We start from the raw sequence: 115,343 nt of genomic DNA, 5'->3' as shown, positions 1-115,343 counted from the left end.
CTTATCGACGCGGAGTGGCTCGCTGCGACGGTGCCGGCCGATGTCTGGCAGCAGGCAGATGTATACTTCTGCGGGCCTGTCCCGTTCATGAAGGCCATCTACCGGGCCTTGAAAGGACTAGATGTATCAGCGGACCGCATTCATTACGAGTTTTTTGGGCCGGCAGGTGCCTTGGAAGAAGCTTAGCATCACCTTGGCAACTTCACTTTCCATTAATATAGAGGCTCGACTCAAATAAAAAACCGAGGGAGCAGCAAAGCTCTCTCGGTTTTTTTACATGTCATCTTCACTTCTTATGACCATCATTGCCGAAATCGATGTTCAACACTTGAGCAACCAGATGCGGCAATTCCGTATTGTTATGCAATCCCCGGAACAAATCCGAGCCCGGACCAAATGCATACATCTGAACATCCACGCCGGTGTGCAAATAGGTAATCCAACCTACCAGGGCACGTTCGCTGATGACGCCATTAATGGCTTGCATCGCATCTTTGGCACTCTTGATTTTGGCTTCTTCCGCAGCAGTCACATCGATGTTCGCATACGTTTTAAGTACTTCTTTAACATTGCTTCTATCTGACTTCAGCCTGTCCGCCATAAAGATCCCGGATGCTTTGACCTGATGCAGCACGTCAAGCTTGGCGCCAATTTGACCATACCCGCCGACCGACATTCCGCCTGTGTCGTGATCGCCGACGATGACGATTAGAGTATTGCCATCCTTTTTGGCGAAGTCGAGCGCCAGCGCGACCGCTTCTTCAAACGCTTGCGTATCCTTCATAGCCCATGCGGCGTCATTATAGTGGCCAGCCGAATCGATCTGGCTCCCCTCCACCAGCAGGAAAAAGCCGTCCTTGTCTTTGCGGAGCGTGTCGATGGCTTTGGCGGTCATGTCTTTCAAGCTTGGTTCATTCGTATGTCTCCGGTCGAGCTCAGGCGCCATGTCTCTGCCGGCGAACAGGCCGAGAATTTTGCCACCGCTTGCGGATTGCAGTTGATTGCGGTCCTCCACGATGGTATAACCGCTTCGCTTGGCTTCTTCCAGAAGATTGCGTTCCTTTTGCTTGCCTCCCATCGACTCGGGAAGAAAGAAGTCCTTGCCTCCCCCTAAAAGAACATCTGCTTTTCCCAATTGCTGCAGTGCAATATCGCTTTCTTCGTCGCGGGAGAAAATATGCGAAGAGAAAGCGGCTGGAGTTGCATCGGTAATGCTCGCTGTCGCTACCAGCCCGGTTGCCTTTCCTTGTTCATGCGCCGCTTCGAGAATCGTCTTGTGTCGTATCCCGTCCGGAGTAGTCCCAATCATTCCATTGTTAGTCTTATGCCCCGTAGCCATCGCGGTCGCCGCAGCGGCGGAATCGGTTAACGCGGAATCGGCGGAGTATGTCTTTACCATACCTACAAGCAAGGAGTCCATCACCGACGGTTGACCTTTGAACAAGCGATAGTTGGTGGCAAAAGCAGTGGAAAAGCCATCGGGAATCATAAAGATAACGTTTTTCGCCTTTCCAGAGGAGGCGGCAGCTGCCGCCTCTACTGGTTGATTGGCCTGAAAGCTCAGTAAACTAAAGCATGCAAGAATTGTTCCCAATACGACAGTGGTAAGCTTCCTGCTCATGATTCATTTCCTCCGTAAGCGCGTTTATTCCGATATCGGTGCAGTGAAGGCTCCGGACAACTGCCGATGCATCTCACACACCCTCGGCCGAAGGGACAGCTGGACTGTCTTGCTCGGCAAGCAGCCGCTTCAGGACGTTGTCACTGATGCGGGAGACATTGTTGTCATAGTCGTTCCAAGCAAGGCTCCCAGCCCAGTTAATCGATCCGACGGAGAACACCGCGCCTCCGCCATGGATATCAAAATAGGTCATGTCCGCCCGTACCAGCGGGTTGTCACAGCCGCCCTGACCAGGCGCAGTATGCAGCTGATCATCATGCAAAAATTGATAATTATTGTCAAATCCGGTCGACGTGGCAAGCCACAGCGTATGTCGAGGCGTACCGAATTTGAGATCATAGCGATCGATCTCATCACCAGCCGCACCGCCCGCAGCATATCCAAAGTCGCCAATAATCTCGTCATCGCCGATCCCGTCAAAAATAAATTGGGCTGACGGATGAAAGCTGTCTTCCAGACGGCGATAGCCGCAGGCCGTTCCACCGCCCAAGGCCGTGACGCCTACGCCGACAAGACGCTGAGGCACGTATCCATAGTGTCGCCAAATGCCTCCTGGCTCGCCCGTCGTGCTGTGGAACAGCTCGCCTGGCGGGGAGTCCGAGGAGCGGGAACCGGAGTTGCCGCGCCGCACTTCCAACAGATGCGGCCGATCCGGATCCAAGCTGGTCACCCAGTAGAATCCGTTTCCTCCCAGATACATTAAGCGGCCGCCGTCTGCCAAATACTGCTCCAGCGCCTTCATCATTGGGCGCGTCCAATATTCAGGATGACTGCCGGTAATCAATACCTTATAAGGCCGGAGCAAGTCAATGCCCTCATTGTGCAAATCATCGTCAGTGGCTACGTCGTGGCTCTGTCCCCGCTGCTCCAGCCAGCCGGTAATGTACAAATCAGCCGAGAAGTGGCGCACAGCCCGCCAATTGCGATAGTGAGGCCGGAGATTTAAGATCGGACGCAATCGGGAAGAGTACTGAACGCCGCTGCCGTCGTTGTGGAGATCGTAAATGGAATTGCCGAGCTCGGGGTGCTCGTCTAAATAAACGTCTTGCGCCGGGAGAACATAATCGTCGGGCAAATAATCTTTGGCCAATTTGAACAGCCGCTCGTTGCCGTAAGCCAGATAGGTGTTGGTCGGTGCAAGAAACAAGACGGGTGCTGTTACAGTGCCTTGTACAGGCCGCACAAAGAATGGGATGTAGTCGATATTGCCTTCTGCCTCCAATTTGAGCGCGTATACGCCGCTGGCTAAATCCTCTGGAAGCCGCCAAGTAATGTCGGTCTCCCAACCGGCATCCTCAATGTCGTCGTCATGGAAATGAACCGCCGCGTATTGTTCCGGAGCGAGCCGGTAATCCACCTGTTCTCCGTTCCAATTGTGACTGGTAACGGCGCGTGTGCCGCCTTGACGCAAGGTGCCGTGGTAGCCTCCTGCCGACAGATCCACAAGCCGGGACGATGAAATGTCGACGCCAAAATCGTAATCAGCGACGAGGAGCAAGCCGTCAGTCCCTTTGTCCGCGCCGACTGACAAGTCATGCAGCTGCTCCTCGTTAAAATACTCTCGGAAAAACCGCGGGTTGCCAATTTTTCCGTTGTAATGGCGAGAGGTGCGTGCGAGCGCGTCTGGGTCCGAATCTGCGGCAAGCAGGACGCGGGATATGACGACGTTCGTGTAGTCCAGCTTCGCAGCCGCAGTGCATACTTGCGTGTCGTCATTAGGCTTCCATCCATCACGGTAGCTGACGTAGAGAGTCGCTGCCCCGCTTCGCACGGAATACTGCACGGCAACGAAGTACCACGCATTTCCTTCCAGCGGCGCGTCACTGCGCACATTAACGGATTGCCCGCAGCCGCCGGTCAAGGAAAACGTTACATGTCCGTCCTCTTCCAGCGTCAGATCTGCTCCAGACGCGCCGTCGGCGGAGCGTGCCGACCAGACGGTCTGCGCCCGGCAATATTCAGGTATCGTCGGACAGACCCACATCTGTACCGAGAATTCGCCGCCTTGCAGCCACTCTTCCGGCAACGGCAGCTCGGCATAGGAGCCGGCAGCAGTCGTCTGCCGTCGCCCGGGGTATTCGCCAGCGCAATCTGCCGGTATGGTCTCCGTCGGCAAGTATGACGAGTTGTCCGGATCGGGCATTCCACCGCATAACCGCACAACGCTAGCTGTGTAAACGGAACTCGCCGTGTCGATCATAAAATTCAGTTCTTGACCAGGCTGTATGCTAAATTGATCCGTATATCCGACAATGGTTACGGCGTCTTGCGCCATCGTATCTGTCTCACTCGCTGTCCCATGTTCATTCGGCTTCATTGAAATTCCTCCATTGGTTTAAGAATTTTCTTATGCGTCATGAATCTGTTTCAGTCGTAGCTGCAGCGTTTTACGATTAGAACAACCCCTAAAGCAAACTCACCTCTCTTCTCTCAAAAATCAACATTTTTATGTATAAATATTCACGTGATGTCATATATTGCAACCCGATTATAACATGCCAACTTTTACAATAGTAGCTATTTTTTTGTGTTCACTATTTCTTTAAGTGCCTCTTCAAAAAGGGGCTTTTTGAACCACCCCTTTAACAATTTTTGAAATACTCTGCATGCGAGAAAACCTCTCTCGAGGCCTTTCAAAGATGAGCGATCACCTCTTAGGCAGGTTTTTATGCTTTATCGCTAACGTACCATTGTCAAATAGTAAGGCAGGGACGCTGCATCATGAACGATAGGTGCCGTTCGTACAATGGCGCGCTCAGACTGAGGGTGATTTGCTTGAGCCGCCCCTTCGCTTCATTCTCCCCTTCCTTCAGAAGACGGCACACCCATTAGATAGCTCGATTTCACTGCGATAGTATGCGGCCGCTTTATGCCATCGTTCGAAATAGCATTTGCCGTATCCCCATCGCCCTCCTTCCTGACTGTTTGGGTGAATGGGGCTAAGGACCATTACACGGAAATCCGAACTACATCCTCTCGTTCGATAGGAAGGGTGGAGCTGCCATTCTGAATGTAGGGGAGAGTAAGGCAAGGGATGGAATAGACATAACTGCTCTGGGAAAGAAATCTGTCAAAAAAAACACCGCGCCCCTTCAGGAAAAATTCCTGCGGGGGCGCGGTGTCTGGGAACGACTGCATTCCCAAATGAGGCTGTACAACAACTCAATGACTCGCCTGTCTGCTCTTGATGACCCACTCCGTCAGACGCTTGACATTGCTTATGGAATCCAACGTCAAATCATCCTCGTCCAACGTAAATTCAAACCGATGCTCTATCTCTGCAAGAAGTCTCACTATCGTCATCGAGTCCAGAACCCCGGTATTACCGACTAAGACGGTATCTGCATCGACGAACGGCAAATTCAACATTTCCTTGATCAAGTCCACAATCTCTTGTTCAATGGCATCACGGTTCATCGCTTATTCTCCTATCTCGAGCCAATCGAATGCCATGCGCGGGAGCGGCAGCGGCAGCATGTAAGTGGATTGCTCATCTTCTGTAATGGTTTTCTTGAAGCCCAGCATCTCCAACAATAGCCTTGCAGGCAAATTTCGTTGTTTGCGCACTAACAGACAACGCACGGCGTCCGCCTGCGGCACCTGTTGCCCCAATCGTTCCAGGACCGTATACAAAAAGGCGGAAGCGATGCCGCGGCCTTCAATCCGGCAAGAAATGCAGAACAGCTTGATATCGATCCTGTCCTCTGTGACCGTTGCAAAACAAGTGCCGATCAGCCCATGCGCGCCAAAGCGGTCCTCCAGCTTGGCCACATATAAATAGTGGCTGTCCTGGTTGCAATACGATTCGACGAACGGCAAATCAATCCGTTCCAACAGGCTGTTCATCTGATTGGTGCGATGGGACAATTCAACAACCCGCAGGTAATCTTCTTGCCGCGCCGTTCTGATCTGCAGCTTCATACGGCATTCTTTCAAAAATTGCTCGCGACTGCCCTTGTGCGCTTTTCTGGCTTCCTCCCGCATTTGCCGCGCCTGCATATATTGCCGTCGGCTCGCCGTTTCCTCGGTTGCCTGGACAACCTGAAATTCGGGATACTCAGGCAGCTCCCGATATTGGTGTGCAGCATAGGTATGTACTTGAGGCACATAATAATTCACTTCAAATCGTTCGAACGGATCGTTGTCGACAAACGCAAGCGTATCCAATCCGATGTTCAGTTCCTTCGCAATCCGCTCCATGCTCGCTGCTTTTGAATCGAAATGGCACTGCGGGTACAGGAAGAAATGGGCGATTCCCAGCTGCTCCAGTTTGTTTTTCACTTGTTCCCAACTGTTGCGGCTGGCAATGCTATGGAGAATCCCACGCTGATCCAATGTGTCGATGACGGCAGCGATCTCTGGCAGCAGCTTGACGCCCGCTTCGTCTTCCCTTAGCGTCCCTTCCCACAACGTATCGTCCAAGTCCCATACTACGCATTTAATCATCTGAATCATTAGCGAATAATTCCATCGTTAGGTGTGTTGGTTTGAAACCATACTTTTTATAAAGCAGCCGCATCGGCAAATTGCTCACGTGCACCTTTCCGATGATATGCATGGCACCCTCTCCCTTGCAGTACGTCATTCCCGCTTCAAATAGTTCATCCACATAGGCGGTGCCGCGGAAGGATGCTTCGATGTAGAAGCTTCTGAAATTGGCATAGGTTTCTTTCGTCACGAAGTTTTCCTTCGGCGTAATCCACATCCAGCCTGCAATGTTCCCGTCGACTTCCAGGACAAGCATCCCTTTTTTCTCATAACGAAGTGCCTTTTCAAGCTTCTTGGCATGAAATTGAGGATCGGTAACGGCATCCTCTCCGAATGATATGACAGAAATATCTGTTTCAAATTTTGCGATAATCGCAATGTCATTCGGCTCGATTTCTCTGATCGACATCTTGGTGTGACTCCATTCTGCGTTCTTATGCGTTCTTTTTTTGAATGAGCTCAAAGGTGTCATGCCGGCAGCTCGGGCAGCCCTCTTTCTTCAACTGCTCTATCGTTTGCCATTGCATTTGAAAGCCGACCTCAGTCACGTGATTGCAACGTTTGCATTCGTAAGAGCGAATCGTGCGTCTTACTTCTCCCGTATAGAGGGCATCCCGATAATCACGGGCAATGCTTTCCTTCGTCTCTTCCGTAGATTGTAACACAATCATCTGGCTCGTGTTACCTATTATTTCCGCTCCGATATATTCATTAAAACGAGGCAAGACACTCGTCACAAGCAAGCCCATTCTCGAAAATTCCCGCTGCATCGCCAAGGCAAAGTCCGGTGATTTGTGAGCGAACGAGAGGAAGATGGGCAGCCCGATCTCTTGCTTCAGCAATTGGACTCCTCGCGATACGAATAACGACATCCCTTGCTGCGTGTAAGGGGGATCGGTAAACACACAATCGAAACGACGCAAAAAGTCTGCTGGGAGCTGTTCGCGAAAATCCATTTCGTAGCACACGATCGGCAGATCTTCAACTTCCGCAAGGTAGTTCACGTAACTGATAATACGTTTATCAATCTCGAACAGATGTATGCGGGTGTTGGACTTGTGGGCATCTTGCTGAAATAGTTGCTTCAACAGAAACCCTAAAGAGACGCTAACCAGATCATCGTCCCCTAGGCAAACGATATCTCTCCCAATAAGAGCCTCGTGCCGGAGCGCGAGAATGGCCCGCTTCATGCTTGTCTCCAGGGTGCACCGGGATTGGTCGATGGTAACATCCACCTGAGGCCGCCCCTCAAAAACGCCTTCCAACTTCGTCAGCATGCTATCCAGCTCGTCCGGCTGCCATTGTTCATATTTCAAACGCTGATACAAGGAGCGATCCAATTGTCCATAGCCCATTGTATGCTCGACTAACCGTATCCCTCTTGGGGTGCAATTGACCCCCCGATTCTGTTCGATAACCCCTGCCTTAATAAATTCCTTCTTAATGGCAGCCACAATCGGCAACGGCAGCAGCGTCTTTCTTGCGATGTCCTTCGTAGAGATGCCCGGTTTAAAGTAAATATCCAGAAGAATGTTCTCGATTACTTTTTTTCCATCCTTAATTGACACTTGGGAATAAATCGAATTCATTACTTCGTTATTCATATTTTTCTTCTATCTCCTTTATCATTTATGGAACCCATCAATATCTTCATATGTATGATTCTGGAACACTAACAAACGCAATCATTATCCTATATTTCCCAAGCAAAAGCAAGGCATCTGCCATAAAGGATTCCTTTATCAGCAGATGCCTTGAATATGGTGCGCTCCGAATTAATCCATAACGGAGACACGAATGAACGGACACAATTGATGTATCGTTCGATATTTGAATAATTGCTGCCCATCCGTGAAGAGACCTTGCTTCTCCATTTCAATCTCGACACGGACGGAATGAAGGGAACTGCCACCCAAACGGAAGAAGTCATCGTCAATTCCGATGTTGCCGATTCCTAGCACCCGCTCCCAAATTTGCACCATTGCCGCTTCCACCTCATTGGTCGGCGCACGGTATGCGGCTCTTTGCGCCTCCCCCTCCTCCGCTTCCTGCACCGGAAGTTGAAGCAACCGGGCGGCGCTATAATATTGCAGCGGGATCAGTTGATGCCTGTGCAGCTGACTTTCCCGGCCGTCAACAGCTACCTCCCAGGTTGGCCGTTCTAAGCTTCGCTCTGCTGCAGAGACGAGGTCTTCCGTACGATTTCCTTCATTCCCAGCGCGCTGCGGCTCTTCGTTGCCGGGAAGGGGAGCGTTGTGGAAACATTGGATATGGCCGATGGTGTCGGGTAAATCTTCCACTGCATGCCGGAAACGCACGACCCGATCCGTCTCCTCCGTCACGACCCACTTTCCTGTTTTCAAAAAGGCCAGCATCGGTTCGTTCTTCCCGGTAAGCGTGCAGACAGCTTCGATATAATCGGCCTGCCGTTCACGGCAGTATGGCTTCAAGGAACTCAGCACGGCAGCTTCTATTCCTCTTCCGAGAATCCGGCAGCTCAGGAGGAAGGCGTCCAGATGCACGTTGTTGTCCTCGCATCTCGTAATGACCGCCCCGACCAGACCGTAGCGGCCGAATCTATCCGCGGCTTCAATCGCCCAGCACGTCGTATCAGGATTATCAAGAACGACTGCCAAGTCGCTCTCCGTGCTGCGGTCGGCGTTCAGCACAAATTGGTTGGTTCGCTGCATAAGCTGGGCAATGCGCGGCAGTTGCTCGGCACTCGCCTCGCTCATGCTCATCATCAGATCCAATTCATCGAGGAACGCCTGCAGCGATGCGGCCGATGCGCGAACTTCGCCGCGCTTGCGTTCCGTCGCGTACATCTCGGTTCTCTGCTTATCGTCTTCCGTCACCCGGATGCGGTCCAACGCCCAGACATGCTGCAGGAATGCCGGCATTTGCCGTTCGTCGGGGAGCTGCAGCGTGAGCACGTCTAGACATTTCGACTGAACCTCGGAACATTCTAGCGAACTGTCGTCGATTAGAATAAAGCTGTCCAATCCTAACCGGAGTTCCTCCGCCAGTTCCTTCAGATTTTCGGATTTTGCATTCCAATTAATGCGCCAGCCGGCGAGATGTTCCTTTTTCAGCAGCATGTCAGGATGTTTATCGAATACGTCCCACACATCCGTTTCATTGTTCTTGCTGACGAGCACAAGCAGCATGCCTTCCTGCTGCTTAGTCAGCAGATACCGCTGCAGCTCACGATAAGGCTCCCCGACCGTTAACCCTTCCGCTCCATCTTCAGCGCACACTCCATGCCACAGCGTATTGTCGCAATCCACCGCAATGACCTTGAATGGATGTCCTTGCCAAGCCAACAGGTTGCGTGCCGTGAATGTCCCGATTGCTGCGTAATATTCTGGCGTGAACGGCATATGCGCAGCTCGATCGGCGGCGGCATCATACGTTTGCTCGATACCAAACATCCCGCCAACCTCTCTGAAGTCGATGACATGGACATGCTCCAGCCGTTCCAACTCGCGCTTCCATCGGTTCGTCAGCTCCTCCAAATAACTCGCCATTACCGGAGAGGCCGTAAGTGATACCGACACGGGAAATACTCCCGCGAACAGCGGCCTTGTGCTCCACCCTGCGGAGATCGCCTCCACTAGGTCGGCGAGCGCGCGTTCCAGCTTCTTAATCTGTTCGGGCTCCGGCGAACGGTCATCCCGCAGCCAATCCTCGAAGCGGACGAGCAACAGTCCGGCGTCGCCATCGGACGAGAGAGAGCTGCCCGGGTTCAAGAGCTCCTGAAACACTTGGTGATACGGCGCAAAACGGATGTCGATGCGCGTTCCGAATTGCTCCCCCCACCAGTTGACATAGGGGCGAATCGGCTCCGCCGTAAAGGTAGAGGCGGCCGTCACGGTAAAGGTACGTTCCGGTGCGAGATTGCGTCTCTTCGCGGCCAATTCGCGCTGTTCTGCTTCGGTGAACAAGTTCAATTCCCCCAGCTCCTGCTCTGGGTTGGCCAGCACCAAGTCAATCAGCTCGGTAAAATGCCGCATCAGCCCCGCCATCGTCTCTTCGACGAACAAGGCGGTGTTATATTGCATTACGCAGAGCAGCCCGCCGTTATCCGCATAGCCTATATCGAGCTTGAAGTCGAGCTTGGAGATCCCTTTCGTAATGTCATAGTTCTCAAAGGTGAGCCCTTCGGCGTTCAGCACCGTATCTCCGTCAAACTCGTTGTGGAAAATCATCATCGTGTCAAACAGCGGATTGCGGCCGCGCGGCAATTTCGCGGACAGCTTCTCCACCATCCGGTCAAACGGGAAATCTTGATTTTCATAGGCGTTCATCATCGTGTCGTTCAGAGTGCGCAGCTGATCGAGAATGGTGCGACGCTCCTCGAAGCTGACCCGGATCGGCAGGAAGTTGGTGAACATGCCGATCAGATGTTCCACGTCGGCATGACGCCTGCCTGCGACCAGCGACCCGACCGTCACATCGTGTTGGCCGGTATATTTGTGCAGCACGATCGTGTACAGGTGAAACAGCAGCACGTTAATCGTGACATTTTGCGATTTGGCCAAGGCGTTCATCCGATCTGCCGTTTCCTTGGACAGGTTGAGCTTGTGCGCTCTGCCGACGAACGATTGGAATTCGGGCCGCTCGAAGTCGGTTGGCATATTCAGCACCGGAATGTTTTGCCGGAACTGGCTCATCCAATATTCCTCTTGCTTCCGAATAACATCCCCGCCCAGCAGACGGTGCTGCCATTCCGCATAATCTTTATACTGAATCCGCAATGACGGCAGATCTTTGCCTGCATACAGGTCGCTGAACTCCTTGATGAACACGTTCATCGACGCGCCGTCCGACACGATATTATGCATATCCATGAGCAGCACATGCTTTTCTGGCGCGAGCTTGACGAAGGCGGCGCGGATAAGCGGGGCTTGGCCCAAATCGAAAGGCTTAATGAACCGTCTCACTATCTTCTTCATGTCCTCCTCGTCTGCTTCGAGGCGCTCGACGGCAAACTTGAAGCTTTCGTGGATCTGCTGCACCGGCTCTCCGTCCACCATGTGGAACGAAGTGCGCATATTTTCATGACGGTGAATCAATTTAATAAAAGTGTCCTCAAACCGATCCGCGTCAGCTTTTCCGTGCACCAACAAGGCCATCGGCATGTTGTAGGTGGTCACCTGGCCGATTTGCTGATGGATAAGGAATGTTCGCTTCTGAGCCGATGAGAGCTGGTAGTTCGGTTTCCGTTCCGCCGCCGCGATTGCCAAATATTCGTTTTTCTCCATTTGTCCAATATGCTGAGCAAGCGCGCTAATCGTCGGCATGCTGAAAATATCCGACAATACCAGCTCCACATCGAGCTCCTTATGTATCTTGGTGATGAGGCTGGTCGCCTTCAAGGAATGGCCGCCCAATTCAAAGAAATCATCGTGAATCCCGATTTCCTCGATGCCGAACAGATTCCGCCATATGGCTGCCAACGTCTCTTCCAGCGGATTCCGCGGAGCGGTAAACCCGCTCGACATCTCCCGTCGCGCATGCCGCTCCGTGCTGTCGGATTGCCCGGCGCTCTCCGTCGGTGAAGCTGAGTGAACGATGCGGATTCCCTCTTCATCGATCCAGAAGCGTCTGCGATCAAACGAATACGTTGGCAAAGGAATGCGATTCCTTTTCTCCTCCCCGTAGAAGCGGGTCCAGTCGAATTTCACGCCGGCATTCCACAACCGTCCGACTTGCTGGAGCAGATGCGTCACGTCCGACATGCTCTGCTGCGGATGCCGCATTAGGTTCACGAAGACGCGATCCCCCTTTGCCTCCGTATGACATCTTGCAAATGTGGTCAGCGCATTGCCTCCGCCAATCTCGACAAACGCAGCATCCAACTCGGCGAACAGCGTCGTTAATCCGTCCGCGAACCGTACCGTACTGCGCAGATGCCGCACCCAGTAAGCCGGGCTTACCGCTTCCTCGTCCCGGATCCACGTCCCCGTAACATTTGAAATAATCGGTGTGTGCGGCGGATTCAGCACAAGCTTGCCCACCTCACGCTCATATTCCTCCAGCATCGGCTCCATCATCGCAGAATGGAACGCGTGGGATGTATGAAGACGCCGGCAGTTGAGTCCTCTCTCCTCCAGCGAGGCAGCCAGTGCCTCAACCGCATCATGTGGACCCGACACGACGGCCATGGCAGGAGCGTTTGCCGCGGCCAGCGACAGGTCGCCGGACAGCAGCGGCAGCAGCTCCTCCTCAGTTAGCGGGACACTCAGCATGTCGCCGCCCGGCAGGCTCTGCATCAATTGGCCGCGGAGCGTGACCAGCCGGATGGCATCTTCCAACGAGAAGACGCCGGCGATACACGCGGCGACATATTCGCCAATGCTATGCCCGATCATTGCCTGCGGGTTCAGTCCCCACTTCATCATCAGCTTGGCAAGCGCGTACTCGACCGTAAATATGATCGGCTGCGCGATGTCCGTCCGGTTGATGAGAGCGCCGGCAGCTTCCGGCTCTTCGGCAGACGGATATAGAACCCGCTTCACCTCCTGACCGATCTCGCCCGGCATCTGTTCGAAGCAGCGGTTCGCTTCGTCGCGAAAGACCGGTTCCCGCTCATATAGCTCCCTTCCCATCCCGACGTATTGCGAGCCTTGGCCGGAGAACATGAATACAACCGGCTTGTCATCGGCAACGGCAATCCCGCTCTGGACATCGGTTGAATCGGGCTGCGCCAGCTGTCCGGCAGCTTCCTCTGCGCTGCTGCAGACAAGCGTGCGGCGATGCAGGAACGACGCGCGCCCCACTTGCAGCGTATACGCCATATCGGCCAAGGACACGTCCGGATGCTCCTGCAAATGCCGGGCCATCCGCTCGGTCAATCGGTGGAGCGAAGCTTCCGTCTTGGCGGACATAGCGATCAACTGCGCCGTTCTGCCCGGGGAGGAAGCGGCGGCTGGCGGCGCCTCCTCCAAGACGACGTGTGCATTCGTGCCGCCGATGCCGAATGAGCTTACGCCAGCCCGCAGCGGGTAATGGTCGTTTTTCCAGTCGCTCAATTGGTCGTTGACATAGAACGGGCTGTTCTCGAAATCGATCTTCGGATTCGGACGTTCGAAATGAAGCGTCGGCGGCAATTGTTTATGGGCAAGCGCCAGCACGGTCTTGATGAATCCGGCTACCCCGGCGGCGTTATTCAAATGCCCGATGTTGGATTTTGCCGTTCCGATGCCGCAATACCGCTTCTTCTCCGTTTGAAATGCGGTTTTCAACGCTTCAATCTCGATTGGATCACCCAGCGTCGTCCCCGTGCCGTGCGCTTCGATGTAGCTGATGCTTTCCGGCTCCACTTCCGATACGTGATGGGCGGCACGGATGACGGAAACTTGTCCCGACGTGCTCGGTGCGGTATAGCCTACTTTCCGGTTGCCGTCATTATTAATCGCCGAGCCTTTGATGACGGCGTATATGTGGTCTCCATCCGCGAGCGCATCCTCGAGCGGTTTCAAGACGACGATGCCCGCCCCGTCTCCGAAGACGGTGCCGGCCGCCTGTTCGTCGAAGGCGCGGCAATGTCCGTCAGGCGAGTTAATCATGCCCTCTTGATAAAAATAGCCCGTTTTCTTCGGCAGTTGGATCGACACGCCTCCGGCAAGCGCCATGCTGCACTCCCCGCTCAGCAATCCTTGGCAAGCCAGGTGCACGGCGACGAGCGACGTTGAACAAGCCGTTTGAACCGTAAAGCTCGGTCCCTTCAAGTTCAGTTTGTACGACACGAGCGTTGCCATATAATCGCGCAGGTTCAGCATGGCCGTCTCCAGCGTGGCGGACTCCTCCGCCGTCCCCAATCCCTTGAACGCCCTCATGAACCAGTGGGAATTGAAGGCTGCGCCGGTGTATAGCCCGATGGCTCCTTTATACGCCTTTGGGTCGTACCCCGCTTGTTCGAGCGCTTCCCAGGAGCATTCGTGAAGAAGGCGAAATTGCGGATCCATGACCTCCGCTTCGCGCGGGGTATAGTCAAAAAACTCGGGATCGAAGTATTCGATGTCATCCAGCATCCCTTTTGCTTTCACATAGTTCGGATGACGCAACACTTCTGCATCGATGCCTGCTTCCAACAGCTCCTCATCGCTGAAAAAGGAAATGCTCTCCTTGCCGGTGCGGAGGTTATCCCAATATTCCCGCAAGTTTTTGGCGCCCGGGAACCTTCCCGACATGCCGATGACGGCGATTTCCGATCCGGTATATTCCCTTCCGTTCGATACGCTCATTGCAAGACCTCTCCTTTGCGTCTTTTTTCTTTTTGCTGCTGCTGCCGCTTCTTGCCTTTCGCCACGGAGTCGATCAGCTGATGCTCCATTTCTGCTTCCTCTGCCTCGTCCTGCCCATTCCGGTTAAGACGCTGAGCGAGCGCATGAATGGTGGGATAGGTGAACATATCGACGACAGCGATGCTTTCGTCCAACGCTTCGTTCAATTTGCCAGTCACTTGAATCATGTCAAGCGAACTCGCCCCCAAGTCAAAGAAATTATCGTGAATGCCCACTTGATCGATGCGGAAAAATTGTTTCCAAACGTCGGAAATTGCCTTCTCCACTTGGTTGCGCGGCGCGACATAAGGGTTGGTCAGGTTCGGCCTGACGAATGAGCTGCCGTCCCCAACCGGCTCTTCCTTCTTCTTGCCTGCGTGCCTAATCCATTGATCTATCCGCGTCTGGAGGCCTCCCGTGGACACGATGATCTGGTTGCTGTCGCACGGGTTGAAGACGTATTGAAACAGCTCCGGCGCTTCGGCAGGCAATATTGCCAGTTCGACGAGCGATTCCCCGATCGTTGACTCGTGCTCCTCCCAGAACTCCCATGCATCCCAATTGACGCACAGCCACTTCGTCCCGCCTTCCCGATTCTGTCTGCGTGCAAAAGCATCCATGAATAGGTTCGCAGCCGAATAGGCGCTGAAGCCGAGTCCCCCCAGCACACTGGCGATGGATGAGAACAGGATGCACACATCCGCCTCTCTGTCGGCAAGCAGCCTTGCCAATGTCTGCAAGCCTTGGACTTTGGCCCGGAACTGCTCGTCAGCTTGCTCCCCGCCGATATTTTCTATCGCGCGGAAGGAGTCGCCACCAGGAAGCCCCGCCGCTTGCACGACCCCGTGCAAACAACCGTATGCGGTGTCAATGAACTTGAAGACGCGGCCCATCTGTTCTTCGTCGGACAGATCGGCCTGCATGTATGTCACCTCGGCGCCTAGCCCTTCCAGCTGCTGCACGCGCCTGATTTTGCGTACGACCGGATGTTCCTCGCCGTGTTCGGCAATCCAATGCTCATACTCGTCCCGGGCCGGAAAGCCGGAACGGCCGGTGAGGATGAGCCGCGCCCGGAAATGCCGCGACAAATATTCGGCCGTCAGCATCCCGATTCCGCCGAGACCTCCGGTGATTAGGTATACACCCTTCTCCCGGAATGGTGCGGCCGGAGTTTCTGCCTGGCGCAGGGCGATAGGCTTGTAGTTCTGCACCCAGCGGTAATGGCCGCGGTAGGCGATGAGACGATCCGAGGCCGGAACCGACAATTCTGCCATGATTTGAGTGGCAATGCGCCGCTGATGGCTTGCTCCTTCCGGCACATCGATGTCGATGCTCACGCACGTAATTCCGCTGTACTCCTGTTGGATGACCATGCACGGACCGAGCAGCGTCATTTTGCCTGGAGACAGCCGCTCCAGCCCTGTTACCTCCTGCATATCCGTCGACACGACGGCGATGCGGACATCGGCGGCCTCCTTCTGCTTGCGCAGCGCTTGAGCCAGATATATCAAACTGTAATACCCCAGTGCTTGCTGGCGCTGTTCAGCCGTTTCCGATCCGGATGACATCCCGGCCGGTCCGACTTCCTCATCAGGAGTGGAGACACTCCACAGATGGGCGACGCGATCCGGTGTGAAGTCCCGCTTCCGCAGCTCCTCCAGCAGCAGCGCGTAATGCTTCGCCGAGCCGGGGGAAAGCGTAAACGTTCCATCGTCGTGCGCGGCGAATGCGGCGCCCGCCTTCACGGTTGCGACACGATCCCCGTCAAGGCGCACACGTTCGGCCAGCTCGTCCGCCACACCGCAGCCATCCGCGAATAGTAGCCAGCTATGCCCGTTCGGCTGCCGATCGTCCGGGCGCTCCTGCAGCAGCGAGCGTTCCCACGAAGGATAATAGAACCAATCCGCCATGTTCGGGTTTTTGCCGGAACGCGGCGCAGATGGACGTCCCGCCGCCAGCGGCTGTTGTTGTTCGTCTAACCAATATCGCTGCCGCTCCATCGGATAAGTGGGCAGCTCGATGCGTCTGCGCCGCTCGTGCGCATAGAAGCCCTGCCAGTCCATGTCGACGCCAGCCAGCCAGAGGCGCCCGATTGTGTGCAGCAGATGGGCCGAATCCGGCACTGCTTCCTGGGGATGCCGAAGCAAATTAACGACTGCCCGCTCTCGCGAGGCGGCGAGATGCTTGCGCACGAACGTGCTAAGCGCATTGCCTGGCCCGGCCTCGATGAACACGGCGCGCGGATTGCTCAACAGCTCGTCAAGCCCGTCCGCAAAGCGCACGGTCGACCGTAAATGTCTGACCCAGTATTCCGCATCCGTTGCCTCTTCCGGCGTAATCCACGTTCCTGTCACATTGGAAATGAAAGGCATCGCCGGCTCATTCAGCCGAATCGAGCGCACTTTGTCCGCGAATGCCGCCAATATCGGATCCATCATGTGCGAATGGAACGCATGGGACGTATGCAGCCGTCGGCTCGCATAGCCTTTGTCGTCCAATAGACGGGCAAAGGCGTCAATCTCCTCGGACTCGCCCGCGACGACACACAATGCCGAGCTGTTGACGGCCGCCAGCGCAAGCCGATCCGGCAGCAGAGGGCGAAGCTCCGACTCGGGCAGCGCGACGCTGAGCATCGAGCCGGCAGGCAGCGCTTGCATGAGCCGCCCGCGAAGCGCGACGAGCTGCAGCGCCTCTTCCAGCGGAAATACGCCAGCCAGACAGGCTGCGACATACTCGCCGATGCTGTGCCCCATCATCGCTTCCGGGCGGACGCCCCAGCGCATGAGCAGCTTGGCGAGCGCATATTCGACCATAAACAGCACAGGCTGCGCAATATCCGTCCGCAACAGGAGCTCCTCCTGAACGGCTTGGTCCAGCTCGTTCGGGAACAGCACCGCCTTCAGGTCAACCGTCATATGCGGTTGAACGAGTTCGAGGCAGCGGTCAACCTCGTCCCGGAACACCGGCTCATCGCGATACAGCTCGCGTCCCATGTTGACGTACTGGGAGCCTTGCCCCGGGAACATGAACACGACGGAACGGGATTGCGTTCCCGTCTCGGCCACGGCTATCTTGTCCGGCTCGGACGATGTCAGAATGGCGGCGGCTTCCTGCGCGTCCCTGCATACGAATGCAGCTCTCCATTCGAAGGCCTTCCTGCCCGCTTGCAGCGTGTACGCAACATCTGCCAGATTGACCTCCGGATGCTTCGACAAAAACGCGGCCAAGCGCTCTTTTGCCTGAGCCAAGGCTGTGTCCGTTCTAGCGGACAGCAGCAGCAATTTGTCACCTCGGCCCTCGCCAGAGGCTTCCGCGATAGGGGCCTCCTCCAGAATGACGTGCGCATTGGTGCCCCCGATGCCGAATGAGCTAACCCCAGAGCGCAACGGATAGCGGCCGCTCTCCCAAGGTGTCAGTTCGGTGTTGACGACGAACGGGCTGTTGACGAAATCGATATTTGGATTTTCCCGTTCAAAATGCAGGCTCGGGGGAATTTGCTTCGCTTTCAACGCGAGCACCGTCTTGATGAAGCCGGCTGCACCGGCCGCGCTGTTGAGATGCCCGACGTTGGACTTGACGGATCCGATGCGGCAAAATCCTTTTTCCTCGGTGCGGAATGCCTCTTTCAACGCTTCGATCTCGATCGGGTCCCCCATGTTGGTGCCCGTTCCGTGTGCTTCAACATAAGTAATGCTCTCCGGCTCCACTCCTGCCATCAGATGGGCCGCACGGATGACTTCGGCCTGTCCCTTCGTGCTCGGAGCGGTGAAGCCCACCTTGCGCATTCCGTCATTGTTCAGCCCGAAGCCCTTGATGACGGCGTGTACCACGTCTCCATCCGCGATGGCGTCGCGCAGCCGCTTCAAGATGACGACGCCGACGCCGTCGCCGAACACAGTCCCTGCCGCCTGTTCATCGAAGGCGCGGCAGTGTCCGTCCGGCGACTGAATCATGCCGTCTTCGTACAGGTAGCCGCTCTTGTGGGGAACGCTGACGGTGGCGCCGCCTGCCAATGCAATATCGCATGCGCCCGCCAGCAGCCCCTGCGAAGCCAATACGATGTTGACCAAAGAAGTAGAGCAAGCCGTCTGCATGGAAATGCTCGGACCGCGTAGATTGAGCTTATACGACAGCTGCGTGCTGAAAAATTCACGGTCGTTAAGCAGCATGGCGCTGAATCGTTCCGTCCCGCCCAATTCGGCGGCAAAGCGGGAGACCCACTCCAGATTGGGAGTCGCGCCCGCATATACCCCGATCAGCCCCGGATAGGCGTCCGGATTGTACCCGGCAGATTCGAGCGCTTCCCACGCGCATTCGTGAAACAGCCGCAACTGCGGGTCCATAAGCTGCGCTTCCCGCGGCGAATAGCCGAAAAATGCGGCATCGAACTGGTCGAACCCGTTCAGAACACCTTTTGCTTTGACATAAGAAGGATGGGAGACGAGCTGAGGATCAACGCCTTCCTGCAGCAGTTCCTCGTCTGAGAAGAACGATATCGACTCGACGCCATCCCGCAAATTGTGCCAGAACTGCTCGAGGCTGTCCGCACCAGGGAATCTGGCGGCCATGCCGACGACGGCAATCTCCAGTCCGTTCTCCTCGTCAGATACACGTTCCCGTTGCTCCCGTTCCTGACCAGCCCTCGTTCTCATCTGCTCGGCCCGTGCCAATCCCTCTTCAATGGCACGCAGACGCGCTTCGTCCTTTTCCTCTGTCGCCTCCGTCGCCGTTCCTGCCCCTTCTTCCCGCAGAAACGCCGCTAGCGCACGCACAGTCGGATAGGAATACAGGGTGACCACGGGAATGTCCTTGCGCAGCTCCTCTGCCATCTTATCCGCCAATTGGGAAATATCGAGCGAACCAGCCCCGATTTCAAAAAAGTTGTCGTTCATGCCGAGCTGCGTAAACCCAAAATGGCTCTGCACAATGTCCGCAATCGTATGCTCGATAGCGGACGCCGGCACCATGCGGACAGTTCCCATGTCCCGCTGGCCGCCATCGTTCTCCGCCGCCCCCGCTTCCGTGCGGGAGCCTTCCCGCAGAGCTGATTCCCGGCGCATGCCGCCCAATGTCAGCGGCGTGCCGTCCACGGAATATCGCCGGCGTTCGAACGGATATGTCGGCAACGCAATCCGGCGACGGCATTCTTCCGTATAGTAGCCCGCCCAATCGATCCGCACGCCAGCTATCCACATTTTTCCGAGCTTCTCCAGCAGATAAGCGTCATCCGCGGCTTGCTCCTGCGGATGACGGACGAGATGATGTACCTCATGCTCTCGCGTAATAGCCTGCTGCTTGCGGATAAAGCTGCTCAACACATTGCCGGGCCCTACTTCAATAAAGACCGCCTGCTTCTCCTTGAGCAGCTCCGCCGCTCCGGCGGCAAATCGCACCGTATCCCGTAAATGCCGCGTCCAGTAAGCGGGATCGGCGGCATCCTCCGCCGTCATCCACGTTCCCGTCACATTGGATACGTACGGGATGGATGGGGCGGACAGCGCAACCCGCTTGACTTTGTCCGCATAGATTGCCAATATCGGCTCCATCATCGCCGAGTGGAACGCATGCGACGTATGCAGCTTCCGGTGCGCCACCTGCCGCTCTGTCAGCTTCGCTTCGAAGGAGGCGATCGCTGCATGCGGCCCCGATACGACGCACAGTTCCGGTCCGTTGACCGCCGCCAGCGATAATTCCGCGGGAAGCAGCGCGCTCAGGCTTGCTTCGGACAGCGAGACGCTCAGCATCTCTCCGGTCGGCAGTTCCTGCATGAGCTTGCCGCGCAGGGTGACCAGCTCCAGCGCATCCGCCAACGAGAGCACGCCTGATAAGCACGCGGCTGTATATTCCCCTATGCTGTGCCCAATCATCGCGCGCGGCTGAATGCCCCACGACATCAGCAGCTTGGCGAGCGCATATTCGAACGCGAACAAAGCAGGCTGAGCTGCTTCCGTCTGGTTGATCCGCTCCGCTACTGACGGGCTTGCCGCGCTGCCGTTCGCCTGATTCAGCACCTCTCTAGGGTCGACACCGCCCAACGAGACGATGATATCGCAGCAACGGTCCAATTCTGCGCGGAACAGCGGCTCCTTCCGGTACAAATCCAGCCCCATGTTCACATATTGCGAACCTTGTCCAGGGAACAGGAAGATAACCCGGGCCTGATCGCGTTCCGACTCGCCTGTATGCACTTTAGCGTCCGAAGGAGATGTCAATCGTGCAAGAGCTTCACGGGCATCGGAGCAGACAAGCGTTCTCCGGAACCGGAATCGCTTACGCCCCGTCTGCAGCGTGTACGCCGCATCGGCCAGATCGACCTCAGGACGAGTCCGCAGAAAGTCGGCGAGATTGCGGGTCGCGCGCTCCAATCCGTCCTCCGTCTCGGCCGACAGTACAAGCAGCTTCAAGTCCCGCCCGGCCGATACCGCCGTCATAGGCGGCGCTTCCTCCAATACGACGTGGGCGTTCGTGCCCCCGATGCCGAATGAGCTGACTCCAGCCCGAAGCGGACCACCCTCTCTTTCCCAACGGGTCAGCTCCGTATTAACGGAAAAGGGCGAGCTTGCAAAATCGATTTTTGGATTCGGGCGATGAAAGTGAAGGCTTGGCGGGATCTGCTTATGCTGCAGTGCCAGCACGGCTTTTATAAAGCCCGCGACCCCGGCGGCAGCGTCCAGATGGCCAATGTTGGACTTGAGCGATCCGATTTTGCAAAAGCCCGTTTTCTCCGTGGCAAAAGCAAGCTGCAGCGCCTCCACTTCGATCGGATCGCCGAGTGCCGTCCCTGTACCGTGCGCTTCGATATAGCCGATGCTCTCCGGGTGCACCTCCGCCATTTGATGGGCGGCGCGGATGACCTCGATTTGACCGTTCGTGCTCGGTGCCGTATACCCGACTTTCCGGCTGCCGTCATTGTTGATCGCCGAGCCCTTAATGACCGCGTGTATGGTGTCGCCATCCGCAATGGCATCGGTCAGCCGCTTGAGAACGACGATCCCGATGCCGTCGCCGAACAAGGTCCCGTTTGCCCCTTCGTCAAAAGGCCGGCAATGACCGTCGGGCGATTGAATCATCCCTTCCTGGTACAGGTAGCCGGCTTTGCGCGGCAAATTGATCGAGACGCCACCAGCCAGAGCAAGATCGCATTCTCCGCCCAGCAGCCCCTGACAAGCGAGATGGATGGACACAAGCGAGGTGGAGCAGGCCGTTTGCACGCTCACACTCGGACCTTTTAAATTCAATTTGTATGAAATTCTCGTCGTAAACGACGGATTGTTCAATTGTAAAATTTGAAAATGATCGCTTGCATGGGAAGCGCCCATAAACTGGCTTGCAACCCAATACGTGTTGGGGGAAGCTCCCGCGTAAACCCCGATTAATTTATCTTCGGATTCAGGAGTGTACCCCGCATTCTCCAACGCCTCCCACGAACATTCGTGAAACAGACGAAACTGCGGATCGACAAGCTCCGCCTCCCGCGGCGTGTAGTCAAAAAACGGCGCATCGAACGATTCCACGTCCTCCAGCATCGCCTTTGCCTTTACATACTGAGGATGCCGAAGCGCTTCGGGGTCGATCCCTGCCTCTTTCAGTTCTTCATCCGTAAAAAACGTGACCGATTCCACGCCATCGCGCAAGTTTTCCCAGAACTCCCCCACGTTTTTCGCTCCAGGAAATCGTCCTGCCATGCCGATAACGGCAATTTCTAAGCCGGTTCCTTCGTACATCCCGTTTGATTCACTCATCTTGCCACCCCCTTCACGTTCTATCACGCTTCTGCAGCCGCTGCTTCAACCTATGTTTCCCCTCGTGTATCTGTCCGGAGCGGTCCGCCGTCTCTTCAGAGACTGGTTCCCCCGCTCTTGCGCGTCTAAGCGATTCAGCCAACGCATGAACCGTCGGATGGCTGAACATGTCAACGACGGACACTTCATACTGCAATGCACGCTGCAGCTTCGTGTTCATTTGAATCATATCGAGCGAAGTGGCCCCAAGCTCGAAGAAGTTATCGTGTGCGCCTACTTGATCGATGCCGAGATAGTCCCGCCACAGCTCGGCCATCGTCTGTTCCAGCTCGTCTTCCGGCGGCACATACGCCGTGCTGACATCGGGGCGGATCGCTTTCGGTCCAGCGCCGCTCTGCTCCCCCTCTATCAGCGTTTGCAGCGATGATGCACGGGCGGCTTGCATCCGCAGCGGCAAATCGACCGTCGATACCGTCACCTGCGGCAAATGGAAACCAAGCGCTTGCCGGAATACCGCGACTCCCTCTTCCGGCAGCAGCCGTGTCAGCTTGTCTGGACCTTGTGCGCGTACTCCCGCTTGCGCGGACGCCGTCGCGATCTCTTGCTCCGCCGCTGCGGCCATCCCTACGACCTGCCAGCCGTCCCAATCGATTGAGACGACATGTGTGCCGTCTTGCGCTCGTTTGTAGTGGGCGTAAGCGTCGAGATAGGCATTGGCTGCGCAGTACCCTGCCTGCCCCACTGCGCCCAGAACGCTGACCAGAGAGGAGCACAGCAGGACGAAATCAAGCCTCATTCCTTCCAACACCCGCCCCAGCACCCGCGTACCGGTCACCTTGGCTGCCAGAGCGCGTTCATCAATCTCCCGTGTGCGCCGTTGGATTAACGCTCCGTCTGCCGTTCCGGCCGCATGAATGACGCCATGAATCGCTCCAAAACGGGCGACAGCTTGGGCTACGATCTGCTCCATCCGCGGAACATCGCATACGTCTGCGTTGCAGATCAGCACCTCCGCTCCATGCCGTTCAAGCTCCTCCAGCTTCATCAGCTTGGCCGTCAACGCTTCGTCTGTCGGATGTTCAGCAGCACGGCGCCGCCAGTCCGCTCCGCCGGGCAACCCCGAGCGGCCGATCAGGATCAGCTTCGCCTGCACAGTCTTGGCCAAATGTTCAGCCAGCGCTAAGCCAATACCGCCTAGTCCCCCTGTTATAAGGTAAACGCCTTGCTCCCGCAGGCCGCTGTCGGATGCGCTGACAGCGGCTGCCGGAACCGGGACGTATTTTTGCACCCAGCGGTACGTGCCGCGGTACGCGACCATCATGTCAGCGGAAGAGGCGGTTATTTCCGAATACAATCTTTCGGTGAGCGCTTGTTGCCCCCGCTGCTTCGGTTCATTATCTTCATGTACAGATGCAATATCGATGCTGCGGCAGCGCACGTTGGCATACTCTTGCGGAATGACGAGGCACGCGCCAAGCACTGCCGCTTGTTCCGGCTGCAGCCGCTCGTCCCCAGTCACCTCTTGCATGTTAGACGTAATAACCGAAATGTGCAGTTCTTCTTCCATGCCGCTTGCTCCGATGGCCTGTGCCAGCGCAATGAGGCTGTAGAAGCCTCTTTCAAGCACCCTCGCGCTGTAGGAAGAACTCCATACACCTGTTTTGCCTGCCTCCGCCGCCAGCCAAGCGTGTACAATCCGGTCAGGCCGTGTGCCCGCATCCGTCAACTCCCGCAGCAGTCGAGCATAATGCTCAGGTTCCCCAGGGGCTATCTGGTACGACTCCCCGTCCAGCTGCGTGAACGCATCGGATGGATAGATGGTGATGACGGAGTGACCGGCTTGCTTCAGCCGGGAAACCAACAGCGCCCCAATACCGTGCTCTGCGATGAAGACGAGCCAGCGGCTTGCGGTTCGGCCGACAACCAGCTCTTCGCGTAACAGTGATCTCTCCCAGACCGGGGTGTACATCCACTCCTGCACGGTTTCCTTTTTGGCTAGTCCGACGCTGTCGTTCAGCTTCGGGGCGTGCGTCTGCTTGCGCACAAGTCCCTGCTTCAGAACATCCGTCTCGAATGGCGGATCGACCCAGTAACGACGGCGTTCAAACGGATACGTCGGCAAAGCCGTCCGCTTGCGCCGCTCGTAGGCATGGAACGCTTTCCAATCCGGCCGCGCTCCTTCCAGCCACAGGCGCCCCACCTGCTGCAGCAAATAAACGTCGTCGCGCGCTTGCTCCTTTGGATGCCGGACGAGATTGACGACCGCGTGGCGTCCAGTTTTGTCGGGATGACGGCGCACGAACGCGCTTAATGCGTTGCCCGGCCCCACCTCCACAAACACGGCTTTGTCGTCCCGCAGCAGTTCGCGGAGGCCGTCGGCAAAGCGGACGGTGCCGCGCAAATGCCGGACCCAGTAGTCGGCAGCGGCAGCTTCTCCCTCCGTAATCCAGCTTCCGCTTACATTCGAAATATAAGGGATGACCGGTTTGCGCAGCGTCATCCCGCTGACCTTCTCGCGAAATGGCTGCAAAATCGGTTCCATCATCGCCGAATGAAAGGCATGGGACGTGTGCAGCTTCGTGCTGGCCTGCCCCTTCTCCGCCAACTGCCGTTCCAGTCTGTCAATCGCGTCATACGGCCCCGACACGACGCACAGCGCCGCACCGTTAACCGCGGCCAGCGACAAGTCGTCATCCAAGAACGGTTCCAGCTCTTGCTCCGACAGCGGCACGCTGAGCATCGCTCCTGGCGGTACGCTGTGCATCAGTCTCCCCCGCAGAACGACCAGTTCCAGCGCTTCTTCCAGCGACATCACTCCCGCCAGGCACGCAGCCACGTATTCGCCCGCGCTGTGGCCGATCATGGCACTCGGTTTCAGCCCCCATTTCATCAGCAGCTGCGCCATCGCATACGAGAAGATGAACATGACGGGCTGTGTCACGTCCGTCTGCTTGATCCGCTCGCCGCAGTCACTGACGGCGTCATCCCCGGCGGGGTACAGAATTTCCTTCAAATCGGCTCCGAGCAGCGGCCGGACGATGTCAAAGCACCGGTCCGCCGCTTTGCGGAAGTCCGGCTCCCTGTTGTATAGGTCCAGCCCCATGTTGACATACTGCGCGCCTTGCCCCGGAAACATGAACACGAGTCGAGCCTGATCGTTGTCGCAGATGCGGCTGTGAACCCGCTCCGGCGGCAAGGTTGCCAGCAGCTCCTGCGCTTCCTCCGCAGAGGAACAGACAAGCATGCGGCGATGCCGGAACGCCCTGCGGCCGATGTGCAGCGTGTAAGCCGCATCGGATAACGGCATGTCGGGATGCGTCCGCAAATGCTCGCGCATGCGGACCGTAGCCTGCTCCAGTCCGGATTCCGTCTTGGCCGACAACAGAAGCAGCTTCGGTGCTCTTCCTTCGTCTCCGTCCGCTTGCGGCGGCGCTTCCTCCAGCACGACATGCACATTGGTTCCGCCGATACCGAACGAGCTGACACCGGCCCGCAGCGGATGATGCTCATTCGTCCACTCCGTCAACTCCGTGTTGACGACGAACGGGCTGTTGGCGAAATCGATTTTGGGATTGGGCGTATCGTAATGCAAGCTTGGCGGAAGCTGCTTGTGCTCCAGCGACAGCACGGTCTTGATGAACGCCGCGATACCAGCCGCGCTGTTCAAATGACCGATGTTCGTCTTGACGGATCCGATACGGCAAAACCCTGTTTTCTCGGTCTGAAAAGCCAGCTTCAACGCCTCGATTTCAACTGGATCGCCCAGCGTGGTGCCCGTACCGTGCGCCTCAACATAGCTGATGCTCTCAGGCGTGACCCGGCTCATCCGCTGCGCCGCCCGGATGACCTCCGCCTGACCCTCGATGCTCGGAGCGGAATATCCAATCTTGCGCGTGCCGTCATTGTTCGCCGCCGAGCCTTTAATGACCGCGTAAATATGATCGCCGTCGGCCACAGCCTGCTTCAAAGGCTTAAGCACGACGACTCCCGCGCCTTCCCCGCCGACGGTCCCCTTCGCTCTGGCGTCAAAAGCCCGGCAATGCCCGTCTGGCGAGCTGACCATCCCCTCTTCATACAGGTAGCCTTCCGTATGGGGAACCGTTACGGTAACTCCGCCAGCCAAAGCCATTCTGCATTCGCCCATCAAGAGCGCCCTGCAGGCCAGATGGATGGCCAGCAGCGAGGTAGAGCAAGCGGAGTCGACGTTGACACTCGGACCTTTCAAATTCAGCTTGTGGGCAATTCGCGTGCTCAAAAAATCTTTGTCCGACAAAGCCAGTGCGGCGAATTGCTCAGCCGTGCTCTCGCTGCGCGAAAGCATGGCCACCAATTGCCAGTAAATACTGGCGGATGCGCCAGCAAACAGCCCGACGGCGCCATTCGTCTGCTCGGTATCGTAGCCGGCGTGCTCCAGCGCCTCCCAGGCGCACTCGTGGAACATTCGCAGCTGCGGGTCGATGACCTCCGCCTCGCGCGGCGAATAATCGAAAAAGTCGGAGTCAAACCATTCTGCATCCGGCACAACCGCCTTCGCTTTTACATATCGAGGGTGCCGAATCATTTCAGGATCGACCCCCGCCGCCTCGAGCTCTCCATCGGTAAAGAAGCGAACCGACTCCACCCCGTTTTTCAGATTACCCCAATATTCCTCCACATTTCGCGCTCCGGGAAATCGGCCCGCCATACCGATGACGGCGATTTCCAGACCGGTCGCTGCTTGCGTTTGTTGGCCCTTAGTCATCGTACGCCCCCTCCAGAATGAGCAGCGTCTGCTCCATCGTGTCGAATCCCGCATCTATTTCCTCGGTGTCAGCCATATCTTGGGACACCTGGACTTCGCCACTCTCCAGCCGTTGCAAATAATCTCCGAGCGCCGTAACCGTCGTATATTGAAACATGACGGGCACAGGGATATCGCGGTCAAACGTTTCCTTCAGCTTGTTGACAACCTGCACGAGCTGAAAGGAGTTCCCTCCCAGATCAAAGAACGTATCCAGCACCCCGACTCTGTCTTCGCCGATGCCCAATACTTCGGCCCAGATTCGGACCAGTGTGTTCTCGATATCGCCGCGCGGCGCAACGTATTCCTTTCCGGTATGAACGTGCTCTTTCGGATTGGGCAAGGCTTTCGTGTCTAATTTTCCATTAGCCGTTGCAGGCAACTGCTCTAAGCGAACAAAATAAGCCGGAATCATATAGGCCGGCAGCCGCGCGGCCAGATGATCCCGAAGCGCGGCCGCAGACAATCCGGCCGGGCCAGTATAGTAAGCGCACAGCATGTTCTGTCCGTTCTCATCCTCGCGGACGTGGACGACCGCTTCGCGGACGGCCTCGTGCTGGCGCAGCAGCATTTCGATTTCCCCGGGCTCGATGCGGTATCCGCGCACCTTCACCTGGTCATCCTGACGGTTCCAATACTCCAGTGTGCCGTCCGGGAGCCAGCGGCCTAGATCGCCCGTCCGGTACAGACGCTCTCCGGGAACAAACGGATGAGGCACGAACTTGTCCGCCGTCAGCTCCGGTCTGCCGAGATAACCGCGGGCCAGCCCGACACCCGCTACGCATATTTCGCCGGGCACGCCCAGCGGCAGCAACTGAAGATGCTGGTCCAGCACATACACTTTGGTGTTGTCGATCGGCCTGCCAATCGGGATGCCGCCCGCTGCCGTCTCGATTTCGGCGAACGTGGTCACTACCGTATTCTCGGTTGGCCCGTAATTGTTGAACAACCGATAGCTTCCCGGCTTGTATCGTTTCAAGCGGTCTCCGCCCGTCAGCAGTATCCGCAATGGCATATGCTCCAGATTCGGCAAATCCATGAACTGCTCGCACATCATCGTGGGCAAGAAGGCGATCGTAATGCCTCGCTCTGCAAAAAAAGCTGTTAGCTTATTCACATCCAGCCGGATATCCGGAGGAACGATATGGATGGCTGCTCCCGCAAGCAGATAAGGGAACACTTCCCACACCGATGCGTCGAAGCCGAATCCAGCATACTTGATGCTGCGATCGGATTCCGTTACGTTGAAAGCGCGATTGTGCCAAAAGGCCAGATTGATGAGTGAGCGGTGTTCGATCATGACGCCTTTCGGCCGTCCGGTAGAGCCTGACGTATAGATGACGTAGGCCAGATCATCCGGACGGCTGGCTAGCGTTACATTCCCTGTTTCTTCGGTGAATAGATCGACGTCATCAAGGCACAGCACATCGCGGTCAGCCGCTCTGTCGGCAAAAGGCCGCTGTGTCAGCACCACGCGCGCACAGCTGTCCTCCAGCATGAACGCAATGCGTTCGTCCGGGTAATCCGGGTCTATCGGCAGAAATGCCCCGCCGGCCTTGAGGGTAGCGATCATGCCGAGCATCATGTCGGCAGAAGGGCCAAGCAGCAATCCTACGATTGCGCCCGTCCCTACCCCTTGTAACTGCAGCTTACGTGCCAACTGATTCGCCTTCTCGTTCAGCTCACGATACGTTAGCTGAACGCCCGCACAGACGACGGCCGACGCATCCGGCGTGCGCGCTGCCTGTTCCTCGAACAATTGCTGCACGGCTTGCTGCTGCGGATAATCGGCCGAGCATCCAGCCAGCGTGCCGAGAAGCCTTTCTTTCTCCCCCGGAAGCAGAACATGGACGCTGTGCAGCGGCTGATCCGGATTCGCCAGCGCCTCCCGCAGAAGAAGCGTGTAACGGGAGACGAGGCTTGCAATCGTGTCGCTGCGGTAGAGCTGCGCGTTATATTTGACGACACCGTCAATCCCGTCCTTCGTCCTGCGGAACGTGAACAATGTCGTCCACTTCACATTCCTGAAATACCGTTCATCGTGAATGTTTTCAAGCAGCAATGCCGTTTCGAACAACGGATGGGCGATCGGATCGTCCGTCGGAAGCGCCAGCTGCTCCGCCGCCATTTCCATCGGATAGCTCTGATGCTCCACAGCCGCCACAATCGTGTCCTGCATCTGAAGCAGGCATTGCCTGAACGAGATCGAGCCATCCACGCCGGCCCGCAGCGGAAGCACGGTATTGATGAACTCTGCTTCCTCCCGCTGCTTGTAGATTGGAGTTCCCACTACGATATCGCTGCGATTCGTCATTTTGCCCAGCAAGGCAACGAGCGCAGCTGATAACACAACATGAAGCTTCGAATCCGATTCTGCGCATACTTGCAGCAATCGGGCTGCCAGGTCTTGCGGAAGGACAAATGCGGCTTCTTCCGCCGACATCCCGGTTCCGCGCGCATAATCATAGGGAAAGCCGCTTTTTTCATATTCGCCGGACAAAGCGGCCAGCCAATATTCCCGCTCCTTGCCTTTTTGGGAAGCCGCCACCGCCAGCCGATCCAATCTGTTTTCCGACCCCACTGCCATTCCTCCCTTTCTTCCGTCGAATCCGCTCATAGTCCAAATTCCCCCCGGGCTCCAGCAAGGAATACGGGCTCAGGCTCTGCCAAATGGTGCGCGATCGCGATATCCTTCAGCTGCTTGTCCGGATTGGCCAACACGTCAGACACGATATCCTGCATGTAAGCGGCAAAACGCTCGATCGTTTCCCGTTGAAATAGGCAGGTGCTGTATTCGAATTTGAACGACAGCCGTTCTCCATCCTCTTCCGCGATTAGCGACAAATCAAAGTGGGAGGCATCATGGACGAAGGGGAACGGCTTCAACGTCAACCCTGGAATGCTCATCTCCGGATTTTGCATGTTTTGCAGCGCAAACACGATGTCGAAAATCGGATTGCGCGCCAAATCGCGGTCCTTCCCAGCCTGCTGCACCATCTCTTCGAACTGATAATCCTGATGCGCAAACGCATCCAGCGTCGTCGTCCGCACCGCTTGCAGCAGCTCCATGAAGCTCATCTCTTCCTGCAGCCGATTGCGCAGCGGAAGCATATTGACGAACTTGCCGATAATAAGCTGCAATGACTGCTGTTTGCGGCCTACAATCGGCGTGCCGACCACAATGTCGTCCTGTGCGCATACTTTGGCCATCAGCAAGTTAAAGACGGCGAGCAGAGCCATGAACAGTGTGACGTCTTCACGCAGGCAAAGCGATTTCAAGGCCTGCGTCCGTTCCGCATCCAGCTCGAATGGAACGAGACTGCCAGCAAAGCTTCTCACCTCGGTGCGGGGATAGTCCGTGCGCAAGGACAGCGGCGGAGCTTCTTTCAGCTGATTCAGCCAGAACGTCCCCTGCTGTTTCATCGCGTCCGTGTCCATCATCCGGTTCTGCCATTCGGAAAAATCTTTGTACTGCAGCGTGAGTTCAGGCAATTCCCGTCCAGCGTACAGCGCCATGAAGTCGTTAACGAAAATGTCCTGCGACAAACCATCGGATACGATATGATGCAGATCCACCATCAAAACGTGCCGCTCTTCTTCGAGCCTGATGAGTCCGGCGCGCATCAACGGCGCTTGGCTCAAATCAAATGGCCGCACGAATTGCGCCACCGCCGCACCAATCCGCGCATCCGTCTCCGCTTCGCCGCCAAGCGGCAATCCGCCGGCGCCAAAATCCTCGTATTCGATCTGAAACGTGACGGTGTCGTTGATTTTTTGCATCGGTTTGCCATTTACCAATTCAAACGACGTACGCAAGCTTTCATGCCGCTCCACCAACTGCCGCAGCGTCGCTTCCAGGCGTTCCCGGTCCAGAAGCCCTTCCAATACACCTGCGACGATTTCGTTATATCCCGTATGTCCCTGCACCATCTGCTGAATCAAATAGAGGCGCTTCTGCGCGGAGGACAGCTCGTAATATTCACGCGCTTCCGCCTGTTCGATTTCGTGATAGGCGCTCTGTTCCGCCGCATCGATATAATCGGACAGCTGCTGAATATTCGGCATATTGAAAAAGGCAGGCAAGCCAATCTCAACCCGCAGTTCTTTATGAATCGCGGACACGACCGTAATCGCTTTGAGCGAGTCGCCGCCCAGCTCGAAAAAGTCATCCTGCACGCCAATCCGCTCGATGCGGAAAAACTGTTCCCACATCCCGCACAGCCTGCGCTCCGTCTCCGTGCGAGGGGCTATATATTCGCCGGACAGCGCGGGACGGGAGTAGAAGCCGCCAGCTCCTTGGCGGTAAGCCACTTGCTCTTCATGCGCATCTTCCCGTTTCACCCACTTGGCAATCCGTTCGTGCAAATCGCCGGTCGATACGACGATCTGGTTCACTTCCCTTACAGACAACAAGCGCCGCAGCAGTTCAACTCCCTCGGCGGGCGCAATGAGCAGATCGGATATCGAAGCTCCAGCTTGACCGTGAATTTTCTGCTCCGCCTCCAGCTGCCAACCGTCCCAGTTGACGCTTGTCCACGGCACGCGCTGGCGGCGATTGTGGTCGTGCACATAAGCGTCCAGGAAATGGTTCGCTGCCGCATACGCTGAAAATCCCAATCCGCCGAGCATCGGAGACAGCGACGACGTCAGCAGGCAGAAATCAAGCTCCTTGCCTGCCAACACCTGCTCCAATACGATCAGGCCGTACAATTTCGCTTGAAAATGCTGCTCGCACAGTGTTTCGTCCGTCTCCTCCAGCATCCGGAACGCCGCATCTCCTGTCATGCCAGCAGCGTGAATCACTCCGTTCAACGGACCGAACGCCGCCTCGGCCTGCCGAATCACAGCCTCCATTTGCCCTTGATCGGCAGCGTCTGCGGATAGCACGAGCACTTCCGCCCCATGGGCTTCAATCTGGCGCAGCTTGCCGATTTGGACGCTAACGGCATCTTCTTCGCCATGGGCAACAAGCCATGACTCCCATTGATCGCGGGACGGGAACGGGGAGCGGCTGGTGAGCACCAGCTTCGCCTGGACACTTTGGGCTAGATAGCCGCTTAACACCTGACCGATGTAGCCTAATCCGCCCGTAATCAAATAGACTCCGCCTTGACGCAGCCCTGGCGCAATGACCTCGGGCTCGTCCACCTTAACCGGCTCATATTCCAGCACCCACCGCGCGTTATCGCGATAGGCTACAGCTAATTCAAACTCGGCAGCGCCGAATTCGGCCAGCAGGCGGCGGATCAGCCTCTCCCGCTGCCAGCTCTCGGCTGCCGGCAATACGATATCGATGCTGCGGCACTGAATGTGAGGCAGCTCCTGCGGAATAACCCGGCATGGGCCGAGCACGGTCGCCTTCTCCGGATATAGGACAGACTCACCAGCGATGGCATGCATGTTATCCGTCAATACCCACATGCGTACTTCTTCCCCAGCTCCCTGTTGCTTCAACGCCTTTGCCGTGTACAGCAAGCTGTAGAACCCAAGCTCCTGTGTCGCTCGTACCCACGACGCGCTGCCATTCGAGCATGATGGAGCGGATACGCCCCAGGCGTGCAGCATCCGGTCTGGCAGCAGCCCTTGCGCTTGAAGGTCCGCGAACAGCTTCGTGTAGTGCTGTTCGATCCGCGGATTCATCGTGTACCGCCGAGATTCGTCTTCTTTCGTAAATTGTTCGCCAGCACTTACTGTAATGACTCGCCCCTCCTGCTCAACCAGAAGCTTAGCAATGTCCGCGGCAAATCCGCCATCGTCGGCAAATACGAGCCAATTTCCCGGATTGTCCGCCTTCAAGCTTTCGGCAGAAGCGGGCATCATCGCTTTTTTCCATGTCGGCACATAGAACCAGTCGGACATGTCGGGCTGCTTGCCCAGTCTGCCGCTTGCTTGCCGCCCCTTGCCCTTGCTTGCGCCCGTGCTTGCCGGCAGCATCGCGGCTCCGGAAGGTTCAAGCCAATAGCGCTGCCTTTCGAATGGATAGGCAGGCAAGGAGACAATGGCACGCGTTTCCCCGTGGAACATTTTCCAATCAATGGCTTGACCATACATCCACAGCCTGCCGATCCGATTCGCCAAAAAGATGCTGTCCGATACGTCGCGCTGCGCGGAACGGACGAGGTTGAGGGCCTGCTGTCCACGGTCGCTGTCGAGGTGACGGCGCACGAGCACGGTTAGATCTTGACCGGGACCAATCTCAATGAACAGCGTGTGCGGTTCCTGTACAAGCCGCACAATGCCATCGGCGAAACGGACGGTGTCCGTCATATGCCGGATCCAGTAATCCGGGTCAGTCGCTTCTTCCGCCGTTATCCATGCTCCCGTCGTCGTCGAGATATACGGAATGGCCGGCGGCTGCAGCCGGACTTGGCGCACGGCGGCGGCGAACGGTTCTGTCACCGCGTGCAGCATGGAGGAATGCCCTGCCGTCGCCACTGGCAATCTCATGCACAAGTACTTGTCCGCCTTCATTTTCTGCTCGAACGCATCGATATCTACATGTGAGCCAGAAACAATGCATGACGGTCCGTTCACGACGGCCAGTGACAAGGTGCCGCTAAGGAGCGGCTTAATGTCCTGTTCAGACAAAGGCACGCTGAGCATGGCCCCCGCTGGTACCTGCTGCATAAGATCTCCGCGCAGTATAATGAGCCGCATCGCATCTTCCAAGGAAATGACGCCCGCTAGGCAGGCGGCTGCATACTCGCCGAAGCTGTAGCCAATCATGGCATCCGGCCTCACTCCCCACGCCATGAGAAGACGCGCGAGGGCATATTCAAACATGAACATCGCCGGTTGGATATGCCTCGTCTGATTCAGATGGAGAGCAGCGGCATCCACATCTCCTGATGGGTACAGCATTTCCTTCATATCACGACCGGCTATGTCGCGATACAGACGGAAGCAGCGGTCCATCTCCGTGCGGAATATAGGCTCGTCCCGGTACAAGCCCGCTCCCATGTTGACGTATTGCGAGCCTTGTCCAGAGAACATGAACACCACCGATTTGCGTCCTTCCTCCGGGGCGAAGGATACTACTTTCCGTTCATCGAAGCTCTCCCTGTCTGCTGTTGGCGTCAATGCCTCAATCGCTTCCTCTGCCGTGCCGCATGTCAGCATGCGCCGATAACGGAAATGCCGGCGGCCGATCTGCAGCGTATACGCAATGTCCGCGAGACTGACGCCGGGATGCTCCTGAAGATATGCGCCCAGATTGGCCGTCGCCGCATCGAGAGCAGTTGGCGTCTGAGCAGACAGCACCAGCAGTTGGCCGGTCCGTTCCTCCCCTGTTTCCTCGCGCGCAGGAGCCTCCTCCATAATGACGTGCGCGTTCGTGCCACCGATACCGAAGGAACTGACTCCGGCCCGCAGCGGAAACGCGTCATTCCGCCATTCGGTTAATCCGGTATTGACGACGAATGGGCTGTTCGCAAAATCAATGTTTGGATTCGGCGTTTCAAAATGTAGGCTAGGCGGAAGCTGCTTATAGTGGAGCGCCATTGCCGTCTTGATTAGTCCCGCAACTCCGGCAGCGGCATCCAGATGACCGATGTTCGTTTTTACAGAGCCGATGCGGCAGAAGGCGGACGCACTCGAATCAAATGCCTTCGTCAACGCTTCGATTTCGATCGGATCGCCGAGCGTCGTTCCCGAGCCGTGCGCCTCCACGTATGAGATGCTTTCCGCCGGCATTTGCGCGGCTTCCAGCGCTCGCGTAATGACGTCCGCCTGTCCTTGGACGCTCGGCGCTGTATAGCCGACCTTGCGGTTGCCGTCATTATTAATGGCCGAGCCTTTGATGACCGCATAAATCCGATCTCCGTCTGCGATGGCGGCATCCAACGATTTGAGCGCGACGAAGCCAACGCCGTCCCCGCCTATTGTTCCTTTCGCCTTGGCGTCGAAGGTGCGGCAATGTCCGTCTGGCGACTTGACCATGCCTTCCTGATAGAGATAACCCGATTTGTGCGGCAGCACGATGGACGCACCGCCAGCAAGAGCCAGGTCGCAATCGCCGTTGAGGATGGACTGACATGCTAAATGGGTAGCCACAAGCGAGGTGGAACAAGCCGTTTGCAGACTGATCGCCGGCCCTTTCAAATTCAGCTTGTGGGAAATGCGAGTGCTGACCGTGTATGCATCATTTAGCGAATCCACCTCAAACATGTCCGACAAGTTTCCGTGCAATCGATCAGATAGCTGCGACAGCCAATGAAAGTTGTTCGTAACCCCGGCAAATAGACCTATAGAGCCGCCATGCCGTTCCGGATCACAGCCTGCATCCTCCAAGGCATGCCAAGCGCATTCATGCAGCAGCCGAACTTGCGGATCCATGATCGCTGCCTGATCGGGAGTATAGCCAAAGAAAGCCGGATCGAAGTTGTCCATCTCATCCAGCACGCCCTTCGCTTTGACGAACTCTGGCCGCTTCATGAGGCTGCGGTCAAAGCCGTACGCAGCCAACTCGTCATCCGTAAAGAACGAGATCGACTCCTTGCCCTGCTGCAGATTTCTCCAAAACTCGCCGATGTTCCGCGCGCCTGGAAATCTGCCGGCCATCCCTATGACCGCGATGTCGCGGCTGCCTTCATTTCCTGGCTTGGCGCGTCCGTCTGTAACCTTGGAATGCGCTTGGGCCTCATTGTTCGCTGATGCCCCATCGTTGGACCGGGCTCCTGTCCCGTCCGCTTCGCCCGCCAAATGCGCAGCCAGATCATGCACGGTTGGGTATTGGAACAGCGTGACGATAGGCACTTTACGCCCCAGTTGTCTTTGCAGCTTGCTCTGCAGTTGAATGAGGTTGATCGAATTGCCGCCTACTTCGAAATATTTATCGTGGATGCCGATGCGATCCAATTCGAGCACAGCTTTCCATGCTTCCGCGATCAACTGCTCCAGCTGTGTCCTTGGCATCACCGCATCATGAGCATGGCGGGCATGCTCCGCAGGCGCGGGCAGCGCCTTCCGATCCAGCTTGCCATTCGGTGTAAGCGGAATTTTGTCCAGCTGGACAAAATATGACGGAATCATGTAGTCCGGCAATTTCGCGGCCAGATGCGCCCGCAGCTCGGACACCGGCACCTCCTCGGAAGCGGCCACATACGCGCACAATTCGGTCTGAACGCCCCGCTTCTGTGCCGTTACCGCCGCTTCTTGTATCAAGTTATGCTGCAGAAGCATCGTCTCGATTTCGCCGATTTCAATGCGATGCCCGCGAATTTTCACCTGTTGATCAATCCGCCCCAAATATTCAATGCTGCCGTCCTCCTGCCAACGCGCCATATCCCCCGTCCGGTACATGACGCCTCTAGCGCGGAACATATCCGGCACGAATTTCTCCGCTGTCAGCTCAGGCTGATTCAAGTAGCCGAGCGCTACCCCGTCCCCGCCCACGATCAACTCACCGGGAACTCCTATTGGCAGCAGGTTATCGTAGCGATCAACGATATAGGCTGTGGAATTGCTGATCGGAGGACCAATCGGAATATGTTCGTCGTATTCGCTGTCGATGCGGAAGCAGGTCGAGATGACCGTGTTCTCCGTAGGGCCGTATGCGTTCCAAATCGTGAGGTTAGGACAAGCTTGTTGAACCGCTTGAATGTGCTTCGGTGACAATACATCGCCGCCGACGATGAGGTGCCGCACACAGGCAAACATCTCCGGCCTCTGCTGCGCCAACTGGTTGAACAATGCCGGAGTCAGCAGCGCCACCGTTATGACGCGCGTGCGCAAAAAAGCATCCAGCCTGCCGCTGTCAAGCAATGTATGCTTGTCCGCAATATGCAAGCTTGCCCCGTTCAACAACGCGCCGAACACCTCGAACGTCAGGGCATCGAAGCCGATGGCCCCTGCCTGAAGCATGCAATCTCCCGGTTCCACCTGCACATAGTTCGTATTCTGGACCAGCCGCACGACATTGCGATGACCCACCATCACGCCCTTCGGAGTGCCGGTCGAGCCGGAGGTGTACATGACGTATGCCGGATGCTCCGGCCCGTTCACTGGTGTCATGTCATCTGCCGCGCCATAATGGAGAAGCGCTTCATCAAGCACCTGCACTTCCACATGCTCCGGTGCGAGCGCCTCAAGACCGGGAGAGGCCAGAACCGTGCGCACCTGCCCATCCTTCAGCATGTAGGCGATCCGTTCAGCAGGATGAGCAGAGTCAAGCGGCAAGTAGGCGCCTCCCGCTTTAAGAATGCCGAGTATACCGGCAATCATTTCTGTGGACCGATGCGCCATCAATCCAACAACTTGGCCGCGTTCCATCCCATCCGTCCGCAGCGCGCGGGCAATCCGGTTGGCCTGTTCGTTAAGCTCACGGTATGTATAAGATCGCCGTTCATCCATGACGGCTGTGCCCTCAGGCGATAACCGCGCCTGTTCCTCGAACAACTCGTGAATGGTCTTCTCGCTCGGATAATTTACGGTTGTCAGATTGAAATGCCGAATTTGCTGCCGCTCTTCTCCGGTAAGAATGCCGATATCCTTCAGCCTCATTTCGCGGTAAGCCGTAACTTGGGTGGAGGCTTGGATGATTTGTTCAATGATATATAGGTAATGAAGAGCCAGCTTCTCCACCATATCGACGCGATGCGCCTGTTTGTTATAAGCGAAGGTCATTTCAAGTTCATCGGTCACAGTAATGCGGACTGTCAAATCAAATTCGGTTTCTTCCTCGGTATGATGGGAATCAATCGCAAGCGGTCCGTCGGTGCTTGTAACGGCCTCATCCAACGGATAGTTCTCCACCACCACGAGCGAATCGAACGGACTGCCTTCCGCCCGCAACCGCCCATGTGCTTTAATATCCGTCAAGGAAGTACCTGCATGTTCTTCGCTCGCTTGAATGGAGCGGTTCACTTCTGCTAAGAGATTGGACAGGCCGTCCTCGGGCCCAGCCTTCATGCGGAGCGGCAGCGTATTGATAAACAAGCCGACCATAAGCTCCATTCCAGGGATGCTCGTGTCGCGCCCCGACACAGTGGTACCGAACAATACGTCGTCACTATTGGTATAATGCTGCAGCAAAAGGCCCCAAGCGGTATAAAAAAGCGCCGCTTGCGTCACTTGTTCTGAGCGGACAAACCGACGCAGCTCCGCAGTAAATGTCTCGTTCCTTTTTTCCGTGTGCACGGCCATAACCGCTTTTTCTAAGCTTCCTCCGCTTCTCGATACCGGAATGGGCTTGTTCTGTACCTCCTGCAAATACCGGCTCCAATAGCTCTCCTGCTTTTTCTTGTCCTGCTGCTGCAACAACGAGACGAACTGCTTGAATCGCGGCTTTGGCGGCAAATTCGGCTTCTGCCCCTTTGCCAGCATGCGATAGGCGCTCAGCCACTCCTTCAACAGGATGCCGGTGCTCCAGCCATCAAATAAAATATGGTGAAAGCTCATCAGCAGCGTATGCTTCCGCTCTGTCTGCTTGCACAGCGTCAGCCGGAACGGCACTTGGTCCAGCTTGAATTTCTCCTGTTTGTCGGCTGCGACTCGCGCTGCGATCAGGCGCGTCCGGGTCTCCTCATCCAAATTGGCGTAATTCTCATAACGAATGATGGGACGATGCTGCTTCAGCACAATTTGAACGGGCCGGTTCACCTCTTCCCACCGGAACAATACTCGCAGCACCTCGTTGGCCTGCACGACGTATGCCCACGCTTGTTCAAACCACGGTTTGTCGATTTCCCCGCTTATTTCTAGCTCGATCAACTCCACATATTGCGTAGTGTCCGGATCTTTCAAATATTGGAGCAGCATTCCTGCCTGCATCGGGGTCAAAGCCAAAATATCTTCAACGTTGCTTTTGTCCAATTTTTGCGGTTCCTTCACATCGTCACGCATCCTTTCTTGTTCGGATTGCCTTCTGCTTTTTCACCGCATACTTGCGCAGTCCGTATTGGGAAATGACCTGCTGCTGAATTTGACTGGTGCCTTCAATGATTTCAAGCACCTTCGCTTCACGGAACAGCCGCTCCGCTGGATATTCGTTGCGGCAGCCGTTGCCTCCGTGGATTTGAACGGTATCGTTGGTCACTTCCACCGCAACTTTCGATGTGAAATACTTGGCGATCGCCGTTTCGTGAATCGCATCGGCCGCTCCGCTTCTGCGCATTTCCCCCGCGGCGAGACAAAGCGAACGGGCGGCATGCACCTTGGTGACCGCATCCCCAATCATTCCTTTGACCAATTGGAAATGGTGCAGCTTCTCGCCGAATTGGGATCGAGACCGAGCATACGTGACCATCGCCTCCAGCGCTTCGGCCGCAATCGCCACTCCCGCCCATGCGATGCTGTAACGGCCGTGATCCAGCGCTGTGGACACAATATAAGTGAAGCCACCCCCCACGTTGCCGAGCACGTTCTCTGCTGGAACCTCCACTTCATCGAGGCGAATTTCGGCGATATGAACCGCGCGGTTGCCGAGCATGCCTGTCATCGGGATCGTGTGCACGCCCTCGCGTTCCCGCTCGACGATGAATGACGTTATCTGTCCATTCGTATCGGAGGCGATAACGACGAAAAAATCAGCGATTGCGGCAAACGATATCCACTTCTTGCTGCCGTTCAATATGTACCGGTCGCCCTCTTTCCGGTACGTGGTTTGCACATTTTTCGCATCCGAGCCCACATTCGGCTCGGACAGGGCAAACGCCCCCAGCTTCCCCGCCCGTGCCATCTGTGGCAACCAGATCCGCTTCTGTGCATCAGTGCCGAACCTCAGCATGGTCTCCCCCAGCAGCGAGGTTTGCACCGTAAGCAGTGCCCTCGTGTTGCTGCATGCTTTTCCGATCTGCTCCGTAAATAATCCGTATGTCACCGGATCCAGCCCCAAGCCGCCGTATTCCTCCGGCCAGCTGGCCGCCAAATACCCCCGTTGCGCCATATTATCGATCAAGCTGCGCGGAAGCTCGCCCTTGACATCGATCTCTGCCGCGAGCGGCCGAATCTCCTCGGCTGCAAACTGCTTGGCTTCCTCCAAAATTCGGGCAGATGAAGCGCATGTGTGAACACTCATCGCTTACACCTCCTGCTTATGCTTTTCGATTAGCCTTACGATGTTATTGAGCGTGCTGAAATTGGCGATATCCAAATCTTCGTTCCCGACCGTAATCCCGAACTCTTGCTCGATATAGCCGAGCAGCTTCATCGCGAACAAGGAATTGACGAAGCCCATTTGAAAAATATGATCGTCGTCGGAGAACACCGCCTCATCCTCGAATACAACCAGATTGCTTTCAATAAAATCGCGAATTTTTTGCTTGTTTTCCATCGCTTTTACCCCTTTCTCCCTGCAACCGTCACCTTCACCTCGATATAAGGCGGGAACGGTTGAATTTGATTCAGATCGTTTTCAAACAAAATATTCCCCTGGCCGTCGTTGGCAACTTCCACAAAGTTAGCGAAACGGTAGGTAACGTACATCATCCTGTTGCGATCCGTCTGTTTGAAGTCGGCTCGCAGTGCTTTTCCTTCGCTTTTCGCCTGCTGCATAATATAGGTGAGCATGACGGTGCCCACACCGCGGGACATCACCCTGCAAGACATCAGCAGCAATTTCAAATGCCAATAGCTTTCCTTCAATTCGAGCAGCGCAAGTCCGATCTTGCCGTATGAGCCGTATTTATCCGTCAACTCGCACACCAGCAGCATATAGTCCGGAGACTGTCTAATCTTATCCAGCTCCTCGTAGCTGTACGTATAGCCTGTCGCATTCAACTGATTGGTGCGGACGGTCAGCTCCTCCGCCCGTTTTAAGTCCTCCTCCCTCGCCTCGCTTATGACAAAGCGCATGCCGAGTGAGCTCAGAAACGCTTCTTGAGGTCCTGCAAACGATTCTTCTTCCTGCTTGCGCTGCATGTCCTCCATATACATGGCACGACGCCGCGTCGAGTCTTCCGTAATGAACCGGGGATTTAGACGCGGATGCGCAAGCAGCGTTTCGTATGTCGCAGCATCCATGCAAGCCACCTCGGGATGTACGCTTTGCACCTCATCACGTTCGAAGGGCTGGTCGTCGATGAACAGAATCGTGTCCATGCCGATGTTCAAGTTGCCGCATATTTTCTCGATTGACGTCGATTTGGCACCCCAGTTGATTTCGGGATATAGAAAATACGAGGCGATGCCGAGTTCACGCAATTTGTCCATCGCGTGCTCCGCATCATTTCTGCTCGCGATCGAATGCAGGATGCCGCGCGAGTCCAGCTCCGCGAGAATGTCTCGCATATGCGGCTTCAGCATAACCTCGCCTGACTCCAACAAAATACCATCCCACATCGTATGGTCCAGATCCCATACAATGCATTTAATTTCCTTTGCCTTTTCCGTAGCCTTGTCCATCGCTTTTCCCTCCCTACAAGCTGTACTCAAAAAATCCTTTTCCCGATTTTTTGCCCAAATATCCGGCATCTACCATCTTCACAAGCAGCGGGCAAGGCCGAAACTTCGGATCCTTATAGCTGTCATACAATACGAGCAGCGAATTGAGGATTGTATCCAAGCCAATCAAATCGCAGGTAGCAAGCGGTCCCATCTTATGACCGAAGCCGAGACGGAAAATTTTATCGACATCCTGCGGCTCGGCTACCCGATCCTGAATGGCCCAGACGCATTCGTTGATCGTCAGCATGAGGACACGGTTCGTAACGAAGCCGGGAAAATCGTTGACAACCACCGGGACCTTATCGAACGATTTCAAAAACTGCACCCCACAAGCAACGGTCTCGTCCGACGTATGCTCTCCCCGGATAACTTCGACGAGCTCCTTCATCGGGACCGGGTTCATGAAATGCATGCCGATAACGTTGTCTGGTCTGGGCATCAATGCGCCCACCTTCGTAATGGAAATGCAGCTCGTATTTACAGCGTAGTACGTATGTAAGCCGCATGCCTCGGCCAGCTCCGTGTACACCGCTTTCTTCCGCTCCCATTCCTCTGTAATGTTCTCGACGACGAACTGCACGCGCCCGAAATCATCGTAGGCAGTGGTAAATGTAATCCGCGCGAGAACGTCCTCTACGGTAAGCTGCTTCGCCCGCGGCTTGACCATTTTCAGCAGCCGGAAATCCGTTTGAATCTTATCCTTGGCTCGCCGTACGGCGTCTTCGCTAATATCCTTCAGCACCACCTCGTATCCGTAGCAAGCGAGATCCAAGGCGACGTCGCTTCCCATTACACCTGCTCCGACTACTCCAACGGTTTGTATCATTGTTCACAGCTCCTTTTTTGTGGACATCTGCAGTACGGGAATGCGCAACGCAGCATTGATGAGCGAAACCACCTGAACGGTATGTTCATTGATGAAAAAGTGACCGCCCGCAAATTCGTAGGTATGACAGGCTCGGCTGCCATATCTGGACCACTCCGAAAGGTCGAATCCTTCGGTGGCGGTATCTTCTTTGCCGTTCAGCACGGAAATATCGCAGTGAATCAGGTCCGGCTTGTCCTCGAAGCGGTATGTCTCCACCAACTGCAAATCTCTGCGCAGCACCGGTAAAAACAACCGCAACAGTTCTTCCCGCTCAAAGACCTCTTCCTCGGTTCCTCCTAACCGCATAATTTCCTGCTGCAGCCTGGCATCGGACAGAGTATGAAGCACATTGGTCTTCTGAGCATGAGGAGGATACGTTCCTGACACGAAGAGATGGACTGGCTCCCGCGCCATGCTCCGCTTGACGGCATGCGCCAGCTCATAGGCGACGAGCGCTCCCATGCTATGACCGAAAAAGGCGAAGTCGGACCCGTCTAAATGTTTGTCCAGGCAGCGGCATAAATCCTCAATCATCTCATCCATGCTGCCGTAATGGGGCTCCGACAGCCTTCTCCCCCGTCCGGCCAGTTCAATGGGCTGCAATTCAATATCGTCGTGCAGATGACGCTTCCACCGCGTGTAGATTGTAGCGGAGCCGCCGGCATAGGGCAGGCAGAACAGCTTGCATTTCATTCACTTCACCTCCTCAATAGCAATGGGCGGGAGCGGTTCAGACCTGCGCTTCCCCGCAGGAAACAGCCAGACTGCAATAAAGAAAAGAAAGGCGATTCCGCCGACAATGTAGAGTGCATATACGAGCCAAATGACGGTGACAGGCGACCATACCGCGACTACATCCAGCGGCAGTCCTGCAAAGGCTTTACCAAGCAGCCCCCCAATGCCCCAGAAGTAAGCTCCGGCAAGCAAGAGCGCGGCCCCGAGGCCGATGATCCGCCTTCCTTTCGGCGGGACGAAAGCGCGCCGCTGATGACGCAGTTGACTCGGGATGCGAATCGCTGCACTCGCCAGCACGATCGTGATGACGGATATGACAATAAGCGCAACCATGGCAATCCGATCTAACTGCGGATAGTAATCCGCTTCAACGGGCGGCGGCTCTTGTTCCCGCAATAAGCGCATCAAACCTTTCCCAATGTGAAACGTATAAGCGGAATTGATATTGGCGAGCACTCCTACGCCAAGCCGCTCCTGCGGCCTCACGATGAAATAGGACGAAAAATTCGGATTGGATCCTTGGTGCGACCATTCCTCCCCATCAACCGAAACAAACCATCCCGCGGCATAGTAGTTCTGGTTCACGTCCGGCACCACTGCCGTATCAGGCCTATGAGAACGCTCGATCATGGCTCGATCGCCTTCGGACATGCGGTCCGTTCCAAGCTGAAGCAGCAGCCACCGCCCGATATCGTCCGCATTGGAGAGTATGTAGCCAGCAGGTGTGTTGCCCCTGTAAGCTGGAGCCTCGAACAAGCGCGGTGAACCGAACGCGAACTTGTATCCTTTGGCCAGCCGCTGCCGCTCGGTCAACTGTGCCGCTGGTACGGTGTCATTCATCCCAAGACGCTGCAGCATCTGGGACATATAAGCTTCATAGGACATGCCAGACACTTGCTGAATGACCAGCCCCAAAACGTCGTAATTGATCGTGGCATATTGATATCTGCCTCCCGGACGGTCATCCAGCTCCGCTCCTGACAGTGCTCTCACCGTCTGCTCCAGCGCCTGCTCTCCTGAATCGATCGGAATGGAAGCGAGCGAAGCGAACGGCACACCGCTCGTATGATGCAGCAAGTGGGCGAGTGTCACGTTTGCCGCTTGTCCTTTGTAGGTCAGCTGCAACCACGGAATGTAGCGGGTTACCGGGTCGTCCAGACGCAGCGCGCCCTGCTGCTCCAGCTGCAATAAAGCCAGGCCGGTAAATGCCTTGGAGGTCGAGCCCAATTCAAACAAGGTAGAGCTTGTTGCCGGAATTCCAGCTTCCCGGTCGGCCACCCCGAAGCCCTTGGCATACACCACCCGATTCCCGCTCACGATGACGACCGCGGCGCCGGGACTTTGCGCATTCTCGAGCTGTGCCTGCACAAAACGCTCGATGGCGGCTGCGTCAACATTCGAATGCTCTTTCCCAGAATGGGCGTCCTCTTGGGCTGCGGCCGATATCGGGCTGCAGAGCAGCGCCGCCATAAGCACATAGAAAGCAAGCTTCTTTACCACGTTTCTTCGCCCCTTTATTTAGTTGAAGAGAACGTCCAACTCTTCTTGCTCCAGCTTCACCGTCTCAAAATCGGATGGCGTAAAGTCGGACTGTTCCCTGTCCGCGCAGAACTGAATTATCTCGTTCAACCGCTGCATAAAGGCGCGCATCAGCGCTTCCATCGTGTCCCGGCTGAATTTGGCTGTGCTGTATGTCATGCGGACTTGGAGCGTCTTATCGATGACCATCGCTACGACATCGGCCAAGCAAGACAGCCGGTTGCTCGAACACGTGTCGCTTCCCGTATCTTCCGAAGCAATTTGCAGCACCGGGCTGTGCAGATGATTGTCGATCTCTCCCATGTAGTTGAAGCGGAGCAAGCCCTGATCGGTCTTTGCAACGCGGCCGGAACCGTATGCTAATATGCCGTAGTCAACCCCTTTGTTCGGAATGGATCGGAGCTGCTCCTTTATGCTCTTTATGATGTCGGCAGGCTCTGTGCCAGACAGACGGAGGTTGACCGGATACATCGAAGTGAACCACCCGACCGTTCTGGATACGTCGATGTTCTCGAACAGTTCCTCGCGCCCGTGCCCCTCCAGCTCGAACGTGACCTTCTCCTTGCCTGTGAAGCTGATTACTGCCATTGCTAGCGCGGTGACCAGCAAATCGCTCGTCTGTGTGTGGAACGCAGCGTTGGCATCTCCCAACAACTTCCGCGTCTCTTCCACGGGCAGTTCCCTGACAAGCGTGCCGCATACGGCATGCCGGTCGTCAGCTGAAGGGAAATCGGCGTTCAAGCTGTCTTCCGCTTCTTCCACGACAGACTGCCAATATTCGAGGTGCTCGCGCGCGCGCTCGTGGCTGTATGCTTCGATGGCCTCCGCCCAGGCTTGGACGGAATTCGTTTTGGCCGGAAGAGGCAAGCTTGCCCCGGTCATTACCGCTTGCAGCAGCCGATCAAGGTCTTCCAGCATAATTCTCCAAGACACGCCGTCCACGACCAAATGATGCGCCGTCAGCAGGAGACTCTGTCCCTGTACTCCTTTATCAAGTAAAAGCGATTTAATTAGCAATCCGTGGCCAAGACGCATACTCGCTTTGAACGACTCGGCGCGGTTCTTCAACGCTGCGGTCCGCTCCTCCGCCGAATGATGGGCAAGGTCGCAGCTGGCAAGCTCCACGTCTTCCCGCTCGACTTGCCGGTATGCGAGACAGCCGACCCTTTCGTCATACTGCAGCCTCAATGCATCATGATGCTGTATTAATGCATATAGCGCCGCCTGCAGCTGCTCGGTCGTCACCTTCTGCGTTAAGCGAAGCAGGACGGATTGGACATAGTAATGCGGATTGTTCCATTCTCTTCCGAAAAACCAGGACGTAATCGGCAGCGGCTTGATCGTCCCTTCGCACAGACCCTGCTCAACCGGAACAGACACGTTCATTTCAATCAGCGCCGCCAGTTCATAGATAACCGGATAACTCAAAATGTGTTGAACCTTCAGCCTGTAGCCTGCGGCATTTACTTTGGACGCAATCTGAATCGCCTTGATCGAGTCGCCGCCCATACGATAGAAATTGTCATGGGGATTCATTTCCTCTACCTGCAGCACTTCCTTGAAAATGTCCGTCAAAAATGCTGCGATGAGATGGGGCTCCCCTGTATCGATCTGTTCGAGCGCTCGTTCCGGAGCAGGCAGAAGCCGGCGATCCACTTTTCCGTTCGGCGTCAACGGCAGTTGATCCAGACGGACAAAATACGCTGGAATCATATACGAAGGCAGCGCCTCCGCCAGCCTCATCCTCAGTTCCAGAGAAGCAAGCTCCCCCGCGGCAACGAAGTAGGCGACAAGATGCTGCTGCCCGTCATCCCCGGTCTGATCAATGACGACCGCTTCTTCAATCGGTTCCATCGCAAGCAGTTGATGTTCGATTTCCCCCATCTCAATGCGGTACCCTTTGATTTTGACTTGGTGATCGATTCTGCCCAGATATCCGATGTCGCCTTTATCGTGACGCATGGCCAAGTCACCGGTCCGGTACATGCTCTTGCCCGGCAGGAACGGGTTGTCCAAAAAGCGTTCCTGCGTCAGCTCCGGTCTGTGCAAGTAGCCCCGGGCCACGCCGTCCCCAGAAATGTATATTTCGCCAATCGTCCCATTCGGAACCGGCTCCAATCTCTGGTCCAGCAAATAAATTTGCACGTTATCGATCGGCTGTCCTATCGGCACTGACGTCCCCTTGTCCCGCGCCGGGTCGTACCGGTAAATCATGCATCCAACCACGGTTTCGGTCGGGCCGTATTCGTTGTAGATATCAATGCCGCCACCACACCGCTCGTGAATGTGATGAGCAAGCGCACACTTCAAATCCTCTCCGCCCACGATGAATGTCCGGACGCTAGAAGCGTGTAGATCGATGTCTTTGATGAGCGCAAGATGCGCCGGCGTCAGCTTGATGACCGTAGCCTTGTTGTCGTGTAAAATGCGGTGAACAATGAATTCGTTCCCATCGTCCTCATAGATTTCAATGCGGTTGCCGCTAATTAACGGCGTAAAGATAGATGTCACCGTCAAGTCAAATGCAATCGAGGAATAGAGCGCAAACACATCGTCGTGCGCGTGAATATACGTTTTGTTCGCCCACCAAATATAGTTCACCAGTCCTCGATGTTCGATCATCGTCCCCTTCGGATTGCCTGTGGAACCCGAAGTGTAAATGATATAGACCAGATCGTCCGCCGTGCTCATTGCCGGCAGGTTGCTCTTGTCATTTTCGTATAGACGTTCGTCATCGAGCGCGATAACCGCACCTTCATAAGACAGCTGCTCCCATTCCTTGCCGTGCGTCAGCAGAAGCGAAGCTCCGCTATCCCGTAAAATATATTCGATCCGATCCTTGGGATAATCGGGGTCGATGGGAAGATACGCGCCTCCGGCCTTGATTACCGCCCATATCCCGACCACGATTGCCAGAGAGTGCCGTCCCATGATGGCTGCCGGCGTATGCGGGCGGATCCCGCTCTTCAGCAGCGTGCGGGCTAGCTGATTTGCTCGATCGTTCAGCCCGCGATACGTAAGCGATTGCCCATTGCATGAAGCGGCCACGCGGTCCGGCGTCCGTTCGACTTGTTCTTCGAACAGCTGCAATATCGTTTTTTGCGCAGGATACGTATGTTCCGTCATGTTGCACGCGTACAGAAGATCTGCACGTTCACCCGGCAGCAGCAGCTGTAAATCACCAATTCGGGCATCGGGGTAACTTATAATTTGATCTATTAAATGGAGCAGGCGGCAGTATATTTCATCGATTTGTATGTCCGTATAGTCGCCTGTTTTGTAATCGAAGTACAACTCCAGCCCGCCATTTGATGACCATTCAGTGACAATGACCTGCAATGGATACAGCTGGTTGCCGTTATGAACTTCGATTTGCTGCATTTTCCATCCGGGGCCGAAGCTCCGGTCAAATGTAGTATTGTAATAGTTCACGCACACTTGAAATAATTGATCCAACCCCCTCTTCTGAAGTTGGAGGTCCTGCACGAGCAAGTTGTAAGGATATTTCTGATGGAAATAACATTGGATGAGTTCATGGTTGACGTTATGTATGAACGTGGAGAAGGACATCTCGTATTGGATGTCAGCGAGAAATGGCATCGTGCTGGTAAACATCCCGAATGTGTTTTTTTCTTTGACTCCGGTACGGTTTAATACGGGTGTGCCTATCATGATGCGGTCTTGTTGGTTTGCTTTGTGGAGGTAAAGGAGCATCGTTGCTACGAAAAAGGTGTTCAACGAAATGTGATGCACATGTGCGAAATCGCGAATGGCTTCTGAGGTGTGCGAGCTTATCAGGAACTTCTTGCGTTTGCCTGACGTGCCGCTTGCCGTAGTATGCAGGGCAACGTCATGGACGTGCTCGAATTTTTTTTGCCAGTAGTGTTTATTTTTCACATGACGGGAAGACGACAAATACTTATGCTCATGTCCGATGTAGTCTAAATAGGTGGGCCGTGCTTCCTGCTGAACTTCCTCACCTTGCATCAGCTGCGTATAAATTTGGTTGATTTGCGTCGTCATCAGTTGAAAAGACCATCCGTCAGAGATAATATGGTGGGCTTTCGTTAAATATGCGCTCTCCGACTCGTTAATTTTGACCAGTGCAAAATCGTAAAGCAATTCCCCGTCCAGCGGCAGGGGATTGGCAAACTCCGCACTCACCCAAGCATCGACATCAGCATCCGAAGGTGTAGTCGTAAAATCGATGAACGGGAACGTCCTCCTTCGATACTCTGTCACTGTCTGCTGCACCGTGCCGTCTTGTTCAACGAGCCGTATGCGGATGGCATCGTTTTGCCGGATAAACTGGTTTATCGCTTCCTCCAACAGCTGAAAATCGACGGGACCGTAAATTTTGATTAGTCCTCCAATGTTATGGAGGCTCGTGCCTGGATAGATGTTCTCCACGTACCAAATGCGCTTTTGCGGATGTGTTAACGGATACAGCTTGCGCGCGTCGTCCAGAGAAATGACCTCCAATCGGGTTAAGTTACGAATGTTGAGGAACATGCTGGTGTTCCAGCGCTTCCGCCACCGTTCCCAATATCCGTTTTTCGCTTTCCATTATGCAAGTCACTTCGTTAATTCCTTGCTCCAGAATGGCATCGTCTCCGGTCATGGCGAACTTCATCAGCAAATGCCGCAAGGCAAAAGCCTGTTCCTCTATCGGTTGGAAGCATCCTGCAAAAGCTGGCGGAAGAAGCCCCTGCTCGCATAAATAATTGATTCGAAGCCCCATCGTTTTCTTATGCTCCCACAAAATATGGATAGGCCTTATATCACGTTTCCGCACAAGCACGGGTATGTTGCGGATGAGCGCAGAATAGACTTCTACGCCGAATGCTGCCTCCAACGGGTCAGTCGTCCCACGGTTGCGCAAGGAAACATTGCAGGCGGCAATGTACTCTTCCATCGATTGTTTGATGAACGCCGCATCCAGCCGGTAGCTCCCTGCTTTATTGAATTTGTACAAATAGATTTGCTCTTGATAGTTGTCCGTCCATTCAAGATGGCGAAATCCCTGCTCCAATTCATGAAACGGCACGAGCGTCTTCCGGAACTGCATCTCCTCATCATAGCCGAGAACGAGGAACGTCCGCTTCGCAGCATCGTAACCGTACACCAAAATATCATGAGCATAATGAGTTTGACGATAGACTCGTCTGTGAGGGATATAGTACTCATCGACATTGAGAGAGATCGTATAGCCTGAATTGATACCATTTACCAGAAATTCGACAATTCCTGGTGGTGAGTCGAGCACGATTTCCCGCTCCAATTTTTGCGTAATCAGCCACGGACAGCGAATGAAATCTTCTCCATAAAAACTGAACGGCACAGAGCCTGAAGTGCGTTCTTCGTCAAGGTCGTGATGGCAATAAAGGTGAATGAAATTGCTGTAAAACCACGGCAGCGCCTCTTTGCGGGTGAGCGCCGTACAAAGAGGATAGGCAACATATTGATATCCGACAATCGGTGGAATGACCAACTCCAATTCCTTGACACCCAAAACGATATCCACCTCTTCTTTTTTGATAGAGATATTATGTAAAATAATGAAACATAATACAATTTTCTTCGATTAGTCATTATTCGTATTTCCTGTAAGTTACTCTAACAATATTCCCATAGGTGTATATTGTTGTCAATATGCGTTGGAATTTTTAACAGTTTTTTCACAACCCTTCTTGCCATTCCTATGATTAACACATTTTATTCAAAATTACGTTATATGTAACATTATTTATATGGATATATATTTCTCTCTACAGCCCAAAAGCCGGCGCCCTTAACACGCCGGCTCTCACTCTAGCATTCCTAAAATACCTTTCTCACTTCCCTCTCCTCCTTCAAAATTTCGACAGCTTCCCGGAACCGCAGTGAATGCACGATTTCCCGCTCCCGCAAAAATTTCAACCCGTCCTGCAAGTCAACGTCATCCGTCATATCGATGAGCCACTGGTACGTGGCGCGCGCCTTCTCCTCTGCGGCAATATCCTCATACAAGTCAGCAATCGGATCCCCCTTCGCTTGAATGTAGGCGGCGGTCCAAGGCACGCCCGCGGCGTTGCTATAGAACAGCGCACTATCGTGCGCCACATAATGAGGTCCCAGACCGGCCGCATCCAACTGCTGCGGGGTAGCATCTTTGGTCAGTTTGTAGACCATGGTGGCAATCATTTCCAGATGAGCGAATTCCTCTGTCCCGATATCGGTCAACAGGCCGATCACTTTATCCGGTATCGAGTAACGCTGATTCAAGTAACGAAGCGCTGCGGCCAGTTCGCCGTCCGCGCCGCCGTACTGTTCCAGCAAGAGCTTTGCCATACGCGGGTCGCATTTGCTAACCCTGACGGGATATTGTAATTTCTTCTCATACACCCACAATCAAGCGTCCCCTCCTTTGGATGTTCTCCATTTTATCCATTGCTGTTTAACATTCATCGATTATCCATGGCGTCTTCGCAGTCTAACGTTCCCGTCACAATGTCACACCTGCCACGGCCACGGCGTCTCTATCCACGACCAAGGACAGCCTGAATATGCATGCCCATAGTTTTGCAGCGGGCCGTATTTTTCCTGAAATTGATTGGCTATCTTCATCCGCTCATGCGTATAATGATTAAATTGCTGAATGGCCTGCACATCCCAAGGATGCGTATCCAAGTACAAATTCAACTCCAACAGCACAAAATCAACGACCTGCAGCTGCTCCAACGCTTGCCTATACTCCTCGGTATGAAAAGGATGCGCGTTCATGTTGCCTCTCCCTCCCGTCCCCTTCTAGGCCGATATGGGCTGTGTAGCGCCGGCCAGAGCGTCCCGCAGCGCAGAGCTTGTTCAGGCGGATACTGGGGCCAATTCGGCGGCTGGAAAACGATGAATTGGTTCGGCGGTACGACATACGTTTTAAATGGCAGCGGCGGACAAGGATCGCACGGGCTTCGGTACGGCACATGTATCCGTTCCTGTGATCTGCCTGCCGGATGGCAACCTGCCCTGAACTCGGGTGGCACCCCTTCTTCAGGCAGACTTTGCGCTTCAAACTCGTTCCCCATGACGCTTTATTACCTCCTTCGTATCACTGCACTATACATCCGTCTTTAATACACATATGAAGAGAGAAGAATGTCCCATGATAAGATGAGCAAGAGAATAAGAATAACTCCCTAGCGGATTTTCCAGACGAGGCGCTTGTTCTAGCGGTACGTTCTATCCGTTTCGCAAAAAAGCCAAGGTGCGGCATGCTTGTGCACATCCGGTTACCTTGGCCTCGTCTTTGTCTTCTTCTGTTATGAACCGCCTTGCCGAATTAACCGGTTGACGGTCTCGCGGCGCACACCGATAAGCTGACCAATCTCTTCTTGCGTCAGCAGTTCCGTTAACGGCGCCTCTTTCGTATAACTGTCAAGCCACTTCTTCAAGAGCTGCAGTCGTTCCCCCGGCGCACCGATTGTCAAATGATCGATGCGCTGCTGCATGAATCTGAGCTTCTCTTGGAGCAGCTTAGCGATACTCAGCGCTTTTTCCGGATAGAGACGAAGCTCCTCATACCATTCCTCTGCCGGAATACGCTCTACCTCGCTTGTCACCATAGCAATGGACGTGCCGTGGCAATCCTTGGGCGAAATAAGCGAATGGTGAGGCACAATCTCCCCCGGATACAAAATGTTAAACAGCACGATATTGCCGTTTTCATGCAGACGCGTAACCTTGAACAGGCCGCTCGCGATGCGATATAAGTAAGTGCCTGGATCTCCTTGGCGAAACAATATCTCCCCGCGGTGCAGCGTAATGTGCATTCCTACCTCTCCTTTCCTGCTGCCAACATCTCTGCGAATGACGGAGTATTGACGAGACTTTTGTCTCTATTGTAATCATTTTTACGTCTTTTGACCACGAACGCCTATTGAAATACGAATATTTGTTCGGTATTATAAATACAATAAGAACACAAGTTCGTATTTTTGGATTTGTTATTTACCCTTGGCCAAATAAAAATGAAGGAGGAAGAGATAGGAATGGGTTCTCTTTCCGCTGCGAATGGCTCTCCTCCACACGATGGGGAAGATGCCTTCATTGTTAAGCAATACGTCATCCAGACGCTCATTCTCGATGTGCTGGAGCGTGATATTAAACGTCTTGCCGCTTCAGGGCTGAAGTTGGCTGACATTTACGTTCAGCGGCTGCGTCAGGCACAAGACGACGCCTCAACCGACCTGTTCCGTCTCCGGCGGCAGTTCCGTCAGCGCGGCATCAAAGTATACGAGGAGGAGCGTCAGGAGCATGGCGTGCGCGTCCAGTACGTCTGCCGTGGGTACCATCACTCGTTCTATATGCTTCGTGGGCTGATTCGAGCAGAGGTGAGGAGCTTAATGCAAAAGTATTTACACGTGTCTGCCACGTAATTGGGCTTTGTGGCAGTTGCGCTCACACATCCATGACATGCCCGCAGAAGCCGCCTATACTCGCCATTGTCGCATGCTCTGCTGCTAATTCATGCTATTCCGCACTCGAAGCTGGCGAACGATGGATTACAATACCCAATCCCGAATCATCGTGTCATCGTGCATGCTGGCACCAAAAAGCCGACTCCTTCGTTCGGGAGCCGGCTTTTTGAACAACCTCTTATAGACTATAGAGCGAAGCTGGCGCCTACAATGTCGCAGAACTTAATCCATTCCCACTCTACAGTCCCCTGCAATTTAATCTGTTCTTGTTGTTTATCGAACTGGACTACTTTACCGATAAGCTCCCGGTCTTCCCATTCACTGTATACCGTCAACCTAATCGATGTACCATTCCATATGGATTCGGCAATGGCACGAGCGATTTGCTCTACTTCCTGCGCATCTAACACAGGCCGCCGCTTTCGCTCCAAGCTCTGCTGATGACGGACGTATGCCTCCTTATGCTCGGGAAGCATCATCCGCGAAGATTCAAATAAACCATTAGCTTTCAGCTTTTTACTCATTTGTAGTGCCCTCCAATTTTTCGGGAACGGTCTTTCGCTTGGCCAGCCTCCTTCAAAGAAGTCGCTCGCATTATCGCCGTATCGCCATATTTTTGTTTAATCCAATCTGTCGTGCGTTCCAATGCCATCTTTCGTTCACGGTCGTCGAACAGAGTCAGTTGGTATTCTTCGCTGCTGGTCAAGCCTGTCAGCGACACACCGATCTTGCGCACTGGGAGTCCGTTCCAGTGCCGACGGAACAGCATACATGCCGCGCGATACACCTCGTCCGTAATGTTCGTGGGATCTTCGATTTTCATTTGCCGGGAAAATCCGGTCGGGCGGTCGAAGTCCGCTCCTTGACAGCCAACGTTCACGACCTGCCCCATATATCCCTTCGTCCGGCAGCGCTGGCAGACCAGCTCGCACAGCTCCAGGATGACGATCTCGATCTCTTCCTGCATGACATAGTCCCGCGGGAGTGTCATCTGATGGCCGATTCCCTTCTGCCGATCGTGCGTGCCCGGCGTGACGGACGACGAATCGATACCGTTGGCAATCCGCCAGATGACCTCGCCGTTAATCCCCCACCGCTGCCTCAGCTTGGATAACGGCGTTTGCGCCAAATCTCCGATCGTGCGGATGCCCATCCGGTGCAAATGGCCGGTCATCCTTGAACCGATCATGAACATTTGATGCACAGGAAGCGGCCACAGCACGTCAGGAAGTTTTTGCCTCGAAAGGGTGAAGATTCCGTTGGCGTTCTTCTTCGCAAAGTTATCGCACGCCATCTTGCTGATGACCTTGTTGCAGCTGATGCCAATTCTTGTGTACACGCCGGTTTCCATTTGAACCTGTTGTTGAATGCGCTTTGCAATCGTTTCTGGATCACCAAATAACGACAGGCTGCCTGTCACGTCCAGATGCTGCTCGTCAATGCTGTACGGTTCGACCAAATCAGTATACGACTGCAATATTTCGGTAATGTGTAGCGATACCCGAATGTATTCCTCCATATGGGGCCGAACGACAACGAGCTCCGGACATTTGCCCACAGCTTCGCCAAGGCGTTCTGCCGTCGTAATTCCGTGCTGCTTCGCAAGCGGACATGCGGCAAGGACGATTCCTGACCGCCGCGCAGGATCTCCCGCTACGACGAGCGGTTTGTTCTTGTATTCAGGGTGAGCTGCTTTTTCAACACTTGCATAAAAAGATTGACAGTCTGCCAGCATAATAATCCGTTCGGATGGTTTGCTCATATAGTTGCTCTTACGTCCCACATTACATCCTGTATTACATCCCGCACCACAACATCACCCCTGCAAAGAACGTCTGTTCTTATATATACACAGAATACCGAACATATATTCCTGTTTCAACCGGGATATATTACATATGAGGGTGCCCGCATATATCACCCCCTTGGGCAGACTATGCAGCCTTTGTATTCCACTACCAACATCGGATTGTGATAATATGGAGAGGAGCCTATCCGGCATCATAATCGTATTCAATACGATCCCGGCACAAGAAGAAAGGATGCGCAGCTGTCATGTGTGGAAGATTTACGTTAACAGTTACAGTGGAACAGCTTATGGCTTATTATTCAATCGATTCGAGAGCGGCCATCCCTTTTCATACACCGCGCTACAATATTGCCCCAAGCCAAGCGGTGCTGGCCCTTATTCATGACGGAACGAAGCTGCGGCTCGGCCCGCTGAAGTGGGGCTTGGTTCCCGCTTGGGCCAAGGACGATAAAATAGCATGGCGCACCATCAACGCACGGGCGGAGACGCTGCAAGAGAAGCCGGCATTCCGTCTGCCGTTCGAACGCAAGCGCTGCATCATTCCGGCAGACGGCTTCTATGAGTGGAAGCGCCACGCGGACGGCACGAAGCAGCCGATGCGCATCGTCCGCAAGGACGGAAAGCTGTTCAGCATGGCAGGATTATATGATACGTGGCTGAACGCCGAAGGGGAAAAGGTAAGCACGTGCACCATCATTACGACGGAGCCGAATGAACTGATGGCCTCCATCCATGATCGGATGCCCGTCATCGTTCCGGAGGAGCAGCTGTCGTTCTGGCTTGACCGCCGCATCACCGACACGGGACAGCTTCAATCCGTCCTCCGCCCTTATTCTGCGGCAGAAATGGAAGCTTACCCGGTGGATGCGAAGGTAGGCAATACGCGAGTAGATGACCCAACCTGCATCCAGACGCTGTAACAGCCTATTAAGATTAAACACGAAACAAATACGGGGAGAGGGTATCCGCTGGGAGAACTGGCATTCGTCTTTGAAGCGAGTCATCCCCCACACAGTCTCATCCCAATGACTTGGATTCAACAGCTCTAAGTCGGATACCCCCACCTGCTTATTTCCTAAATCACTTCATTATTCCTCCACCGCCAATGGGACCTTTTATGTCAACATGACCGGCAGCGGGAATCATTCGTTGGCCTGTGCGCGAATGAGGATACGGCTGCTCCGCCATATAAACGTCCCCTTTACCTCATTTTGGATAAAAGTTACTTTTTCGCCTAAAGGTGTAACATCTATCGAATAGCAAAGCATCCACTCTTCATCAATAACGAAATGTTCCGTTCGTGCAATGGCTCATTCAGACTAAAGGGGATCACTTCATCCTGCCCTTGCTTCATTCTCCCCTTTCATCAGGGAGCGGTACGTCCGATCATGACTTTAGATGCTGTCCGCTTAACTGCCAGAGCATGAACCGACGCTCTATAGCATAATATCCATACTTAAACGGCATGAGGCTTATCCTCGACATTACCCTTTCTGACTGTATGGGGGAATAGAGCTAAGCACCATAGACGGAAGCACCGCATCATGTTCTCTGGCTATGAACAAAAAATTATATTTTCGATTCGTTTTTTAATGCGATGAGGGAACTCGTTTGCAGGGGAATGGGTTGCTGCTGTTCTGAACGGTGGGGAGAGTGTGGCAAAGGAGCGAACGGACATACTCTTCTTCAGGAAGGGGAAAGAAACTACAAGGCCATAGAAAAGGTCAAAAAGCCCGGTTCATTGTAGAACCGAGCCGAGCTTTCCTTCACGATAATTGCATTTACCGGAACATCCCCCACAGCTTCAGGAGATGAAACGTGTTGTTCGGGTCAATCTTCTGCGCGATAACGAACTGAATGATCTGCTCTTCCTGCTGTGTATTCAACGATTCGTTCAATGCCTGTGTGATTTTACGCAGCAGGCTGCGCACTGCTGGGCGATTTTGCAAGTCCGCCTTCGTGACTCCATCCAAAATAAGCTTAACGCGCTCTTTTGCTGCCGGATTTTTTAGCTTTTGCTTTATTCGCTCAACTAACTGCGGACTAATGCCGTATTTCACATAACTCATGCGGTGTAACACCTCCGGAACATAAGCTGCCCTTGTCCTTGGGACACAAGCTGCATTAGTTCCAATATATGCCCGCCCGCTTGTCTACTATCCGCCCGTTTTTAGATTTGCCGGAAACGGGATTAATCCAGAAGTTCTCCCTGAAACAGCTGCTCTTGCTGCAGCACATCACGCAGCGGCCCATACTCAGGCGAAGTCCAGAACGCTTCCGAGCGGATAAACGCCGCCGCATCATCTCGCGCTTGCTCCAGCACAGCGAAATCATTCGTCATGTCCGCCAGCTTAAATTCAGGCAGTCCGCTCTGCTTCGTACCGAAGAAATCACCCGGTCCACGCAGTTCCAAATCGCGCTGCGACAGCTCAAAGCCGTCGTCGGTCTCCGTCATGATTCGCATCCGCTCTTGCCCCACTTCCGATTTTGGATCGGCAATCAGAATACAATACGATTGATGGCCGCCGCGTCCGACGCGCCCGCGCAGCTGATGCAGCTGCGACAGACCGAAGCGCTCTGCGTCCATGACGATCATGAGCGTAGAGTTCGGCACATCGACGCCAACCTCGATGACGGTCGTCGATACGAGCACATGCGTCTCAGCGGAGCTGAACGAACGCATCGCTTCATCCTTCTCTGCCGTGGACATGCGTCCGTGAAGCAGGCCGACGCGAAGGTCGGGAAGAGCTTGCTGCATCTGCACATGCACATCGATCGCATTTTGCACGTCCAGCTTGTCCGACTCTTCGATGAGCGGACAGATGATATAAGCCTGGCGGCCTGCGGATACTTCACGACGTATGAAGCCAAGCACCCGATCGAGCATATCGTGCTTTACCCAATACGTCTTAATCGCTTTCCGCCCAGCCGGCCGCTCACGAATGGAGGACACATCCATATCGCCGAACGCCGTAATCGCGAGCGTCCTCGGAATCGGCGTAGCTGTCATCGTTAGCACATCGGGATTCAGTCCTTTGCGCCGCAAAATGCTGCGCTGATTCACGCCGAAGCGATGCTGCTCGTCGGTAACGACGAGTCCGAGCTTGCGATAATGCACGTCGTCCTGAATCAGCGCTTGGGTGCCGACAAGGATGTTAGTCATCCCCATCTGCAGCGCGCCAAGCACATCCCGCCGCTTGCGTTCGGTCAGGCTGCCTGTGAGCAGTCCTACTTCGATATCATGCGGCTCGAACAGCTTCTTCAGCGAACGAAGATGCTGCTCTGCCAAGATTTCGGTCGGTACCATCAGCGCACCTTGGTATCCCGCCCGAACCGCGGCGTACAGAGCGACGGCCGCTACGACCGTCTTGCCGGAGCCTACATCGCCCTGCAGCAAGCGATTCATGCAGGATGGCGAGCGCATATCATGCAATATATCAGTAACCGCCTGCTTCTGGCCTTCGGTCAGTTCAAACGGCAAACTGCGCACAAACTGCCGGACGGTCGCATTGTCGACTTCGTGCGGCACACCGTCTGCACGCTCGCGTGTTACCGCCCGAAAGGCGTGCAGCTTCAATTGGAATAAGAGCAGTTCCTCGTATACCATTCGTCTGCGGGCCTGCTTGCCCTCCTCGACATCGTGCGGCACATGCATCGCCCGTACGGCCTGCTTACGCGGCATTAACCGATAGCGCCGCATGAGCTCGGCCGGCAGCAGCTCCGGAACCGCCTCCCCGAACTGCTGCAGTGCCTGTGCAATCGTCTTGCGCATCCATGTCTGTGTAATCTTGCCGCCCACAGAATACACCGGCTGCAGCGTATCCTTGCGCCCGCCGCCACGGTCCGGGAATTCCGATGCCGATACGGTAAGCTGCATGCGGCGCCCGTCCCACTTGCCGGTTAATACGATATCACGTCCTTGCGTAAGCTCCTCACGCAAATAATGACGGTTGAACCAAGTTGCAGTGACAAGCCATTCATCGATCATCACCTTGCACGTCAGGCGTGATTTGCGGCCAAATCGCTGCAGGACAGGGACGCTCATAATACGTCCTTCAACGGTAACCTTGTCTCCATCCTTCACTTCGCTTAAATGGCGAAGACGAAAATCTTCATACCGAAACGGGAAATAATCGAGCAAATCAGCAACAGTAAAGATGCCAAAGGCGTGAAGCTCTTGTTCTTTCGAAGCGCTCACGCCTTTAATCATCGTTACCGGACATTGTTGAAGATGAATCATGATGACATTCCGTTCACTTTCCTCAAGCGTGCCCTTCATCTGCAGGCCACATGAAGACAGCGCCGACGCCGGTTCCTACATGCGTTCCGATGACGGATCCAATGATCGCATACTCTAAGGAACGTAAGTCGAACGCAGTCCGAACCGCTTCCTTCAATTCGTCTGTTGCTGATTTATCGCTCGTATATCCGATGACTGCGTGCACCGGCTTCCCCGCGAAGTCGCGCCGCAGAAATTCCAGTACGCGCCCCAAGGCCTTTCTATGGCCGCGCACCTTGTCCAACGCGCATACTTCACCTTCACTATCCACAGATAGTATCGGTTTAATGTTGAGCAGTGTACCGAACAGAGCGGCGGCTTTCCCGATGCGTCCGCCCTTTTGCAAGTATTCTAGCGTATCCACCAGAAAATAAAGTTTGCGCTCCTGCTGATAACGTTCAATCATCGCCAATATTTCTTCTTTGGAATGACCGGCTTCAGCCATGCGCGCCGCTTCGACGGCAATGAGCCCGAAGCCGTAGGAGGCAGATTTGGAATCAACAATCGTAATGTCCGCTGCTTCCTCCATCATATTTTTGGCGAGTACAGCGGACTGGTACGTTCCACTTAAGGCAGCTGACAAGTGAATCGAAATAATTTGAGTGTCCGGCTGTTCGTCATTCAACCGTTTGAACACATCCATGAACTCAACTGGCGAAGGTTGGGACGTTGTCGGCAATTGCTTCGCTTTCGCCAACTTCTCATAGAACTCTTCCGCATTGATAGTTACTGCATCCTTATACATTTCATGACCGAAATGCACTTTGAGAGGAACCATTTCAATTCCGTAACGTGCTCGCACTTCATGCGGAATATCCGCGGTGCTGTCCGTTACAATACGGATATGGGCCATACAGAAAATCCCCCCTTCACATTGTCCTTATTCGACGGAAATAATATAGGAATAAATCGGTTGTCCCCCTTGATGCACTTCCACTTCGGCATCCGGGTATTGCTCATTCAGCCACGCGATCAATGCTTCCGTATCTTCTTCACGCGCTTCTTCCCCGGTAAGCAATGTAACGACTTCTCCTCCGTCAGCCAGCATCTTCGTCATCAGTTGCTGCAGCGTATCGTTTACGGATTCGGTCGTCGTTATGATTTTGCCGTTCGCAATGCCCATATAATGACCAGCTTTAATGTCCAAGCCGTCAAGCGTCGTATCCCGAACGGCATATGTCACTTGTCCAGAGATAATATGGCTGATGGCAGCTTCCATTGCCGTCGTGTTTACTTCCAAGCCCTCATCTTCCTGGAACGCAAAAGCCGCGGCTATGCCTTGCGGAATCGTCTTGCTTGGAATGACCGTTACATCACGCTCCACAATCTCGGCCGCTTGCTTCGCTGCCATCACAATATTGGAATTGTTCGGCAAAATATAAATATGCTGTGCCGAAATCGTCTCTATCGCATCGATGAAATCTTGCGTACTCGGATTCATCGTCTGTCCACCTGACAAGACGACGTCCACGCCCAGACTTTTGAAAATATCACCAATGCCTTGACCCATCGCTACAGCAATAAAACCGTAAGGCGCAAGCTCATCGGCCGGTGGATCGACAAGCAGCGTCTCCGCGGAAACTTCAGGCGCAGGAATGTCAGCAAATACCTCTGGCATAGCAGACACTTCCCCGTGCTCGCCTTGAATGATTTCCCGATGCTGCTCGCGCATATTTAATATACAAATTTGTATCAGTTCCCCGTATCCGAGCGCCAGGTCCAGCACTTCACCCGGCTTGCGGGAATGGACGTGAACTTTAACAATGTCGTCATCCGGAATGACGATAATGGAGTCTCCATTTTTCGCAAGCGCTTTCCTGAAAAAATCTTCATTAAATGGCTTAGCGTTGGAACCGTTGCGAGAACGGTCAATAAAAAATTCCATATCATATAAAAACTCGATATCTTCCGTATGCAGCTTGGCCTGTGCAGAAATTGGAGCTTCATGCGCAGGCGCGACTGCAGCCGGCTTCTTCACCTGAACGGTTACCGGAGCAGGAGCCGCTGTCTCGTCAAATACGCCGTCTTCCGATTCAAGCACGCTTAAGAAGCCTTCGTAAATGTATACTAAGCCTTGTCCACCCGAATCAACCACCCCGACTTGCTTCAATACGGGCAGCATATCTTGTGTCTTGCTTAGCGTTTCATTCGCTTTAGCTACCACTTCACGCATGAAACCGACCAGGTCCGGCGTCCGGCGGGCTATATGAACCGCATGCTTGGCCGTTTCTTTCGCGACGGTCAGAATCGTGCCCTCGACAGGCTTGACGACCGCCTTATATGCCGTATCCACGCCGCTCTGCATAGCATGCGCGAATTGGACTGAATTCACTTCGTCATGGCCGGCTACTCCTCGGCTGAAGCCGCGGAATAATTGGGACAAAATAACACCCGAGTTCCCCCGAGCACCCATAAGCAGCCCTTTAGACAACACCTCCGCCGTTTTGGCGATAGACGTTGATATTTTTGCTTTCATTTCCGTAATGCCAGCGGTCATCGTCAAGTTCATGTTCGTTCCCGTGTCCCCATCCGGTACCGGAAAAACATTCAACGAATTGACGTATTCAGCATGGCGATGGAGCGAATCAGCACCGCCCAGCACGATATTGGAAAATTGTGTTCCATTTAAAGAACGCTTGTTCAACGAATATTCCCCTTCCTAGCTTGATACACGCACGTCCTGCACAAAGATGTTCACTTCGTTCACGGTGAGACCGACTACTTCATTCAGCACGTATTTCACCTTCACTTGAATGTTGTGCGCCACTTCGGAGATCTTCGTCCCGTAACTAAGGATAATATATAAATCTATATGTAGCGCATCCTGTTCCTGGCGTACTTCGACACCACGCGACAAATTTTCACGTCCAAGCAGTTCGGCAATGCCGTCCTTTAATTGCTTGCGCGAAGCCATGCCCACAAGTCCATAACATTCCATTGCCGCAGATCCGGCGATGACCGCTATGACTTCTTCGGAAATACTCACTTTTCCGAAATCGGTATCCAATTGGATGGTCATGGTTCGTTCCACTCCTTTTTTTTGAGTATTATGGACTAATCAATATTGTACTATAATAGAAAACATAAATAAACAAAGTTTTTGATTCAGTTGACGGGGGATTTTAGAATATGATATCATATTTAAGTATTTAATTGTATGCAGTAGTGTTGCTTTGGGATAAGGAGGTGTTAGGCATGGCTCGCAAATGTTTTGTAACGGGGAAGAAACGTGGCTCAGGTAACCACGTATCGCACGCGAACAACAAAAACCGCCGCTCTTGGGGTGTAAACGTGCAAAAAGTTCGCATTTTGGTTGATGGTAAACCAAAACGCGTCTACGTGAGCACGCGCGCATTGAAAGCAGGTAAAGTGACTCGCGTCTAATCCCATGGATTATATAGAAAGAGCACCTGAACGGTATCAGGTGCTTTTTTGATCGTGGGAGAAAGTACAGTTGCTGCTCTGATGAGAAGTTGTCTTATCACTTCAGCAAGCTTCTTGCAGAAGCAGGCGCTGAAAATGACGATTCATCTTGCAGAAACGGTCCGTCCTTTCAACAAGGACGGCCGGGCCGTTTCTACTCGCGACCGGAACCCGTCATAAGCATTTCTTCTGCTAAGCTATGTCCCGCTCCCGCTCGGGTGCTATATCGTTAGGATGGATGATTACGGATTCAGCAGAATGGCCGCCGGGAGTGTCAGTTTTTTTGAAACGTATTTAATATCGCCTTGACGAAACCTCCTAAAAATTTCGGCAGCTTAAATGTATAAAACTTCATCTTCCACCCTCCTCGTCGTTCTCATCCTACCCCGCCCGGAATCAATAGCCGGCCCTTTTTTGTGAACCATAGAAATAAAAAAGGCTACATGAGAGATCTGTGCTCATGTAACCATCATATGCCGCAGCCGTATCATCTATGCAAAGCGAACAAGCCCGTTTCCATCTTTAGTTTATGCAGCAGGCGCAGGCATTTGCTGCATGTAAATGGCCATGGACATCACAAAGACAAAGACGAAGTAAAACAAAATCGCCAGCAAGATAAAACCGATACGCATTCCTTTCGTTTCATAGCGTTTGAAGAAACGAATACCTAAAAACAAAGCGCCTAACGAGCAAACCAAGTTAAGCGGCAGCTTCAAAAACGCATACATGCCTACCAATGATCCGCACACAAAACTGTACAGCACGAGCATCAGTCTCGTTCTCCACATCGTTCATCTCCCCTTTTCCGTCCGGCCCTGCCTATCGTTCAATGAGGATCTCTATTTTACCGCAGCTGCTCGTCGTATCGCTTGAATCGCAGCAGCGCGATCATGTGCGCCATATACCGCACTGCCGGCCACGAGCACGTTAGCCCCCGCCTTCACGGCAAGCGGAGCGGTATCCGCCGTAATGCCTCCGTCCACTTCAATAAACACATCGCGGCGTCCCCGCGCGTTCAGTTGCTCACGCAAGCGGCTGATTTTATCCGTCATCGATTCGATGAAGCGCTGTCCCCCAAAGCCAGGATTGACCGTCATAATCAGGATGAGATCCACGTCATCGAGAATTTCTTCGATGCAAGACAAAGACGTTGCCGGATTTAAAGCAACTCCCGCCTTGGCACCGCTTTCTTTAATCTGGTGTACAACCCGATGCAAATGGGGGCATACCTCCGCATGCACCGTAATGAAATCCGCACCCGCCTTGGCGAAGGCAGGCACGTATTTTTCCGGTTCCACAATCATGAGATGAACGTCGAGTGGCAGCTTCGTATGCGGGCGGATCGCTTCCACAATGATGGGCCCGAGCGTCAAATTCGGCACGAAGCGGCCGTCCATAGCATCAACATGAATCCAATCAGCACCGCCTTGCTCCACATCGCGGACTTCTTCACCCAGCTTGGCAAAATCGGCTGATAAAATGGAGGGGGCGATCTGAACGTTCTCAATCTGTTTCATGCTAGTACCTCCGTTTTTTGTCTTTCATTTCTTCAAAAAATAGTACGTAATGCTCGTAGCGTGTCTTGTCAATCTGACCATTCGCTACCGCTTCCTTCACCTGGCAGCTAGGCTCATGAATATGGGTGCAGCCACGGAATTTGCAGTTTTCCGCATAGGAATGAAATTCACGGAAGCACGTTCCCAACTGCTCCACGCCAAGTTCGAGAAAATCAAGCTGGCTGAATCCCGGCGTATCAGCGATATAACCGCCGTGGGGCAACTGCAGCAGTTCGACATGACGCGTCGTGTGCTTTCCGCGCCCCAAACGCTGGCTGATTTGATTCGTTTCGAGCTGGATGCCCGGAATCATGGCATTCAATAAGGAAGACTTCCCTACGCCGGATTGACCCGCGAAGACGCTAATGTCTTCAGTCAGCTTGTCCGCTAACCGCTCATAGCCGTAACCGCCTGCGGCGCTTGTCGGTATGACATCATAGCCGATACGGGCATACACTTCTATGATATGCTCCATATCCTTGCCGACCGCAGCAGCTTCCGCTGGCGGAAGCGTCTCGATAATATCCCATTTCGTCAGCACGATAACGGCATCTAAACCGGCATGTTCAATATGTACGAGAAACTTATCCAGCAGTTGACGGTTCAAGACCGGCTCTACCACAGAGAACACGAGTGCGGCAAGCCCCACATTGGAGATCGGTGGACGAATCAACTCCGTTACACGCGGTTCGATTTCGTCTACCGTCCCTTCCCCGTTCTCTGTCATAGTGAAGATAACGCGGTCCCCAACGAGTGGGGACACGCCTTTCTTCTTAAATATTCCTCGGGCACGGCATTGGATCGTCTGTTCGATAGATCCTTCTTCCGGTTGAATGTAATAGTAACCGCTCAGTGCCTTTACGATCAAGCCTTTTGGCATGCAATATCCTCCAAGGTCTTATCTACCCCAATCCGATTATTCATTTTCATCATCTTCATTGTCCGGGTTCTGACGATTGTGTCTGTCCTTCCACGGATTCTTGTCCTTGTTCTTGTCCTTGTTCTTGCCCTTCCCCCTCACCTTCAACTCGCCTGGCCAAGGGGTCGTCAATCTCAGGTATCGGTACATTACCCTGCTTCGCATCGATGTAGGATATCGGATACGTATCAAGGAATGTGCCGTCACGGTAAACAAGGACGACCCCATCTTTATTTGGTGCTAGCACAAGCTCTACGTTGAGTACTTGGGAGGATTTAATCTTCTCAGTGCCCCATTCCATGTTCTCTCCACGCGCATCAGTATACACAATTCGTATCGTACTGTTCTTTCCTTCTTCCTTCGGAGCTACCGGGAGAGGTAAAGTATAATTCAGCGCTTCCGGAGGGAAACCGGAGCTTACATAAATTCTCACTTCCGACCCTTTAGACACGGGATCGTTCGGTTCGAATGGCTTTTGCATAAATACTTGCCCTTGCGGCTCGTAACTCGGCTCTTCGACAATGCCGTCTTTCGCCAGCTTCAATTCGTTCGCTTCAATCTTCGCTACCGCCTCATCTTTCGTCAAGCCAACCAAACTTGGCATACCGAACGATTCTTTTCCTTTGCTGACGGTAAACTTAATCGAAGCTGTCTTCGGATCGACCTGAGAATTCGGCTGCGGCGACATTCCGACGACGACACCCGGTTCAGCATCATCGTGATATACTTCATCCTTCGTTATACGCGTACTCTCGAACCCGAGCTCGACCAACTGCTGCACCGCCGTCTCGAACGGCTTGCCCGCATAATCCTGCAGCGAGACAAGGGGTGTCCCCTCACTGACATACAGACGTATGGTCGATCCTTCTTTGACCCTGGTGCCTTCCGACTTGCTTTGGTCAAAGACGATCCCTTTTTCGAATCCTTCTTTATGCTCGTAAACGATAGGATCCTCCACTTCGAGTTTATATTCCTTCAACTTGTCTTTCGCCGCTTGCTCCGTCAAATTAATGAGATTCGGCATGCTCACATCTTTAACGACAAGCAGGCTCTTCACATAAAATACGACACCGACCATAATTGCGAGAAAGAGCAGCGTCACCCCAGCCCAAATGGCTGGCTTTACCCAAGACTTGCGCGTCTTCGCTTCTGCCACAGCAGGCGAAGGGGCCGGCGAACCTGCCGCACCAGAGTTGGAAGAAGCGGCATAGGTGTCATACTCCTTGGGTGCGCTTTTCTCCATCGGGCGAATCGCAGGCATCACTCTCGTTTCCTGTTCATCGTCAAAGGGTACGCGCGAAACAAATGTCAGCTTCTGCTCGTGTGCCCGTTCAGCAGACAAACACGTTTCCAAGTCTCGCATCATTTCCGCAGCCGACTGATAACGCTCTGCTGGATTTTTGCGCATCGACTTTAAAATAATGTTCTCTACGCTTTGCGGAATATGAGGGTTGACGAGCCGCGGCTCATCAAACGGTTCCTGCAAATGCTTGAGCGCGACACTAATCGGGCTTTCCCCTAAAAACGGAAGTTTGCCCGTAAGCATTTGATACAGCACGATGCCAAGAGAATATAAGTCGGATTTTTCTCCGGTCAACACTCCTTTGGCGTGTTCGGGTGAAAAATAGTGCACCGAGCCTACGACGGAACCTGTTTGTGTAATCGTCGAGGAGGTGACCGCGCGCGCGATTCCGAAATCCGTTACCTTTACACGGCCATTTTTCCCGATAAGAATGTTATGGGGTTTAATGTCACGGTGAATGATTCGGTTCTGGTGGGCATGCTCCAGCGCATCGCAGATTTGAATGGAAATACGCACTGCCTCTTCCGTCTGCAGCGGCGCCCGTTCCTGAATAATTTCGTTTAAGTTATGACCTTCGATATATTCCATGACGATAAAATGCGTATCCTCTTCTTGTCCCACATCATAAATGCTGACCACATTCGGATGGGATAAGGAAGCAGCAGATTGGGCTTCCCGTCGAAAACGGCGGATGAATTCCTCATCATGCACGAATTGCTGACGCAACACTTTGACCGCAACATAACGGTTAAGCAAATTGTCGAGCGCTTTATAGACAAGCGCCATTCCGCCTCCGCCGACACGTGCAATAATTTCATAGCGCCCGGCTAATGTAGTTCCAATCACGAGTTCCACCCCTCTTCCATGGTGCCGGACTCGGCCTGCTCCAACAGAACGATCGTGATATTGTCGTCTCCGCCAGCATCGAGTGACTGCCCTAGCAAACGGTCTGCTTTCGCTTCGAGCGGAAGAGAAGGATCGATGACGGCGCTCCATATTTGATCGGAATTCATCATATTGGTCAAGCCGTCGCTGCACAGCAGGAGATACTGTCCGCTGCCGAGCGTAATCGGCTTCATATCCACCTCAACCTGCGCGTCTGTTCCGAGCGCACGGATGAGCACATTCCGGCGTGGATGCCGCATCGCTTCCTCCGGTTCAATCTGACCGTTCTTCACCAGCTCATTCACGAGCGTATGATCCTCTGTCAATTGAAGGATGCCTTGGCGATCGACAGAATAGGCCCGGCTATCGCCGATATGTCCGATATAACCATTGCACTGCGAATGGTCAAATAAGGCCGCAACGATGGTTGTTCCCATGTGATAATACTTTTCATCCTGTGAGGCAATATGAAATATTGTTTGATTGGCGCGCAAAATAGCAGCTTCCAGCGCACGTTCCAACTGGTTGGCCTGCAAATCCTGCGGCAGCGCAGAGAGCTCAGACACTACGGTCTCCACCGCCAAGCGGCTTGCTATATCACCAGCTTGATGACCGCCCATCCCGTCGGCCACAATGGCCAAGCAGTAGCCGTTATCAAGCACAGCAACGTATGCACGGTCCTCGTTCACTGCGCGTACACGTCCGACATCGGAACGATGCACAGCTTTCATTCTAACTCACCTCGCCTTAGACTCCATGTGCTTCGCACGCAACTGACCGCATGCTGCTGCAATATCATGTCCTTGCTCACGGCGAATCGTAGCATTGATTCCCCGATCCTGCAGCGCGCGGTGAAACTTAAAAATATCATTGCGCGGGGTGCGGACATAATCCCGCTCCGGCACATAGTTTACCGGAATGAGATTGACGTGTGCCAGCATGTCCATCCGCTTCAGCACATCTGCCAACTCCTCCGCTTGTTCCACTTTGTCATTGACGCCACCGATGAGCGCATACTCGAACGTAATGCGCCGGCCGGTCTTATCCTGATAGTACTTGAGTGATTGCATCACTTCCTCAAACGGAAAGCGGCGATTGACCGGCATCAGCTTGGAGCGGAGCGCATCATTCGGCGCATGGATGGAGATCGCCAAGTTAATCTGGGTGTCCTCATCCGCGAACTTGTAAATGCTCGGCACGATGCCGCTCGTCGACACCGTAATGTGCCGCTGGCCGATATTGAGCCCTTTTTCATGAATCATAATGCGAAGGAATGCCATGGTCGCATCGTAATTCTCGAAAGGCTCCCCTGTCCCCATGATAACGATACTGCTGACGCGCTCATCCGTTTCATCCAATATCTTCTGCGCGGCGACCACTTGGGCCACAATCTCTCCGGCAGTCAGGTTCCGCTTCAGCCCGCCAAGCGTGGAGGCGCAGAACGTGCAGCCGACGCGGCAGCCGACTTGTGTCGTTACGCAGATGCTGTTCCCGTAGTTGTGCTGCATAATTACGGTTTCGATAGCATGGTCATCATGCAAGCCGAATAGAAATTTATACGTTCCATCCTGCGATTTCATGTGTGTAATTTCTTTCAGAGTCACAAATTGATAATGCTCCTCCAGCTTATCCCGCAGCGATTTGGACAGATTGGTCATTTCGTGAAAATCATTGATTCGCTTGACATAGAGCCAATCAAATATTTGTCCGGCGCGAAATGCAGGCTCGTTCTGCTCCTTTAGCCACTGCTGCAGCTGTTCAAAAGTTAAATCGTATATAAATGGTTTCATGTGTCTGTCCAACCTCTCAATTCTTAACTCGTCATGCAGTCGATCTATTTTACCACAAATGGCAGTCATGCTAAAAGCCATAGCTTGGAAGCCAGTCCCAGAGCGGATCACGCACAACAAAAGCCACAATATTCAGGAGAATTCTCTTGAACATTGCGGCTTTGGATTTGAATAGAAGTGCGTGTTCAAAAAGGTCACTTTTTAGCACCGGGAAGTACAGGTTTTCGCAGGAAAACAACTTCGGAAGCATAGGCTCTTCAAGAGTGAATGCAAGATTCGATGTCGAATCACATCTTGGGATGCCTGGTATTAAAAAATGGACTTTTTGCAATACCTCTATAAGCCTGCTCAGGAAGAAGGCTTTCGTGGCATGCCTGAAGACTGTTCCGCTCTGGACTCCGCGTTCCGACGCCTGCTAGACGGCCGCGTTAGCGCTTCGTCAAGCAGGCGATGAAGAAGCCGTCGGAGCCAGCGTCCTGCGGCAGCACCTGCAGCATCCCGGCAGGGCTGCGATCAAGCGCCGCAGCGAGCGCTTCGGCAGGCAGTGCGGCCTTCCACGTCTCATCAAGCTCCCAGCCGTCGTGCGCCTGCTCGGAGAGGAATGCGCGCACGACGGCTTCGTTCTCCACGTGCTCCACGGTGCACGTGGAGTAGACGAGACGGCCGCCCGGCCGCACGAGCCGCGCAGCTTCGGCGAGCAGCCGCTCCTGCAGCGCCGCAATGGACGATACATCCTCCGGATGCTTCGTCCATTTGATGTCCGGCTTGCGGCGGATAACGCCGAAGCCGGTACACGGCGCGTCGAGCAGAACCGCATCGAAGCTGCTTTGCGGCAGCACTTCGCTGAGCGTCGCCGCATCGGCGTTCATCGTGCGCAGCGACTTCAGCCCAAGGCGGGCGGCCTGCTCGGCGATAAGCGCCACCTTATGGGCGTGAACGTCGTTCGCGACGACTTCCCCTGTGTCGCCCATCACTTCGGCGATATGGGTGGACTTGCCGCCAGGGGCGGCGCAGCAGTCAAGCACACGCTTCCCCGCTTCCGGCCGCAGCGCTTGGACGACGAGCATCGAGCTCTCGTCCTGCACGGACAAGCGGCCCTCGCGGTACCAGACGCTGTGCGCAAGATTGCCCGCCCCTTCCGCGACGATGCCGTCCGGCGTCACCGCGGACGCCTTGACGTTCAACCCGCTCGCCTGCATGTCGGCGAGCAGCGCCTCCCGGTCGGCCTGCAGCCGATTCACACGTGCACTGCCGTGCGGCGGCCGGTTGTTGGCCGCGCACATCGCTTCCGTCTCCGCTTCACCGTAAGCTTCGATCCAGCGGTCCACGAGCCACGCCGGGTGCGAATGCTCCCATGCAATTCGGCTGACCGCTTCGTCCGCAGCCGGAGCATTCCACAGTTCTGGCTCGCGCATAACGGCGCGCAGCACGCCGTTCACGAAGCCGCCCATCGCCTGCTGGCCGCGCCGCTTTGCAATCGCGACCGCTTCGTTCACCGCCGCATGGGGCGGCACGCGATCCAAATACCGAAGCTGGTACACGCTCATACGCAGCAGATTGCGCATCCACGGCTTCAGCTTCGCCAGCCCGCGCTGCACCTTCTGCTCGAGAACGCCGTCAATCGTGTTCAGCCGCTGTATCGTGCCGTACACAAGCTCTGTCGCAAGCGCCGCGTCGACACGTTCCAGCTTCGCCACTTGCAGCGCTTCATTCAGCTTCAGATTGCTGTACGAATGCTCCTTCTCCACCTGAACGAGCACCTCGAGCGCTACGTCACGCGCCGTGCGCCGCTTGCCGGTTGGTTGGGATCCACGCTCGCTCACTTCAGCACCGTCCCTTGACTCAGCTTCCCGCTGCGCACGAATTCAGCAGCCGGCATCGCCTTCTTGCCCGCTGGCTGTACCTCGGTCAGACGCAGCGTGCCTGCGCCCGTCTGCACTTCAATCCCACGCGCATCCGCGGTCAATACGGTTCCCGGCTCACGTCCACCGGCGTTCGAAGACGCGTCGGCAGGCGCTTCGCACGCCCACACTTTGAACACTTCTTCGTTCCACATCGTAAACGCGCCGGAGAACGGAACGAGTCCCCGTACTTGATTGAAGAGGTCCTGTGCCGGACGCGTCCAATCGATTTGCTCATCCTCGCGCTTCAAGTTCGGGGCATACGTTGCTTCGTCATTATTTTGCGATACAGCTTCCGCGCGCCCCGCAATCAATTCCGGCAACGTGCGGCGCAGCAGGTCAGAGCCCGCCGCGCTCAGCTTCTCGAACATCGTCCCCGCGTTATCGGCGTATGTGATCGGAACTTCAACGCGGCTTATCATATCCCCCGTATCCATCCCTTCCGCCATGTACATAATCGTCACACCCGTCACCGGCTCCCCGTTCATAATCGAACGCTGAATCGGCGCGCCGCCGCGATATTTCGGCAGCAGCGACCCATGGACATTAATGCAGCCGAGGCGTGGAATGTCGAGCACCGATTTCGGTAAAATTTGCCCGTAAGCCGCCGTCACGATAAGATCCGGCTGCAGCGAGCGAATATCTTCAATCGTAGAGGAGACACGCAGCTTCTCCGGCTGCCATACGGTAAGGTTGTGCTGCAGCGCCGCCGCTTTGACCGCAGTCGGCGTCAATACCCGCTTGCGGCCAACCGGACGGTCCGGCTGCGTAACGACAGCATCTACTTCATAGCCTTCTTGCAGTAACATTTCCAAGGATGGCACGGCAAATGCCGGCGTTCCCATAAATACAATTTTGGTCATTGCTTATTCCCTACTTTCGCGGGGCACCTCATATACGAGTTCCGCAATTTCAGTAAAGAGCACCCCGTTTAAATGGTCGATCTCATGTTGGAAGGCGCGGGCCAAGAAATCAGTCGCTTCCAGCGTAAATTCATTGCCGTGGCGATCCAGTCCCTTCACCTTTACCTTCTGATGCCGACGAACGTCACCGTTCAGCCCGGGAATGCTCAAGCAGCCTTCAGGTCCGAACTGCTCCCCTTCCGTCTCCACAATCACGGGGTTAATCATTTCGATTAATCCGTGCTCGTCACCGACATCAACGACAATAACGCGCTTTAAAATGCCGATTTGCGGAGCGGCGAGCCCTACGCCTTCGGCATGGTACATCGTATCCGCCATATCGTTCAGCAGCTTATGAATATTGGGCGTAATTTTAGGTACTTCCTTCGCGATTTGATGAAGAACCGGATCCGGTTCAAGTACAATGATGCGCAATGCCATCAGGCACACCTTCCTTTTTTATCTATAAATGATTTCTCATAACTATTTTCAATACAACTACATCATCATCTGCGGATCTATATCGACGCTAAACCAAATATCCTGCTCTTTCGAGATGGAATCGAATTCAGCCATCGCTTCTGCCATCAGTCCCGATAAATCCACGTTGCCTCTGCATTTGATGACGCATTGAAAACGGTAGCGGTTCTTTATCCGTGGAATCGGAGAAGCGACCGGACCGAGAATGTCCACCGCGTCCGCGTGCGAATCAAGCGGCTTGAGCCAACCATGCTGTTCAGCCAGCTCCTTTAAGCGCATTGCAGCATTCTCCGCTACGCGGACGAGCAGCGGCAACTGCTCATGCGTCATCGACAGGAGCGCCAAGCGGCAGAACGGAGGCACGATTTGATTGCGCCGATGGCGCAGCTCGTCAGATGCAAACGCCGCATAATCGTGCTTCGACGCGTGAAGGACGGAATAATGCTCAGGCGCATACGTCTGCACGACAACTTCGCCCGGCAAATCGTGCCGTCCTGCGCGGCCGGCCACCTGGGTGAGCAATTGGAACGTCTTCTCTGCCGCCCGGAAATCAGGCATATGCAATGCCGAATCCGCCGCAATAACGCCAACCAGCGTAACATAGGGAAAATCAAGTCCCTTTGCCACCATTTGTGTGCCTAACAGCACATCGGCCTTCCGTTCACGGAATTGCTGCAGCATCCGTTCATGTGAGCCTTTTTCCGATGTTGTGTCCACATCCATGCGGATGACGCGAATGCCTGGAAATCGTCTTGCCAGCTGCTCCTCCACCCGCTGCGTACCCGTTCCGAAATAGCGAATATGCTCGCTCTCGCAGGAAGGGCAAACCGAAGGAGCCCGTTCCGCATGGCCGCAATAATGGCAGCGCATATGGCCGGTCTTCATATGGTACGTAAGCGAAATGTCGCATTCCGGGCACTGAGCCACATAGCCGCACGTCCGGCACATGACAAAGGTGGAGTAACCGCGGCGGTTCAGGAGGAGCACCGTCTGTTCGTTCCGTTCAAGCCGCTCTTCCAGTGCCTTCTCCAGCGGAGCGCTGAACATAGAGCGGTTGCCCAGCTTCAGCTGCTCTCGCATATCTACAATTGTGACCGGCGGCAGCTCTCTCCCGCCGACACGGGTCGGCATGGCGACCGACGCTAAGTTCCAGGCCGGCGGCTCTAGACCGCGCGGCAACGTATCGCTGCCATACAGCCTGGCTGCATAATATGTTTCCATCGACGGGGTAGCGGAACCGAGTACAACGACTGCCCCGTGCTGCCGCGCACGTTCTATCGCCACATCCCGCGCATGATATTTTGGCGTTTCTTCCTGCTTATAAGACGTCTCATGCTCTTCATCCATTATAATAAGCCCAATGCGGGCGAAGGGGGCGAACACGGCAGAACGCGCGCCAATAGCCACCTGTACGCGGCGTTCGCGAATCTTTCTCCATTCGTCATACCGTTCCCCTTGCGACAGACGGCTGTGAAGCACAGCCACCTTGGAACCAAATCTGCCTTTGAAACGCTCAACCATCTGCGGTGTGAGCGAAATTTCCGGCACGAGCACGATCGCTTCTCTGCCTGACTGCAGACAGCAATCAATCGCTTGCAAATACACTTCCGTCTTTCCGCTGCCGGTCACGCCGTGCAGCAGGAACGATTGATGCCGTTCAGCATCCAACGCCTCGATCAAGGAGTCAAATACACCTTGCTGCTCTTCTGTGAGCGGCAACGGTCGCGACGGCTGGAACTGGCGGTGCGCAAATGGATCGCGCATAACCTCCACTTCATCGACAACGACATAGCCTTTCGCTTGCAGCGCCTTCACGGCGGAAGTATTCAAATCCTTAAGCGGCAGCTCGCCTCCGAATTCCAGCAGCTGTGCCAGCACCTCGCGTTGGCGCTGAGCTCGACTGCCGAGCGCTTCGAGCAGTTCATTGAGCTCCGCCTGCTCGACAGCTAGCTGCACCCGCTTCAGCTTTTTAACTCCGATACGGTCCTTAATTCGCTCCGTCTCTACGAGCCATCCGTGCTGCACTGCCTCTTTGATAAGTCGTGCCGCATCCGGAAAAGCCTGCAGCAGCTTCGGTGCTGCTATCGGTTCATGCCGCTTCACATAAGCCAACAATTCACGCGTCAGCGGGTGATCCAGCACAGAGGCAGGCCGTAGCTCGAGCTGTTCCCCGAGCAAGGAGGCAGCGGAATGATGAGGATGCTGCAGAAAAATAATCGCATCCTCCCCAAGCTGCACCGCCTTCTCCCGCTTGCCTTTCATCGCCCCAGGAATCATCGCCTGCAGGGCGGCTGTCTGCGTACAGACATAGCGGGCGCTCATCCATTGTGCCAGTTCCACCAAGTCTGGCGGCAGCGGCGGGACGACATCAAGCAATTGCTGCAGCGGCTTCAAACGATGTAGCGGCACATCGGTATAATGCGACAATCTGATGACGAAGCCCTGAACCGTGCGTCCGCCGAACGGCACGCCAACCCGGCTGCCGACTTCCACCCACGACGCGATGTCGTCGGGAACCGCGTAGTCAAACGGACGGTTCGTTGCTTTACTTGATACATCCACAATGACTTGAGCCACAAGACCATGCCGTTCCTCTTCGAAGCCCGACTCTGTCCCGAAGCTCATCGTCATCACTACTCCATCTCTATTCAAGCGAACGCACCTCTTCGGCAGTAAGCATCCGCTGACCGGAACCTGCCGGAAGCCGTTCAGCTACGATGTGCAGCAGACGCTTCGCGATTCCCGTCTTCGCCATGAGCGGAATGCGTTCCACCAAGCCTTGTTCCTCATAGATCAACACTTCGTTATTGTCCGAACGGAACCCTGCATCAGAACGCGACACATCGTTCGCTACAATCAGATCAAGCCGTTTGCGCCGCAGCTTATCGATGGCGTACTGCTCTACGTGCTCCGTCTCTGCCGCGAACCCGACGAGGAACTGATGCATTTTCCGCTTGCCCAGCTCCTCCAAAATATCCGGATTGCGCTCCAGCTCGATAATTAGCTTTTCACCGGTCTTTTTTAATTTCTGCGTCGCCCGGTTAACTGGCCGATAATCCGCCACGGCCGCTGTCATAATGACAATATCGGCGTTGTCGTATTGGGACGTCACCGCATCGAACATATCTTGGGTCGATTCGACCGCGATAACCTCCATGCCTTCCGGTGGAGCAACCTGAGTCTGTCCCGCTATGAGAATAACCTTCGCTCCCATACTGCGTGCCGCATCTGCAACGGCGAACCCCATTTTCCCGGAAGAATCGTTCGTAATATAGCGGACCGGATCAATTCGTTCCAGCGTACCGCCTGCGGTGACCAGCACCGTTCGGCCGGACAGCAACTCTTCCCCGCCGCCCAGTCCAGGTTGAAGTTCGGCATCATGGCCCAGCTTGCTTGGCAGCGCCACCTCACTGACCGCTTGTTCCTTTGCTGTGGCACACCACTGCTTCACATGCTCCACGATATGCTCCGGTTCAGCCATCCGGCCTTTGCCCGTATATCCGCAAGCAAGCAGACCCTCTTCCGGTTCAATGAACATGACGCCTCGTTGCCGCAGCACGTCCATGTTCTGCTGCACCGCAGGGTGAGCGTACATATGCACATTCATGGCCGGAGCCACCAAGATCGGGGCCATCGTCGCCAGCACGGTCGTCGTTAGCATATCATCGGCAAGTCCATGAGCCATCTTCGCGATCACATTGGCCGTCGCCGGTGCGATAAGGACCAAATCGGCATGATCCGCCAAATGAATATGGGACACGACCGATGCATCCCGTTCATCGAACGTATCTGTATACACGTTCTGACGCGACAGCGTCTGAAACGTCAATTCCGAGATGAATTGAGTGGCGGACGACGTCATAATGACGTGCACCTCCGCACCCTCCTGCTTTAATTTACTGCATAGAGCCGCGGCTTTATAAGCCGCGATCCCACCAGTAACTCCGAGCACTATCGTTTTCCCTTGCAGCATACGCTCCCGCCTTTCCGTTACGTTTCATGCAAGCGTTTTTTCATTACATTAAAAATATACAACCTTGAAAAAAATAACAACCTTTCGGTTGTTATTTGGATTATAGACTCATTTAAGAGCATACTTGGTTCGATATCCCTGCTTGAATAAGCAGACCCCGATCCAAGCAGCCCGCATACGATACGCGTTTTCCGTTACAGAGGTTGTTCAAAAAGCCCCTTTTTGAACACGCAATTACAGAACCGTTTTTGAGCGTTCTTGCGTTTGTGTACCTTGTTGAATAAAAATATTATCACCGTAAATTTCCTCCAACGCCACACCAACCTGCTTGTGCGATTTTGGCTGAGTCATCTCCGTACGGTTTCCGTCACGCAGCTGGCGCGCCCGGCGAGAAGCGGCAACGACCAAAGAATATTTACTGTCTACCTTCTTCATCAGTTCATCAATAGATGGATAAAGCATAGTTCAACACTCCTTTTCTTAGTGCTTCTTGACTGATTTACTTAGTCCGAAGCGTGTATCGACAATGAACCGTGACAAGGCACACTTCGTGAAAAGTGCGCCCTGCTCAGCCTATTCATTAGGCTCAATTTTACAATGTTCGGCAATAACGATACTCTCTATACGTTCGCAAGCCAAGTCAATCTCGTCATTCACGACCGCATAATCATAGTTCGCCATGAGCGCGATCTCTTCAACCGCTACATTCATACGATGATCGATGACGTGGTCGTTCTCCGTTCCGCGACCGCGAATACGGTCCTTCAACTCGTCCAGCGAAGGCGGAAGCAAGAATATAAAAATGCCGTCAGGGAACTTTTCTTTTACTTTCAGCGCACCTTGGACTTCAATCTCCAAGATGATGTCGCGTCCTTCCTCGAGTGTGCGCTCGACGAAATCGCGCGGCGTGCCGTAATAATTCCCTACATACTCGGCATATTCAAGCAATTGATCCTCTTCGATCATCTGCATAAATTGTTCGCGTGATTTGAAAAAATAATTCACGCCGTCCGTCTCGCCGATCCGCGGCTGGCGGGTCGTGGCGGACACGGAATAGATCAAATCAGGCATTTTTTTCAGAAGCGCCTTGCACACCGTGCCTTTACCGACTCCAGACGGGCCGGAAAGCACAAATAATAACCCCTTATTCATGTTCGTCTCCATCTTTATTCGTCGTTGTCGTCATCCTTAGTTGATAAACGGTGCGCTACCGTCTCCGGTTGTACGGCGGATAAGATGACATGGTCACTGTCCGTAATGATAACCGCACGTGTTCGACGACCGTATGTAGCGTCAATAAGCATATGGCGGTCACGTGCTTCTTGAATGATTCGTTTGATCGGAGCCGATTCCGGGCTCACGATGGAAATAATTCGGTTGGCAGATACAATATTACCAAAACCGATGTTAATCAGCTTGATCGCCATTACAGGTCCTCCCTCTAAATTCGAACGCTCCTAGTTTATTCAATATTCGCGGCTTGTTCGCGAATCTTTTCCAGCTCAGCTTTCATATCGACGACCCGGTTGACAAGTTCCAAATGGTTCGCCTTGGAGCCGATGGTGTTCGTTTCCCGATTCATTTCCTGGATAAGAAAATCAAGCTTGCGTCCTATCGGTTCACTGCTATGGAGCAGCTGTCCGAACTGTCCAAAATGGCTCTTTAACCGCGTCAATTCTTCGTCAATGTTGGAGCGTTCCGCAAACAATGCTACTTCCATGCCGAACTTGTGATCGTCAAAGGAAGAATTCGCATGCAACAGTTGCTCTATACGCTGTTTAAGCTTGGCTCGGTACTCGGTCACAACAACCGGAGCCCACTCCATCATTTCCACATGAAGCGACTGTAAGCGGCCCAGCCGTTCTGCCAGATCCCGGTTGAGGTGGCTGCCTTCCATGGCGCGCATCCGGCATAATCCATCCATTGCTTCGGTCAATCCCGATTCCAAGCAAGAAGCAAGTTCTTCCTCGGACCATGATGTCTCTTCTCGGATCGTAATAATATCAGGCAGGCGAAGCCAATCATCAACGGACAATTCTCCCGATACGCCATATTTATCACGGAGCAATTGAGAGGCTTGCATGTAAGCTTCGAGCGTCTGGTCGTTAATTTCGACCAGCGTCTTCGCTTCACCTTCACGCTCCTTGTTAATAAACACATCAATTCGGCCGCGCTTCACGTGCTGCTGCACGATACGGCGCAGACGATCTTCGTGGCTTGTCCATTCACGCGGCATGCGGAGCATGATTTCACAATATCGATGGTTTACGGATTTCACTTCAATGCTTAGTTTGTATCCGCCAATCTCGCGTGCGGACTGACCATATCCGGTCATGCTGTAAACCATGAGAACCACATCCATTATCCTATTTTAATTGATTATGTTAGTCGAAACAAGGGGTCTGTCTGCCGTTCCGCTTTTTCCCATACGTATTGCGTCAATTCGGCCGTCATTTCATAGAACATAAATGGAGTCATAAAATAAATGCCTTTAAAATGATTTACTGCTACGTCCAGCAATTCTTTGGCGATTGCTACGCCTTCCTGGCGCCCCGCCTCACCTTCGAGTCCTTTCATACGGCCTCGGACTTCATCGGAAAGCTCGATGCCTGGAACCTCATTATGCAAATATTCCGCGTTTCTTCCGCTTGCCAGCGGCATGATGCCGATAAAGATCGGCACGTTCAGATGCTTCGTTCCTTCAGCAATGCGTTCGATTAGCGCGACGTCATATACCGGTTGCGTCATAATGTAGTCCGCTCCCGCTTCAATCTTCCGCTCGAGACGCGTGATGGCTTTGTCCAAATGCTTCACGTTCGGATTGAAAGCTGCCCCGACGACAAAGGTGGCTCGCTGTTTGAGCGGCTTACCAGAGAACGCTAACCCTGTGTTCAACTGCTTAATCATGCGTATAATTTCAAAGGAAGTCAAATCGTAAACCGAGCTGGAATCAGGCAAATCGCCGAATCGCGCCGGATCCCCCGTGACGGCCAGCACGTGGTCGATGCCAAGTGCGTTCAAACCCATCATATGAGATTGAGTGCCGATGAGATTGCGGTCGCGGCATGCGATATGAACCAACGGCCGCATGCCAAGCTTATCCAATACCAGATAACCGAGCGCCATATTGCTCATTCTCGTAACGGCAAGCGAGTTATCCGCCAACGTAATCGCATCTGCCCCGGCTTTTTGCAGCGCCTCCGCTCCCTTCATGAACTTCGCAATGTCCAAGTCGCGCGGCGGGTCCAGCTCAACAATGACAGTATGTCGCGTACGAACCATATCGACGATGGAACTTGCCGCCTGATCGCCGTCCCCTGTCTCTTCTATATTATGGGGATATTGTTGAACCTCCAATCTGTTCATATCCCCGTTGGCTGCATCCAATTCAGTATTGAGCGGCAATGCAGGAACGTCGATATCTTGCAATGCTGCGGCAATCGTCTGAATATGTTCAGGCGTCGTTCCGCAGCACCCTCCGATAAGCCGGGCGCCCATCTGGGCAAAATGAACAGCGCTCTCCGCCATATATTCGGCAGTCGCGACGAAATTATAGCGTCCGTCAACATAGTCGGGAAGCCCCGCATTCGGAAATGCGGACATCGGAAGCGCAATTTGACCTTGGACACTTTCCATCGCTCGCAACAGTCCATTTGGACCCATACGGCAATTCAAGCCGACCACATCAGCCCCATCTTCACGCAAAATACGGAAAGCATCGAGCAGCCTTACCCCATCCTTTGTCCGCTGCGATTCTTCTACGGCGAACTGGCAAATGATAGGGACCTGTTCATCCAAGCTGCGAACAATCTGGAGTGCAAGCCGCATTTCCTCCAAATCATAGAACGTTTCGAACATGATGCCGTCCACGCCTTCTTCTAATAAAGAAGACAACTGTTCCGTATAATCGAGCTTCACCTGATCGGTATGAATATTTTCCCGTTTCCCCGCACGGATGGAGCCTAACGCCCCCACCACATATGCGCGGTCCTGCGCCGCTTCACGAGCTAAGCGGACTGCTGCGCGGTTAATTTCCTTTACCTTGTCTTCCAAACCGTGCTTGGACAACTTCTCACGATTGGCCGTAAATGTATTTGTTTCAAGCAAGCGGGCTCCCGCTGCTACATAACGCTGATGGATATCGCGAATCATATCTGGTTCGCTTACATTTAATGCTTCATATGAAATGCCAACAGGATATCCAAGCTGATATAAATAGGTTCCCATCGCACCATCGCCGACAATGATCTGCTCTTGTAACGCCTCGCGAAAGTCTTTCATCCTGTCTTGCACCCCATTCTCCCATGATTGTTCAACATGACTTATCCTACATTCTAACAAGAAACGTTCATTCTTGAAACAAAAGACGCCCCGCTGGAGCGCCTTTTTTTCATGAAAATGCATATATGTGCGTTTCGTTTCTACGCTTGTGCGTGTACACCTTACAAAAACGGTCGTCCGTCCTGATGGGACGGACAGGACATCCGCGGACCAAACTTAACTTACGCCCAGCGGCCTTCAAATACAACCTCAGCGGCCCCGGTCATATACACATGATTATCCGCCGCATCCCATTCGATCCACAGTTCGCCGCCAGCAAGCGATACGGTCGTCTGACGGTCCGTCAATCCGTTCAGCACGCTCGCCACAAGCGTGGCGCATGCCCCCGTTCCGCAGGCAAGCGTTGGCCCTGCTCCTCGCTCCCATACGCGCATGTCCACTTCGCTGTGCGACTTGACCGTTGCAAATTCTACATTTATTTTGCGAGGGAACAGCGAATGGGTTTCCAGCTTCGGCCCCCATGCAGCGAAGTCGAAGGAAGCAGCATCTTCCACATAAATGACACAATGCGGATTGCCCATCGATACCGCCGTGAACTGGAATGACCTGCCGTCCACTTCTATAGGATGAGCGACAATCTGCTTCTCATCGATCGTGGTCGGCACCTTCAGCCCCTCCAAGACAGGTTCACCCATGTCGACCCGTACCGATTCAACTTTCCCGTTAACTTGGTTCAGCTGCACCCGCTGCACACCAGCGCCTCTCGTCTCGATCGTCAGCTCGTCTGAGACAGCGTGGCGGTTATCGACGACATATTTGGCAACACAGCGGATCGCATTGCCGCACTGTTCAGCTTCCGTTCCGTCAGAATTAATGATTCGCATCATAAAATCAGCCCGCACGGAAGGCAAAATATATACTAACCCGTCTGCACCTACGCCAAAGTGACGGTCACAGACGGTAATCGCCAGCTCTGCCACCCGGTCGGGCAGTGTCTCTTCTCCGTATACGATGACAAAATCGTTGCCTAACCCATGCATTTTCGTGAATAACATTTCATCCCCAACTCCTCTTGCGGTCGGCCGTCCCTGACTGATGTCACTAGGATACCGCAATCCGAGCGGGAATGTGTATTCACGGAGTGCACCAATGTTTGTACTATTCCTCTAGTTCAAAAATTCCCTTTTGCTCACGCAGTGTAACAGGAAATAGATTCGAAGTCGAATCTTGTGTTCACCCTCGAAGAGCCGATGCTTCCGAAGTATGTTTCCTGCGGAAAGCTTCTGCAATCAGAACTACGCGGCACGCCGATTGGAAGTATATGCCGGCTTCCCTCCAGATTTCCCGGATTTTTGTCCGCTCAATACGGAGCCGATGCCCATTAAAAATGTCGGAATGCCAGCCATGACAAACGTAATCGCCCAATCTCTGAAATGAAGCGGAACCGTCTTAAATATAGGCTGCAGCGGCTCGACATATAAGACAGCCAACAGAAGCAGGATTGACGATGCGACGGCCAGTACCAAATACCGGTTCTGGAAAATATTCCGGTGAAAGATGGAACGTGAGCTGCGGCAATCAAAGACGTGAATCAATTGAGCCATTACAAGCGTCGCGAACGCAACTGATTGCGCCTTCGTCAGCTGCTCCGCGCTGTTCGGGTCAACACTCCACGTAAGCCAGAACGCGATCAGTGTACATACGCCAATGAGCAGCCCCCGGCTTATTATTTTCCATCCCAGACGCCGAGCAAAAATGTTCTCTTTCGCCGTGCGCGGCCGATGCTCCATTAAATCCTTCTCCGGCTGATCGACTCCGAGCGCCATGGCAGGCAGTCCATCGGTCACCAGATTCACCCATAAAATCTGAATAGGGATGAGCGGCAGCGGAAGTCCGAGCATCATAGCAAAGAACATTACCAATATTTCGCCGACATTGGAAGCAAGCAAATAGCGGATAAATTTGCGAATGTTCTCGTAAATGCCCCTGCCTTCCTCGATCGCGGCAACGATGGTGGCAAAGTTATCGTCGCTTAAAATGAGTGCCGACGCCTCCTTCGACACATCCGTTCCCGTAATGCCCATTGCGATGCCGATATCGGCCGCTTTAATCGCTGGCGCATCATTCACCCCGTCGCCGGTCATGGCGACGACATGCCCTTTACGCTGAAGCGATTTTACGATGCGCAGCTTATGCTCTGGCGATACGCGCGCATACACGTATATAGTATCGATGACCTTGTCGAGCGCATCGTCATCCATCTGTGCCAACTGGACACCGTTCACCGTCTGTCCGCCATGTGGTATGATGCCGAGCTGATGCGCAATCGCTTCCGCTGTCAGCTGATGGTCACCCGTGATCATGACCGTCTTAATGCCAGCGCGGCGGCAGACCGCAATCGCATCCCTCGCTTCACGGCGCGGCGGATCTATCATGCCTGCCAAGCCCACGAAGATAAGCTGCGATTCAACCGCGGATTCATGAGCCGAGGATTCGCTTGCTTTTAATTCGCGGTAAGCTAGTCCCAATACTCGCAAGGCCTGTTTGGCCATTTCCTCGTTCGCGGCGAGAGCCTTCTGCTTCAAGCCCGCTGTGAGCGGAACCACCTTGCCATCCCACAATATATAGTTGCAGCGGTCAAGCAGCACGTCAGGCGCTCCTTTGGTAAGCACGTTTCTTCCGCCTTGATGTGTTATGATGACGGACATTCTTTTCCGTTCCGAGTCAAAAGGATACTCCTCCATACGCGCGTACATACCGCCCAATGTCTGCGATGTCATTCCCAGCTTGGCAGCCAGTACAAGCAGCGCTCCTTCTGTCGGGTCTCCTTTAATGTCCCATATCGGTTTTAACTCCTCACTTCCCTGTTTCTTCGCTTCTTTTGCCTTCTTCGTCTGTTGGCCGATCCCCTTCGTCGAACGCAACTCGGACGGATAGGACTCAGACAGCACAGCATTGTTGCATAGCGCGCTAATTTGCAGAAACCGCCGCAGCGCCTGATCATTTTTCATGTCGAGCAGCTTACCCTGCTCGGTGACTTGACCTGCAGGCTCAAAGCCTTCCCCGCTTACTTCCAGTGCTCTTCCGCCCATCCAAATGCGGGTAACTGTCATTTTGTTCTGCGTAAGCGTCCCGGTCTTATCCGAACAAATGACCGAAGCGCAGCCCAACGTCTCCACGGAAGGCAGCTTGCGCACGATCGCTTTGCGCTTAATCATGCGCTGAACGCCAAGCGCGAGCGCAATCGTCACAATGGCAGGCAGCCCTTCAGGAATAGCAGCCACGGCCAGACTGACGCCGGCCAAGAACATGCCCATCGCTGGTTGTCCGTGAAGTATACCGGCAACGACGACCATTACGGTGAGCGCAAGCGCGACAATAATGAGAATTTTACCGAGCTGCTCCAGACGATGCTGCAGTGGCGTATCCATGGATTCGGTGTTTTCAATCATATGCGCAATTTTGCCCATCTCCGTGTCCATCCCTGTCCGTATAACGACGCCCCTCCCCGTACCTCGGGTCATCATCGTTCCCATGAAGCCGATATTTTTCAAATCTCCTAACGGCAATTCGTCCTGTCTAATCGATTTATGGTGCTTGTTTACAGGAACCGATTCTCCTGTCAACGCCGATTCCTCCACATAGCAGCTGCTCGTTGAGAGCCATCTGACGTCAGCTGGCAAGCGGTCCCCGCTTTCCAGGAGCACGATATCACCTGGCACTAGATCGTTCGCATTGATGTGGCATAGCTTGCCGGATCGCATCACCTTTGCCATAGGGGCAGAGAGCTGCTTCAGTGCACGCAGCGAACGCTCCGCCCGGAATTCCTGCACGAAGCCGAGCACTCCATTAAGGAGAATGATCGTGATGATCGTGATGGCATCGAGATATTCCCCGAGCATTCCCGATACAAGCGTGGCCCCGGCCAGCACGAGCACCATGAAATCTTTAAATTGGTTGAAAAACAACGCCAATGGCGACACGCGTTTCCCCTCCGACAGCTCATTGCGCCCGTAGCGTTCCTGACGCGCTGCCGCATCTTCGTCCGACAATCCTTGTTCGGCGTGGACCCCCAGCGCATGAAGCAAGTCATTCGCCGTTAACTGGTGCCACTTGATTTGATCCATGGTCCGTTCCCCTTTCCTACCCAATAATAGAGGTTGTCACGCAATAATGGCTATGCATTGGCGGCCGTACAGCGCGTCCAAGCAGACAGCCTTTAGGCTAAATCTATTCGGACGAGTCTAAAAATATCCCATTGTTCCTTCCAGTGCTTAAGTTTTGCGCAAAAATATGGCATCATAGGAGATAGCTCCAACATTAAGGGATGCAGTCCCATCCGTATGAGTCCTGCTCTGGTTGCCCAGCAGCACTTATAGGGGTCATCCCTTTTTGAACACGTACTTATCCATTGGATCGCAGAGGCGATAGATAGGAGAACTATTATGTCTTTAGATGGAATCGTAACCCGCGCAATCGTTCATGAACTGCAGCAGACGATCGGCGCACGCATTCATAAAATTTATCAACCGACTGATCACGACTTATTGCTGCACATGCGGGTAGCCGGCAAAAATCGCAAGCTGCTGCTCTCCGCCAATCCGACCTATCCACGCATTCATTTCACGGAGCAAACCTTCTCCAATCCACCAGAACCGCCAATGTTCTGCATGCTGATGCGGAAAAATTGCGAAGGCGGCATTATTGAGCGTGTCGAACAAGTCGGCATGGAGCGCGTCGTCCATATGCAAATTCGCCAGCGGGACGAGCTCGGAGATGAGTCCGTGAAGACGCTCGTCGTGGAGCTGACCGGACGACACAGCAACGTCATCCTGCTCGATCCATCGGCCACAACGATCATCGACGGCATACACCATGTCACGCCGGCCATCAGCAGTTATCGCATCGTCATGCCTGGATTTGTTTATACGGCGCCTCCCGAGCAGCATAAGTCCAATCCGCTGACGGTTAGCGAGTCACAGTTCCGTTCCCTGTGGAACAATGAAAGCGACACACAGGAGAACGAGCAAGCGCAAGAGAGCGAACAGACGCGGGTGAACATGACCGGCTCCAAATGGCTTGTCCAGCACATGTCTGGCATTAGCCCCCGTTTGGCTGAAGAGATTGTGTTTCGCTCTGGCCTCGCGCGCGAGGAAAGCCTCACGACCGAGTCGAATATCCAGTCTCTGTGGAATGCTTTTGCTGGACTCATGAATGAGATTCGCGAGCATCATTATATGCCTACGCTTGTCGAAGACGATCATGGCAAAACCTACTTCTCAGCAGTATCGTTGACGCATATTTCCGGCATTGCGTCGACGTTCGAGTCGATGAGCGACTGTATAGAAGCCTTCTACGGGAACAAAGCGGAACGGGATATGATCAAGCAACGGGTCGGAGACTTAACCCGCTTCCTGCAACAGGAGCGCACGAAGAATACCAAAAAGCTGGAGAAGCTTTCCGAGACGCTGCATGAGGCCCGAGACGCAGATCGCCACCGTATTATGGGCGAGCTGCTGTTCACCTCGCTCCACACCATTTCCAAGGGTGACAAAGAGGTGGATCTCCTCAATTTCTACGATGAGAACGGCGCAACGATAACGATACCGCTCGACCCGCTGCTGTCACCTTCTGATAACGCTCAACGGTATTTTAAAAAATATAACAAAGCGAAAAACAGCATTGCGGTCGTGCAAGAGCAGATGGAAGCGGCGCAAGAGGAGAATCGTTATTTCGAGACGCTGCTGCTGCAGCTGAGTGAGGCGAACGTGCAGGACGCGCAGGAAATAAGGGAGGAGCTTGTCGAGCAAGGATATTTGCGCGATCGCAATCGCAAGGGGAAACGTAAAAAGAAGGATAGCCGCCCTACGCTGCATTGCTTTACTTCGTCAGAGGGTATTCCGATTTATGTCGGCAAGAACAATCTGCAAAATGAATATGTAAGCAATCGGCTAGGAAAGCCGAACGATACGTGGCTGCATACGAAGGATATCCCAGGATCGCACGTCGTTATTCGAAGCGAGCAATACGGAGACACTACACTAGAGGAAGCGGCGCAGCTTGCCGCCTATTTCAGCCAAGCCAAAAATTCAAGCCAAGTCCCTGTCGACTACACGCTGATTCGCCACGTCCGCAAGCCGAATGGAGCGAAGCCCGGATTCGTCATTTATGAACGGCAGAAGACGCTGTTCATCACGCCGGACAGCAAGCGAATCGACCAAATGCCGGTCACGATGAAGTCCGGGGGATAAAAGCGCGAAACATTGCTCACTGTCGGACCGTGCCCATCCGGTACTCAACTGCATATCGCAGCTCAAGTGCAACAAAAGAATTGCAGAGCAGCCATTGATAATCAAAAAATAATAAGCCTGACTCCATGTCAGGCTAAAGCAAGGCTGTCGAGAGAGTTTCGACAGCCTTAAATTATGATAGCAGCTCTGCTTCGCCCACCCTACGTCTTGCGAAGCATACTGATCATGTATCGGCTCTGCGCCACCGCGTGTCTGACAAATTGCGGACACGCTTGCCATCCGTCACGACTGCTTGCTGGAATAATATCGTGCTGGAAACAGCAACATTTGTGGAATTTTTAGAGTTAGCTTCAGAATCCGGCAGATGGACTTTGACTACCGCTACACTATGTCCAGGAGAGAAATCGACCTCGCCGAGCGGAAGTTCCTTCAAGGAAGCGTGCGTTCCGTCCAGATCATCTGCGTGGAGAGTCACATAAGCTCGCACCGTCCGCGACTCGTAATTAACGGCCTTTAGGCTGCATTCCCCTTTCCAGTACGCAACTCCGTGTTGTAATTGGCATCTGCCTATAGTCTGTTCGAACTGAAGCGCGTAGATCCCTTCTCCGAACCAAGTCTGATACAAGTTGACCGCATAATTCGGCGCCCACACCAGCAGCAGGAATGCCATAATGCCGATCCGCACCCGCTTGCGGCTCAAGGAGCGGGCAAGCATCCGCAACATCACGATTACCCCAATCAATAGGGGAAGTCCGGTTAGAATTATTCTCGTATTATTCCCGATCTGAAATACGGTAGGGATGCCGAGCCAATTCATTATTCCTTCGAACCAAGTATATCCGTGGGGAAATCGGATGCTGAGTATGAACAACACGGCATACAAAATAGCCGCTTTTACAAAAAGTCGTCGGTCACGTATCAGCTTCTCATTTGAGAGCTGCCGTTCAGATAGAACATTGGGATCGAAATGTTGTTGATTCAATAATTTCGCCCCTCCTCTCCCAGTAAAACGCAATCACAGTTAGAATTTCGTGGCGTTCCTTAACGATATTTAGCCTTCCTGTGTACTATAATCCCTTTACTTTATACTTGTCGCCTTTGCTGCGAAGCCGCTCCACTGCCTCCATTCCGACCCGGCGGCCGCCCAGCGCCCCATGGAACACTTCGCCGCGGCGAGCGCCGTGGAAGTCCGATCCTGCTGTCATAATGAGCCCGCAACGCGCTGCCAGAACGCCGTAACGCTTGCTGTCCTCTAACGAATGATCAGAATGCCACACCTCTATGCCGTCCCAAGGCGAAGCTCCCACAATGCGCTCCACCAATTCATCCGACCCATACAAGCCCGGATGGGCGAGCACAGCGGCACCTCCGGCCGCATGTATCCAAGCCACCGCCTCGTGCGGGCGTATACGCGGCGGGTTGACGTAAGCCTTTCCGCCGGTGCCAAGATAAAGCTCAAACGCCTCCTGCATATTGCGCACCACTCCGCGCCGTACAAGCGCATCGGCAATATGGGGGCGTCCTACCGTCTCGCCTGGGGACAACGGGCGCCCCAATTCAGCGATGACTTCGTCCATCGTTAGCGGTATGCCCAGCTCGGTCAGCTTGGCCACGAGCATGTCATTGCGCCGATCGCGGATGGCGCGCAGGCTGGCCAAGCGCTCTAGGAACAGCTCATCCTCAATATTCATGAAATAACCGAGCACATGAATATCAATTCCGTCCTCCACCGTGCTAATCTCAACCCCTGGCACAATGCGCACGCCGTATTCCTGTCCAGCCTTCAGCGCTTCCTTCACCCCGGCAACCGTATCGTGATCTGTTATCGCAAGCGCCTCAAGCCCCGCCTTGCAGGCAAGGCGGACGTTATCTGCCGGCGTCATCATCCCATCAGAAGATGTCGTATGACTGTGCAGATCGGCGCCGCCTGCTGAGGCGGGAGACCCCTCAAGCCCTTCTGTCGATAGTAATGAAGCATCGTTCGTTGCTATAGACTCGGGTCCATCGAAAAATGGTGTCATTGCAGCAACCCCTTTCCTTGCCTATTTCGCAGAAATGTAAGAAATGTAGTCGCCGGCAGCGATAGCAGTCCAGACTGCGCATGCACGGCATAAAATTGGCGTTTCATACGAATATGCTGAATCCGGACAGCTTTCACCAAGCCAAGCGCTTGCTCATGCCTTACGACTGAAGGCGAGAGCATCGTCACGCCAATTCCGGCCTCCACTGCCGACTTGACCGCTCCCGTACTGCCGAGCTCCATCACAACCTGCAATTGCTCTGGGTGCACTCCTTGCTCGCGCAAAGCCTCTTCCATAACGAGACGCGTACCCGAGCCTTGCTCCCGCAGAACGAACGGATACGTCAACACGTCCTGCAGTTCCACTTCGTTCGTCTGCGCCAACGGGTGCTCTCTTGGCACGATGAGCAACAGTTCATCTTCCATGACCGGCTCCAAGCTAATATCGGTATCAGCTACCGGCGCCTCGACAAGGCCGAGATGGAGCTGCTGCGAACGAATTCCTTCAGCGATTTGCGATGAATTCATAACTCGGAGATGAATATCGAGCTGCGGATGCAGCTTCGCGAATGTGCCGAGCACATGGGGGAGCACATATTCTCCAATCGTCAAGCTAGCGGCCAGCACAAGCTTCCCCTGCAGATCGAGCGTGTAGTTCGACATCATTTCCTCTGTCTCACGAACAAGCTCTAGACAGCGCTGCGCATAAGGAAAAAGCTTCTGTCCAGCTTCAGAAAGCTGCAGCTTCTTCGTAGAACGATGCAGCAGCTTCGTTCCGAAATACTCTTCCAGCGCTTGGATTTGCATCGTCACCGCCGGCTGCGTCATGTGCAGCGCTTGCGCAGCAGCAGAGAAGCTCCCTCGCGTCGCTACGCTATAAAATATATGAAGCTGGTGAAAATTCAACCCCATCCGCCCTTCATCCTCTCTCAAGCCTTAAGTATATGTATTATAACGCATAAGAGCGGGCAAATCGAAACGGCTTCACGCTGCTTCATCCAATGATGTTCCATCATAATGACTCGTTATCAAAGAAATAAAATGCCGTCTCCCCTATTGGAAACGGCTCTAGCGTTATAGCGTTATATCGTTATTTATGCTTGCGGCTGTTCTTGACCAGCGTCATGCGTCTCGTATGTCGCAACCAAGAGTAGTACGTCTTCAAATCACGCAACTCCATCGTCTCCGACATTTTGCCGAGGAATGTAACGACGATCATTTTGACCATTGGTTCACCAGTTAGATCAAAATCCCGATCGGATTGGGCAAACTCAGCTACGACCACAATGTCTTCATCGATCAAATAAACATCTTGTTCATTGCGATAATAGGACGCTATCCGTTCTTGCTTAAGACAATCCCACATAAACGCGGCGATCGATTCGGCATCCGCCTCCTCTTTCGCGATCCGGTCGCTCCAGCGGGACTTGGCGTGATTTGTAATGACGATATCCGCCACTTTCTGATCGCCTAACAAGACATAGAAAGGTTCATATGTGCTCCATCGCTCCATTACCTTGTCTCTCACTGGATACCTCCACTCTCCACCACGTTAGGTCTTTTTGTCTATGTATATTTACCCATTATATTACATGAAGCTCACTTCGTTCTCAAGTTTAGCATAACATATTAAACCAGAATTTAGGTAAACTTTAACATTCAAGCAAAAAAAACCGTCTTCTTTCAGTAATGTTTGAAAGAAGACGGTTTGGTTTGTCCTTTACATTCCGTAAAAGCGAGTCTTATCCGGAACTTCGCTGCTGTATTCCGTTTTGAGCTCATTGCGGTAGGATCTCTCTATCTTTTTTACATAATTGAGACGTCGTACATTTTTAAGCGTGTCTTCCGCCCGGTCTGCGTTGACATAGAGCACAGCGTACAGCATTTTACGCGAAATATAATGGAGCGCTCCGTATTTTTCCAGATTTCGTGCCGCTTTCACGTCACTTACCCATATGATAAAACCTGTGCGTTCAGGAAACATGATTTTCCTCGCTTTCCTAATAAGAGGTTGTTCAAAAAGTCCCCTTTTGATCACACACTATAAGTGCGTGTGATTCCTTTACGAACAACTGCTGCAACTGCCACTGCAACCATTGCCGCAGCCCCCGGATGGTTGAGGATCATTGCCAGGAACTTTAATTGTATCTGATACCGCAAATGCGATCGTCTCAGACAAACGGTGCAGCAGTTCATCCACCGCTTGCTCGGCTTGCTTGAAATAAGATACTTCTTCTATGGCATCCAACTGGCTTTGAACGGCGAGCACTTCTTCCTGGGCCTTATGATAATCAGGGTGAAAGTGCCCGAATCGTTCCGCTTCTTCAAACCTCTCCTTCTTGCGGGAGAATTCGCGCACAAGGTCTTTGACTGCCTCGCTGCTATCGACACGTTCTTTCCAGTATAAATATTCGGCAACTTCCGCCGACTGGTTAATCATATCTCCCAATTCGTAAGCGTTTGTGAGCAGAACGGCCATATCGACAGCGGGTTCAACATTTTCTACAGGCACGTTATCACGCTCAATTCTGTATATAGTTGTAAGGTCGGACGCTCAAATCGTCACATCGGGCAATATCAGTCTCATTTGTTCCCATTCGCTCGCTGACAGAAGCTGAAGTTGGGATGAAGACGGACCGGCAACAATATGCGCCTCCACCTTCCACGCTCCATCATCCGTCACCACCAGCGATACAGGAAGCAGGAGGACGGATTCGCCCGCACGCTCTACCTCCAACTGCAGCTGCCGTTGGATGGCGGTCGTCACCATGTCCTTCTTCGTAGATTCATGGAAAGGCCGAAGCGCCTTCGTCCACAAACTAGGTACATCGTGAAACGACGACGAGATTTCGTCCCCACCCAGCGATTCGGTTTCAATTTCATAATACTGCAATGAGGAAGGGCTGTAAACCATCCCTTTCGCTGTGCCCTCCTGTTCAAGCGGGATTGACGTATATTCGTCCTCCCATATTTGGGCCATACGACCCGCATCTTCCTCCGTTCCTTCCCAGCGTTGCAGCGGAGAAAGACCGATTCGCTCTAATGATCGCGACAACTCGGCAATATGATGACGATCGACTGCGAAGTCCTGCTCGCCAATAGGTTGAATCCACTGTGCATACGGCTCAGCACTGGCCAATTCCTCTTTGATCATGTCCGCAGCATCCTTGTCGGCGCATCGCAGCAGAACGACCTCGGCGAATTGGACGCGCCCGTATTGCTGGCTCCACAGTTCAAGCGCATCTTGAACATTTTCGGGCACGCCAGACCAGGCATGCTTCTCCAAAAATAACAGCACCGATTGTTTCGTCCGACCTTGCTCGATGCCGCGCTCGAACGAGCCCCTCGTCAACCGGTAAATATCCATCTGATCAGAGCTCTGTGCTTCGGCAAACGCCTCAAGCTCCCAGCGCAGCACGAACGGTGTATCGGACGGGAGCACAATTTCAAAATCAGGCTGTACGAAGAAGCCCCCTTCTACCGCTTCCGCATCACGTTCCACGATGCGAAACACCCAATCCTCGCCACTCGCCCCAACATCGCACAGACCGACTGCATGTGCAGCCCGGAGCCACGTCCGGATGAGTTCACGATTGCGGACTCGCTGTGACTCGTCATTCGCAAGCCAGCCCATCGCAAGAAGCCGCTCTATCACTTCACTGTCCGGATGCCACGCTGTTCCACGTCCGAGTTCAAGGACGGCGTGAATCATATGCCGCACACGCGGTTCCGCCGTCACGTAATGCTCCACCAAATTTTGCGCGATTACATCCAGCCATTGCTGAATGGTGCGATGCAACCATACTCTCATTTCCGCTTCGTTCACGACATAACGGTTCGCTTCCTTGTTCAGCAGTCCGAATCGAAGCGCCATATCAATGACGATCGCGACGGTAAGCGGAAGCGTGTCTGCGAACGGATAGTTCACCCCGAAGCTAGAGAGAGCCGACTCATCCGTCCTGAATTGCGCAGCGAGCCGTGAGATGGCCCGCTTATGAAGCGTCCCTTTGGAAGTGAGGGGCAGTCCCTCCTTCATGGCGAACACAAGCAAGTGAAACATATCGAGCGGCAGCCCCTTGGCCGCTTCGATGGAAGAGCCGACTTCAATAGCCCCGCCGATCGGTTGCAGGAGGGCCTCATCGATCACTACGGTCGTTGGCTGAAGATGCTGCTGTTCGAGTAAATAACCCAATAACCGCTCGTACACATCTGACGGAATAAATAGCATGCGTTCTCCCCATGTCTTGCGAACACTGGCGAGAAGACCAAGGTCCATCAACGGGCTGCACGCCATTTGCAGCATTGCACCTGGCATTTCGGGACCATGCCAGCTCCTAAGCGTGTCAAATGTAAACGGGAGCGGTCCCGCTTCTCTCAGCATGATCGTAAAAGACGAACGCAGCGCCATGCTTAGTGATGCAAACACCCTTACGATCTCGCCCGGGCATTCTGCATACCGCATCCAGTACTGCCGGGGCTGGTAATCATCAACCGGTTCCGTCCGCTGGAATAGCTGCCACGTATTTATGTTGTTCCTCCCCTTTCTCAATATGGTAACGATAGCCCTGTTCCACTAGAAACAATTGGCGTTTCATGGCATAGTCTCTTTCCTTCGTCTCTTCGCTCACGAGCGTATAGAAATAGGCCTTCCGTCCATCCGACTTCGGCCGCAGCAGTCTGCCAAGCCGCTGCGCTTCTTCTTGTCTGGAGCCGAAGCTGCCAGATACTTGGATGGCCACGGTCGCATCTGGCAAATCAACGGCAAAATTAGCCACCTTGGAGACGACAAGCACTTGAATCTCACCCTGTTTGAACTGCGAATATAAGCGTTCGCGTTCCTCCTGCGGAGTCTGTCCGGTCAGCACCGGCGCTTGCAGCGCCTCTGACAATTCCTTTAATTGGGTCAAATACTGCCCTATTACTAATGCAGGCACACCGGGATGACGCTCAAGAATATGCTTGGCCGTCTCAGCCTTCGTTTCATTTTCACCGGCAATCCGCGCTTTCTCCCGTTCACCCGCTTGATTATAGCGTTTGCGCCCCTGCTCGGTAAGCGGCACGCGCACCTCTGTACAGACGACCTGCGCAATCCACCCCGCCTCTTCCAGCTGCCGCCACGGCAGTTCATATCGTTTGGACCCGATTAATGAGAATACGTCGCGCTCGCATCCATCTTCCCGAACAAGCGTTGCCGTCAATCCTAAGCGGCGTGTCGCTTGAAGATCAGCCGTCGTACGGAAGACGGGAGCGGGCAACAAATGGACCTCGTCATATATAATGAGACCCCAATCCCGTTCATGAAACAAGCGCATATGATGCCATTCGCTATTTTGCTGTTGGCGGTAGGTCATCATTTGGTAAGTGGAGATCGTTACGGGACGCACCTTCTTCGCCGCCCCCGTATATTCACCTATTTGTTCTTCTTTTAATGTCGTGCATTTCAAAATTTCTTGTTTCCACTGCTTTACTGACGTTGTATTGGACGTCAAGATAAGCGTTTCGCTTTGCAAGCTCGTCATTGCACCGATGCCGACAATCGTCTTGCCCGCTCCACAAGGCAGCACGACGACCCCATCTCCTGCCGCACGCTCGCCGCTTCCTATAAATGATTGCACCGCCGCCTCTTGGTATGGACGCAGTCGAAATCCGCCATTGCCAGCCAGTCGAAAAGATAAAGGCTCTCCGTCATGGAAACCTACCTTATCGATAACGGGATAGCCTGCTCTGGCGAGTGCCCGCTTCAGTCTGCCCCGATGCTTCGCCTGAATTGCAATCCGACCGCACTGCGGTTTGCCAGAATAGAGAACCCCGACTTCGGGATCAGTCATAAACCGCTCCAGCACCCGCTCATCTGTAGAATGAAGCGTCAAATATGCTTCCTTGTCTTCGCCTTCTAGAACGAACAAGCCGTAGCGTCCCATCCACATAAATATTTCTTGCTTCGCCTTCATCGGGATCGGATAGGAGCAATAACGTTCCAGCAACTGTACAATGTCTTCTGTCGTCTTGCCGCTCGCCGCCGCATTCCATAAAGAGATAGGCGTCATTTTAAACGTATGTATGCCCCCCGGATTTTTCACCAGTTCCGCAAATCCTTGCAAAGCTGCCCGAATATGGGCATAATCCGGACTTTGCTCATTTACTAATATCGTCAAGTCCTGCTGCACTGCCAATATGAACGAAACGTTTCCCATGACCATCCCCCTTTGCCTTATCAGCGTTAGAACGAAAAAAAGTTCATCCCTCCCTAAAGGGACAGGATGAACTTGCACGCATTGTCGTCCAAGTCTTAATGAGGTTGTTAAAAAGTCCCCTTTTGATCACGAAGCTGCTCAAGATGTGATTCGGCATCGAATCTTGTGTTGAAAAGCGACCTTTTGAACACACACTTAATGGGTATATGGAGACTCCGAAATTTCGCTTAACGCCTGACCCGCTTCATCTGAGAACGGAGTCCGCACGGCAAGGTCGCCAAGCGACACAATACCGAGCAGCTTGCCATTCTTGACGACCGGCAAGCGTCGCACTTGCTGCTCTGCCATCAGCTCCGCTGCCTCGTCAATGGAAATGTCCGGATCGATAGAGACAATTTCTTCGGTCATGACATGGCTGATCCGGGTAGAACCGGGATGTTTCTCTGCCACGCCACGAATGACTAGATCTCGGTCGGTGACGACACCAAGCAGCCGCTCCCCGTCAACGACAGGAATAAATCCGGTATCATACTGTTTCATCAACACGGCGGCTTCATAAATATTGTCTGCTGCTGTGCAAGTCGCACATTGCGATGTCATTACATCTTTAACCGTTGGCATAATCATTCTCCTATTCACGCTAGCTAGAGGTTGTTCAAAAAAAACTCCATTTAAAAGTGACCTTTTTGAACATGCATGCATAGGATGCCCGAATCAACCAAAGTTATGCCCTTACCATTTATATTGTATCCTGCAATGCATCCAATGCCAATGTAAGAAGAAGTTCTCCCGCCGTGAGCATGGAAGACTCGACGAGGTCGAACTTCGGATGATGGTGCGGAAAGCGGGCTTCCTCCCCGTTGCCAGCCCCGACGAGCACGAAGCAGCCTGGAACCTTCTTCAGATAATAGGCAAAATCTTCGGCAGGCATAATCATTTCCGCCTCCTGCACCTTGTCTGCACCGAAGCATGCTTCCGCGACGCGCATGACGCGGGCGGCCTCCGCGCCGTCATTAATGAGGGCCGGATATCCGACGCGATATTCAAGCTCATAGTGAGCTTCGTACATGGCGCACGTGTGCTCTACTACTTTCTCGAATCTCTCCCGCAGAAGCTTCCTGGTCGTCGAATCGAACGAGCGAATTGTCCCCTTCAATATCGCGTGATCCGCAATGACGTTCTGGGTCATCCCTGCCTGCAGCGACCCTACGGATACGACGGCTGGCTGCAGCGGGGACACGTTGCGGCTTACGATAGTCTGCAGCTGCTGCACCAGTGCTGCGCCTACCACAACCGCATCGATGCATGCATGCGGCATGCCGCCGTGTCCGCCTTTGCCGTATATCGTCAAAAAGAAATCGTCCACTGCCGCCATCATCGGACCCGTGCGCGTTGCGATTACACCGGCTTGCAGCGGCGTCCATAAGTGCACGCCGTACATGCTGTCCACGCCTTCGATCGCTCCATCGCCAATCATCGCCTGCGCTCCGCCAGGACTGACTTCTTCAGCCGGTTGGAACAGGAATCTGATTTCTCCCGACCAGTTGTCCCGATGCTCCGCCAGCACCTTGGCGACGGACAACAGGACGGCTGTATGCCCGTCATGACCGCATGCATGCATCACGCCCGGTACCTTCGAGCGGTATGCGCAGTCCTTCTCGTCCTGCATATTCAGGGCATCCATATCCGCCCTCAGAGTGACGACCGGTCCTTCTCCGTTCTGAATGACGCCGACCACGCCTTGACCGCCGACACCCCTCTGGATATCAATGCCGAACGATATCAAATGGTCAGCCACGAACCGGGCTGTCTCCCGCTCCTCATAGGAAGCTTCCGGATATTGATGCAAATGACGCCGCCAAGCAATGGTCTGCTCATAGTTCGCTGTGAGCGCTTTCTTCCAATGAGATACGAACGTACGTGTCACACTCTCTCCCCCCTAACTAGCCATTCGGTGCATTGATTCATTTTCTATATTGTACCATACGCCTGTGCGTTGCGACGACGCATTTTCGGTTTGCCAACATATGAGGCCAAATCATGCCGCGAGGGACAAGGGATGTCTTGCACAAGACTTGGAAACATACTATCATGATAAAGAGGATCATGAGGATCTGTTTGGAATACGAACTACTAAATGCTAGGCAATCATTTGAAGGAGGAAAAGGTGCATGATTATCGAAAATTCCGGCCTTATCGGGCTCGAATCTGACCTGGCTTATCTGGACGAAGTGACAGAAGATATTGGTTTTGTACGCTGGCAATGGGAATATTACCGTGCTACATATGACTTGAAATTTGAAGCCAACGGAGAAGAATACTTTCTGCGCATCAACACTCGTGTAAAGGAAGGCAAGCTGGAGAAGCCTGACACGATACTGGCGGTAGAAGCGGTTTACATGGGTCGTGCTTCCTTCCCGCACGGATTGGATTACGACACGCCGATTCCGCAGCCAATTCTCAATTCAGCTACGCAGAAGCTGAATGAATTGAAGCAAGCGCTTAGCGCGTAATGGTTCTCCATTGACTAGAACATATAGACCCATGAAACGAGAGAACCCGACTCCCATCAACAAAGGCACGCCTGATTTTCTATTGCTTGTGCTCACGTTGCTTCTCGTGGGGTTCGGTGTCGTCATGGTGGTTAGCGCGAGCTCGAGCTTAGCTGCCGTTTCAAAACTATACAACCATGATGCACTATACTTTGGCAAACGTCAGCTAATGTGGGCCGTTATCGGCATTATTGCAATGTTCATTGCGATGAATATCCGGTATACGGCCTACAAAAAATTGTTCATCCCTCTATTTATCGTTACAATCATTATGCTCATGCTCGTCCCTTATATCGGTAAAGATATTAACGGCGCAAGAAGCTGGTTCGGTATCGGTTCCATCGGCGTCCAGCCGACAGAGCTGGCCAAGATTGCGACGGTTCTGTATCTCGCTGCTTTGATTACAAAGAAAGGCGAGAAGTTCCGCGATTTCAAGAAAGGGCTGTTCCCCATCATGATTATCGTCGGCTTCGTCGTCGGACTTATTATGCTGCAGCCTGACATGGGGGGAGCGTTAATTTTGGCGGCCTGCGCAGGCGTCATCGTTATCGCTGGCGGAGCGAACCTGAAGCACATTATGAATTGTATGCTGGTTGGGCTGACCGGAGTGCTCGTCGTGCTCGGACTCAGCATGCTTTTTTCTCCGGACAAGCTGACTGGCGGCTACAAATTCGCCCGGATTCAATCGTGGCTTGACCCTTTTCACGATACGCAAGCAGCAAGCTACAATCTGCTGCACTCGTTGAAGGCAATTGCGCATGGCGGATGGACAGGGGCCGGCTTTGGACAGAGCATTCAGAAGCTGCTCTATCTTCCGTATCCATACAATGATTTTATTTTCGCCATCATTGCAGAAGAATGGGGCTTTATCGGAACAAGCATCTTTCTTGTTGTCTATTTGCTGTTTATTTGGCGGGGCATTCTTATCGCTGTCCGCTGCCCGGACATTTATGGCACGCTCGTAAGTGTCGGCATCGTCGGAATTATTGCGATTCAGGCATTCATTAATATCGGCGGGGTGACGCGCACGATTCCGATTACGGGAGTTACGCTGCCGCTTATCAGTTATGGCGGCTCCTCGTTATTTATTACATTGGGAAGCATCGGTATATTACTCAGTGTCTCGAGGGAGTACAACAGGGTGCATCCGCAAAAAAAATCCGCGTCCAAATCAACAACCCAATCACAGAAAAAAGACTACCGGCCGCTGCGGCCTGTGTAGTCTTTTTTCTGTCTACCAATCATGAGTGCTTATTTAATCCGTTGAATCTCTTCCAACTCTTCATCTTTAAATGCAACGCCTTCCACTTTCACGTTAATTTCAACGATGGAAAGACCTGTCATATTTTGAATCGCTTCACGAACGTTTAATTGCAGCTGTCGGCATACTTCCTGAATCGGCATGCCATACATAACAATCACTCTTAAATCTACAGCGGCTTCTAGTTGCCCCACTTCTACAGTTATGCCCTTCTGCACATTCTTGCCGCTTAGGCGTTTGGCCCAACCTTCGGATAGCCCCCCTGACATGGCGGCAATTCCTGGAGTTTCCAGCGCAGCAAGACCTGCGATTGTGGCGACGACATCGTTAGAAATACGAATATTACCCTCTTGTGTGTTTAATTGTTCCTCTGTCATCGTCATCCTCCTTTCGATCTCCTCTTTATTGTAGCGGTCCCTGAACATGAAAGCAAACGTCGAACGCTTTTCAAGGTTCTTCCATTGTTTACAAATGAAAAGCAGTTGGATATATTTATTATCGGGAAGTTTTCAAAAAAATTCAAGATCATGTTAGGAGTGATCGGTCTGGGTAACCGATTATTTTTCGTGCCTCTTATAGTAGCCTTCGCTTTAAGTGGGGCCGGGCACTATTTGCATTGGAACATGACGCTGCAATTCGTCATATCCGCGATTGCGATCATTTTCGTGGCTGGATTTCTCGGACGCGCCACAGAGAGCGTCTCCCATTATGCTGGACAGCGCTTGGGCGGATTTCTGAACGCCACGTTCGGTAACGCGGCGGAGCTCATCATTGCGATTTTTCTTGTGCGCGATGGTTTATTCGATATGGTGAAGGCAAGTTTAACTGGAGCAATAATCGGAAATTTGCTGCTTGTGCTCGGGTTGAGCGTATTCGTGGGCGGACTGAAATTCAAAACGCAACGCTTCAATGCGGACTTAGCCGGGATGAATGGTTCTTTAATGCTGCTGGCCGTAATCGCGCTGTTCGTACCGGCGGCTTTCTTCACGACGCATTCCATCAACGCGGAAGGAACGAAGACGCTGAGCTTGGTCGTAGCAGGTATTCTCATCGTCGCCTATTTGCTCTGGTTGGTCTTCTCTATGATTACGCATAAAGACATGCTGTCCGACGAATCGGAACGAGCAGAAGAGCGGGAGGAAGAATCTCCTCTCTGGTCCAAGAAGCTGTCGATTATATTTCTTGTCATTTCCACAGTCATGGTCGCACTTGTCAGCGAATGGCTTGTAGAAACGCTTGATACATTCACCTCACAATTCGGCTTATCCGAGCTGTTCGTCGGGGCCTTCGTCATCGCTATTGTGGGCAATGCAGCGGAGCACAGTGCAGCGGTCATGTTAGCGATGAAGAACAAAATCGGGGCCGCTGTGGAAATTGCTATCGGCAGCAGCTTGCAAATTGCGCTCTTTGTGGCGCCAGTGCTCGTCTTCATCAGTTCTCTATTCGGCAATACGATGGATATCGTCTTCACAACTATCGAGATGGTCGCCATCGGGGTAGCGGTATTTATCGCCAAGTCCATTTCCCAAGACGGGAGAACGAATTGGTATGAGGGCTTGCTCCTGCTCGTCGTATATATTATTTTGGGTGTATCCTTCTACTTGGTATAAGTGCGTGATCAAAAGCGGACTTTTTACAACCTCTATAAGAGGATACTATAAAAAAAAGCTTGGGGCTCATTGTCCCAAGCTTTCTTGTCCTGTTCATACTCGCATTTTTCCGTTCACTGTGCTATTACTCGGCCTTGTTCAAAGCTTCATATAGGATTGCGAGGTTGCGCTCTAATTTGCTGACAAGCTGCTTGCCTACGTTCTCCTGTATAAGGCCAGCCCGAACGGCAAAGTCCACTTGCCGAGAAAAACCATACATCTGCGTGTCCAGCACTTCCTCATAGAGAGGGCAGTAACGCGTCGCCAAGTTCTCCATCTGAACTTGAATGAGCTTCTCTATTTGATGCGCCTCATCTTCAAGCAAAGCGAGCGCTTTGTCATTAATCTGTTGTACCACATTCGACGAAGACATGCCTGATTTCCCCCCTATGACTTGAAGTCACGATTGTTCTATTTCTAATATTAGACGATCATGACTTGTAACACAAGATGCTCGGCAAACTTCTGTGATCATTCGCACAACTTGGATATACAAAAGAGCCGGAACGGAGTCGTTCCGGCTCTACTTGTTATTCAGCTACTACTGTAACGTTTAATCCATGTTTAGCGAATACTTCAGCCATTGCCGCCTTCGCTTCATCGACATCAGGGCCGTGTACGTGAAGCTCATACGCTTGGTTGCCTACGAGGGTCGTAAACAGACCAAGAATGCTCTTTACATCAATGTATTTGTTGTCGGCTTGCAACACAATCGAAGATCTGAATTTGTTGGCTGTTTGCGAGATTTCCACAATTGCTGAGTTATTGGACATCGAAATCCCTCCGTCATCGAATGAATCTTGTCAATACTACCATTCCATCATACCGTGAATGAGATGCTGGGCGCAAGATATAATCCGCTTAAAACGCCAGCAAATTTAGACTACTTCAAATGTTCGGGATTCAAGCACTCCAGCTCCGAAGTGACAAACCGCCCGTCTTTGCGCACGAGCACGTCATCAAAGTACATTTCGCCTCCGCCATACTCCGGTCGCTGAATAAGCACCAGATCCCAGTGGATGGACGAACGATTGCCATTGTCCGCCGTTTCATACGCTTGTCCTGGAGTGAAATGAATACTGCCAGCAATCTTTTCGTCGAACAAAATATCTTTCATCGGGTGCAAAATGTAAGGATTGACGCCAACCGCAAATTCCCCGATGTGACGCGCGCCTTCATCTGAATCCAGAATATCGTTCAGACGCTTCGTATCGTTGCTCGTCGCTTCCACAACTTTGCCGTTTTCAAAGCGGAACTGCACATTTTCGAACGTAAAGCCATTATAAATGGACGGCGTATTGTAGGATAACGTCCCGTTAATCGAATCACGAACCGGAGCGGTATATACTTCTCCATCCGGTATGTTGCATTGACCGGAGCACTTGATCGAACCGATACCTTTAATGGAGAACGTCAGATCCGTGCCCGGACCAACCAAGCGCACTTTGTCTGTACGATCCATCAACGTCTTCAGCGCATCCATCGCCTTGTCCATCTTTGAGTAGTCCAAGTTGCACACATCAAAATAGAAATCTTCAAACGCTTCCGTTGACGTGTTGGCCAATTGAGCCATCGATGCGTTCGGATAACGCAGCACGACCCACTTCGTGCGCTTCACACGCTCTTCCATATGTACGGGATGGGAATAGATCGCTTCGTATAGTTTCATTTTATCTTTAGGCACATCCGCCAGCTCGTTCGCGTTTTCTCCTGCACGAATTCCAATATACCCCTGCATATTTTGCATACGCAGCAAGTCGTACTCTGCCCATGTTTCCATCTGCTCTTTCGTAGCGTTCATCAGCATGGACCGGAGCACAGCACGATCTGTCAACTGCACGAACGGACGGCCGCCGCGCTTCGCAATCTCATCTACTACTAATTTAACCAGTTCTCGTTCCGAGCCAATCATCTCAACCAATACGTTTTCTCCCGGTTGCACATCAATAGAATATCCAACCAAGTTTTTTGCCAGCTGTTCCAATCGCGGGTCTTTCATGTTACGTTCCTCCTCGGTCGGTATAAAATAAAACGAACCTTTCTCATTGTAACATGATGGTACAGGGAAGTCAGCGCATTCGCGAGTACTCGTTATCGCCATATACCATTTACCGATAGCTGAACCGGGACTTCACATGAATTGTCTCTTTCCTCGGCTGTTCTTGTTCCGTATAAAAAGCGGTAATCCATCCCTCCATATAAGCAGGCAATGATTGGCGCCGCTCCACCCATATCATATATTTTGCTTGCACCTTCGCTGCTTTCAGCCGTTTTTGCAGTTCTTGCCGCCCTTCATGTGCGATAGTCGTCAGCTTCGCCTCAAGTTGTTGCCGCTCACGCTGACTGAGCGATGTCTTCACTTGATTGAGTTGCACATTAGGAATAACTAAGCGGTTGAAGTCTTCTTCAATTTGGGCGGAATAAATGCGTTTGGCGTCTTCGTCGGAAAGTATTACTTCCAGCGGGATCAGATCTTTTGCTTGCATGCCCAGAGCTTCAGGCACCTTCGATGCACCGCTTTCCACAGATGCTCCCTGTGCTGTCACATGAGCTTGTGACAGACGTTCGACCTTCTTCTGCGAAGTCATTCTCAGCTCATCCAGCTGCTTTAGCGGATTCCATCGTTTCTCTGTCGTCGTGTGTTCCACTTGCGGACTGAGACGCATGTAAATCCCTTTATGCTGCCGAACTTCTCCTTCATAGCGGAACTGCTTCGTGACGATCATGTCTTCTCCAACCCGAAGTTCAGCTTCTCCGTCAAAGCGAAGCTGGTCTTGACCAGCCATCCCGCTTAACGCTCTGTCCAGCAGCACATTCGGTGGCGTCTTTGAGGGCGGGAGACATCCCGTACCCGATGTCACCAACAGAATGGAAGCTAGCGTCAAAATCGTTGCTCGCTTCGTTCTTTCAAATCGAGGAAATCTGTGTAGCATGTGCCTCCACCCTTCATCATTCGTAAAGCTACATTTCTATTGCGCTCTAAACAATTCACGATGTTATGCCGAAATAAGAAAGAGATGGGTCATGACCCATCTCTACTATCGTCTCACACACGATTTGGCTTTATGCATATGAATTGCTGATGCGAATCTGGTTACGCCCGCTGTTCTTCGCTTGATAGAGGGCCATATCGGCACGATAGAACAGCGATTCGACACTGATTTTCTCGTCCTGCCAATTCCACTCCGCAATGCCGCAAGACACGGTAACCTGCGGATTGGTCTCATTTGCGACACGCGAACGAATCCGTTCAGCAACACGTATCGTCTGGCTGACATTGAGCTGAGGCAAATAGATGGCGATTTCTTCTCCGCCCCATCGTGCAGCGATATCCGTTTCACGAATGGAGGTGCGGATAATTTGACTGACTTGATTTAATATTTTATCACCGATTTGGTGTCCATACGTATCATTGATTTGCTTGAAATAATCGATATCTACAATAATGAGCGAACCGCAAAAATCGCTCTTTTGTTGCCGGTCAATTTGTTTGTCCAAATAATGGCGCGCATACAGACCTGTCAGCTGGTCCTTATTCGCCAAATGCTTTACGCGCGCGTGCAGCGTCGCATTGGCGATTGCAAGCCCGATGTGCGTAGCAAGCATTTGCAGCAATTTCAAATTATCATAGGTGAAAAATTGCGGTCGCTTGTCCGCCAGCACAACAATGCCTACCATTTCACCGCTGCCGAACAGAGGGGCGGCAATAACGGAATGGAGGCCAAGCTTCTCAAAAAAATGCATACGTGTCGGCGATTGATCTCTACTGTCGGACACGATAACGGAATCCCGCATCGAATACATATATCCAAATAATCCTTCATCTGACGGGAAATGCGAACCGTCAAATTCGTCCAAGTTGCACGACACAACCTCAAAACGCTTCTTATCATCATTCAACTGCAGCAGCACGCAAAATTCCGCCTTGAATACCCGCAGCAATTCGTGGGTCGCATCATGGAATACATCACGCAAGCGCAAGCTCTGGTTAATTCGTTTGGTCAAATCATTAATAAAACGCAATTCCTGTATCACTTCGTTCGATTGTTCATGCAGCCGCGCGTTCTCAAAGGCAGTGCCTGCCGTTTCGACGATGAGCTGAATCAACTGAATGTCTGACGGATCGGGTGACACCATCGGAAAACTTATCTTAAGCACTCCGTATGAGCCTTGCTTGCCGCACAGAGCGAATGCCACTTCTGTACGTTCGCCTGTATCGGAACGGCGGTAACATAATTCCCCCTTCATAAAGGCTTCCATGACAATCGGGTCGCTCCACGGCTTGAATAACAGCGTCTTCACTTTCGGATTCACGCTGCTATGATCCTGTGATAAATACACTTCAATGCCAGCTTCCGGCACAAGAAGCTCTACGCTCTTCATAATTTGCGATAAGACCGCATCCACATCGATACGATCATGCATGTGGCGAATAACATGATAAAAGACATCGCGTCGTTTGGATTCGCGCTCCACTGCACGCTGTGTGTAGATAAGTTCTTCAATAAACATATATTCAAATCTGCGATAGAATTGAGCTCGCAGTGTGTGCACCCATACTTCTAACAACGCTTCGGGACTATCGACAGAAGGCTTGTTCAGCCGGCACACAGCGACCGCAAAGCAGTCTTGTCCCAATCGTAACTTCAATGGGCAAGCGGCATAGCGACTGCTGTCTGTTCCTACATACATGACGGTTCGCTTCTCGCGCAGGGAACACTCCGCGGCTTCGCGTGCGTCGTCATGATGCTGCAATTCGCAATCGCCGGCAATCCACTTGCCGGTATAGTCGTAAAGCGCTATATCACCCTGAACAACGAGCGAATGCGTGGGCAGATCTTCACGCCAATCTTCGTATGCAGTCTGCAGCAGCGATTCGATATACGGGAAATCATGTACGGTGATATCGCGCTGCAGCAACCAGCCGTCTAACTCTGGGTGTCGATCACGACGCTCGCAATCGAGTTCGAAAGGATCGTTCGAGTCTTTGACGGTAGTTTCTGATTCAATTTGCTGGTGGTGGAGTTGACGTTCCGTCATCCTCTTCTCCTTCTATAGAAAGGTTAGTCTCCAACTATCATACAATATTTTTCAATTAAAATGTACTAAATCAACATAACCTTCGAAACTTTTTAGGTCATAAGAACTATGTCGAACGATGCACCCTTTTGCTGAAGATATTTGTCGAACGATTGATTTTTGAAGCATGGGCAATTCAAACTTGACATATAGCTGCTTCTTCTTATAATATTATGTGATGTATATGGGAGAAGCTGTTGTGTCACCCTCACGAATTTCATCGCCGGCCGAGCTGCGGCTGAAACCTCGTGTCGGAGCTGCACTTTTTTGCAGCGTTGCATGAAATTCGGCGCAAAGAGACCCCACAATCTAAATTCGATTGAGAAGGAGTCAACTTTAATATGGCACGTTACACAGGTCCTAAATTTAAATTAAGCCGTCGTCTCGGAATCTCTCTGAGCGGCACAGGCAAAGAATTGAAACGCGCGTATCCTCCAGGACAACATGGTCCAGGACAACGCAAGAAATTGAGCGGTTACGGTGTTCAATTGCAAGAAAAGCAGAAGCTCCGCCACATGTACGGCTTGGGCGAGAAGCAATTCCGCAACTTGTTCAACCGCGCAACCAAATTGCCGGGTATCCCGGGTGAGAACTTCATGTTCTTGCTTGAGAGCCGTTTGGACAACTTGGTATACCGTCTTGGTTTCTCCAACTCTCGTGCAGGAGCTCGCCAATTGGTAGCTCACGGTCACGTAACGGTGAACGGCAAGAAGGTCGATATCGCGTCCTACCTCGTATCTACTGGTGACGTTATCGGCTTGCGCGAAAGAAGCCGTGGTTTGAAAGTGATTAAAGAGGCGATCGAAGGCCGCCATCACTTGCCGAACTACTTGGAATTCAATGAAGCTGCTGTAGAAGGCAAATATGTACGTTTGCCTGAACGCGGTGAATTGTCCCAAGACATCGATGAAAAACAAATCGTCGAGTTGTACAGCCGATAAGATTATCGCGTGCAAGACGACAATCGCCATCCTTTGCAGGGTGGCGATTTTTTTGCGTTATACTAGTGCGCAATGGCATAATTATCTGCTCAGTATCATTCTTGGTCCCCCACATCATACGTGTATCTCGTTAGACCTATGAGGGCAAGTTGCTGAAGTTCGCACCTGGGACGCTTCACGATGAGAAAACCTCTACTGAGGCTTTCGAAGATGAGCGACCGCGTGTATAGGTGGATTTTATCGCCAAAAGGAATGTTTGCTTCGCTTTAACGCTTCACGGAATTTTAATATTCCTTATTGGTCAAAAGGGTGCTTTTACGAACAACCTTTCATAGGGTTTTCATCCTGTCATCGCGCACAAGAGTCACCGTCACTCTATCCTGCCCGAAGAAGGGATGTCCTTTCGCATCTTCTACCTACCCTCCCCGTCATTCAGATAGTAACTTCCACCGCGGTGTGACCTCTCACATCTTCTATCCACTCTCCCCATCATTCAGATGTCAAACTTCAACCTCGGTGTAACCTTTCTCATCTTCTGCCCACTCCCCCCATCATTCAGATGACACCTTCCACTGCGGTTGTGCACAGCCTCAGAGATTGAGCCAGAGGAGGGAGCCAAGAAGGGCACACTATCATGAACATGTGCATCCTTATTCTGACCAAGAGGGAGGGTGACGCGAAGGAACAATGACGAGATAGCTTGCCTCGATTCAGCGGTTAAAACAAAATGAACGCCTTCAAATACAGGTAGATAGCTTGACTGTGGAGTTCGCGTTCTCTCATATAGAGACCAATCCGGACGCAGTGAATCCATTCTGCACGGAAGTGCGGCTTCATTCCATGACCATGCTAGTGGTTGGTGTGCTCTGGTGCCGACACATGTGACGCTCGTAATCATCTTTTTACTCCTGCGCTCATCAATTTGCAAGGCTGAATCGGGCCGGAATACGACCTGAAGCATAGGTCATTAGACCTTGTCGCACCGCCTGTTTAACGCCTACAATCCGCTAATAAAAGTGACATCTACCCAATCAAATTTTATGGTATAATGGAAAGCGCTGCAATTATTAAGGAGGAAAAAATGCATGGTTGAGGAGAAATTGACGGAGAATGACGAGCAACCGACGAGGAAAAGGTCGATTGGTCGTCGAATTTGGTCCGTTATAAAGTGGCTCATGCTGTTCGGCCTGCTATGCGGCTTGTTCGTTGGTGGTGCAGGCGCCGGTTACGTCACGTCCTTAGTCAAGGATGAACCGATTCGCCCGCGCGAATTGATTGAGCAGAAAATTCAGGAAAATGCCGTTACGGGCTTTGTCTATTTCAATGACGGCACTCAAATCGGACAACTGCGCACCGAGGAAGACCGACGACCCGTCTCCTTGAATGAAATACCGCAATCCGTCATCGATGCTTTAATCGCAACCGAAGATAATCGCTTCTTCGAACATATGGGCATTGATATTAGAGGTCTATCTCGTGCTGTAATGCAAAAGGTCCTGAGACGACCTGTACAAACAGGAGGCAGTACGCTCACACAGCAATTGGCAAGACGAGTATTTCTTAATTTAGACCGTACCGATAGCCGTAAAGCCAAAGAAATCCTATTATCTTTGCGCATGGAACGCGTCCTGTCTAAGGAAGAAATAATTACAGCCTACTTAAACAAAGTACCGTTTGGAAACGGTTCGACAGGGTATAATCTGTATGGAATTAAAGCGGCAGCCAAAGGAATTTTTAACATTGATAAATTGGATCAACTCAATATTGCACAGTCCGCCTATTTAGCCGGGCTTCCGCAGCTTCCTTCCGCTTATTCCGCGTTCAACGGGAAGGGCGAACCGAACGAGAAAGGGTTAACCCGTGCTATAGAACGCCAGAAATTAGTACTCAAGCGCATGCTGGAGGAACACAAAATTACGCAGCAGCAATATAACGAAGCCGTGGCGTTCGACATTCGCGCCTCGATTGCGAAACCCAAAGAGAAAGCTTATGCTACATACCCTTATCTGATGCTGGAAGCAGAGCGCGCTGCGGCCGAAGTTCTCTTGCTTCAACAAAATCCGGGACTCACCAAAGCGGATCTGCGCAAGCGCGAGAACAACGAGCTGTTGCAGAATGCGCGTGAGCAGCTGCTTCGTGGCGGATATTTGGTCTACACCACGATCGACAAAGACATATACAGCTCAATGAAGCGCGTCTCGAACAATAAGGACAACTTCTCCCCTACTAGCGATACGAAGGGCGAAGAGCAGGTGGCCGCGCTTATGCTCGATCACCGGACCGGGGCCATTCTCGGCATGATTGAAGGCCGTGATTTCTATCTTGAGCAGATGAACTTTGCCACGCAGATGCTGCGTCAGCCGGGTTCTACCATGAAGCCGCTCGCCGCATACTTACCGGCGATTGAAGAAGGCAAGGTGCAGCCTGCCTCAATACTGGACGATGCGCCGATGGTGCTGAAGGACGGCTCGAAGGGCTACCACATCCCGGGCAACGCCACCGGCCGCTATCAAGGGCTAGTGACCGCACGTGATGCGCTAAGCCAATCGCTGAACTTGCCGGCGCTCAATATTTACATTGAGAAGCTCGGCGTGAAGAAGGCGCTTGACTTCGTGCAGAAGCTCGGTATTACAACTATTCAGCCGGAAGACTATTATGCACAGACAGGCGTAATCGGCGGTCTGCGCTATGGGGTTACGGTCGAGGAAATTACCAATGCATTCGGAGTCATCGCGAATGAAGGTGTTTTTAATGACGCTTATTTGATTTCAAAAATTATGGACTCCAAAGGGAATATCGTGTATCAGCACAAGGCAGAGCCGCAAAAGGTCGTCTCGAAGCAGAGCGCCTACCTGATGACGGATATGATGAAGTCAGTCATCTCCGGCCCAAGAGGTACGGCCCGACGCGTCAAATCTGAGTTCAATCAATATGGTTCGGTCGAAGTCGCGGCCAAGACCGGTTCGACGCAGAACTATGCGGACACGTGGTTTGTCGGATATACGCCTGACGTCACGATGGGCGTCTGGGTCGGATATGATCAGCCGATTCACGTCTTGAACCGCAGTGCCTATTCACGGTCAACCGAGATCTGGTCAAAAGTGATGAACGAAGTGACGAAGGCAAAACCTGAATTGTTGAAGACAAAGGAATTCAAGCGTCCGGACGGCATCGTAAGCATGACGGTATCCGGATACAGCGGCAAGCTGCCAGACGAATTAACACGTCAAGCCGGCCGCTATGTGACCGATATTTTCAACCGCAAATATATACCGACAGAAAAAGAAGATGTGCTCGTACGGGCGAAATACATCACCTATGACGGTGTGAATTACATTCCGCAGGAGAACACACCAGATGATATGACGCGTGAGAAGGTCGTTATTAAGCGCGAGAAGCCGATTCAAGAGCTTATCGAGGAGTTGAAGAAGGCGCTCGGCCACTTGTCTTCCAGCAGCCGTCGTCGCTCATTATCAAGCTATTTGCCGGAAGATGCCACTTCGGATGCGCCAGCGAAGGTTGACCCGCGCAAAGACGATGGGAAAGCACCTACGGCTCCGGGGAATCTTAATGTGGAAGCACCCGGGGATGGGACGGTGCGCATCAGCTTCTCCCCAAGCGGCAGTTCTGACGTCGTCGGTTATAGGCTGTATCGCTCGTTAAACGGCGGAGCGTTCCAGCGCGCTGAAGGAACGGTGCTGACAGGCGATGAGACGCGGTTCAAAAATTACGTATCTTCAGGCAAGCAATACGGGTTCTATGTGACCGCTGTTGATGTCGGCGGCCATGAGTCCACACCGTCAGCGACTGTTCAATGGGGAGACGGCGTGCCTATCGAGCCGAACAATCCTCCCGAACAGACCGGTCAGGGAGAGGGTGTGCCTGATACTACCGATCCGACGCAGACCGATGACGGAGAGACGTCTGACAACAGCGGATCGACAGACAATAGCAGCGATTCCACCGGTACCGAAGAACCACCGGCAGCAGCCGGACCTCCGGGCACACCGGGTGGACTCCAATCCTCGTTGACGGACATGGGGGTAAAGCTTTCTTGGAAAGCTTCCTCCAACAATCCAAGCGAGTACCGTGTTTATTTCAGTTCGAGCAGCAGCGGCACCTTTGAGCATATCGGTTCTTCTCCAACACCAGGGTTCGAACTGATTACAATGACGCCTGAAGGCTGGTATCGAGTATCCGCAGTGAACGGTGCTGGAGAATCCGAACCAACCGCTTCTGTCAAAGTTCAGTAACGGAAGATTGATTCCCTTACACAGTGCAAGAGGACAGGGTGCAATTTGCAGCCCTGTCCTCTTTTTTTATTGAGGTTGTTCAAAAACCCCCTTTTGATCTCGCACTTATATAACAAAATTCTGACGTTGAACCAATCGTTCCAGATGCATTGTCAGAAATCCGATCTCCTCCGCAGGCACGGGCTTCTTCAGTCCGTCCGCAATCGCTCCAGCCAGCATGATTGCTTGTTCGTACGCATCTTCATATTCCTCGCGAATCTGAACCAGCAGTGAATTATTCAAGGTCTTTCCTGCCTTCACTCTGTCAATCAACCCTTTTACATGTCCGATAAACAGTATGGTAGAAAGGGATTCATCAAAACGGATGCCTATCTTTTTGCCTTCTTCCAGCACCTTAGAAATGATCTTGATTTCAGAAACGGCATGTCCGCCCTTCTCGCTCCGTCTTGCCCCGTGAAAATGCATCGCGAGAAAGGCTACCTCATCAGGCGGCAGATCGACCTCAAGCTGCTCGTTCAAATAATCAATCGCATGCTCCGCAACGCGATATTCATCCCGGTATAAATGCTGAATTTCAAACGTGAACGGATTGCGAATGAAGAGACCGCGCTTCGTGCGCTCAATCGCCAAATTAATATGGTCCACTAACGCAGAGTGAATCGTTTCGGAGAAATCGCCCTCCAAATGCCCTTGAGCAAAGGCGATCACTTCCTCTACGACTCCGATAATCTTGAAATCAACAGCATTCAATATATGCTCATAGTGTTCCAGAACTGCAGAGGTTTGCAACAAAAATTCCTGTTTGATGTCAGCCTCATTGACGGGCATGCCCGGTTTTCTCTGGAATCCGATCCCCTTGCCAAAAGCGATGGAGTTCTTACCCGTTGACAGCTTGGTCATGACAACGTTATGAGATAGGATATGAACAATTTTACGTTCAATCATTTGATTCCCCCTCCATCTAATCCAAGAAACGTCCACCCCACTCTATGCCACTCCTATGCACTACCCATTGATATATGCGGCTACGCCAAGTCTTTGCTCTATTTTTTCACGCAAAATATCGGAATCGGTTCCCATAATAATATGAACATGTCCTTTCGCTACCCGCATGAATCCAAATGCCCCCAACATCAATAGTCCCGCTTCATCCACTTTCGCATCGTCCCACAGCTGCAGCCTCAGTCTAGTAATACAGGCATCCACTGAACGAATGTTGCTCATCCCACCGACACAACCGATAATTTGCTCGAGCTTGCTCTCCATCTCATCAGATAGCAGTCCTGTCGGCTGAACCGCTTCATGCAGCGCTGTCTCGCGTCTTCCTGGCGTCTGTAGATGAAATACTTTAATGGCAAGGGAAGCCACGGTGTAATACAGCCCGAAGTAAATGAGCCCCAACAAGAGGAGCAGCCACATATGGCGACCATTCGTCCACGTGATGACCATATCGATAAACCCGGCCGAAAATCCGAAGCCTGCCCGAATATCAAGCCAGGAGGTCAGCATCATTGAAACCCCAGTGAACACTGCATGGATGGCATACAACAAAGGAACGGTCAGCATGAAGGCAAATTCCAGCGGCTCGGTAATGCCCGTCAAAAAACTCGTTAACGATGCGGTGAGCATAATCGATGCGATGCGCTTGCGTTCCTCTCGATGTGCCGCGTGGACGATGGCCATAGCGTAGCCTGGAAGTCCGAACATCATGACAGGGAAGAAGCCTGCCATAAAGAGACCGGCCGTCGGGTCGCCCGCGTGGAATCTCCACATATCGCCACGAATGATGCTGCCTGCTGTAGTCGTGAATTCGCCAAGTTGAAACCATGCGATATTGTTCAAAATATGGTGCAGTCCCGTTGGGATGAGCAAGCGGTTCAATATGCCGTAAATCCCCGCCCCCCATTCACTGGACGTCATCGCCCCCGTGCCCACTTCTCGGATCAATTGCTGCACTGAAGGCCAGATGAAGCCCACTCCGACCCCGACGACGACCATGATGAGCGAAGTAATGAGCGGAACAAACCTTTTTCCGCCGAAAAATCCTAAGGCCTCCGGCAGTTTAACCTGATGAAATCGTTGATACAGCCATGCGGCAAGTCCGCCGCAAAGCATGCCCCCAAGCACGCCAGTATCGAGCTCTGCAGCGGCCCCTGTCTCGAAATGCTTCAGCACATTTGTAAATACGAAATAGCCTACCGCCGCCGCCAACGCAGCCACACCTTGACCGGAAGTCAATCCAATCGCCACGCCGATGGCAAAAAAAATGGGCAAGTTCCCAAAAATGGCATCGCCCCCTAACTTGCAGACGCTGGCAACCGCCGCAAGCCAAGGGGTCTCAAATTGAAATTCTCCGATTCGAACCAAGATCGACGCCGCGGGAAGTACTGCAATCGGTATCATGAGCGAACGCCCGATCTGCTGCATACAAGACATCAATCTCATGCTCCGCACCTACTTTAAGAGGTTGTTCAATAAGTCCCCTTTTGATCGCGAAGTATCCCAAGATGCGGTTCAACATCGAATCTTGCATTCACTCTCGAAGTCCGATGCTCATGTAGTTTCGCCTACACTCCGCTTCTCCTTCTTCGAGTTCTTGCAACCTTCTTGGCGCTGAAAAGGGGCCCTTTTGATCTCGCACTTTAGTTCACATTATTTCACAGCTCCCACCATCATGCCGCTCGTAATCTGTCTTTGGAAAATCGTATATAAGATAAGAACCGGCACGATGGACAACAGCAGTCCTGCAAACAAGGCTCCCCACTCCGTGCGGTATTGCATTTCGGCTTGCATGACCGCAATACCGACAGGAATGGTATACTTGCCAGGATCGTTCACAAGCACTGTACCGATAATATATTCGTTCCAAATGTTCAATACGTTCATCATGCCAACCGAAATAATTCCCGGCTTGGCGAGCGGAAGCATGATGCGAAAAAAAACGCCGTAATGGGAGCTTCCATCGATCGAAGCCGCTTCATCCAATTCTTTGGGTAGCGATTTGAAAAATCCTACGAGCACAAATATGCCGAAAGGTAAATTAATCGCTGTATAAACGAAACTAAGACCAAACAACGAATTATCTAGCCCTAGATCCGATAACAGGAAAAACAATGGAATCAATCCTAATATAAGTGGAATCATCATGCTGGCTAAGTAGAGGTTATATAGGGCAAGGCTGCCGCGAAACGGAAAACGCGCAATGATGTAAGAGGTTGTCGATGCCAACAATAACGCCAGCACCGTACTCACAGTCGTCACCAGGAGAGAATTCATAAAGTACGTTCCTAAATTGTAATTGTTCCAAACGTTCGCGAAGTTGTCCCAGCGAAACGGCCAGTCCGGCAGGCTCCACGGTGCTTTGAGCATAAATTGTTGATTGCTCTTCAACGAGCCGAGAACGGTCCATATAAGCGGATATATGACGCAGATGCTCCACACCGCCATCAATGCGTAAAGCAACCAACGTATGACTGGGTTGTTGCGCTTATGCTGCCATGCAGATTGCATATAGGTCCCCCCTTCTGTACGCTTATTATTAGAGGTTGTTCAAAAAGCCCCCTTTTGATCACGAAGCACCCCAAGATGACATTCGGCATCGAATCTTGCATTCACTCTCGAAGTCCGGTGCTCATGTAGTCTCGCCTACACTCCGCTCCTCTTTCTTCGTGTTCTTGCAACCTTCTCGGTGCTGAAAAGCGACCCTTTTGAACGCTTATTATTAGAGGTTGTTCAAAAAGCCCCCTTTTGATCACGAAGCATCCCAAGATGACATTCGGCATCGAATCTTGCATTCACTCTCGAAGTCCGGTGCTCATGTAGTCTCGCCTACACTCCGCTCCTCTTTCTTCGTGTTCTTGCAACCTTCTCGGTGCTGAAAAGCGACCTTTTTGAACGCTTATTATTTGAGGTTGTTCAAAAAGCCCCCTTTTGATCACGAAGCATCAGGCTAATTCCACCACATCTCTGCGCATGAGGCGCTGCAAAGCCAAAGTCGTAATTAATGACAAAATAAGAATAAGGACGCCGATAGCGGAAGCATAGCCGAAATGGTATTGACGGAATCCCATCTGATATAAGTAGGAGCCCATTACCTGTGTCGAATTATCCGGTCCCCCTTCCGTCATCATCCATACGATCACGAAGGAGCCGTTCAGCGTCGTCATGACGACCCACAAGATCGAGACTTTAATCTGCTCCCATGCAAGCGGCATCGTAATCCGACAAAATTGCTGCCACTCTTGCGCGCCATCGATGCTCGCCGCCTCGTACAAATCTTTTGGAATGTTCAATATTGCCGCGATGACGAGAATCATAACAAATCCAATTCCTGCCCAAATCGAGGGCGGCAGAAGCATCCATATTGCAAGCTTTGTATCGCCGAGCCATGGCGTCTGCACGTTCTCGCTCGTAAATAAGGATAGAAATGAATTCAAAAATCCGATACTCGGATTGTAAATGTAATTCCACAGCACCCCGATGACAACTACGGATAATATGTTCGGAATAAAAAAGACAGATCGGAAAAATACGGTTCCACGCAGCCGAAACCTCGTCAATACGACGGCGAACAATACACCAAGTCCGACAATGCCGATCACTTTCCAAAACACGAGGAAGTAGTCATTTACAATCGCTGTGCCGATAATCGGATCATTCAGCATCTCTTTATAATTGTCGAATCC

80 protein-coding genes (2 of these 80 running past the window's edge) are annotated in these 115,343 nt (G+C 53.1%); 11 read left to right on the top strand and 69 right to left on the bottom strand.

What is annotated here, in order from left to right:
* Positions 1–186: the final stretch of an NO-inducible flavohemoprotein gene (hmpA, locus tag LQV63_RS01455; protein ID WP_233695407.1), read on the top strand. It extends 1,035 nt beyond the left edge of the window; only the last 186 of its 1,221 coding nucleotides appear in the window; the start codon falls outside the window, past its left edge; the stop codon is at positions 184–186.
* A 100-nt stretch (positions 187–286) separates the two neighbouring features.
* Here the strand turns inward: hmpA and LQV63_RS01450 are convergent, their stop codons facing one another.
* From LQV63_RS01450 to LQV63_RS01340, 23 genes are all read right to left on the bottom strand, one after another.
* Positions 287–1,621 (bottom strand): alkaline phosphatase, encoded by a 1,335-nt coding sequence (locus LQV63_RS01450; protein ID WP_233695406.1) that lies wholly within the window; start codon positions 1,619–1,621, stop codon positions 287–289.
* 73 nt (positions 1,622–1,694) lie between these two features.
* Positions 1,695–3,998, bottom strand: a complete 2,304-nt coding sequence (locus tag LQV63_RS01445) for a LamG domain-containing protein (protein WP_233695405.1) — start codon at positions 3,996–3,998, stop codon at positions 1,695–1,697.
* An 845-nt stretch (positions 3,999–4,843) separates the two neighbouring features.
* The gene (locus LQV63_RS01440; RefSeq protein WP_233695404.1) at positions 4,844–5,098 is read right to left on the bottom strand and encodes an acyl carrier protein; all 255 of its coding nucleotides are present in this window, start codon (positions 5,096–5,098) and stop codon (positions 4,844–4,846) included.
* Between the two features lie 3 nt (positions 5,099–5,101).
* Entirely contained in the window at positions 5,102–6,136 is a 1,035-nt protein-coding gene (locus tag LQV63_RS01435; RefSeq protein WP_019424906.1) for an HAD-IIIC family phosphatase, read from the bottom strand.
* Positions 6,120–6,578, bottom strand: a complete 459-nt coding sequence (locus tag LQV63_RS01430) for a GNAT family N-acetyltransferase (protein WP_019424905.1) — start codon at positions 6,576–6,578, stop codon at positions 6,120–6,122. Before LQV63_RS01430 ends, LQV63_RS01435 begins: the two co-directional genes overlap by 17 nt.
* A 25-nt stretch (positions 6,579–6,603) precedes the next feature.
* Entirely contained in the window at positions 6,604–7,773 is a 1,170-nt protein-coding gene (locus LQV63_RS01425; RefSeq protein WP_233695403.1) for a bis-aminopropyl spermidine synthase family protein, read from the bottom strand.
* Between the two features lie 171 nt (positions 7,774–7,944).
* Positions 7,945–14,418: a type I polyketide synthase gene (locus tag LQV63_RS01420; protein WP_233695402.1), complete on the bottom strand. Its 6,474-nt coding sequence runs from the start codon at positions 14,416–14,418 to the stop codon at positions 7,945–7,947.
* Positions 14,415–22,199 (bottom strand): type I polyketide synthase, encoded by a 7,785-nt coding sequence (locus tag LQV63_RS01415; RefSeq protein ID WP_233695401.1) that lies wholly within the window; start codon positions 22,197–22,199, stop codon positions 14,415–14,417. Before LQV63_RS01415 ends, LQV63_RS01420 begins: the two co-directional genes overlap by 4 nt.
* Positions 22,200–22,212: 13 nt before the next feature.
* Complete coding sequence (locus LQV63_RS01410) at positions 22,213–26,940, bottom strand: type I polyketide synthase (RefSeq protein ID WP_233695400.1); 4,728 nt, start codon at positions 26,938–26,940, stop codon at positions 22,213–22,215.
* Positions 26,933–29,566: a non-ribosomal peptide synthetase gene (locus tag LQV63_RS01405; protein ID WP_233695555.1), complete on the bottom strand. Its 2,634-nt coding sequence runs from the start codon at positions 29,564–29,566 to the stop codon at positions 26,933–26,935. The genes LQV63_RS01410 and LQV63_RS01405 overlap by 8 nt, the downstream gene beginning before the upstream one ends.
* A gap of 26 nt (positions 29,567–29,592) precedes the next feature.
* Positions 29,593–38,808, bottom strand: a complete 9,216-nt coding sequence (locus LQV63_RS01400) for a non-ribosomal peptide synthetase/type I polyketide synthase (protein ID WP_233695399.1) — start codon at positions 38,806–38,808, stop codon at positions 29,593–29,595.
* A gap of 4 nt (positions 38,809–38,812) precedes the next feature.
* Positions 38,813–39,994 carry an acyl-CoA dehydrogenase family protein gene (locus LQV63_RS01395; RefSeq protein WP_233695398.1) on the bottom strand — a complete coding sequence of 394 codons (1,182 nt, stop codon included), beginning with the start codon at positions 39,992–39,994 and terminating at the stop codon, positions 38,813–38,815.
* Between the two features lie 3 nt (positions 39,995–39,997).
* Positions 39,998–40,249, bottom strand: a complete 252-nt coding sequence (locus tag LQV63_RS01390; RefSeq protein ID WP_019424897.1) for an acyl carrier protein — start codon at positions 40,247–40,249, stop codon at positions 39,998–40,000.
* A 5-nt stretch (positions 40,250–40,254) separates the two neighbouring features.
* Positions 40,255–41,319: an HAD-IIIC family phosphatase gene (locus tag LQV63_RS01385; RefSeq protein WP_233695397.1), complete on the bottom strand. Its 1,065-nt coding sequence runs from the start codon at positions 41,317–41,319 to the stop codon at positions 40,255–40,257.
* Between the two features lie 13 nt (positions 41,320–41,332).
* The gene (locus LQV63_RS01380) at positions 41,333–42,187 is read right to left on the bottom strand and encodes a 3-hydroxyacyl-CoA dehydrogenase family protein (RefSeq protein WP_019424895.1); all 855 of its coding nucleotides are present in this window, start codon (positions 42,185–42,187) and stop codon (positions 41,333–41,335) included.
* A gap of 3 nt (positions 42,188–42,190) precedes the next feature.
* Positions 42,191–42,922, bottom strand: a complete 732-nt coding sequence (locus tag LQV63_RS01375) for a thioesterase II family protein (RefSeq protein WP_233695396.1) — start codon at positions 42,920–42,922, stop codon at positions 42,191–42,193.
* Positions 42,923–44,464, bottom strand: a complete 1,542-nt coding sequence (locus LQV63_RS01370; RefSeq protein ID WP_233695395.1) for a serine hydrolase domain-containing protein — start codon at positions 44,462–44,464, stop codon at positions 42,923–42,925.
* A gap of 18 nt (positions 44,465–44,482) precedes the next feature.
* Entirely contained in the window at positions 44,483–49,015 is a 4,533-nt protein-coding gene (locus LQV63_RS01365; RefSeq protein WP_233695394.1) for a non-ribosomal peptide synthetase, read from the bottom strand.
* Positions 48,996–50,015: a cysteine peptidase family C39 domain-containing protein gene (locus LQV63_RS01360; RefSeq protein WP_019424891.1), complete on the bottom strand. Its 1,020-nt coding sequence runs from the start codon at positions 50,013–50,015 to the stop codon at positions 48,996–48,998. The genes LQV63_RS01365 and LQV63_RS01360 overlap by 20 nt, the downstream gene beginning before the upstream one ends.
* Positions 50,016–50,323: 308 nt before the next feature.
* On the bottom strand, positions 50,324–50,893 hold the full coding sequence (locus LQV63_RS01355; RefSeq protein ID WP_019424890.1) for a manganese catalase family protein: 570 nt from the start codon (positions 50,891–50,893) through the stop codon (positions 50,324–50,326).
* Positions 50,894–50,995: 102 nt separating this feature from the next.
* The gene (locus LQV63_RS01350; RefSeq protein WP_019424889.1) at positions 50,996–51,265 is read right to left on the bottom strand and encodes a spore coat protein CotJB; all 270 of its coding nucleotides are present in this window, start codon (positions 51,263–51,265) and stop codon (positions 50,996–50,998) included.
* Positions 51,262–51,564 (bottom strand): spore coat associated protein CotJA, encoded by a 303-nt coding sequence (locus LQV63_RS31680; RefSeq protein WP_019424888.1) that lies wholly within the window; start codon positions 51,562–51,564, stop codon positions 51,262–51,264. Before LQV63_RS31680 ends, LQV63_RS01350 begins: the two co-directional genes overlap by 4 nt.
* 234 nt (positions 51,565–51,798) lie before the next feature.
* The gene (locus LQV63_RS01340; RefSeq protein ID WP_233695393.1) at positions 51,799–52,308 is read right to left on the bottom strand and encodes a Crp/Fnr family transcriptional regulator; all 510 of its coding nucleotides are present in this window, start codon (positions 52,306–52,308) and stop codon (positions 51,799–51,801) included.
* Between the two features lie 219 nt (positions 52,309–52,527).
* Here LQV63_RS01340 and LQV63_RS01335 point away from each other — a divergent pair, with 219 nt between their 5' ends.
* Positions 52,528–52,914 (top strand): hypothetical protein, encoded by a 387-nt coding sequence (locus LQV63_RS01335; protein WP_019424886.1) that lies wholly within the window; start codon positions 52,528–52,530, stop codon positions 52,912–52,914.
* Between the two features lie 227 nt (positions 52,915–53,141).
* Here the strand turns inward: LQV63_RS01335 and LQV63_RS01330 are convergent, their stop codons facing one another.
* Together LQV63_RS01330 and LQV63_RS01325 are read right to left on the bottom strand one after the other, a co-directional pair.
* Entirely contained in the window at positions 53,142–53,480 is a 339-nt protein-coding gene (locus LQV63_RS01330; protein ID WP_019424885.1) for a YolD-like family protein, read from the bottom strand.
* Entirely contained in the window at positions 53,477–54,718 is a 1,242-nt protein-coding gene (locus tag LQV63_RS01325; RefSeq protein ID WP_233695392.1) for a DNA polymerase IV, read from the bottom strand. The genes LQV63_RS01330 and LQV63_RS01325 overlap by 4 nt, the downstream gene beginning before the upstream one ends.
* Before the next feature lie 293 nt (positions 54,719–55,011).
* Between LQV63_RS01325 and LQV63_RS01320 the strand changes: the two genes are divergently transcribed.
* Entirely contained in the window at positions 55,012–55,686 is a 675-nt protein-coding gene (locus tag LQV63_RS01320) for an SOS response-associated peptidase (protein ID WP_019424883.1), read from the top strand.
* A gap of 861 nt (positions 55,687–56,547) precedes the next feature.
* On the opposite strand, the gene LQV63_RS01315 is transcribed toward LQV63_RS01320, so the two are convergent.
* From LQV63_RS01315 to LQV63_RS01295, 5 genes are all read right to left on the bottom strand, one after another.
* Positions 56,548–56,835 (bottom strand): stage VI sporulation protein F, encoded by a 288-nt coding sequence (locus LQV63_RS01315; RefSeq protein WP_019424882.1) that lies wholly within the window; start codon positions 56,833–56,835, stop codon positions 56,548–56,550.
* A gap of 122 nt (positions 56,836–56,957) precedes the next feature.
* On the bottom strand, positions 56,958–59,006 hold the full coding sequence (recG, locus tag LQV63_RS01310; protein ID WP_083858991.1) for an ATP-dependent DNA helicase RecG: 2,049 nt from the start codon (positions 59,004–59,006) through the stop codon (positions 56,958–56,960).
* Between the two features lie 22 nt (positions 59,007–59,028).
* Complete coding sequence (locus LQV63_RS01305) at positions 59,029–59,898, bottom strand: DegV family protein (RefSeq protein ID WP_019424880.1); 870 nt, start codon at positions 59,896–59,898, stop codon at positions 59,029–59,031.
* 27 nt (positions 59,899–59,925) lie between these two features.
* A complete protein-coding gene (locus LQV63_RS01300; RefSeq protein WP_019424879.1) occupies positions 59,926–61,689 on the bottom strand; it encodes a DAK2 domain-containing protein in 1,764 nt (587 codons plus the stop codon).
* 15 nt (positions 61,690–61,704) lie between these two features.
* A complete protein-coding gene (locus tag LQV63_RS01295) occupies positions 61,705–62,064 on the bottom strand; it encodes an Asp23/Gls24 family envelope stress response protein (protein WP_019424878.1) in 360 nt (119 codons plus the stop codon).
* Between the two features lie 176 nt (positions 62,065–62,240).
* On the opposite strand from LQV63_RS01295, the gene rpmB reads away from it, so the two are divergent.
* Positions 62,241–62,429: a 50S ribosomal protein L28 gene (gene rpmB, locus LQV63_RS01290; protein ID WP_019424877.1), complete on the top strand. Its 189-nt coding sequence runs from the start codon at positions 62,241–62,243 to the stop codon at positions 62,427–62,429.
* Between the two features lie 54 nt (positions 62,430–62,483).
* Complete coding sequence (locus LQV63_RS01285) at positions 62,484–62,648, top strand: hypothetical protein (protein WP_233695391.1); 165 nt, start codon at positions 62,484–62,486, stop codon at positions 62,646–62,648.
* 94 nt (positions 62,649–62,742) lie between these two features.
* Here the strand turns inward: LQV63_RS01285 and spoVM are convergent, their stop codons facing one another.
* The 19 genes from spoVM to LQV63_RS01190 form a co-directional block, all read right to left on the bottom strand.
* Positions 62,743–62,823: a stage V sporulation protein SpoVM gene (gene spoVM, locus LQV63_RS01280; RefSeq protein WP_019424875.1), complete on the bottom strand. Its 81-nt coding sequence runs from the start codon at positions 62,821–62,823 to the stop codon at positions 62,743–62,745.
* Between the two features lie 172 nt (positions 62,824–62,995).
* The gene (locus tag LQV63_RS01275) at positions 62,996–63,256 is read right to left on the bottom strand and encodes a hypothetical protein (protein WP_019424874.1); all 261 of its coding nucleotides are present in this window, start codon (positions 63,254–63,256) and stop codon (positions 62,996–62,998) included.
* Positions 63,257–63,307: 51 nt separating this feature from the next.
* On the bottom strand, positions 63,308–63,985 hold the full coding sequence (gene rpe, locus LQV63_RS01270; protein WP_019424873.1) for a ribulose-phosphate 3-epimerase: 678 nt from the start codon (positions 63,983–63,985) through the stop codon (positions 63,308–63,310).
* Between the two features lies 1 nt (position 63,986).
* The gene (gene rsgA, locus LQV63_RS01265; protein WP_019424872.1) at positions 63,987–64,904 is read right to left on the bottom strand and encodes a ribosome small subunit-dependent GTPase A; all 918 of its coding nucleotides are present in this window, start codon (positions 64,902–64,904) and stop codon (positions 63,987–63,989) included.
* A 55-nt stretch (positions 64,905–64,959) separates the two neighbouring features.
* Positions 64,960–67,092 carry a Stk1 family PASTA domain-containing Ser/Thr kinase gene (gene pknB, locus LQV63_RS01260; protein WP_019424871.1) on the bottom strand — a complete coding sequence of 711 codons (2,133 nt, stop codon included), beginning with the start codon at positions 67,090–67,092 and terminating at the stop codon, positions 64,960–64,962.
* A complete protein-coding gene (locus tag LQV63_RS01255; protein WP_233695390.1) occupies positions 67,089–67,862 on the bottom strand; it encodes a Stp1/IreP family PP2C-type Ser/Thr phosphatase in 774 nt (257 codons plus the stop codon). Before LQV63_RS01255 ends, pknB begins: the two co-directional genes overlap by 4 nt.
* A gap of 6 nt (positions 67,863–67,868) precedes the next feature.
* Positions 67,869–68,921: a 23S rRNA (adenine(2503)-C(2))-methyltransferase RlmN gene (gene rlmN / locus LQV63_RS01250; RefSeq protein ID WP_019424869.1), complete on the bottom strand. Its 1,053-nt coding sequence runs from the start codon at positions 68,919–68,921 to the stop codon at positions 67,869–67,871.
* Positions 68,922–69,349: 428 nt separating this feature from the next.
* Positions 69,350–70,744: a 16S rRNA (cytosine(967)-C(5))-methyltransferase RsmB gene (rsmB, locus tag LQV63_RS01245; RefSeq protein ID WP_233695389.1), complete on the bottom strand. Its 1,395-nt coding sequence runs from the start codon at positions 70,742–70,744 to the stop codon at positions 69,350–69,352.
* On the bottom strand, positions 70,741–71,685 hold the full coding sequence (gene fmt, locus LQV63_RS01240) for a methionyl-tRNA formyltransferase (RefSeq protein WP_233695388.1): 945 nt from the start codon (positions 71,683–71,685) through the stop codon (positions 70,741–70,743). Before fmt ends, rsmB begins: the two co-directional genes overlap by 4 nt.
* 3 nt (positions 71,686–71,688) lie before the next feature.
* Positions 71,689–72,165 (bottom strand): peptide deformylase, encoded by a 477-nt coding sequence (def, locus tag LQV63_RS01235; protein WP_019424865.1) that lies wholly within the window; start codon positions 72,163–72,165, stop codon positions 71,689–71,691.
* Positions 72,166–72,222: 57 nt separating this feature from the next.
* Positions 72,223–74,829, bottom strand: coding sequence for a primosomal protein N' (gene priA, locus LQV63_RS01230; RefSeq protein WP_233695554.1), 2,607 nt, complete (start codon positions 74,827–74,829; stop codon positions 72,223–72,225).
* Between the two features lie 19 nt (positions 74,830–74,848).
* The gene (gene coaBC / locus LQV63_RS01225; protein ID WP_019424863.1) at positions 74,849–76,177 is read right to left on the bottom strand and encodes a bifunctional phosphopantothenoylcysteine decarboxylase/phosphopantothenate--cysteine ligase CoaBC; all 1,329 of its coding nucleotides are present in this window, start codon (positions 76,175–76,177) and stop codon (positions 74,849–74,851) included.
* A gap of 234 nt (positions 76,178–76,411) precedes the next feature.
* On the bottom strand, positions 76,412–76,639 hold the full coding sequence (rpoZ, locus tag LQV63_RS01220; protein ID WP_019424862.1) for a DNA-directed RNA polymerase subunit omega: 228 nt from the start codon (positions 76,637–76,639) through the stop codon (positions 76,412–76,414).
* 111 nt (positions 76,640–76,750) lie between these two features.
* Positions 76,751–77,329: a guanylate kinase gene (gmk, locus tag LQV63_RS01215; RefSeq protein WP_026011406.1), complete on the bottom strand. Its 579-nt coding sequence runs from the start codon at positions 77,327–77,329 to the stop codon at positions 76,751–76,753.
* 14 nt (positions 77,330–77,343) lie between these two features.
* Positions 77,344–77,604: an extracellular matrix/biofilm regulator RemA gene (remA, locus tag LQV63_RS01210; protein WP_005548256.1), complete on the bottom strand. Its 261-nt coding sequence runs from the start codon at positions 77,602–77,604 to the stop codon at positions 77,344–77,346.
* Between the two features lie 35 nt (positions 77,605–77,639).
* A complete protein-coding gene (locus tag LQV63_RS01205; RefSeq protein ID WP_019424860.1) occupies positions 77,640–78,524 on the bottom strand; it encodes a YicC/YloC family endoribonuclease in 885 nt (294 codons plus the stop codon).
* A 32-nt stretch (positions 78,525–78,556) separates the two neighbouring features.
* On the bottom strand, positions 78,557–80,458 hold the full coding sequence (locus LQV63_RS01200; RefSeq protein ID WP_233695387.1) for a bifunctional homocysteine S-methyltransferase/methylenetetrahydrofolate reductase: 1,902 nt from the start codon (positions 80,456–80,458) through the stop codon (positions 78,557–78,559).
* Between the two features lie 221 nt (positions 80,459–80,679).
* Entirely contained in the window at positions 80,680–81,513 is an 834-nt protein-coding gene (dapF, locus tag LQV63_RS01195) for a diaminopimelate epimerase (RefSeq protein WP_233695386.1), read from the bottom strand.
* A 240-nt stretch (positions 81,514–81,753) separates the two neighbouring features.
* The gene (locus tag LQV63_RS01190; protein ID WP_233695385.1) at positions 81,754–84,585 is read right to left on the bottom strand and encodes a calcium-translocating P-type ATPase, SERCA-type; all 2,832 of its coding nucleotides are present in this window, start codon (positions 84,583–84,585) and stop codon (positions 81,754–81,756) included.
* A gap of 318 nt (positions 84,586–84,903) precedes the next feature.
* Here LQV63_RS01190 and LQV63_RS01185 point away from each other — a divergent pair, with 318 nt between their 5' ends.
* A complete protein-coding gene (locus LQV63_RS01185) occupies positions 84,904–86,709 on the top strand; it encodes an Rqc2 family fibronectin-binding protein (RefSeq protein WP_233695384.1) in 1,806 nt (601 codons plus the stop codon).
* 223 nt (positions 86,710–86,932) lie between these two features.
* Here LQV63_RS01185 and LQV63_RS01180 read toward each other — a convergent pair whose 3' ends face one another.
* From LQV63_RS01180 to LQV63_RS01135, 10 genes are all read right to left on the bottom strand, one after another.
* The gene (locus tag LQV63_RS01180) at positions 86,933–87,691 is read right to left on the bottom strand and encodes a hypothetical protein (RefSeq protein ID WP_233695383.1); all 759 of its coding nucleotides are present in this window, start codon (positions 87,689–87,691) and stop codon (positions 86,933–86,935) included.
* A gap of 85 nt (positions 87,692–87,776) precedes the next feature.
* Positions 87,777–88,730: a PHP domain-containing protein gene (locus LQV63_RS01175; RefSeq protein ID WP_233695382.1), complete on the bottom strand. Its 954-nt coding sequence runs from the start codon at positions 88,728–88,730 to the stop codon at positions 87,777–87,779.
* A complete protein-coding gene (locus LQV63_RS01170; RefSeq protein WP_233695381.1) occupies positions 88,727–89,641 on the bottom strand; it encodes a selenium metabolism-associated LysR family transcriptional regulator in 915 nt (304 codons plus the stop codon). Before LQV63_RS01170 ends, LQV63_RS01175 begins: the two co-directional genes overlap by 4 nt.
* A gap of 178 nt (positions 89,642–89,819) precedes the next feature.
* On the bottom strand, positions 89,820–90,257 hold the full coding sequence (locus tag LQV63_RS01165) for a hypothetical protein (protein ID WP_019424852.1): 438 nt from the start codon (positions 90,255–90,257) through the stop codon (positions 89,820–89,822).
* A 192-nt stretch (positions 90,258–90,449) separates the two neighbouring features.
* A complete protein-coding gene (locus tag LQV63_RS01160; protein WP_019424851.1) occupies positions 90,450–90,713 on the bottom strand; it encodes a YlbG family protein in 264 nt (87 codons plus the stop codon).
* A 78-nt stretch (positions 90,714–90,791) separates the two neighbouring features.
* Positions 90,792–91,208 carry a YlbF family regulator gene (locus LQV63_RS01155; RefSeq protein WP_036705773.1) on the bottom strand — a complete coding sequence of 139 codons (417 nt, stop codon included), beginning with the start codon at positions 91,206–91,208 and terminating at the stop codon, positions 90,792–90,794.
* Positions 91,209–91,283: 75 nt separating this feature from the next.
* Positions 91,284–93,155, bottom strand: coding sequence for a helicase-associated domain-containing protein (locus tag LQV63_RS31675; RefSeq protein WP_233695380.1), 1,872 nt, complete (start codon positions 93,153–93,155; stop codon positions 91,284–91,286).
* Positions 93,156–93,216: 61 nt separating this feature from the next.
* The gene (locus LQV63_RS01145; protein WP_233695379.1) at positions 93,217–94,923 is read right to left on the bottom strand and encodes a DNA repair helicase XPB; all 1,707 of its coding nucleotides are present in this window, start codon (positions 94,921–94,923) and stop codon (positions 93,217–93,219) included.
* Between the two features lie 195 nt (positions 94,924–95,118).
* Positions 95,119–95,544 carry a CBS domain-containing protein gene (locus LQV63_RS01140; protein WP_019424847.1) on the bottom strand — a complete coding sequence of 142 codons (426 nt, stop codon included), beginning with the start codon at positions 95,542–95,544 and terminating at the stop codon, positions 95,119–95,121.
* A gap of 118 nt (positions 95,545–95,662) precedes the next feature.
* Positions 95,663–96,850, bottom strand: a complete 1,188-nt coding sequence (locus LQV63_RS01135; RefSeq protein ID WP_233695378.1) for an amidohydrolase — start codon at positions 96,848–96,850, stop codon at positions 95,663–95,665.
* 244 nt (positions 96,851–97,094) lie between these two features.
* Between LQV63_RS01135 and LQV63_RS01130 the strand changes: the two genes are divergently transcribed.
* Together LQV63_RS01130 and ftsW are read left to right on the top strand one after the other, a co-directional pair.
* Positions 97,095–97,436 carry a YugN family protein gene (locus LQV63_RS01130; protein ID WP_019424844.1) on the top strand — a complete coding sequence of 114 codons (342 nt, stop codon included), beginning with the start codon at positions 97,095–97,097 and terminating at the stop codon, positions 97,434–97,436.
* Positions 97,437–97,467: 31 nt separating this feature from the next.
* Positions 97,468–98,697 (top strand): putative lipid II flippase FtsW, encoded by a 1,230-nt coding sequence (gene ftsW, locus LQV63_RS01125; protein WP_019424843.1) that lies wholly within the window; start codon positions 97,468–97,470, stop codon positions 98,695–98,697.
* 29 nt (positions 98,698–98,726) lie between these two features.
* Here ftsW and LQV63_RS01120 read toward each other — a convergent pair whose 3' ends face one another.
* On the bottom strand, positions 98,727–99,113 hold the full coding sequence (locus LQV63_RS01120; protein ID WP_019424842.1) for an Asp23/Gls24 family envelope stress response protein: 387 nt from the start codon (positions 99,111–99,113) through the stop codon (positions 98,727–98,729).
* Positions 99,114–99,263: 150 nt separating this feature from the next.
* Between LQV63_RS01120 and cax the strand changes: the two genes are divergently transcribed.
* Positions 99,264–100,346, top strand: coding sequence for a calcium/proton exchanger (gene cax, locus LQV63_RS01115; protein WP_051004567.1), 1,083 nt, complete (start codon positions 99,264–99,266; stop codon positions 100,344–100,346).
* Positions 100,347–100,470: 124 nt separating this feature from the next.
* Here cax and LQV63_RS01110 read toward each other — a convergent pair whose 3' ends face one another.
* From LQV63_RS01110 to LQV63_RS01090, 5 genes are all read right to left on the bottom strand, one after another.
* Positions 100,471–100,758 (bottom strand): YlaN family protein, encoded by a 288-nt coding sequence (locus LQV63_RS01110; RefSeq protein ID WP_019424840.1) that lies wholly within the window; start codon positions 100,756–100,758, stop codon positions 100,471–100,473.
* Between the two features lie 157 nt (positions 100,759–100,915).
* The gene (locus LQV63_RS01105; protein ID WP_019424839.1) at positions 100,916–101,158 is read right to left on the bottom strand and encodes an HPr family phosphocarrier protein; all 243 of its coding nucleotides are present in this window, start codon (positions 101,156–101,158) and stop codon (positions 100,916–100,918) included.
* Positions 101,159–101,268: 110 nt separating this feature from the next.
* The gene (locus LQV63_RS01100) at positions 101,269–102,384 is read right to left on the bottom strand and encodes an aminopeptidase (RefSeq protein WP_233695377.1); all 1,116 of its coding nucleotides are present in this window, start codon (positions 102,382–102,384) and stop codon (positions 101,269–101,271) included.
* 109 nt (positions 102,385–102,493) lie between these two features.
* Positions 102,494–103,318, bottom strand: a complete 825-nt coding sequence (locus LQV63_RS01095; protein ID WP_019424837.1) for a hypothetical protein — start codon at positions 103,316–103,318, stop codon at positions 102,494–102,496.
* 130 nt (positions 103,319–103,448) lie between these two features.
* Positions 103,449–105,425, bottom strand: coding sequence for a sensor domain-containing diguanylate cyclase (locus LQV63_RS01090; RefSeq protein ID WP_233695376.1), 1,977 nt, complete (start codon positions 105,423–105,425; stop codon positions 103,449–103,451).
* Between the two features lie 380 nt (positions 105,426–105,805).
* Between LQV63_RS01090 and rpsD the strand changes: the two genes are divergently transcribed.
* Together rpsD and LQV63_RS01080 are read left to right on the top strand one after the other, a co-directional pair.
* On the top strand, positions 105,806–106,405 hold the full coding sequence (gene rpsD, locus LQV63_RS01085; RefSeq protein WP_019424835.1) for a 30S ribosomal protein S4: 600 nt from the start codon (positions 105,806–105,808) through the stop codon (positions 106,403–106,405).
* A gap of 1,085 nt (positions 106,406–107,490) precedes the next feature.
* Positions 107,491–110,658: a transglycosylase domain-containing protein gene (locus LQV63_RS01080; protein ID WP_233695375.1), complete on the top strand. Its 3,168-nt coding sequence runs from the start codon at positions 107,491–107,493 to the stop codon at positions 110,656–110,658.
* Between the two features lie 105 nt (positions 110,659–110,763).
* On the opposite strand, the gene LQV63_RS01075 is transcribed toward LQV63_RS01080, so the two are convergent.
* From LQV63_RS01075 to LQV63_RS01060, 4 genes are all read right to left on the bottom strand, one after another.
* Positions 110,764–111,603 carry a PRD domain-containing protein gene (locus LQV63_RS01075; RefSeq protein ID WP_233695374.1) on the bottom strand — a complete coding sequence of 280 codons (840 nt, stop codon included), beginning with the start codon at positions 111,601–111,603 and terminating at the stop codon, positions 110,764–110,766.
* Between the two features lie 60 nt (positions 111,604–111,663).
* A complete protein-coding gene (locus tag LQV63_RS01070; protein WP_233695373.1) occupies positions 111,664–113,103 on the bottom strand; it encodes a PTS transporter subunit EIIC in 1,440 nt (479 codons plus the stop codon).
* 207 nt (positions 113,104–113,310) lie between these two features.
* Positions 113,311–114,168, bottom strand: coding sequence for a carbohydrate ABC transporter permease (locus tag LQV63_RS01065; RefSeq protein ID WP_233695372.1), 858 nt, complete (start codon positions 114,166–114,168; stop codon positions 113,311–113,313).
* Between the two features lie 434 nt (positions 114,169–114,602).
* Positions 114,603–115,343, bottom strand: partial view of a carbohydrate ABC transporter permease gene (locus LQV63_RS01060; RefSeq protein WP_233695371.1) — the 3' portion only. It continues 210 nt past the right edge of the window; 741 of the gene's 951 nt are visible here — the last part of the coding sequence; its start codon lies beyond the right edge, outside the window; the stop codon is at positions 114,603–114,605.

Source organism: Paenibacillus profundus (assembly GCF_021369635.1).
GTDB classification, from domain to species: domain Bacteria; phylum Bacillota; class Bacilli; order Paenibacillales; family Paenibacillaceae; genus Paenibacillus_B; species Paenibacillus_B profundus.
This window is presented reverse-complemented; position numbering and strand designations above follow the sequence as displayed.

Excerpts from the sequence above, each read along its gene's own strand:
- LQV63_RS01450 (WP_233695406.1), bottom strand. The coding sequence starts at position 1,621 with ATGAGCAGGAAGCTTACCACTGTCGTATTGGGAACAATTCTTGCATGC.
- LQV63_RS01445 (WP_233695405.1), bottom strand. The coding sequence starts at position 3,998 with ATGAAGCCGAATGAACATGGGACAGCGAGTGAGACAGATACGATGGCG.
- LQV63_RS01440 (WP_233695404.1), bottom strand. The coding sequence starts at position 5,098 with ATGAACCGTGATGCCATTGAACAAGAGATTGTGGACTTGATCAAGGAA.
- LQV63_RS01435 (WP_019424906.1), bottom strand. The coding sequence starts at position 6,136 with ATGATTCAGATGATTAAATGCGTAGTATGGGACTTGGACGATACGTTG.
- LQV63_RS01430 (WP_019424905.1), bottom strand. The coding sequence starts at position 6,578 with ATGTCGATCAGAGAAATCGAGCCGAATGACATTGCGATTATCGCAAAA.
- LQV63_RS01425 (WP_233695403.1), bottom strand. The coding sequence starts at position 7,773 with ATGAATAACGAAGTAATGAATTCGATTTATTCCCAAGTGTCAATTAAG.
- LQV63_RS01420 (WP_233695402.1), bottom strand. The coding sequence starts at position 14,418 with ATGAGCGTATCGAACGGAAGGGAATATACCGGATCGGAAATCGCCGTC.
- LQV63_RS01415 (WP_233695401.1), bottom strand. The coding sequence starts at position 22,199 with ATGAGTGAATCAAACGGGATGTACGAAGGAACCGGCTTAGAAATTGCC.
- LQV63_RS01410 (WP_233695400.1), bottom strand. The coding sequence starts at position 26,940 with ATGACTAAGGGCCAACAAACGCAAGCAGCGACCGGTCTGGAAATCGCC.
- LQV63_RS01405 (WP_233695555.1), bottom strand. The coding sequence starts at position 29,566 with ATGGCAGTGGGGTCGGAAAACAGATTGGATCGGCTGGCGGTGGCGGCT.
- LQV63_RS01395 (WP_233695398.1), bottom strand. The coding sequence starts at position 39,994 with ATGAGTGTTCACACATGCGCTTCATCTGCCCGAATTTTGGAGGAAGCC.
- LQV63_RS01390 (WP_019424897.1), bottom strand. The coding sequence starts at position 40,249 with ATGGAAAACAAGCAAAAAATTCGCGATTTTATTGAAAGCAATCTGGTT.
- LQV63_RS01385 (WP_233695397.1), bottom strand. The coding sequence starts at position 41,319 with ATGGACAAGGCTACGGAAAAGGCAAAGGAAATTAAATGCATTGTATGG.
- LQV63_RS01380 (WP_019424895.1), bottom strand. The coding sequence starts at position 42,187 with ATGATACAAACCGTTGGAGTAGTCGGAGCAGGTGTAATGGGAAGCGAC.
- LQV63_RS01375 (WP_233695396.1), bottom strand. The coding sequence starts at position 42,922 with ATGAAATGCAAGCTGTTCTGCCTGCCCTATGCCGGCGGCTCCGCTACA.
- LQV63_RS01365 (WP_233695394.1), bottom strand. The coding sequence starts at position 49,015 with ATGTTCCTCAACATTCGTAACTTAACCCGATTGGAGGTCATTTCTCTG.
- LQV63_RS01350 (WP_019424889.1), bottom strand. The coding sequence starts at position 51,265 with ATGAACGCGCATCCTTTTCATACCGAGGAGTATAGGCAAGCGTTGGAG.
- LQV63_RS31680 (WP_019424888.1), bottom strand. The coding sequence starts at position 51,564 with ATGGGGAACGAGTTTGAAGCGCAAAGTCTGCCTGAAGAAGGGGTGCCA.
- LQV63_RS01340 (WP_233695393.1), bottom strand. The coding sequence starts at position 52,308 with ATGCACATTACGCTGCACCGCGGGGAGATATTGTTTCGCCAAGGAGAT.
- LQV63_RS01335 (WP_019424886.1), top strand. The coding sequence starts at position 52,528 with ATGGGTTCTCTTTCCGCTGCGAATGGCTCTCCTCCACACGATGGGGAA.
- LQV63_RS01330 (WP_019424885.1), bottom strand. The coding sequence starts at position 53,480 with ATGAGTAAAAAGCTGAAAGCTAATGGTTTATTTGAATCTTCGCGGATG.
- LQV63_RS01325 (WP_233695392.1), bottom strand. The coding sequence starts at position 54,718 with ATGAGCAAACCATCCGAACGGATTATTATGCTGGCAGACTGTCAATCT.
- LQV63_RS01320 (WP_019424883.1), top strand. The coding sequence starts at position 55,012 with ATGTGTGGAAGATTTACGTTAACAGTTACAGTGGAACAGCTTATGGCT.
- LQV63_RS01315 (WP_019424882.1), bottom strand. The coding sequence starts at position 56,835 with ATGAGTTATGTGAAATACGGCATTAGTCCGCAGTTAGTTGAGCGAATA.
- recG (WP_083858991.1), bottom strand. The coding sequence starts at position 59,006 with ATGATTCATCTTCAACAATGTCCGGTAACGATGATTAAAGGCGTGAGC.
- LQV63_RS01305 (WP_019424880.1), bottom strand. The coding sequence starts at position 59,898 with ATGGCCCATATCCGTATTGTAACGGACAGCACCGCGGATATTCCGCAT.
- LQV63_RS01295 (WP_019424878.1), bottom strand. The coding sequence starts at position 62,064 with ATGACCATCCAATTGGATACCGATTTCGGAAAAGTGAGTATTTCCGAA.
- rpmB (WP_019424877.1), top strand. The coding sequence starts at position 62,241 with ATGGCTCGCAAATGTTTTGTAACGGGGAAGAAACGTGGCTCAGGTAAC.
- spoVM (WP_019424875.1), bottom strand. The coding sequence starts at position 62,823 with ATGAAGTTTTATACATTTAAGCTGCCGAAATTTTTAGGAGGTTTCGTC.
- LQV63_RS01275 (WP_019424874.1), bottom strand. The coding sequence starts at position 63,256 with ATGTGGAGAACGAGACTGATGCTCGTGCTGTACAGTTTTGTGTGCGGA.
- rpe (WP_019424873.1), bottom strand. The coding sequence starts at position 63,985 with ATGAAACAGATTGAGAACGTTCAGATCGCCCCCTCCATTTTATCAGCC.
- rsgA (WP_019424872.1), bottom strand. The coding sequence starts at position 64,904 with ATGCCAAAAGGCTTGATCGTAAAGGCACTGAGCGGTTACTATTACATT.
- LQV63_RS01255 (WP_233695390.1), bottom strand. The coding sequence starts at position 67,862 with ATGAAAGCTGTGCATCGTTCCGATGTCGGACGTGTACGCGCAGTGAAC.
- rlmN (WP_019424869.1), bottom strand. The coding sequence starts at position 68,921 with ATGAAACCATTTATATACGATTTAACTTTTGAACAGCTGCAGCAGTGG.
- fmt (WP_233695388.1), bottom strand. The coding sequence starts at position 71,685 with ATGACCAAAATTGTATTTATGGGAACGCCGGCATTTGCCGTGCCATCC.
- def (WP_019424865.1), bottom strand. The coding sequence starts at position 72,165 with ATGGCATTGCGCATCATTGTACTTGAACCGGATCCGGTTCTTCATCAA.
- priA (WP_233695554.1), bottom strand. The coding sequence starts at position 74,829 with ATGAGCTTCGGGACAGAGTCGGGCTTCGAAGAGGAACGGCATGGTCTT.
- coaBC (WP_019424863.1), bottom strand. The coding sequence starts at position 76,177 with ATGCTGCAAGGGAAAACGATAGTGCTCGGAGTTACTGGTGGGATCGCG.
- rpoZ (WP_019424862.1), bottom strand. The coding sequence starts at position 76,639 with ATGCTTTATCCATCTATTGATGAACTGATGAAGAAGGTAGACAGTAAA.
- gmk (WP_026011406.1), bottom strand. The coding sequence starts at position 77,329 with ATGAATAAGGGGTTATTATTTGTGCTTTCCGGCCCGTCTGGAGTCGGT.
- remA (WP_005548256.1), bottom strand. The coding sequence starts at position 77,604 with ATGGCGATCAAGCTGATTAACATCGGTTTTGGTAATATTGTATCTGCC.
- LQV63_RS01205 (WP_019424860.1), bottom strand. The coding sequence starts at position 78,524 with ATGGTTTACAGCATGACCGGATATGGTCAGTCCGCACGCGAGATTGGC.
- LQV63_RS01200 (WP_233695387.1), bottom strand. The coding sequence starts at position 80,458 with ATGAAAGACTTTCGCGAGGCGTTACAAGAGCAGATCATTGTCGGCGAT.
- dapF (WP_233695386.1), bottom strand. The coding sequence starts at position 81,513 with ATGTTATTCACGAAAATGCATGGGTTAGGCAACGATTTTGTCATCGTA.
- LQV63_RS01190 (WP_233695385.1), bottom strand. The coding sequence starts at position 84,585 with ATGGATCAAATCAAGTGGCACCAGTTAACGGCGAATGACTTGCTTCAT.
- LQV63_RS01185 (WP_233695384.1), top strand. The coding sequence starts at position 84,904 with ATGTCTTTAGATGGAATCGTAACCCGCGCAATCGTTCATGAACTGCAG.
- LQV63_RS01175 (WP_233695382.1), bottom strand. The coding sequence starts at position 88,730 with ATGACACCATTTTTCGATGGACCCGAGTCTATAGCAACGAACGATGCT.
- LQV63_RS01170 (WP_233695381.1), bottom strand. The coding sequence starts at position 89,641 with ATGGGGTTGAATTTTCACCAGCTTCATATATTTTATAGCGTAGCGACG.
- LQV63_RS01160 (WP_019424851.1), bottom strand. The coding sequence starts at position 90,713 with ATGTTTCCTGAACGCACAGGTTTTATCATATGGGTAAGTGACGTGAAA.
- LQV63_RS01155 (WP_036705773.1), bottom strand. The coding sequence starts at position 91,208 with ATGGCCGTTCTGCTCACAAACGCTTACGAATTGGGAGATATGATTAAC.
- LQV63_RS01145 (WP_233695379.1), bottom strand. The coding sequence starts at position 94,923 with ATGGGAAACGTTTCGTTCATATTGGCAGTGCAGCAGGACTTGACGATA.
- LQV63_RS01140 (WP_019424847.1), bottom strand. The coding sequence starts at position 95,544 with ATGCCAACGGTTAAAGATGTAATGACATCGCAATGTGCGACTTGCACA.
- LQV63_RS01130 (WP_019424844.1), top strand. The coding sequence starts at position 97,095 with ATGATTATCGAAAATTCCGGCCTTATCGGGCTCGAATCTGACCTGGCT.
- ftsW (WP_019424843.1), top strand. The coding sequence starts at position 97,468 with ATGAAACGAGAGAACCCGACTCCCATCAACAAAGGCACGCCTGATTTT.
- LQV63_RS01120 (WP_019424842.1), bottom strand. The coding sequence starts at position 99,113 with ATGACAGAGGAACAATTAAACACACAAGAGGGTAATATTCGTATTTCT.
- cax (WP_051004567.1), top strand. The coding sequence starts at position 99,264 with ATGTTAGGAGTGATCGGTCTGGGTAACCGATTATTTTTCGTGCCTCTT.
- LQV63_RS01110 (WP_019424840.1), bottom strand. The coding sequence starts at position 100,758 with ATGTCTTCGTCGAATGTGGTACAACAGATTAATGACAAAGCGCTCGCT.
- LQV63_RS01105 (WP_019424839.1), bottom strand. The coding sequence starts at position 101,158 with ATGTCCAATAACTCAGCAATTGTGGAAATCTCGCAAACAGCCAACAAA.
- LQV63_RS01100 (WP_233695377.1), bottom strand. The coding sequence starts at position 102,384 with ATGAAAGACCCGCGATTGGAACAGCTGGCAAAAAACTTGGTTGGATAT.
- LQV63_RS01095 (WP_019424837.1), bottom strand. The coding sequence starts at position 103,318 with ATGCTACACAGATTTCCTCGATTTGAAAGAACGAAGCGAGCAACGATT.
- LQV63_RS01090 (WP_233695376.1), bottom strand. The coding sequence starts at position 105,425 with ATGACGGAACGTCAACTCCACCACCAGCAAATTGAATCAGAAACTACC.
- rpsD (WP_019424835.1), top strand. The coding sequence starts at position 105,806 with ATGGCACGTTACACAGGTCCTAAATTTAAATTAAGCCGTCGTCTCGGA.
- LQV63_RS01080 (WP_233695375.1), top strand. The coding sequence starts at position 107,491 with ATGGTTGAGGAGAAATTGACGGAGAATGACGAGCAACCGACGAGGAAA.
- LQV63_RS01075 (WP_233695374.1), bottom strand. The coding sequence starts at position 111,603 with ATGATTGAACGTAAAATTGTTCATATCCTATCTCATAACGTTGTCATG.
- LQV63_RS01070 (WP_233695373.1), bottom strand. The coding sequence starts at position 113,103 with ATGAGATTGATGTCTTGTATGCAGCAGATCGGGCGTTCGCTCATGATA.
- LQV63_RS01065 (WP_233695372.1), bottom strand. The coding sequence starts at position 114,168 with ATGCAATCTGCATGGCAGCATAAGCGCAACAACCCAGTCATACGTTGG.